The 112079-nt window shown below is 58.2% G+C and carries 117 protein-coding genes, 6 tRNA genes and 3 pseudogenes (1 of these 126 only partly in view); 30 read left to right on the top strand and 96 right to left on the bottom strand.

Annotated features, from left to right (window positions below):
* Window positions 1-1119, bottom strand: a pseudogene (locus LOY55_RS10830) (phage portal protein) (its annotated part extends 186 nt beyond the left edge of the window); the annotation flags it as partial.
* A 7-nt stretch (window positions 1120-1126) separates the two neighbouring features.
* Between LOY55_RS10830 and LOY55_RS10825 the strand changes: the two are divergent.
* The 9 genes and pseudogenes from LOY55_RS10825 (at window position 1127) to LOY55_RS10785 (ending at window position 7200) form a co-directional block, all read left to right on the top strand.
* Window positions 1127-1768: a hypothetical protein gene (locus tag LOY55_RS10825; RefSeq protein WP_258667976.1), complete on the top strand. Its 642-nt coding sequence runs from the start codon at window positions 1127-1129 to the stop codon at window positions 1766-1768.
* On the top strand, window positions 1765-2349 hold the full coding sequence (locus LOY55_RS10820; RefSeq protein WP_258667975.1) for a hypothetical protein: 585 nt from the start codon (window positions 1765-1767) through the stop codon (window positions 2347-2349). Before LOY55_RS10825 ends, LOY55_RS10820 begins: the two co-directional genes overlap by 4 nt.
* A 74-nt stretch (window positions 2350-2423) precedes the next feature.
* Window positions 2424-2840, top strand: coding sequence for a hypothetical protein (locus tag LOY55_RS10815; protein ID WP_258667974.1), 417 nt, complete (start codon window positions 2424-2426; stop codon window positions 2838-2840).
* An 81-nt stretch (window positions 2841-2921) separates the two neighbouring features.
* The gene (locus LOY55_RS10810; RefSeq protein WP_258668308.1) at window positions 2922-3368 is read left to right on the top strand and encodes a hypothetical protein; all 447 of its coding nucleotides are present in this window, start codon (window positions 2922-2924) and stop codon (window positions 3366-3368) included.
* 73 nt (window positions 3369-3441) lie between these two features.
* Entirely contained in the window at window positions 3442-4008 is a 567-nt protein-coding gene (locus LOY55_RS10805; protein WP_258667973.1) for a hypothetical protein, read from the top strand.
* Window positions 4009-4300: 292 nt separating this feature from the next.
* Window positions 4301-5481, top strand: a protein-coding gene (locus tag LOY55_RS10800; protein ID WP_408980969.1) for an IS3 family transposase whose coding sequence is annotated in 2 segments (ribosomal slippage) — window positions 4301-4568 and window positions 4568-5481 — 1182 coding nt in all. Because the reading frame shifts where the segments join, the coding sequence is not laid out codon by codon here.
* A 155-nt stretch (window positions 5482-5636) separates the two neighbouring features.
* Window positions 5637-5840 (top strand): hypothetical protein, encoded by a 204-nt coding sequence (locus tag LOY55_RS10795; RefSeq protein ID WP_258667972.1) that lies wholly within the window; start codon window positions 5637-5639, stop codon window positions 5838-5840.
* Between the two features lie 36 nt (window positions 5841-5876).
* The gene (locus tag LOY55_RS10790) at window positions 5877-6089 is read left to right on the top strand and encodes a hypothetical protein (protein ID WP_258667971.1); all 213 of its coding nucleotides are present in this window, start codon (window positions 5877-5879) and stop codon (window positions 6087-6089) included.
* A pseudogene (locus LOY55_RS10785) lies at window positions 6089-7200 on the top strand (phage integrase Arm DNA-binding domain-containing protein). Before LOY55_RS10790 ends, LOY55_RS10785 begins: the two are co-directional and overlap by 1 nt.
* Before the next feature lie 89 nt (window positions 7201-7289).
* Here the strand turns inward: LOY55_RS10785 and LOY55_RS10780 are convergent.
* The 9 genes from LOY55_RS10780 to thrS all read right to left on the bottom strand — a co-directional run bounded on the left by LOY55_RS10780 (window position 7290) and on the right by thrS (window position 14746).
* A tRNA-Pro gene (locus LOY55_RS10780) sits at window positions 7290-7366 on the bottom strand.
* Between the two features lie 89 nt (window positions 7367-7455).
* A complete protein-coding gene (locus LOY55_RS10775) occupies window positions 7456-7812 on the bottom strand; it encodes a MerR family transcriptional regulator (protein WP_003179985.1) in 357 nt (118 codons plus the stop codon).
* Complete coding sequence (gene ihfA, locus LOY55_RS10770) at window positions 7793-8095, bottom strand: integration host factor subunit alpha (RefSeq protein ID WP_002553164.1); 303 nt, start codon at window positions 8093-8095, stop codon at window positions 7793-7795. Before ihfA ends, LOY55_RS10775 begins: the two co-directional genes overlap by 20 nt.
* Before the next feature lie 3 nt (window positions 8096-8098).
* Entirely contained in the window at window positions 8099-10480 is a 2382-nt protein-coding gene (gene pheT, locus LOY55_RS10765) for a phenylalanine--tRNA ligase subunit beta (protein ID WP_223523284.1), read from the bottom strand.
* A 26-nt stretch (window positions 10481-10506) separates the two neighbouring features.
* Entirely contained in the window at window positions 10507-11523 is a 1017-nt protein-coding gene (gene pheS, locus LOY55_RS10760) for a phenylalanine--tRNA ligase subunit alpha (protein WP_007905876.1), read from the bottom strand.
* Window positions 11524-11632: 109 nt separating this feature from the next.
* Complete coding sequence (gene rplT / locus LOY55_RS10755; RefSeq protein WP_007905879.1) at window positions 11633-11989, bottom strand: 50S ribosomal protein L20; 357 nt, start codon at window positions 11987-11989, stop codon at window positions 11633-11635.
* 28 nt (window positions 11990-12017) lie between these two features.
* A complete protein-coding gene (gene rpmI / locus LOY55_RS10750; protein WP_002553160.1) occupies window positions 12018-12212 on the bottom strand; it encodes a 50S ribosomal protein L35 in 195 nt (64 codons plus the stop codon).
* Window positions 12213-12272: 60 nt separating this feature from the next.
* Window positions 12273-12824: a translation initiation factor IF-3 gene (infC, locus tag LOY55_RS10745; RefSeq protein WP_172435341.1), complete on the bottom strand. Its 552-nt coding sequence runs from the start codon at window positions 12822-12824 to the stop codon at window positions 12273-12275.
* Entirely contained in the window at window positions 12824-14746 is a 1923-nt protein-coding gene (gene thrS / locus LOY55_RS10740) for a threonine--tRNA ligase (RefSeq protein ID WP_010455934.1), read from the bottom strand. The genes infC and thrS overlap by 1 nt, the downstream gene beginning before the upstream one ends.
* A gap of 385 nt (window positions 14747-15131) precedes the next feature.
* Between thrS and LOY55_RS10735 the strand changes: the two genes are divergently transcribed.
* On the top strand, window positions 15132-15431 hold the full coding sequence (locus LOY55_RS10735; RefSeq protein ID WP_223523286.1) for a hypothetical protein: 300 nt from the start codon (window positions 15132-15134) through the stop codon (window positions 15429-15431).
* A gap of 292 nt (window positions 15432-15723) precedes the next feature.
* On the top strand, window positions 15724-15936 hold the full coding sequence (locus LOY55_RS10730) for a cold-shock protein (RefSeq protein ID WP_007905882.1): 213 nt from the start codon (window positions 15724-15726) through the stop codon (window positions 15934-15936).
* A 72-nt stretch (window positions 15937-16008) separates the two neighbouring features.
* Here the strand turns inward: LOY55_RS10730 and LOY55_RS10725 are convergent, their stop codons facing one another.
* Together LOY55_RS10725 and LOY55_RS10720 are read right to left on the bottom strand one after the other, a co-directional pair.
* Window positions 16009-16329: an I78 family peptidase inhibitor gene (locus tag LOY55_RS10725; protein ID WP_109785848.1), complete on the bottom strand. Its 321-nt coding sequence runs from the start codon at window positions 16327-16329 to the stop codon at window positions 16009-16011.
* A 165-nt stretch (window positions 16330-16494) separates the two neighbouring features.
* Window positions 16495-16800, bottom strand: a complete 306-nt coding sequence (locus LOY55_RS10720) for a hypothetical protein (protein ID WP_019649602.1) — start codon at window positions 16798-16800, stop codon at window positions 16495-16497.
* Between the two features lie 133 nt (window positions 16801-16933).
* Here LOY55_RS10720 and LOY55_RS10715 point away from each other — a divergent pair, with 133 nt between their 5' ends.
* Window positions 16934-17146, top strand: a complete 213-nt coding sequence (locus LOY55_RS10715; RefSeq protein ID WP_046028234.1) for a hypothetical protein — start codon at window positions 16934-16936, stop codon at window positions 17144-17146.
* A 33-nt stretch (window positions 17147-17179) separates the two neighbouring features.
* Here the strand turns inward: LOY55_RS10715 and LOY55_RS10710 are convergent, their stop codons facing one another.
* The 8 genes from LOY55_RS10710 to LOY55_RS10675 form a co-directional block, all read right to left on the bottom strand.
* Window positions 17180-18208: a nucleoside hydrolase gene (locus LOY55_RS10710; RefSeq protein ID WP_046028235.1), complete on the bottom strand. Its 1029-nt coding sequence runs from the start codon at window positions 18206-18208 to the stop codon at window positions 17180-17182.
* Window positions 18209-18249: 41 nt separating this feature from the next.
* Complete coding sequence (gene rbsD / locus LOY55_RS10705; protein WP_109785849.1) at window positions 18250-18654, bottom strand: D-ribose pyranase; 405 nt, start codon at window positions 18652-18654, stop codon at window positions 18250-18252.
* Window positions 18651-19568, bottom strand: a complete 918-nt coding sequence (gene rbsK / locus LOY55_RS10700) for a ribokinase (protein WP_109785850.1) — start codon at window positions 19566-19568, stop codon at window positions 18651-18653. The genes rbsD and rbsK overlap by 4 nt, the downstream gene beginning before the upstream one ends.
* A gap of 58 nt (window positions 19569-19626) precedes the next feature.
* Entirely contained in the window at window positions 19627-20646 is a 1020-nt protein-coding gene (locus LOY55_RS10695; RefSeq protein WP_109785851.1) for a LacI family DNA-binding transcriptional regulator, read from the bottom strand.
* A gap of 3 nt (window positions 20647-20649) precedes the next feature.
* A complete protein-coding gene (locus LOY55_RS10690; protein ID WP_046028242.1) occupies window positions 20650-21627 on the bottom strand; it encodes an ABC transporter permease in 978 nt (325 codons plus the stop codon).
* Window positions 21624-23177, bottom strand: a complete 1554-nt coding sequence (locus LOY55_RS10685; RefSeq protein ID WP_223523288.1) for a sugar ABC transporter ATP-binding protein — start codon at window positions 23175-23177, stop codon at window positions 21624-21626. Before LOY55_RS10685 ends, LOY55_RS10690 begins: the two co-directional genes overlap by 4 nt.
* A gap of 55 nt (window positions 23178-23232) precedes the next feature.
* Window positions 23233-24189: a sugar ABC transporter substrate-binding protein gene (locus tag LOY55_RS10680; protein ID WP_109785853.1), complete on the bottom strand. Its 957-nt coding sequence runs from the start codon at window positions 24187-24189 to the stop codon at window positions 23233-23235.
* Window positions 24190-24378: 189 nt separating this feature from the next.
* Window positions 24379-24828, bottom strand: coding sequence for a hypothetical protein (locus LOY55_RS10675; RefSeq protein WP_223523290.1), 450 nt, complete (start codon window positions 24826-24828; stop codon window positions 24379-24381).
* A gap of 348 nt (window positions 24829-25176) precedes the next feature.
* Between LOY55_RS10675 and LOY55_RS10670 the strand changes: the two genes are divergently transcribed.
* The 3 genes from LOY55_RS10670 to LOY55_RS10660 all read left to right on the top strand — a co-directional run bounded on the left by LOY55_RS10670 (window position 25177) and on the right by LOY55_RS10660 (window position 27419).
* On the top strand, window positions 25177-26265 hold the full coding sequence (locus LOY55_RS10670) for an asparaginase (protein WP_046028247.1): 1089 nt from the start codon (window positions 25177-25179) through the stop codon (window positions 26263-26265).
* A gap of 169 nt (window positions 26266-26434) precedes the next feature.
* Entirely contained in the window at window positions 26435-26725 is a 291-nt protein-coding gene (locus LOY55_RS10665) for a DUF1654 domain-containing protein (RefSeq protein ID WP_046028250.1), read from the top strand.
* A 4-nt stretch (window positions 26726-26729) separates the two neighbouring features.
* The gene (locus LOY55_RS10660) at window positions 26730-27419 is read left to right on the top strand and encodes an endonuclease (protein WP_046028251.1); all 690 of its coding nucleotides are present in this window, start codon (window positions 26730-26732) and stop codon (window positions 27417-27419) included.
* 66 nt (window positions 27420-27485) lie between these two features.
* Here LOY55_RS10660 and LOY55_RS10655 read toward each other — a convergent pair whose 3' ends face one another.
* Window positions 27486-27851, bottom strand: coding sequence for a sporulation protein (locus LOY55_RS10655; protein WP_046028252.1), 366 nt, complete (start codon window positions 27849-27851; stop codon window positions 27486-27488).
* A gap of 250 nt (window positions 27852-28101) precedes the next feature.
* On the opposite strand from LOY55_RS10655, the gene csrA reads away from it, so the two are divergent.
* A complete protein-coding gene (csrA, locus tag LOY55_RS10650) occupies window positions 28102-28296 on the top strand; it encodes a carbon storage regulator CsrA (RefSeq protein ID WP_007938114.1) in 195 nt (64 codons plus the stop codon).
* A 192-nt stretch (window positions 28297-28488) separates the two neighbouring features.
* On the opposite strand, the gene LOY55_RS10645 is transcribed toward csrA, so the two are convergent.
* Entirely contained in the window at window positions 28489-28944 is a 456-nt protein-coding gene (locus LOY55_RS10645) for a DUF2214 family protein (protein WP_223523292.1), read from the bottom strand.
* Window positions 28945-29468: 524 nt separating this feature from the next.
* Here LOY55_RS10645 and LOY55_RS10640 point away from each other — a divergent pair.
* On the top strand, window positions 29469-30221 hold the full coding sequence (locus LOY55_RS10640) for a carbonic anhydrase (RefSeq protein WP_109785856.1): 753 nt from the start codon (window positions 29469-29471) through the stop codon (window positions 30219-30221).
* A 70-nt stretch (window positions 30222-30291) separates the two neighbouring features.
* On the opposite strand, the gene LOY55_RS10635 is transcribed toward LOY55_RS10640, so the two are convergent.
* Window positions 30292-30486: a hypothetical protein gene (locus LOY55_RS10635; RefSeq protein ID WP_046028257.1), complete on the bottom strand. Its 195-nt coding sequence runs from the start codon at window positions 30484-30486 to the stop codon at window positions 30292-30294.
* A gap of 504 nt (window positions 30487-30990) precedes the next feature.
* Between LOY55_RS10635 and LOY55_RS10630 the strand changes: the two genes are divergently transcribed.
* From LOY55_RS10630 to LOY55_RS10620, 3 genes are all read left to right on the top strand, one after another.
* A complete protein-coding gene (locus LOY55_RS10630; RefSeq protein ID WP_223523294.1) occupies window positions 30991-31143 on the top strand; it encodes a hypothetical protein in 153 nt (50 codons plus the stop codon).
* A gap of 611 nt (window positions 31144-31754) precedes the next feature.
* On the top strand, window positions 31755-32036 hold the full coding sequence (locus LOY55_RS10625) for a hypothetical protein (protein ID WP_223523296.1): 282 nt from the start codon (window positions 31755-31757) through the stop codon (window positions 32034-32036).
* A 340-nt stretch (window positions 32037-32376) separates the two neighbouring features.
* On the top strand, window positions 32377-32721 hold the full coding sequence (locus LOY55_RS10620; protein ID WP_223523298.1) for a hypothetical protein: 345 nt from the start codon (window positions 32377-32379) through the stop codon (window positions 32719-32721).
* Here LOY55_RS10620 and LOY55_RS10615 read toward each other — a convergent pair.
* The 3 genes from LOY55_RS10615 to LOY55_RS10605 are packed head-to-tail and all read right to left on the bottom strand — an operon-like array spanning window position 32690 to window position 33950.
* Window positions 32690-33220, bottom strand: coding sequence for a lysis system i-spanin subunit Rz (locus LOY55_RS10615; RefSeq protein ID WP_223523299.1), 531 nt, complete (start codon window positions 33218-33220; stop codon window positions 32690-32692). The two genes, LOY55_RS10620 and LOY55_RS10615, sit on opposite strands and share 32 nt — an antisense overlap.
* Window positions 33211-33528, bottom strand: coding sequence for a DUF6527 family protein (locus LOY55_RS10610; protein WP_223523301.1), 318 nt, complete (start codon window positions 33526-33528; stop codon window positions 33211-33213). Before LOY55_RS10610 ends, LOY55_RS10615 begins: the two co-directional genes overlap by 10 nt.
* Window positions 33525-33950 carry a cell wall hydrolase gene (locus LOY55_RS10605; protein ID WP_223523303.1) on the bottom strand — a complete coding sequence of 142 codons (426 nt, stop codon included), beginning with the start codon at window positions 33948-33950 and terminating at the stop codon, window positions 33525-33527. The genes LOY55_RS10610 and LOY55_RS10605 overlap by 4 nt, the downstream gene beginning before the upstream one ends.
* 144 nt (window positions 33951-34094) lie before the next feature.
* Here LOY55_RS10605 and LOY55_RS10600 point away from each other — a divergent pair, with 144 nt between their 5' ends.
* Complete coding sequence (locus tag LOY55_RS10600; protein WP_223523305.1) at window positions 34095-35558, top strand: hypothetical protein; 1464 nt, start codon at window positions 34095-34097, stop codon at window positions 35556-35558.
* 59 nt (window positions 35559-35617) lie between these two features.
* Here the strand turns inward: LOY55_RS10600 and LOY55_RS31160 are convergent, their stop codons facing one another.
* From LOY55_RS31160 to LOY55_RS10490, 23 genes and pseudogenes are all read right to left on the bottom strand, one after another.
* The gene (locus tag LOY55_RS31160; protein ID WP_223523307.1) at window positions 35618-35977 is read right to left on the bottom strand and encodes a tail fiber assembly protein; all 360 of its coding nucleotides are present in this window, start codon (window positions 35975-35977) and stop codon (window positions 35618-35620) included.
* The gene (locus LOY55_RS10595; protein WP_046027818.1) at window positions 35955-36215 is read right to left on the bottom strand and encodes a DUF6429 family protein; all 261 of its coding nucleotides are present in this window, start codon (window positions 36213-36215) and stop codon (window positions 35955-35957) included. The genes LOY55_RS31160 and LOY55_RS10595 overlap by 23 nt, the downstream gene beginning before the upstream one ends.
* A gap of 143 nt (window positions 36216-36358) precedes the next feature.
* Window positions 36359-36619, bottom strand: a complete 261-nt coding sequence (locus LOY55_RS10590) for a DUF6429 family protein (protein ID WP_046027818.1) — start codon at window positions 36617-36619, stop codon at window positions 36359-36361.
* 69 nt (window positions 36620-36688) lie between these two features.
* A complete protein-coding gene (gene tnpC / locus LOY55_RS10585; RefSeq protein WP_258666707.1) occupies window positions 36689-38200 on the bottom strand; it encodes an IS66 family transposase in 1512 nt (503 codons plus the stop codon).
* An 18-nt stretch (window positions 38201-38218) separates the two neighbouring features.
* Window positions 38219-38578: an IS66 family insertion sequence element accessory protein TnpB gene (gene tnpB / locus LOY55_RS10580; protein WP_052966798.1), complete on the bottom strand. Its 360-nt coding sequence runs from the start codon at window positions 38576-38578 to the stop codon at window positions 38219-38221.
* 214 nt (window positions 38579-38792) lie between these two features.
* Window positions 38793-39674, bottom strand: coding sequence for a hypothetical protein (locus LOY55_RS10575; RefSeq protein WP_223524923.1), 882 nt, complete (start codon window positions 39672-39674; stop codon window positions 38793-38795).
* Between the two features lie 3 nt (window positions 39675-39677).
* The gene (locus LOY55_RS10570; protein WP_223524919.1) at window positions 39678-40268 is read right to left on the bottom strand and encodes a YmfQ family protein; all 591 of its coding nucleotides are present in this window, start codon (window positions 40266-40268) and stop codon (window positions 39678-39680) included.
* Between the two features lie 8 nt (window positions 40269-40276).
* Window positions 40277-41335 (bottom strand): baseplate J/gp47 family protein, encoded by a 1059-nt coding sequence (locus LOY55_RS10565; protein WP_223524917.1) that lies wholly within the window; start codon window positions 41333-41335, stop codon window positions 40277-40279.
* A complete protein-coding gene (locus LOY55_RS10560) occupies window positions 41335-41802 on the bottom strand; it encodes a phage GP46 family protein (RefSeq protein WP_223524915.1) in 468 nt (155 codons plus the stop codon). The genes LOY55_RS10565 and LOY55_RS10560 overlap by 1 nt, the downstream gene beginning before the upstream one ends.
* The gene (locus tag LOY55_RS10555; protein ID WP_223524913.1) at window positions 41802-42215 is read right to left on the bottom strand and encodes a phage baseplate assembly protein; all 414 of its coding nucleotides are present in this window, start codon (window positions 42213-42215) and stop codon (window positions 41802-41804) included. Before LOY55_RS10555 ends, LOY55_RS10560 begins: the two co-directional genes overlap by 1 nt.
* 2 nt (window positions 42216-42217) lie before the next feature.
* Window positions 42218-42814: pseudogene (locus tag LOY55_RS10550) on the bottom strand (phage terminase large subunit family protein); the annotation flags it as partial.
* 56 nt (window positions 42815-42870) lie between these two features.
* Window positions 42871-43206 (bottom strand): phage holin, lambda family, encoded by a 336-nt coding sequence (locus tag LOY55_RS10545; protein ID WP_223524911.1) that lies wholly within the window; start codon window positions 43204-43206, stop codon window positions 42871-42873.
* A 222-nt stretch (window positions 43207-43428) separates the two neighbouring features.
* A complete protein-coding gene (locus LOY55_RS10540; RefSeq protein ID WP_223524909.1) occupies window positions 43429-44022 on the bottom strand; it encodes an OB-fold putative lipoprotein in 594 nt (197 codons plus the stop codon).
* A gap of 80 nt (window positions 44023-44102) precedes the next feature.
* On the bottom strand, window positions 44103-44456 hold the full coding sequence (locus LOY55_RS10535) for an antiterminator Q family protein (protein ID WP_223524907.1): 354 nt from the start codon (window positions 44454-44456) through the stop codon (window positions 44103-44105).
* Between the two features lie 3 nt (window positions 44457-44459).
* Complete coding sequence (locus LOY55_RS10530; protein WP_223524906.1) at window positions 44460-44681, bottom strand: hypothetical protein; 222 nt, start codon at window positions 44679-44681, stop codon at window positions 44460-44462.
* Between the two features lie 95 nt (window positions 44682-44776).
* On the bottom strand, window positions 44777-46072 hold the full coding sequence (locus tag LOY55_RS10525) for a site-specific integrase (protein WP_223524904.1): 1296 nt from the start codon (window positions 46070-46072) through the stop codon (window positions 44777-44779).
* A complete protein-coding gene (locus LOY55_RS10520) occupies window positions 46069-46500 on the bottom strand; it encodes a VRR-NUC domain-containing protein (protein WP_223524902.1) in 432 nt (143 codons plus the stop codon). Before LOY55_RS10520 ends, LOY55_RS10525 begins: the two co-directional genes overlap by 4 nt.
* Before the next feature lie 106 nt (window positions 46501-46606).
* Window positions 46607-46909, bottom strand: coding sequence for a nuclease domain-containing protein (locus LOY55_RS10515; RefSeq protein WP_223524900.1), 303 nt, complete (start codon window positions 46907-46909; stop codon window positions 46607-46609).
* On the bottom strand, window positions 46906-47124 hold the full coding sequence (locus tag LOY55_RS10510; RefSeq protein ID WP_223524898.1) for a DUF3310 domain-containing protein: 219 nt from the start codon (window positions 47122-47124) through the stop codon (window positions 46906-46908). The genes LOY55_RS10515 and LOY55_RS10510 overlap by 4 nt, the downstream gene beginning before the upstream one ends.
* Window positions 47121-47813, bottom strand: coding sequence for a replication protein P (locus LOY55_RS10505; protein ID WP_223524896.1), 693 nt, complete (start codon window positions 47811-47813; stop codon window positions 47121-47123). Before LOY55_RS10505 ends, LOY55_RS10510 begins: the two co-directional genes overlap by 4 nt.
* Window positions 47810-48589, bottom strand: a complete 780-nt coding sequence (locus tag LOY55_RS10500) for a helix-turn-helix domain-containing protein (RefSeq protein WP_223524921.1) — start codon at window positions 48587-48589, stop codon at window positions 47810-47812. The genes LOY55_RS10505 and LOY55_RS10500 overlap by 4 nt, the downstream gene beginning before the upstream one ends.
* A gap of 11 nt (window positions 48590-48600) precedes the next feature.
* Window positions 48601-49263, bottom strand: a complete 663-nt coding sequence (locus LOY55_RS10495) for a phage regulatory protein/antirepressor Ant (protein ID WP_223524894.1) — start codon at window positions 49261-49263, stop codon at window positions 48601-48603.
* 630 nt (window positions 49264-49893) lie between these two features.
* Window positions 49894-49964, bottom strand: a tRNA-Val gene (locus LOY55_RS10490).
* 51 nt (window positions 49965-50015) lie between these two features.
* Here LOY55_RS10490 and LOY55_RS10485 point away from each other — a divergent pair.
* The 5 genes from LOY55_RS10485 to LOY55_RS10465 all read left to right on the top strand — a co-directional run bounded on the left by LOY55_RS10485 (window position 50016) and on the right by LOY55_RS10465 (window position 55257).
* Window positions 50016-50972 carry a site-specific integrase gene (locus LOY55_RS10485; RefSeq protein WP_223524892.1) on the top strand — a complete coding sequence of 319 codons (957 nt, stop codon included), beginning with the start codon at window positions 50016-50018 and terminating at the stop codon, window positions 50970-50972.
* A 525-nt stretch (window positions 50973-51497) separates the two neighbouring features.
* Window positions 51498-51731 (top strand): hypothetical protein, encoded by a 234-nt coding sequence (locus LOY55_RS10480; RefSeq protein ID WP_223524890.1) that lies wholly within the window; start codon window positions 51498-51500, stop codon window positions 51729-51731.
* A gap of 295 nt (window positions 51732-52026) precedes the next feature.
* Window positions 52027-53207 (top strand): IS3 family transposase gene (locus LOY55_RS10475; protein ID WP_408980969.1). Its coding sequence is split into 2 segments (ribosomal slippage): window positions 52027-52294 and window positions 52294-53207, totalling 1182 coding nucleotides; the frame shifts between segments, so codons are not numbered across the junction.
* Between the two features lie 419 nt (window positions 53208-53626).
* Window positions 53627-54807, top strand: a protein-coding gene (locus tag LOY55_RS10470) for an IS3 family transposase (protein ID WP_408980969.1) whose coding sequence is annotated in 2 segments (ribosomal slippage) — window positions 53627-53894 and window positions 53894-54807 — 1182 coding nt in all. Because the reading frame shifts where the segments join, the coding sequence is not laid out codon by codon here.
* Window positions 54808-55044: 237 nt separating this feature from the next.
* Window positions 55045-55257, top strand: a complete 213-nt coding sequence (locus LOY55_RS10465) for a hypothetical protein (RefSeq protein ID WP_309475399.1) — start codon at window positions 55045-55047, stop codon at window positions 55255-55257.
* Window positions 55258-55314: 57 nt separating this feature from the next.
* Here LOY55_RS10465 and LOY55_RS10460 read toward each other — a convergent pair whose 3' ends face one another.
* Complete coding sequence (locus LOY55_RS10460; RefSeq protein ID WP_223524072.1) at window positions 55315-55632, bottom strand: hypothetical protein; 318 nt, start codon at window positions 55630-55632, stop codon at window positions 55315-55317.
* Between the two features lie 3 nt (window positions 55633-55635).
* The gene (locus LOY55_RS10455) at window positions 55636-55890 is read right to left on the bottom strand and encodes a hypothetical protein (RefSeq protein ID WP_223524069.1); all 255 of its coding nucleotides are present in this window, start codon (window positions 55888-55890) and stop codon (window positions 55636-55638) included.
* A gap of 564 nt (window positions 55891-56454) precedes the next feature.
* On the opposite strand from LOY55_RS10455, the gene LOY55_RS10450 reads away from it, so the two are divergent.
* On the top strand, window positions 56455-56679 hold the full coding sequence (locus LOY55_RS10450) for a hypothetical protein (RefSeq protein WP_008028259.1): 225 nt from the start codon (window positions 56455-56457) through the stop codon (window positions 56677-56679).
* A 194-nt stretch (window positions 56680-56873) separates the two neighbouring features.
* Here the strand turns inward: LOY55_RS10450 and LOY55_RS10445 are convergent.
* Window positions 56874-56950, bottom strand: a tRNA-Val gene (locus LOY55_RS10445).
* Window positions 56951-57133: 183 nt separating this feature from the next.
* Between LOY55_RS10445 and LOY55_RS10440 the strand changes: the two genes are divergently transcribed.
* Window positions 57134-58417 carry an FAD-binding oxidoreductase gene (locus tag LOY55_RS10440; protein WP_109785858.1) on the top strand — a complete coding sequence of 428 codons (1284 nt, stop codon included), beginning with the start codon at window positions 57134-57136 and terminating at the stop codon, window positions 58415-58417.
* A gap of 120 nt (window positions 58418-58537) precedes the next feature.
* Here LOY55_RS10440 and LOY55_RS10435 read toward each other — a convergent pair whose 3' ends face one another.
* From LOY55_RS10435 to leuC, 39 genes are all read right to left on the bottom strand, one after another.
* Complete coding sequence (locus tag LOY55_RS10435; protein ID WP_223524066.1) at window positions 58538-59509, bottom strand: XdhC family protein; 972 nt, start codon at window positions 59507-59509, stop codon at window positions 58538-58540.
* Window position 59510: 1 nt separating this feature from the next.
* On the bottom strand, window positions 59511-60746 hold the full coding sequence (locus LOY55_RS10430) for a cytochrome c (protein WP_223524063.1): 1236 nt from the start codon (window positions 60744-60746) through the stop codon (window positions 59511-59513).
* Between the two features lie 2 nt (window positions 60747-60748).
* Window positions 60749-61288 carry a (2Fe-2S)-binding protein gene (locus LOY55_RS10425; RefSeq protein WP_109785861.1) on the bottom strand — a complete coding sequence of 180 codons (540 nt, stop codon included), beginning with the start codon at window positions 61286-61288 and terminating at the stop codon, window positions 60749-60751.
* Complete coding sequence (locus LOY55_RS10420) at window positions 61281-64112, bottom strand: xanthine dehydrogenase family protein molybdopterin-binding subunit (RefSeq protein ID WP_109785862.1); 2832 nt, start codon at window positions 64110-64112, stop codon at window positions 61281-61283. Before LOY55_RS10420 ends, LOY55_RS10425 begins: the two co-directional genes overlap by 8 nt.
* 217 nt (window positions 64113-64329) lie before the next feature.
* Window positions 64330-64962, bottom strand: coding sequence for an RraA family protein (locus LOY55_RS10415; RefSeq protein ID WP_109785863.1), 633 nt, complete (start codon window positions 64960-64962; stop codon window positions 64330-64332).
* On the bottom strand, window positions 64953-65735 hold the full coding sequence (locus LOY55_RS10410; RefSeq protein WP_223524060.1) for an IucA/IucC family C-terminal-domain containing protein: 783 nt from the start codon (window positions 65733-65735) through the stop codon (window positions 64953-64955). Before LOY55_RS10410 ends, LOY55_RS10415 begins: the two co-directional genes overlap by 10 nt.
* Window positions 65732-66523 (bottom strand): ABC transporter ATP-binding protein, encoded by a 792-nt coding sequence (locus LOY55_RS10405; protein WP_046026871.1) that lies wholly within the window; start codon window positions 66521-66523, stop codon window positions 65732-65734. Before LOY55_RS10405 ends, LOY55_RS10410 begins: the two co-directional genes overlap by 4 nt.
* Before the next feature lie 12 nt (window positions 66524-66535).
* On the bottom strand, window positions 66536-67567 hold the full coding sequence (locus LOY55_RS10400) for an iron chelate uptake ABC transporter family permease subunit (protein ID WP_223524058.1): 1032 nt from the start codon (window positions 67565-67567) through the stop codon (window positions 66536-66538).
* Entirely contained in the window at window positions 67560-68549 is a 990-nt protein-coding gene (locus LOY55_RS10395) for an iron ABC transporter permease (protein ID WP_223524055.1), read from the bottom strand. The genes LOY55_RS10400 and LOY55_RS10395 overlap by 8 nt, the downstream gene beginning before the upstream one ends.
* On the bottom strand, window positions 68546-69469 hold the full coding sequence (locus LOY55_RS10390) for an ABC transporter substrate-binding protein (RefSeq protein WP_223524053.1): 924 nt from the start codon (window positions 69467-69469) through the stop codon (window positions 68546-68548). Before LOY55_RS10390 ends, LOY55_RS10395 begins: the two co-directional genes overlap by 4 nt.
* Window positions 69459-71306, bottom strand: coding sequence for an IucA/IucC family siderophore biosynthesis protein (locus LOY55_RS10385; RefSeq protein ID WP_223524050.1), 1848 nt, complete (start codon window positions 71304-71306; stop codon window positions 69459-69461). Before LOY55_RS10385 ends, LOY55_RS10390 begins: the two co-directional genes overlap by 11 nt.
* A gap of 4 nt (window positions 71307-71310) precedes the next feature.
* The gene (locus LOY55_RS10380) at window positions 71311-72084 is read right to left on the bottom strand and encodes an HpcH/HpaI aldolase/citrate lyase family protein (RefSeq protein ID WP_223524047.1); all 774 of its coding nucleotides are present in this window, start codon (window positions 72082-72084) and stop codon (window positions 71311-71313) included.
* Window positions 72078-73949 (bottom strand): IucA/IucC family siderophore biosynthesis protein, encoded by a 1872-nt coding sequence (locus tag LOY55_RS10375; RefSeq protein WP_223524046.1) that lies wholly within the window; start codon window positions 73947-73949, stop codon window positions 72078-72080. Before LOY55_RS10375 ends, LOY55_RS10380 begins: the two co-directional genes overlap by 7 nt.
* A gap of 18 nt (window positions 73950-73967) precedes the next feature.
* Entirely contained in the window at window positions 73968-75395 is a 1428-nt protein-coding gene (locus LOY55_RS10370) for a DHA2 family efflux MFS transporter permease subunit (protein WP_223524074.1), read from the bottom strand.
* Complete coding sequence (locus LOY55_RS10365) at window positions 75392-76603, bottom strand: type III PLP-dependent enzyme (protein WP_223524042.1); 1212 nt, start codon at window positions 76601-76603, stop codon at window positions 75392-75394. Before LOY55_RS10365 ends, LOY55_RS10370 begins: the two co-directional genes overlap by 4 nt.
* On the bottom strand, window positions 76596-78377 hold the full coding sequence (locus LOY55_RS10360; protein ID WP_109785871.1) for an IucA/IucC family siderophore biosynthesis protein: 1782 nt from the start codon (window positions 78375-78377) through the stop codon (window positions 76596-76598). The genes LOY55_RS10365 and LOY55_RS10360 overlap by 8 nt, the downstream gene beginning before the upstream one ends.
* Before the next feature lie 211 nt (window positions 78378-78588).
* Entirely contained in the window at window positions 78589-79965 is a 1377-nt protein-coding gene (locus LOY55_RS10355) for a diaminobutyrate--2-oxoglutarate transaminase (RefSeq protein ID WP_223524040.1), read from the bottom strand.
* A gap of 360 nt (window positions 79966-80325) precedes the next feature.
* Window positions 80326-82749 (bottom strand): TonB-dependent receptor, encoded by a 2424-nt coding sequence (locus LOY55_RS10350; RefSeq protein WP_223524038.1) that lies wholly within the window; start codon window positions 82747-82749, stop codon window positions 80326-80328.
* Between the two features lie 67 nt (window positions 82750-82816).
* Window positions 82817-83767: a FecR domain-containing protein gene (locus LOY55_RS10345; RefSeq protein ID WP_046026882.1), complete on the bottom strand. Its 951-nt coding sequence runs from the start codon at window positions 83765-83767 to the stop codon at window positions 82817-82819.
* Window positions 83764-84273 carry a sigma-70 family RNA polymerase sigma factor gene (locus tag LOY55_RS10340; protein WP_046026883.1) on the bottom strand — a complete coding sequence of 170 codons (510 nt, stop codon included), beginning with the start codon at window positions 84271-84273 and terminating at the stop codon, window positions 83764-83766. The genes LOY55_RS10345 and LOY55_RS10340 overlap by 4 nt, the downstream gene beginning before the upstream one ends.
* 399 nt (window positions 84274-84672) lie before the next feature.
* A tRNA-Asp gene (locus LOY55_RS10335) sits at window positions 84673-84749 on the bottom strand.
* A gap of 92 nt (window positions 84750-84841) precedes the next feature.
* A tRNA-Asp gene (locus LOY55_RS10330) sits at window positions 84842-84918 on the bottom strand.
* 55 nt (window positions 84919-84973) lie between these two features.
* Window positions 84974-85049, bottom strand: a tRNA-Val gene (locus LOY55_RS10325).
* 158 nt (window positions 85050-85207) lie between these two features.
* A complete protein-coding gene (locus LOY55_RS10320) occupies window positions 85208-85984 on the bottom strand; it encodes an SDR family oxidoreductase (RefSeq protein WP_077430531.1) in 777 nt (258 codons plus the stop codon).
* Window positions 85981-87192: an O-succinylhomoserine sulfhydrylase gene (locus LOY55_RS10315; protein WP_109785874.1), complete on the bottom strand. Its 1212-nt coding sequence runs from the start codon at window positions 87190-87192 to the stop codon at window positions 85981-85983. Before LOY55_RS10315 ends, LOY55_RS10320 begins: the two co-directional genes overlap by 4 nt.
* Before the next feature lie 79 nt (window positions 87193-87271).
* Entirely contained in the window at window positions 87272-88777 is a 1506-nt protein-coding gene (gene purF / locus LOY55_RS10310) for an amidophosphoribosyltransferase (protein ID WP_046026886.1), read from the bottom strand.
* A 41-nt stretch (window positions 88778-88818) separates the two neighbouring features.
* On the bottom strand, window positions 88819-89379 hold the full coding sequence (locus tag LOY55_RS10305; protein ID WP_109785875.1) for a CvpA family protein: 561 nt from the start codon (window positions 89377-89379) through the stop codon (window positions 88819-88821).
* A gap of 278 nt (window positions 89380-89657) precedes the next feature.
* Window positions 89658-90314 (bottom strand): SPOR domain-containing protein, encoded by a 657-nt coding sequence (locus tag LOY55_RS10300; RefSeq protein ID WP_046026888.1) that lies wholly within the window; start codon window positions 90312-90314, stop codon window positions 89658-89660.
* On the bottom strand, window positions 90298-91605 hold the full coding sequence (gene folC, locus LOY55_RS10295) for a bifunctional tetrahydrofolate synthase/dihydrofolate synthase (RefSeq protein ID WP_223524035.1): 1308 nt from the start codon (window positions 91603-91605) through the stop codon (window positions 90298-90300). Before folC ends, LOY55_RS10300 begins: the two co-directional genes overlap by 17 nt.
* Window positions 91602-92522, bottom strand: coding sequence for an acetyl-CoA carboxylase, carboxyltransferase subunit beta (gene accD, locus LOY55_RS10290; RefSeq protein WP_109785877.1), 921 nt, complete (start codon window positions 92520-92522; stop codon window positions 91602-91604). Before accD ends, folC begins: the two co-directional genes overlap by 4 nt.
* 207 nt (window positions 92523-92729) lie before the next feature.
* Window positions 92730-93350 (bottom strand): phosphoribosylanthranilate isomerase, encoded by a 621-nt coding sequence (locus tag LOY55_RS10285; RefSeq protein ID WP_223524032.1) that lies wholly within the window; start codon window positions 93348-93350, stop codon window positions 92730-92732.
* Window positions 93351-93413: 63 nt separating this feature from the next.
* The gene (truA, locus tag LOY55_RS10280) at window positions 93414-94238 is read right to left on the bottom strand and encodes a tRNA pseudouridine(38-40) synthase TruA (protein WP_046026892.1); all 825 of its coding nucleotides are present in this window, start codon (window positions 94236-94238) and stop codon (window positions 93414-93416) included.
* A gap of 246 nt (window positions 94239-94484) precedes the next feature.
* The gene (locus tag LOY55_RS10275; RefSeq protein WP_223524030.1) at window positions 94485-97136 is read right to left on the bottom strand and encodes a FimV/HubP family polar landmark protein; all 2652 of its coding nucleotides are present in this window, start codon (window positions 97134-97136) and stop codon (window positions 94485-94487) included.
* A gap of 208 nt (window positions 97137-97344) precedes the next feature.
* Window positions 97345-98355 (bottom strand): aspartate-semialdehyde dehydrogenase, encoded by a 1011-nt coding sequence (locus tag LOY55_RS10270; protein WP_046026894.1) that lies wholly within the window; start codon window positions 98353-98355, stop codon window positions 97345-97347.
* A 238-nt stretch (window positions 98356-98593) separates the two neighbouring features.
* A complete protein-coding gene (gene asd, locus LOY55_RS10265; RefSeq protein ID WP_046026895.1) occupies window positions 98594-99706 on the bottom strand; it encodes an aspartate-semialdehyde dehydrogenase in 1113 nt (370 codons plus the stop codon).
* A gap of 66 nt (window positions 99707-99772) precedes the next feature.
* On the bottom strand, window positions 99773-100855 hold the full coding sequence (gene leuB, locus LOY55_RS10260; RefSeq protein ID WP_046026896.1) for a 3-isopropylmalate dehydrogenase: 1083 nt from the start codon (window positions 100853-100855) through the stop codon (window positions 99773-99775).
* A 55-nt stretch (window positions 100856-100910) separates the two neighbouring features.
* Window positions 100911-101678 carry a class I SAM-dependent methyltransferase gene (locus tag LOY55_RS10255; RefSeq protein ID WP_046026897.1) on the bottom strand — a complete coding sequence of 256 codons (768 nt, stop codon included), beginning with the start codon at window positions 101676-101678 and terminating at the stop codon, window positions 100911-100913.
* A gap of 156 nt (window positions 101679-101834) precedes the next feature.
* On the bottom strand, window positions 101835-102479 hold the full coding sequence (gene leuD, locus LOY55_RS10250) for a 3-isopropylmalate dehydratase small subunit (RefSeq protein ID WP_046026898.1): 645 nt from the start codon (window positions 102477-102479) through the stop codon (window positions 101835-101837).
* A 10-nt stretch (window positions 102480-102489) separates the two neighbouring features.
* Window positions 102490-103908 (bottom strand): 3-isopropylmalate dehydratase large subunit, encoded by a 1419-nt coding sequence (gene leuC / locus LOY55_RS10245; RefSeq protein ID WP_046026899.1) that lies wholly within the window; start codon window positions 103906-103908, stop codon window positions 102490-102492.
* A gap of 154 nt (window positions 103909-104062) precedes the next feature.
* On the opposite strand from leuC, the gene LOY55_RS10240 reads away from it, so the two are divergent.
* Window positions 104063-104953 (top strand): LysR family transcriptional regulator, encoded by an 891-nt coding sequence (locus LOY55_RS10240; RefSeq protein WP_046026900.1) that lies wholly within the window; start codon window positions 104063-104065, stop codon window positions 104951-104953.
* Window positions 104954-105022: 69 nt separating this feature from the next.
* Window positions 105023-108301 carry a PAS domain S-box protein gene (locus tag LOY55_RS10235; protein WP_109785879.1) on the top strand — a complete coding sequence of 1093 codons (3279 nt, stop codon included), beginning with the start codon at window positions 105023-105025 and terminating at the stop codon, window positions 108299-108301.
* A gap of 53 nt (window positions 108302-108354) precedes the next feature.
* Here the strand turns inward: LOY55_RS10235 and LOY55_RS10230 are convergent, their stop codons facing one another.
* The 5 genes from LOY55_RS10230 to LOY55_RS10210 all read right to left on the bottom strand — a co-directional run bounded on the left by LOY55_RS10230 (window position 108355) and on the right by LOY55_RS10210 (window position 111975).
* Window positions 108355-108801: an Hsp20 family protein gene (locus LOY55_RS10230; protein WP_046026902.1), complete on the bottom strand. Its 447-nt coding sequence runs from the start codon at window positions 108799-108801 to the stop codon at window positions 108355-108357.
* Window positions 108802-108921: 120 nt separating this feature from the next.
* Window positions 108922-109881 (bottom strand): tRNA-dihydrouridine synthase, encoded by a 960-nt coding sequence (locus LOY55_RS10225; protein ID WP_046026903.1) that lies wholly within the window; start codon window positions 109879-109881, stop codon window positions 108922-108924.
* Between the two features lie 205 nt (window positions 109882-110086).
* Window positions 110087-110524: a thioesterase family protein gene (locus LOY55_RS10220; RefSeq protein ID WP_077430540.1), complete on the bottom strand. Its 438-nt coding sequence runs from the start codon at window positions 110522-110524 to the stop codon at window positions 110087-110089.
* 48 nt (window positions 110525-110572) lie between these two features.
* Complete coding sequence (locus tag LOY55_RS10215; protein ID WP_109785880.1) at window positions 110573-111406, bottom strand: alpha/beta fold hydrolase; 834 nt, start codon at window positions 111404-111406, stop codon at window positions 110573-110575.
* 29 nt (window positions 111407-111435) lie between these two features.
* Window positions 111436-111975 carry a TetR/AcrR family transcriptional regulator gene (locus LOY55_RS10210; protein ID WP_046026906.1) on the bottom strand — a complete coding sequence of 180 codons (540 nt, stop codon included), beginning with the start codon at window positions 111973-111975 and terminating at the stop codon, window positions 111436-111438.
* Window positions 111976-112079 lie beyond the last annotated feature (104 nt).

Below are 112079 nucleotides of genomic sequence, written 5' to 3'. Positions count from 1 at the left end.
CACACCCAGTTCGCGGAGCGCATCTGGCCAAGTAGTCAGTCCGTTGCGGACGCGATCCTTGACGTTGTCGGTTTCGGTTTTCGGGTCGACCATGTCCCGGCGCGGCGGAACCCACTGAGCTTTGACGTCATCGCGAACACCGGCTGGCAGCAGTACCTGCCCCTCCATGAACCAGCGCCAGACCGGATCGCAAAGTTGCGGGATCAGCATTCGCCACTGCCAAACATCGACACGTCGTGCAAAGTGCAGCCAGCCCAACCGACCGCTCGAAAAGTTCACACCCTTAAGGTCAGCTGTCAGCAGTTCGTAAGGAATTCCCAGGCCAACAGCCATGGCGTGCAATTGCTGCCAGGAGTAGGTTGTGTATCCGTTGAAGGTCGGTGGTGTACCGAAGCTCACGCTCTCGCCAAATCCCAACTCCTGAATAATCCCGGGCTCGACGCGATCCAACAGCGCAGGCTTTTTGATGCCGGGAGTTCCGTTGTTTTCATCCTTGGTGATGAATGCGGCGAAGCAAGAAGCAATCTTCGCCTGCTCCATGACCGCATCTTCCATCTCGTCGAAGCTGCGCATGCGCTGCATGACGGGGGCAAACCAGGTGTAACCACGGGCTTGCCCTGGCCGCTTCGGCAGGAAGATGTGTATGACGTCTTCTGCGGGGACGCGCTTTGACTGCATTGAGCCCCAAACACGACTCCCTCCAGGGTGCTCGTCGAACAACCAATAGGCCACCCGACGGCCGAGCGCATCGAACTCAATGCCTTGGATGATCCTGTTCAAACCGACGATGTCGGCCTTGCTCTCATCGAGGAAATCAGGCTCAAGAAGTTGAAGCTGTACGGGCACCGGCAGGCCATCGGAGCTGAACCGGCGCCGGCGGCGAAGCAAGCACTCACCAGACTCCGCAACCAGCAGATCGAGATCAAGCCCGAAACGCTGCTGGCAGATACGTAGCGCAGCGAGCGCGTACACGAAGCAGTCGAGCGCCTCGTTTCGGCGGCCGCCGCTGTCCCAGCGCATCACGCGCTTACCTTTCGAAATGGCTGCTTTCTTCTTTTCTGAGGTGAGTTGCTTCACCTCCGATTCGTCGCAGATCGCGTCGTTGGCCGGAAGGTGAGGTATCCCCATGCCCACAGAAAACAATCCGGCCGTGCCGCTGCAGATTGAGCGGTCGACCGTCACGAAGCTGGTGATCACCGGCGCCCCGCGACTTGATCCGATCACAGTGTTCCTCGAGGACTTCGGTCGTCGTAACTGTCCTACCGAATCCAACCCGAACTACCAGACAGCCCAGGGCAAGATCACGATCAACTACTGGGACAAGAGCTGGAACGCTTACTGGGGCGGAATGGGGCCGCGCACCGTCGCAGAGTTCGTCACCAACTGCGGCTGGGACTACATCCTGAATTGCTTGGATCGCGGGATCAGTTCCACCGTCTTCAGCGGCGACGCGCTGCACGCCCTGGCTAAGAAGTGCATCGTCCAGCGCCGTCGACAACAGACCGGGCGCCATGACTGGGAATTGGGCGACCTGAGCAAGGATGAAGCCCGGGAGCTTTGGCATGACATCGATGTTCTGCGCAGCATCGAGAGCCCAAACGACTGCTGGCATCAAAGCGCGCTACTGACTGAATTGTTCGGAGAGGAATGGCATTACCCGCTCGATGGAAAGGCGGTCGAAGAAAACCACAAGTTCACGTACCTGCGCCGGGTTGTCGAGGCTGTGCAGCAGGCGCTACGTCAAGAACAGCAGCAGGTGGCAGCATGATCAATTTCTTCTGGCACCTGGTCGCCAAGCTGCTTGCCCGCCCGGCCGTTGCCGCCTGGCTCATCGCCCGCGCCCAGCGCACCCCATACCTGCACATCATGTCCGCCGACGGCGCCGAGCTGTACATGGGCCGCTGGTGGCTGTTCAACCCGTACAGCCGCGAGACGCACAAGCCGGCGCTCTGGTGGTGCCCGTGGTCGTTTCGCATTCACCACATCATGCGGCCGGACGAAGACCGGGATCTGCATGACCATCCGTGGAATGCGCGGACGATCATCCTGCGCGGCTGGTACCGAGAGCAGCGCCTGCTTCGCGCGGATGATCCCGCACTTCATCAGCTCCTGATGAAAGCCGCCGCGCTTCGCCAGTCTTTCGGCGCGGCATTTCAGGCCACCGAGCACATCGACCGGCGCCCCGGCGACACCGCCCCCCTGATGCACGGCGAGTACCACCGGATCGACGAAGTATCACCCGGCGGCGTGATCACCCTGTTCATCACCAGCAAGTGGCGTGGTGATTGGGGCTTTCTGGTCAACGGCGTCAAGGTCCCTTGGCGCACCTACACGGGTACGGACAATTGACGCGGTTCAAAGTGAGCGAACCAACAATTACTTACCTCGGCCCGGCGGGCGAGGCTGATACCGGAGATTGCAGGATGAGTAAGCATTCCAATGAGGCCGTCGAGGGAGATGATGGCGGCTTGGTGATCTGTCGCGGCTGCAAAACTCGCGGCACCTACGCGGAGCCGCCCAGCGGTGAATGTCCAGCTCCTTACAAGCCGGAACGCGTTCTGCTCGCCGAATCCCTGGCCCGCGAAAAAGCCCTGCAGCTTCACCTGAACGCAGCGGATCAGCGGATTGATGAACTGACCCAGTCAAAAGCCGAACCCGAAACAGTCTGGTGCGCCTGCGGTGACGGCCATGCTGCGAACAGTTACGGCGCCGGGTTCATGGCCGCCAACAGTGGGGTTTGCGAGAACTGCGATGCGGCCAAGCCGCGAGTCGAGTCATCCCACGAAATCCCCGGCACATCGGGCATGCGCCTGAACATGCTCGCCACCCAAGGCGAATGACTAAAAGGAGTACATTTGTACTCATCCCGCAAAACTACTCCCCCCTTCAAAGTCAGCCGCTATAGCGGCAAGGACGAAGTCATGCCTGAAGAAATGAAAACGGCTTGGCCAGAGCACTACCGCTACATCGACACCATTGGCCCCGAAGGCCTTGAAGTCCATTGCATCACCTACAAGGTGATCGGTGAGACACCGGCTTGTTACTACATCGGCGATGAGCACACCGTGAAAATGGTCAACGGCTTCCAATATCCCCACACCGCCGAGGCGATCAAGAAGCGCCGCAAGCGCGTCCTGAAGGAAGGCGGCACTTGGGGCCGTCGCTTCGCCTACACCGACAAGGCGCTAGCGCTGCGCTCGTACAAGGCGCGCAAGTCTTGGCAACTGCGGCATGCGCAACTATCGATGGAGCGAGCCCAGGCGGCCATCGGGTATTTCGGCAATCTCGAAGTTGAAAGCACGATCCCAGACGGGGCCGTGACAATTCCGAGCGAATACATTCAGGGCCTGGGCTGGGGGGATTACTGATGCTCCTAAAAGTAATGACCGTAAGCGCCTGCTTCTGGGGCGCTCTCTACTTCTCCATTGGGGCGGTGTACTCATGATCATCGACGATGTGATGACCGACAAAATCACCCTGCACGGCCTAGGCTTTGTGCAGGTACAGCTCGAAGGAAATCAGCGACTGCATGTTTGGCACCCTGAGTTACCGCGTCGCGCCTGCTTCAAGCACTCCTCAATCCACGACCATCGCTTCGACTTCACGTCGAGGGTGATCATCGGTATTCAACGGAACATCGCCTTCAGCGCAGAGCCGTCCAAGTTGGGAACTCACATTCTGTACCTGCACGAGGGAGCCAGGACCGCGTGCGGTGGTCGTCCATGGGTGCGAGATGGTCGAGTGCAGATGATTGAGATTGACGACTTCACCGTGCCAGCAGGCCTTGAGTATCAGTCGAAGGCTTATGAGTTCCACCGCACTGAACCAGCCGGAGATGGACGAGTAGCCACGATCATGCGCAAGGGCGCTGAGTATCCACACGGCGCACATTCAAGCTGTGTCGTTGGCATTGAGCCGGACGATCAGTTCGACCGCTTCCAGTGGCCACCGGCCAAACTGTGGGAAATTGTCGCCGACGTGATGCTCGGCCAGAAGGTGACCCCATGATCGCCCTCGCCTGGTTCGCCTACGTGTACTGCTACAAAGGACCATAGTGAATAGAGTCCACCCCACCAATCGCTTCAGGGACGAGCTGATTGGGCAGCAACTGGTGAGGCGGACAATTGAACGTTAGCTGACCTTTGTCGCTTGTCCGCTCCCTCCTATCTGAATTGATGCCCACCCTGACCAGCTGCGGCCACTCAGCATTTCTCTGAAACAGCTGGCAGGGCGAACTGTAGTGGTCTAATTTCCCCGGACACCTCGATAGGTGGAGAATGCATCTATCGAGGAGTTTTTCATGACTGGCAAACGCAGGGCATTCGACGACAGCTTCAAGCTGCAAGTCGTAAAGATGATCAAGGACCAAGGACTGGCCGTTCCGCAGGTCTGTCGCGACCTGAATATTGGTGAGACCGCCGTCCGGCGCTGGGTACAGCAGTACGAGGCTGAACAGCTGGGAGAGGCCGGAATCGGCAAACCGTTGACGGCTGAGCAACAGCGCATCCGGCAGCTGGAGCAGGAAAACCGCCAGCTCAAGATGGATAACGATGTATTAAAAAAAGCCACCGCCTTCTTTGCCCGCGAGCTGAAGTAACGTATCGCCTGGTTCGTCAGCTGCAACAGAAGGCTTATTCGGTGGCGTATGTCTGTCGGCTGCTGGGTATCAGCCGATCCGGTTTCTACGAGGCCAACAAGCGTGCTGGAGCGCCAGCCTCGATTTGTCCCGTGACTGTGCAACTCAAGGCGTCGTTTGCTGCGAGTGGCGGCAGCTATGGCAGTCGCCCGTTGCGTAAAGCGTTGCGCGCTAAGGGTATGGAAATAGGCGTTTATAAAATTCGTCGCTTGATGCGCGCCAACGGTCTGCGTTCGGCCTGGAAGCGCAAGTTTGTGCACACGACCGATAGCAACCACGACCTGCCGATCGCTGAAAATGTGTTGAATCGTCAATTCGAACCCGCGGCGGTGAACAAGGCTTGGGTGGCGGACATTACCTATATCCGGACCCGTAGCGGCTGGCTGTACCTGGCCGTGGTACTGGACTTGTTCTCACGCAAGATCGTGGGTTGGTCCATGGCCCCGAACATGCCTGCCGAGCTGGTGTGTAGTGCCATGCAACTGGCAGTTGCTCAGCGTCAACCGCCACTTGGTCTGATCGCTCACTCGGATCGCGGTAGCCAGTACGCCAGCGCGAGCTACAGGGCGCTGCTGACAAGAAATAACATGCAGCAAAGCATGAGCCGTAAAGGTAACTGTTGGGACAACTCAGTGATGGAGCGCTTCTTCCTGAGTTTGAAAATGGAGCGGGTATGGCGGCGCGATTACGCCAACCACGCCGAAGCGATACGTGACATCACTGAATACATCGTTGGGTATTACAACAACGAGCGGCTGCACTCAAAACTGGGATATCTGCCACCGACCGTTTACGAACGGGCAATGGCGTCGAAACCACCTATCGAGGTGTCCGGAATTAATTGACCACTGCAGAACTTCTGAACCTTATTCGAGTGGGCCCTCCTCGTATATCAGCTAATCCCTGATGCCCAGCGTCATCGCTCCCGTCGAATTCATCCCACTGCCCACCAAAACCTTACAACTCACAGCCTGCCGGTGAACGGCGGGGAGGAATTCGTATGTTCATCTGCTCGGCAACAAAAATAGGTCCGTGTAAATCGCTCGGCGACCAGATTCGAGTGTTCGCCCTTCGCCTTGGTGGAGGCTGGAGTGAAGCCAGGGAGGATCTGGCAAAAGAGGCAGAGCAATGGTTTGGCCGCGAGCCTGTAACCACCAAACAAGACTGGCGGGCTGTGCGCGCAGAAGTCTTTCGAACCGAATAACCACCTTCTGCCGCCACGCGCGGCATGGAGCACCCAATGAAACGAGAACTGATCAAGATCAGTGAGTTCCAGCGCCGGCGCTGGGGCGAGAACGGCACCCCGCAATGCCCGCAGGCCATCCGTAACCACATCCGAAACGGCATGGTGCCCGGCGAGCAGATAGGAAAACTCTGGTACGTTGACTGGACAGCATTCAATCGCTCGGACGGCAACGACCTGGTGGCGATGGTATTGAAAGGAGCTGCATGATGGTCCCACGGCCGCGCAACAAGGCGAACAAGAGCCTCCCGCAGAACCTTATTTCGATTCGCGGCGCTCGACTTATCGCTACCGGCGGCCAACCGACGGGAAGTGGTTTCAGTTCGGAACCGATCGCATCAAAGCAATCGATGCAGCGAAGCAACTGAATCTGGAATTCATGCGCGGCGCTGACCTGATCGGCGCCGTGATGGGCAGCTCATCAGAATCATTTGCCGGCTTCCTCAACACCTACGAACGCGACGTTTTGCCACCGCGCGAGCTCGCCAAAGGTACGCTGGGTCTTTACGCCGTGCACTTCCGGCGCTTTCGCAAGCAGTTCGAGGGCAAGGCCGTCGATCAGATAACCATTCGCATGGTCGCGGAGATGCTGGACGCGCTCACCCCGCGCACGGCGAACCAGTGCCGGGCGCTGCTGATCGACATCTTCAATCACGCAGCGTCCAAAGGACTGTGCCCGGACAACCCGGCGGCCAGCACCATCAACCGGATCGAGAAGAAGCAGCGCAAACGCCACACGGTTGAAGGACTGAAAGCCATCCGGGAGAAGTCGCCGGCTTGGCTGCAGAACGCAATCGACCTGGCATTGATCACCGCCCAGCGCCGGACAGACATCCTCGATATGCGTTTTGATGGCAGTCGGGATGGTTACTTGTACGTGGTGCAGAAGAAGACGGCCAAGGCCAGTGACGCGGCATGGATACGATTTCTGATAACGCCGGAGTTGCAGGCGGTCATCAGCCGATGCCGCGACGATGTCGTATCGCCCTACCTGGTGCACCGGAAGCCCGAGCGCCGGAAACAGAAACAGGCGCAGACCAAGGATCACTGGACGAAGGTTGAGGAGAGATATTTGACGCGAGCATTTAAGGAGGCCAGGGAGGCGGCGAACTGCTACGCGGGATGGAAGGAAGAAGAGATGCCGGGCTTCCACGAAGTGCGAGCGCTGTCGCTGCACCTGTACAAGAAAGCCGGAAAGGACGGTCAGAAAACTGCTGGCCATGCGAGCGAGGGCATGACCAGAAACTACCAGCGAGACCACGAGGAAATCGTCTGGTCCGAAGCAATTCCGGACCTGAATATCAGCGAAATCACCGGGTAGTTTTGCGCCAGTTTTGCGCGGGTTTTGCGCAGACACAAAAAAGCCGATCTATCTGATCGGCTCAAGTGTCTGATTTTACTCAGAAAATATGGTCGGGACGGAGTGATTCGAACACTCGACCCCTAGCACCCCATGCTAGTGCGCTACCGGACTGCGCTACGCCCCGACTAGGCGTGAAACTCGTCCCTCTTCTCGAGGGACGCTCAAGAATATATCGCAAGCGTTTGAAAACTGGAAGTATTCAAACTCAGAAAATTATTTCTTGAGTACTACCAACACATCTTCCAACTCGGCAATCATCTGTCGAATCATCTGCTTGTATTGGGTGGTGTCGTCTTTGGCTTCATCGCCGGACAAGCGCAAACGCGCGCCGCCGATGGTGAATCCTTGATCGTAAAGGAGCGCGCGGATCTGCCGGATCATCAGCACGTCTTGTCGCTGATAATACCGGCGATTCCCGCGACGTTTGACGGGGTTGAGTTGAGGAAACTCCTGCTCCCAATAGCGCAGCACGTGCGGTTTTACGGCACACAGCTCGCTAACTTCACCGATGGTGAAGTAGCGTTTGCCTGGGATGACGGGTAGCTCGTCGTTATGACTTGGTTCCAGCATAAGCCTCAACTCGGGCCTTCAACTTCTGCCCTGGACGAAAGGTGACCACACGGCGAGCCGTGATCGGGATTTCTTCACCCGTTTTCGGATTGCGGCCAGGCCGCTGGCGTTTGTCTCGAAGGTCGAAATTTCCGAAACCGGACAATTTGACTTGTTCGTTGTCTTCAAGAGCGTGCCTGATTTCTTCAAAAAACAGTTCGACCAATTCCTTGGCCTCCCGTTTATTCAGGCCCAGCTCTTCATACAGACGTTCCGCCATCTCAGCTTTCGTCAGAGCCCCCATACGTCACTTCCTTAACGTGGCGTTCAACCTTTGTTCGAGCGAGGTGAGGATGTTTTGCGTAGTGTTATTCACCTCATCGTCATTAAGAGTGCGCGATGGATGCTGCCAGGTCAAGCCAACTGCAAGGCTTTTTCTATCAGGATCAATGCCTTTACCCTGATACACGTCAAATAGCCTGAGGTCTGTCAGCCATTCGCCTGCATTTTCACGGATTACGTCCAGAACAGCGCTGGCTGCAACGTCTTTTTCGGCGATCAGCGCAAGGTCACGTCGTACTTCAGGGAAGCGCGACAACTCGCTGAATTTAGGCATTTTGCCCAACGCCACTTCAGCCAGAACCAGCTCAAAAACGAAGACTGGACGATCGAGCCCGAGGGTTTTCGACAATTCAGGGTGAATGGCACCTACAAAACCTACCAAACGGCCTTCACGTTCGATGCGCGCGGTTTGACCCGGGTGCAACGCAGGGTGTTTACCCGGCACGAAAGTGAACGAATCCAACGCGCCGGCAAAACCAAGCACCGCTTCCACGTCAGCCTTGACGTCGAAGAAGTCCACGACATCGCGACCCTGCGCCCAGCCTTCCGGCAGACGGCTACCACATACAACACCGGCCAACATCGACTCTTGCTTCAGGCCTTCCAGTTGACCGACGAAACGCAGGCCACTTTCGAACAGACGGACGCGGTCCTGTTGACGGTTCAGGTTGTGCTGAAGCGCCTTGACCAGACCCGGCCACAAGGACGAGCGCATGGCAGCCATGTCGTTGGAAATCGGGTTGGCCAGCAGCAGCGGCTCCACACCCGGATTAAACAGTTCGAATTGTTTCGGATCGATGAAGCTGTAAGTAATCGCTTCCTGATAACCACGCGCCACCAGCAGACGACGCAGTTCAGGCAAATCGCTACGCGCTTCCGCTTTGGCTTGCGGCGCCAGGCGAGCTTGCGGGTAACGAACCGGCAGACGGTTGTAGCCGTACAGGCGGGCCAGCTCTTCGATCAAATCGACTTCCAGGCTGATATCGAAGCGATGGCTTGGCACTTCAACGCGCCATTGCCCTGCCCCATCGGCCGAAACGGACAAGCCCAAAGCGTTGAGCAGACGCTCAACTTCGGCCGAATCCATTTCCATGCCCAGCATTTGAGTAATGCGTTGCGCGCGCAAGGTAACCGGAGCGATCTTCGGCAGATGTTGCTCGCTGACGGTTTCGATGATCGGGCCGGCTTCGCCACCGGTGATTTCCAGCAGCAGGCCAGTAGCGCGCTCCATGGCTTCACGGGCCAATTGCCAGTCCACGCCACGCTCGTAGCGGTGCGAAGCGTCAGTGTGCAGGCCGTAGGAACGAGCCTTGCCAGCGACTGCAATCTGATCGAAGAATGCGCTTTCCAGGAAAATATCGCGCGTAGTCGCGGTGTTGACGCCGCTGTGCTCTCCGCCCATAACGCCAGCAATTGCCAGAGCGCGGGTGTGGTCGGCAATCACCAGCGTATCGCTACGCAGGGTAACTTCCTGACCGTCGAGCAGTACCAGCTTCTCGCCCTCTTCGGCCATCCGCACGCGGATGCCGCCATTGATTTCGGCGAGGTCGAAGGCGTGCAGCGGTTGACCCAGCTCCAGCATCACGTAGTTGGTGATGTCGACAGCTGCGTCGATACTGCGCACGTCAGCACGACGCAGACGCTCGACCATCCACAGCGGTGTAGGCTTGGACAGATCGACGTTACGGATCACACGCCCCAGATAACGCGGGCACGCCGCCGGAGCCAGCACTTCAACCGAACGCACTTCGTCGTGCACGGCTGGAACGGAAGCAACAACCGGGCGAGTGACCTGGGCGGCGTACAGTGCGCCAACTTCACGGGCCAGACCGGCCAGGGACAGGCAGTCACCGCGGTTCGGGGTCAGGTCGACCTCGATGCTGGCATCTTCCAGGTTCAGGTACTCACGAATGTCCTGGCCCACCGGCGCATCGGCCGGCAGCTCCATCAGGCCATCGTTGCCTTCGCCCACTTGCAGTTCGGCTTGCGAACACAGCATGCCGTTGGACTCAACGCCACGCAGCTTGGCTTTCTTGATCTTGAAGTCGCCTGGCAGCTCGGCACCGATGGTGGCGAACGGGATCTTCAGGCCCGGGCGCACGTTTGGCGCACCGCATACGACCTGAAAAGTCTCCGTGCCATTGCTGACCTGGCAAACGCGCAGCTTGTCGGCGTCCGGGTGCTGTTCGGTGCTCAGCACCTCGCCCACTATCACGCCGCTGAATACGCCGGCGGCCGGAGTAACGCTATCGACCTCAAGACCGGCCATCGACAAACGAGCAACCAGCTCGTCACGACTTACCTGCGGGCTTACCCAGCCACGCAGCCATTGTTCACTGAATTTCATCCTGCTCTCCTAAGAATTCGTTACGACTAGCGAAATTGCGCGAGGAACCGCAAGTCGTTGTCGAAGAACAGACGCAAGTCGTTCACGCCGTAACGCAGCATGGCTAGACGCTCAACGCCCATGCCGAAGGCAAAGCCCGAAAACTCTTCCGGGTCGATCCCGGACATACGCAACACGTTCGGGTGAACCATGCCGCAGCCCATCACTTCCAGCCAGCCCGTCTGCTTGCAGACACGGCAGCCTTTACCGCTGCACATCACGCATTCCATGTCGACTTCTGCGGATGGCTCGGTGAACGGGAAGTAGGATGGGCGGAAACGTACGGCCAGTTCTTTTTCGAAGAACACGCGCAGGAATTCTTCGATAGTCCCTTTCAGGTCGGCGAAGTTGATATCGCGATCGACCAGCAGGCCTTCGACCTGGTGGAACATCGGCGAGTGGGTGATATCCGAGTCGCTACGGTACACACGGCCTGGGCAGACGATGCGGATCGGCGGCTGTTTTGATTCCATGGTGCGGACCTGTACCGGTGAGGTATGGGTGCGCAGCAACATGTTTGCATTGAAATAGAAGGTGTCATGCATCGACCGGGCCGGGTGATGGCCTGGGATGTTGAGTGCTTCGAAGTTGTGATAATCGTCTTCGACCTCAGGGCCTTCGGCGATGCCGTAGCCTATATGGGTGAAGAACTGTTCGATACGTTCCAGAGTGCGGGTAACCGGATGCAGACCACCGGAGGTCTGGCCGCGGCCAGGCAGGGTCACGTCAATCGACTCGGCGGACAGTTTGGCGGCTAGATCAGCCTCTTCAAACAGTGCCTTGCGCGCATTGAGAACCTCTGTGACACGCTCCTTGGCAACGTTGATCAGCGCACCGACTTGCGGACGCTCTTCTGCCGGCAAATTCCCCAGGGTCTTCATCACCTGAGTCAATTCACCCTTTTTGCCAAGGTAGTGAACCCGGATTTGCTCCAGGGCATTGATATCTTCAGCGCTTTGCACAGCCTCTAGTGCTTGAGAGACGAGCGCGTCCAGGTTTTCCATGTACAGACTCCAGATACAAAATAGGGGAAGAGCTTGAAGGCTCTTCCCCTATTTATGACGTTTAACACCTGGCCCCACAGAGGTGAGGCCGGGTGACTGTCGGGGGTACTTAAGCCAAGGTGGCTTTAGCTTTCTCGACAATCGCAGCAAACGCCGCTTTTTCGTTCACTGCCAGATCAGCCAGAACCTTACGGTCGATCTCGATGGACGCTTTTTTCAGGCCGGCGATGAAACGGCTGTAGGACAGACCGTTGATACGTGCACCAGCGTTGATACGAGCGATCCACAGAGCGCGGAACTGACGTTTTTTCTGACGACGGTCACGGTAGGCGTATTGGCCTGCCTTGATTACCGCTTGCTTGGCAACACGGAATACGCGCGAGCGAGCGCCGTAGTAGCCTTTAGCAAGTTTCAGAATTTTTTTGTGACGTTTACGGGCAATGACGCCACGCTTTACACGAGCCATGAGTTACTTCCTCTATTCTTGACTAAAATTAACGAAGGCGCAGCATGCGCTCGACTTTTGCCACGTCAGACGGATGCAGCAAGCTGCTACCGCGCAGTTGACGCTTACGCTTGGTCGACATTTTAGTCAGGATGTGGCTCTTGAAAGCGTGCTTGTGCTTGATACCGTTAGCAGTTTTCAGAAACCGCTTAGCAGCACCACTTTTGGTCTTCATTTTTGGCATGTTCGGATACTCCGCATTCAGTTGATAAACATAATCAGAAGGCCTGCCGTGCCCTGTTGATTACTTCTTCTTTTTCGGGGCGATGACCATGATCAGCTGGCGTCCTTCCATCTTAGGATGCTGTTCGACCGAACCGTACTCGAGCAAGTCACCTTCAACTCGCTTGAGGAGTTCCATCCCCAGCTCCTGGTGGGCCATCTCACGGCCGCGGAATCGCAAGGATACCTTGGCCCTGTCCCCATCACTCAGGAAACGTACCAGGTTGCGCAGTTTTACCTGGTAATCCCCTTCCTCCGTCCCTGGACGAAACTTGATTTCTTTAACCTGAATCTGCTTCTGGTTTTTCTTGGCCGCAGCAATCTGCTTCTTCTTCTCGAAGATCGACTTGCCGTAGTCCATCAGCTTGCAAACAGGGGGTACTGCATCGGCGGAAATCTCCACCAAATCCAGCTTGGCCTCTTCAGCCTTAAGAAGCGCGTCTTCAATTGACACAATCCCAAGCTGCTCACCTTCAGCCCCAATTAACCGAACCTCGCGTGCCGAGATATTCTCGTTGATCGGGGCTTTCGGTGCAGCTCGTTTATCTTGTCTCATTTCACGCTTAATAATAATTACTCCGAATCTGGGCGACCACGCCGGGAAACCGCTTGCGCGAGAAACTCAGCGAACTGGGCGACGGGCATCGAGCCCAGGTCAGCACCTTCACGAGTACGCACAGCGACAGTCTGCATCTCGACTTCCCGATCTCCGATAACCAAGAGATAGGGAACCTTGAGCAAAGTATGCTCGCGGATTTTAAAGCCGATCTTTTCATTTCTCAAGTCAGACTTGGCACGAAACCCGCTTTCGTTGAGAGTTTTTTCAACTTCGGCGGCGAAATCAGCCTGTTTATCAGTGATATTCATGATCACTGCCTGGGTCGGCGCCAGCCACGCGGGGAATGCCCCTTCGTAGTGCTCGATCAGAATTCCGACGAAACGTTCGAAGGAACCCAGGATCGCCCGGTGCAACATTACCGGGTGCTTGCGACTGTTGTCTTCGGAGACGTATTCGGCTCCCAGACGGACAGGCAGGTTAAAATCGAGCTGAAGGGTACCACACTGCCAGACGCGACCGAGGCAATCTTTCAGCGAGAACTCGATCTTCGGACCGTAGAACGCACCTTCGCCCGGCTGCAAGTCGTACGGCAGGCCAGCGCTATCAAGGGCTGCAGCCAATGCAGCTTCGGCGCGATCCCACAATTCGTCGGAACCAACGCGTTTTTCCGGACGAGTGGACAGCTTCATCTCGACGTCTTTAAAGCCGAAATCGGCGTAAACGTCCATGGTCAGCTTGATGAACGCTGCGGATTCAGCCTGCATCTGCTCTTCAGTGCAGAAGATGTGGGCGTCATCCTGAGTGAACGCACGCACACGCATGATGCCGTGCAGCGCACCCGATGGCTCGTTACGGTGGCAGGCACCGAATTCGGCCAGGCGCATCGGCAACTCGCGGTAGCTTTTCAGGCCTTGATTGAACACTTGCACGTGGCAAGGGCAATTCATCGGCTTGATGGCGTAGTCGCGGTTTTCCGACTGGGTGGTGAACATGTTGTCGGCGTAGTTGGCCCAATGCCCGGATTTCTCCCACAGGCTGCGGTCAACGACCTGAGGAGTCTTGATCTCCAGGTAGCCGTTGTCGCGCTGAACCTTGCGCATGTACTGCTCGAGGACCTGGTACAGAGTCCAGCCGTTCGGGTGCCAGAACACCATGCCCGGCGACTCTTCCTGGGTGTGGAACAGGCCCAGGCGCTTGCCGATCTTGCGGTGATCACGCTTTTCAGCTTCTTCGATGCGCTGGATGTAAGCCGCCAGTTGCTTCTTGTCTGCCCACGCGGTGCCGTAAACGCGCTGCAATTGCTCGTTCTTGGCATCGCCACGCCAGTAGGCGCCGGACAGCTTGGTCAGCTTGAAGGACTTCAGGAAGCGCGTGTTCGGCACGTGCGGACCGCGGCACATGTCGACGTACTCTTCGTGATAGTACAGACCCATGGCCTGTTCGTTCGGCATGTCCTCGACCAGGCGCAGTTTGTAGTCTTCACCGCGGGCCTTGAACACTTCGATCACTTCGGCGCGCGGAGTGACTTTCTTGATCACGTCGTAATCTTTTTCGATCAGCTGTTGCATGCGCTGTTCGATGGCGGCCAGGTCGTCCGGAGTAAAAGGACGCTCGAAGGCGATGTCGTAATAGAAGCCTTCGTCAATGACCGGCCCGATCACCATTTTGGCGGTCGGGTACAACTGCTTGACCGCGTGGCCAACCAGGTGGGCGCAAGAGTGGCGAATGATCTCCAGCCCCTCCTCATCCTTTGGCGTAATGATTTGCAGCGTGGAATCGCTGTCGATGATGTCGCTGGCGTCGACCAGCTTGCCATTGACCTTGCCGGCCACGGTGGCCTTGGCCAGACCTGCACCAATGGATGCGGCGACCTCGGCTACGGAAACCGGGTGATCGAATGAACGTTGACTGCCGTCGGGAAGAGTAATAGTTGGCATGGCGCCTCCTCTCCTAGTGGTGACCCCTACCAAAGGTCACGTGGGTTGGGATGAGCCAGTACAAGATCCGATCCAGGCCATTCAATGACGAACGCCTGCCTTACAGCGGCAGGAGCCTTGCGGCCAACCGGAAAACCGAACCAGAGTGACTGGGATTCAAATCAGGGTTATTCGCGCAATTGCCGCCACCGGGACTGAAGGTCATCCGGAGCTTGCAAACGCCCGAGCGTGGCATGCTAGCACAGATGAACGGTCGTCGATGCGTACGCGTTCGGACAATGAAGATTTCCACACTTTCCAGGGCGCAAAGTGAACTTGAGATGTACGGGCCACCTCAAATAGGCTGAGAATCGCTACAGACTATCCACCCCAAGGAGTTCCTGACATGCGCGTTATCCGTCTTTTAGCCTTCGCCGCCCCGCTGGCCTTGCTACTGCCACTGAGTGCACACGCCGCCTGGCCAACCGGCGTGAAAGACCAGTACATGGGAGATTGCACTAAAGCGGCCAGCCAAAGCGTAAACCCGGCCGAAGCAAAGAAGCACTGTGCATGCGGTGCCGACGTTCTGGAGAAGAAATTCACCACGCAAGAAATCGCGCAGCTGATGGACAAAAAAACACCGCCTAGCCAGGAACTGGGCCAGCGCGCCCTGAAAGAAATCTCGGTGTGCAGAGTCCAGAAATAAGGTTTTGCAAAGCTCTTTTTGAGCAACCCAAGGGCCTGAAATGGCCCAAAAACGCTTGATTTACATTATTTACGCAGCTTTTATGGCTTTTTTTACATCCGTTTTTTTAAGCGAAAAGCCGCTTAAACCGGGGCTTCCAGCCATTCGACGCTACGAAAAACATGCATCATGAAGGCAAACAGCACGTCCGGGGGGCTCCCAAAGCGAACATTTCGACTATGATACTCGGGTGTGCCCAGTTGGCCTGAGCAGCACAGCACTACTGAAAATATATGTTTCTTGGAGATACACCATGTCTAATCGCCAAACCGGCACCGTTAAATGGTTCAACGATGAAAAAGGCTTCGGCTTCATCACTCCTCAAGGTGGCGGTGACGACCTGTTCGTACACTTCAAAGCTATCGAAAGCGACGGTTTCAAAAGCCTGAAAGAAGGCCAAACCGTTTCCTTCGTGGCTGAGAAAGGCCAAAAGGGTATGCAAGCTGCACAAGTCCGCGCTGAGTAATTTTCAGCCGCACTAAAAAAACCCCGTCCATGTGGCGGGGTTTTTTATGGGCGAAACAAAAGCCTGGTGCGATCAGCCGCAGTTGACGCGAGTGACTACCCGATTGGCATCGGTGTTCAGGTTCAAACGATCGGAGCGGTACTCCAGGGTCACCATGTCGTTAGGCGACAGGAATCGTGCGTTCTGTGCGCCTGCGCGAGTGCGCGCCTGCTCCAGCAGTTGCGGTGAGGCTGGTTTGCCAAGGGTGAATTCGGCAGCCTTTGCTTCACAGCGGCTATGACCCGTGTCAGTCGTCGTTACAGGGTCCGTTGCCGACTCAGGCGACGTGCTGCTGCAACCTGCCAGCAGAGTAGCGGCCAACAAGGCACCCAATGACGCGAGCTTCCAAGGCATGAAGCCTCCTTTTTCAATAGTTAAGCTGAGATCGTGCGACCGCCGTTCTGGCGATTGGTTTCAAGGTGAATGCCATCACCCCGCCCCCATTTCGGACGAGCGCTGAGTTTGCCTGAGCATTGCCCTGCCCTTTAGCACTCAATCGTGACTGAATATTAATAGCGCTTAATAAACGTCGATGTAGTCATACGGTGGGTTCGGCCAGTTGTCTTTCAGCGCATTGAAGATCTGCATGACCCAGACCTCGTCACTGGCTGCGACCAAGCCTACATATCCCGAGCCTTTAGCCCACGTCTCCAGCCGAAATCTCAGCCCGTCGATATCAGTGCCGCCTACGACGCCTGAAGAAATGTAGGCGATACCGCCCTTGGTAACCCGCAACTGAGTGTGTTCGTCGTCACTGGCGGATGCCAATAACTGGCGCACCGCCTCAAGGGTCAAACCGTCAGGAGTGTTCAAATCGATCTGCACAGCGCGGTCCTTGAAAATTCGCCAAAAACCAAGTGTCGCATAGCCCTCCCCTCATGCCTAAGTCGGAGTGCCAAACACCGCGCAAAAATGGTTAACTCGACATTCAGACTTTCCCGACTTAACGAGTGCCATCATGACCACCGTAAGCATCGACGCCGACATCAAAGCCAAGTGGCAAGACGGGCACAGCTCTTACAGCCCAAGCAGTACGGAAGAACTCGCCATTATCGGCATCGACCTGCTCGTCAGGGACTTGGGGACTGAGGCCGCACAGTCTTTCATCGAACAGATTTTCGAAAAACACCTGGCGGACCAAAAGGCCGCGGCAGAGGCAGGACGGGCGTAAAACCCGCAGGCTGGCACCTGCGGGCGGGTGGTTTTACTTCAGACGAGCCAGGCGCTGAGTCAGCAAGTCGAAGAAACCCTGAGCGTCGCCACTTTCGACCCAAAAAGCATTCTTCGGCGCTTTCAGTCCGTCATACCAGTCGACAATGGTTTGGCCAAAGGTCGGGCCGTCGCGACTATCAACAACCACGTTGACTGAGCGACCGCTAAACAGTTCGGGCTTGAGCAGGTAGGCGATGACGGTCGCGTCGTGCACTGGGCCACCCGCAATGCCGTAGTGCTCCATATCGCCTTTGATGTATTCGTTGAGAATATCGCCCACCAGCTTGCTGGCATTGTTGTTCAGCGCGGCAATTTGCTTCAGGCGCGATTCGCTGGTGAGGATTTTATGGGTCACGTCCAGCGGTAGATAGGTCAGCTTCACGCCACTTTTCAATACGACTTCGGCGGCCTGTGGGTCGGCGAACAAGTTGAACTCGGCCACCGGAGTAATGTTGCCACCGTTGAAATGCGCACCACCCATGACCACCACCTCCTTGATGCCCTGAACGATTCCAGGTTCCTGGATCAGCGCCAGGGCCAGATTGGTCTGTGGACCGAGCATCGCGATGGTGATGCTGTGGGGCTTGGCAGCCCTCAAGGTATCAATCAGGTAATTGACTGCATTGCCATCAGCCAGGCCTTTCTTCGGCTCATGAACGGTGATACCCGACAGCCCTTCCTTGCCATGAATGTCCTCGGCATAGATCGGGGCACGTATCAGGGGCCTCGGCGCTCCTGCATACACCGGCACATCTTCGCGCCCCGCCCATTCACGAGCCAGTCGCGCGTTACGCGATGTCTTGTCCAGTCGCACATTGCCGGCCACGGTGGTCAGCGCACGAATGTTCAGTTCTTCGGGTGATGCCAGGGCGAACAGCAAAGCGACCACATCGTCGGCGCCCGGATCGGTGTCGATGATCAAGTCGATCTTGTCCGCCGCCTGGGCGCTCGTTGCAGTAATCAGGGACAAAAGCAGCAGACTCCGGAGCAGATGGTGCAGTTTCTCAGCATAGCGGTTCATGTCGCACTCCTTGTGCTTGGGGGAAACGAATGTAGGCAGCGTTAGAATGTCACTCCCGACACCAACACGATGTTGCAGTACGGCGCACATTCTCCTGTACGAACAATCGCCCGTGCCTGTCGGCTGAGGACCTTGAACTGGTCATGACTGAGCAACTCGCGCGAACCCAGCTGACCTTCGGCATTCAGTTCGTCCAGCACACTCAATGCTGGCGGCTGCTTGCTCAGGATCTCTTGGGCCAGAACATGGCTTTCGACCTGCATTTCGCTCAGCACAACCTTCAAGGTACTGATGAAATCCGGAATCCCTTGAGTCAGCGCCAGATCAATCAGTTCGACGCCTGATGGCACCGGCAGACCGGCATCGCCGATGACGACCATGTCGCCGTGCCCCAGGGAGGCGATCAACCGAGACAGCGCGATATTGAGCAGCGGTGTTTTTTTCATGGTGCTTTGAACGCCTGTACGTCAGACAACGTGGGAATCGAAGGTTGTGCGCCAGCCCGGGTGACCGACAACGCCGCTGCGACCTGACCGAACCGGATCGCTTCGGCTTCGCTGCTTCCAGCGGCCAATGCGGCGGCAAAACCACCGACAAAGGTGTCCCCGGCGGCCGTGGTATCGACTGCCTTCACCTTCGGTGCGGGAAAATGCTCCAGGCGCGAGCCATCGGCGAACAACGAGCCCTGGGCGCCCAAAGTGATAATCACCTTACCGGCCCCCATGGCAACCAATCGGGTCGCAGCGGCTTCAGCCGACGCCAGGGAATCCACCGGCATACCACTCAGGACGCAAGCTTCGCTTTCGTTGGGGATCAGGTAATCGATGGCGGCAAACCAGTCAGCCGGCAATGGGCGGCTGGCGGGCGCAGGGTTGAGAATGACGGTCTTGCCCAGCTCACGCCCCCGCTTGAGGGCATGGCCCACCGTTGCATCCGGTACTTCCAGCTGACAAATAATCACATCCGCCGCCTGCAACACGGCGTCAAAACGGTCGATGACTTGCGGCGTCAGCGATCCGTTGGCACCCGCGACAATGACAATAGCGTTTTGACTGTTGTCATCGACTACGATCAACGCCACGCCGCTGGAGTCATCGACGGTACTGACTGCATCACAATCGATACGCTCGGCCAGCAGCGCCTCGCGCAGTTCTGCGCCATACGCATCGTTGCCCACGCAACCGACCATCGACACCTCGGCACCCAATCGGGCCGCAGCGACGGCCTGATTGGCCCCCTTGCCACCGGAAACCGTGGCAAACGACTCGCCGATCAGCGTTTCACCGCCACGCGGCAACCTTGGCGCCCGGGTTACCAGGTCCATGTTCAGGCTGCCTATCACCACTACTTTTGCTGGCATACATTGCTACTCATCAATTCTGTATCGGCGGTGCTTTTGGTTTAGCGGCTTTTCTATTTCAACGGTACTGGACGAACACACCGGCAAGCGGCGCAGTCGACTCTCTCAAGACAATACTCGGCGTCACAATTCGTTGATCAGTGGCCATATCCGGGGTGGCGATCCTGCGCAAAAGCACTTCCGCCGCCATCTCACCGAGCTGCAGGATCGACTGCCCCACCGTGGTCAACGCCGGGTAAACGTAACGGCTCATCTGGATATCGTCGAAGCCGATTACCGACAATTCAGTGGGTACGCGAATGTTGCGCTCGGCAGCCGCTCGCAACACACCGATGCCGATCATGTCGTTGCCGGCGAAGATCGCACTGGGAGCATTGCGTTCCAGCAAAATCGCGGCCGCGCTGTATCCCCCGGTGCTGGTGAAATCGCTTTCCAGCATGCGCTCGGGATTCACTTCGACGCCCGCCTCGTGCAAGGCACGGCAATAACCGGCCAGACGCATTTGCGCCACACTGGTGCCCAAAGGGCCGCCGATGGTGGCGATGTCCCGATGCCCCAGCTCCAGCAAATGTCGCGTGGCCAGATAGGCGCCGTATTCGTGGTCGATGCGTACCAGATCGACATTCACCCCCTCCAGCCCGCGGTCGACGATGACCATCGGCGTACGCACGCCGGCCAGGCCTTGCGCCAACCCCGCATCGCCACCCGCCGACGCCACGATCAAACCGTCAATACGCTTTTCCAGCAACACACGCAGGTAGCTGCGTTGCTTGTCCGGGTTGTCATCGGAGTTGCACAAGATGACGCAATACCCTTTGCGCTCGCAGTAGTCTTCGATGCCTCGCGCCAACTCGGCGAAGTACGGGTTGAGGCTGTTAGGAACCAACAAACCGATGGTGGCGGTGGTCTTGGCTTTCAGCGAGCGGGCGACGGCACTCGGCACGTAATCCAGGGTTTTGATTGCCGCCTCGACCTTGACCCGCACTTTTTCGCTGACCGGTCGGGTCTTGTTCACCACATGGGACACCGTGGTGTAGGAAATGCCCGCCAGTGCGGCTACATCCTTGATCGTTGCCATGATTCAGGTCCGCCGGCTTGCGCGTTGACTGCGATAAGTATCCAGCACCACCGCCACAACAATGACTGCGCCGGTGATGATGCGCTTGGTAGGCTCGGTCGCACCGATCTGCGCCAGACCGGCCGCCAATACGGAAATGATCAGGACCCCGAAGAACGTGCTGATCACAGAGCCACGTCCTCCCATCAAACTGGTGCCGCCGATAACAACGGCAGCGATCACCTGTAACTCCAACCCGGAGCCGGCATTCGGATCTGCCGCTTCCAGCCGGGAAATCTGAAACAGCGCAGCAATACCGGCCAATAGCCCCATCAGGCTGAACACCAGCACCTTGTAAGGTTTTGGATTGATCCCGGCCAGACGCACCGCTTCTTCATTGGTGCCAATGCCGATCAGGTAGCGACCGAACACCGTACGGGTCAACACGGCTTGGGCAACGAAGATAATCAGCAAGGCGATGATGAACGACGGCGAGATGCCGAAGGCAATCGGGTTGGACAGCCAGGCGAAGGCATCTCCGATGTAGGCCGTGCGTGAACCGGTCATCTGATAGGCCACGCCCCGGGCCATTTCCAGCACACCCAAAGACACAATGAACGAAGGTATCCGCCAGGCCACGGTGATCGAACCGGTGATGGTCCCGGCCAATGCTGCCGCCGCCATTCCAAGCAGTGCCGCCGGCAGAACGCTCCAGCCCCAGCCGAGAATCGCCACACTGACGGTTGAAGCCGCCAGCGCCAACACCGAGCCGACCGACAGGTCGATGCCACCGATAATCAACACGAAAGTCATGCCGACCGCCAGCACCATCAAATCGGGAATCTGGTTGGCCAGCGTGCTGAAAGTGTCATAAGACAGAAAGTGGCTGCTCAATACCGAGAACAGCGCAATCATCGCCAGCAAGGCACCGGCCAGGCCCAGATAGGTGCCCAGACCGTAGAAATTGCCACTACGTTTGCTGGCAGAAGATGCAGTTTTCATGGAAGGTCCCTAGGCGCCGCTTCATTGAGCAGCGCATCACGTTTTTGGTAGCCGGCAAAAGCGGCGGCAAGCAAGTCATCCTGGGTCCAGCGGTCACGCTCGAACGTGTCGATCAGGCGCCCCGCCGACAGCACGCCGATCCGGTCGCAAATCAGCATCAGCTCGCGCAGGTCGCTGGACACCACCACCAGCGCCTTGCCCTGTCGAGTCAACTCGCCAAGCAAACTGTATATGTCGAACTTGGCGCCGACATCGATGCCACGGGTTGGCTCATCGAACAACATCACCGAGCAGTCACGCTCCAGCCAACGGCCGATCACGACCTTTTGCTGGTTGCCACCGGACAGCTCGGAGACAAGTTGCGTCGGGCTCGAGCTGCGAATACGCATGGCGTCGATCTGACGCTGGGCCAAAGACATCTCGTCTGCGTTGTTGACGAAACCAGCACTGGAAATCACCGGCATGTTGCCCATGGCAATGTTGGCGCTGATCGACTGGGTCAGCAGCAAGCCTTCGCCCTTGCGGTCTTCGGTGATCAGAGCGATGCCGTGACTCACCGCATCGGCCGGCGAACGGATACTCACCACTTGGGCCGGTGACCCCAACGCGATCGTGCCACTGTCGGCGGTATCGGCACCGAAGATCAGACGCAGCAACTCGGTGCGCCCTGCCCCGATCAATCCGGAGATACCGTAGATTTCGCCAGTGCGAACTTCGAAGGACACATCGCGAACCTTATCGGAGCGGGTCAGGCCCTTGACCGTCAACGCGGGAGCGCCGATCTTGCGTGGCCCCATGTCCATGTGTTCGCCGAGCTCGCGACCGACCATCAGGGTGACCAATTGCTCGCTGTTGTAATTGGCCATCGGCTCGACGCAGACCAGGTTGCCGTCGCGCAAAACCGCAATGCGCTGGGCGACCCGCGCCAACTCTTCGAGGCGGTGAGAGATATAGATGATCGACACGCCTCGCGATTGAAGGCGGGTGATTTGCTCGAACAGCATCTCGACTTCGCGCGCCGTCAGCATGGCCGTCGGCTCGTCGAGGATTAGTACATGGCAGTCGCCAATCAGGTTGCGGGCAATCTCGACCATTTGCTGGTGACCGATACCGAGGTCGCCGACCAGAGTGTCCGGATCGATCGCATCGAGGCCGACCTGAGCCATGGCCTCGATCGCCGCCTTGCGCAGTTGCTTGCGACTGATCCAGCCACCGGTACTGGGCAAATTATCGAGAAACAGGTTTTCCGCCACCGACAGTGTCGGCAACAGATTGAGTTCTTGCATGACCATGCGGATGCCCAGGTCTTCGGCCTGGGTCCGACTGCCGGGGCGGTAATCCTGCCCCTGAAACTGCATCTGGCCAGTAGTCGGCGTCACCAGCCCGCCAATGATCTTCGACAGCGTGCTTTTACCCGCGCCATTCTCGCCGGTCAGCGCCAGCACTTCGCCGCGTATCAGCGTCAGGTCAATGCCGGTCAGGACAGGTTGAGCGTAGGTCTTGCCGATACCGCTGACCGAGAGGACAGCGTTCGGGGCGCAAACGGACATAAAACTCTCCATGTGCCCGCCCCGACGGGCGAGCACCGTTGTGTCGCCAGAAGGCCTACTTGGTAACCAGTTCTACCGGGGTTTCAATCACGCCGTTGGTGCCGCTGTCGACCTTCTCGCCCTTGATGATCTTCAGCGCAGTCTCGATACCGAACACCGCTTGCCTGGCTGCAAACTGGTCGGCGGTCGCCAGAACGCGACCGTCCTTGAGCATCGGCTTGATGGCGTTGATGTTGTCGTAACCGACCACTTGCACCTTGCCGGCCTTGCCCGCTGCACGCACGGCGGAAACGGCACCGACGGCCATGCTGTCGTTACCGGCCAGCAGGGCTTTGACATCCGGGTACTCGCTGAGGATCGAGGCGGCAACCTTGTTGCCCTTGTCGATCTCCCAGTCGCCAGACTGCAATGAAACGACTTTGATCTGCGCCGCTTCCATCGCATCTTTGAAACCAGCGGTACGGGCCTGGGCGTTGGTGGTGGTGGACACGCCTTCGATGATGCCGACTTCGTCACCGGCCTTCAGTTGCTTGGCCAGGTACTCGCCGACCAGACGCGCGCCTTTGCGGTTATCCGGGCCCACGAACGGCACCGTCATGTTCTTGCTTTTGACGACGGCAGGATCCAGCTGGTTGTCGATGTTGATCACGGTGATTCCGGCGTCGATGGCTTTCTTGATCACCGGAACCATGGCTTTGGAATCCGCCGGAGCGATGACCAGTGCATTGACTTTGGCCAGGATCATTTGCTCGACGATGCGTGTCTGGCCAGCGGTATCCGTTTCGTCTTTGATGCCGTTGGAGATCAACTCGAATTCGCCGGAATGGTCTTTCTGGTAGGCCTTGGCGCCATCTTCCATGGTCAGGAAGAATTCGTTGGCCAGGGACTTCATGACCAGCGCGACTTTGGGTTTTTCAGGAGACTCGGCGAATGCCGATGAGACAGGCAGTGCAGCGGATGCGACAGCCAGCATAGCGACAGCAAGAAGACGTCCAGCGAATGGCAGCTTCATGGGTTCACTCCGATCTTATGATTATTGTGAGCAGTGCTTGCGCTGGAGTAACGCCTGGACCCCAATCGTCAGGAGTCAGACTGCGAACAGGGTCGCGCAAACGTTTGCGTAGACCGAACTATGCGAATCCTGCCAGGATTTGTCAACGAGCTGTTTGGCGTCTTCGCAAACAAAACCTCCCCCTCCACGTTACGCAGTGGTGCTGATCAGGCCACCCGTACTGGAGTCCTTGGCCAGCTCTTTCACCAGATTACCCGTCACTTGTGACAGCGCTCCGGTGGTGTCGGCGATCTGTCCCTGGATCGACATGACCGCTGTAGCCTTGGCTTCCGGCGTCGGATAAGTCGCTGCCTGAGCGGCGGCCAATTGCTGCTGTTGTTCGCGCAGTTGCTGTTGCAGTTCCTGCATACGCTTGAGCAGCGTTTGCACCGCAATACTTTGGGTGCTGCCGCCTTCGGACTTGGCTTCGGCGCCCTGCGTTCCGCCACCGGTTCGAACCTGGTTGTCGCGGCCCTCTTCCTTATCCAGAACCGCTGTCGAGGCATCTGCCGTCGCTTCGCTCAAGGCATTGATCGTTGACGGGGATTTGCCACCGATGGTGATCGCGCCTGCATTTGGAAAACCGATAGAGAAGGACACGTTAACTCCTGTAAGAAAAATAACCTTTCAGGGGCATCGACCTGCGCGAGGTTTTCTTTAGCACTGATTGCAGATCTGGCAAGGCGAATTTGCCAGCAAAAGTCGTAGGCATTTTCGGAGAGCCGAACGCAAACGCACACCACATTCGGAAACCCGGACAACATGACGTTTAACATGCATCAGACTAAAAACAATTACCTATATAAATCATAAGGTTAGATATTTTTTTCTATCGACGTTTGACTGGTACAGATCCTGCTCTTCACCCATACCCCCGGCGTTCAGATCTGCCAGGGGCGCATCTAGATGAACTTGCATCAGCACCGTCTCACTACTAGAGAGAAAATAATGAAATCTGCTTTCAATACTTTTATTCCGGGCGCTTTGGCCCTCTTGCTCCTCCTGCCTGCTGCCCTTCAAGCAAAAGAAGTCGAAACCAAACAGAAGCTGGCGAACGTGGTCATCCTGGCCACTGGCGGCACCATTGCCGGCGCAGGCGCGAGCGCCGCGAACAGCGCAACTTACCAGGCGGCAAAAGTTGGCATCGAACAGTTGATTGCCGGTGTTCCGGAATTGAGCCAATTGGCTAATGTTCGTGGCGAGCAGGTCATGCAGATCGCCTCGGAAAGCATCACCAATGACAACCTGCTTCAGTTGGGCCGTCGCGTGGCCGAACTGGCCGACAGCAAAGACGTCGATGGCATCGTGATCACCCACGGCACCGATACCCTGGAAGAAACCGCTTACTTCCTGAACCTGGTGGAAAAAACCGACAAGCCGATCATCGTCGTCGGCTCCATGCGTCCAGGCACTGCGATGTCGGCCGACGGCATGTTGAACCTGTATAACGCCGTCGCCGTCGCCAGCAGCAAAGAAGCGCGCGGCAAAGGCGTCCTGGTGACCATGAACGACGAGATCCAGTCGGGTCGCGACGTCAGCAAGATGATCAACATCAAGACGGAAGCGTTTAAAAGTGCCTGGGGTCCGTTGGGCATGGTGGTTGAAGGCAAGTCCTACTGGTTCCGCCTGCCGGCCAAGCGTCACACCATGGACTCGGAATTCGACATCAAAACCATCAAGAGCCTGCCCGACGTAGAAATCGCCTACTCCTACGGCAATGTCAGCGACACGGCCTACAAGGCACTGGCGCAGTCCGGCGCCAAAGCGATCATCCATGCCGGTACTGGCAATGGTTCGGTTTCCTCTCGCGTGGTTCCAGCCCTGCAAGCCCTGCGCAAGGACGGCGTTCAAATCATTCGTTCGTCTCACGTGAACGCTGGCGGTTTCGTCCTGCGTAACGCCGAACAGCCTGACGACAAATACGACTGGGTTGTCGCGCACGATTTGAACCCGCAAAAAGCCCGCATCCTGGCCATGGTTGCACTGACCAAGACCAACGACAGCAAAGAGCTGCAACGGATGTTCTGGGAATATTGATTCGCCCTCGCCCCACCGGTTCTGGTCGGGCACTTTATTAACCACTCGTCAGCGTTGACGAGTGGTTAACGCCCTCCGCAAAACGCCGACAAAAAAATTTCGCTCTTCCTACACCAAACGGAAAAAACCACTGTCAGAGGATTTTCTTGAATTTTAAGCAGTTGCGAAAATGCTTACAGTTAAATACTGTATGCACGTACAGCTTAATAAGGATAATCCCGTGGCTACCACCTCCACCTCTCCTGGCACCTATGAACGCATGGGCATGCGCGTTCAGAAAATCATCAATTCCCCCACCGCTCAAAAAGCCAAAGCCGCACTGATCTTCCGCCTGCCGGATGAACCCGTGGATGAGTGGGAGCAATTGCTCGAAGAAATCGACGAGAACGACAACGTCACCCTCGCCTATCGCGACGATGGCGGCGTGCAGATTTTCTGGGTTGTGCCGAAGGAAGATTGAGTCAATGAGCGTCCGCTGGTTTGCTTTGCTGTTTTTGTTCATCACCTTCGGCGCCCAGGCCGCCGCCCCACGCACTTTCAATGAAGCCAAAAAAGTCGCCTGGAAGCTGTACGCACCGCAATCCACCGAGTTTTATTGCGGTTGCAAATACACCGGCAACAAGGTGAACCTGGCGGCCTGTGGTTATGTGCCACGCAAAAATGCCAAACGCGCGGCTCGCATCGAGTGGGAGCACATTGTCCCTGCGTGGCAGATCGGCCATCAGCGCCAGTGCTGGCAGGAAGGCGGACGCAAGAACTGCACCCGTTACGATCCGGCTTACCAGAAGGCCGAAGCCGATTTGCACAACCTGGTGCCGAGCATTGGCGAAGTGAATGGCGATCGCAATAACTTCAGTTTTGGTTGGTTGCCGGTGCAGACCGGTCAATATGGCTCGTGCTTGACCCAAGTCGACTTCAAGGCAAAGAAGGTCATGCCCCGCCCATCCATTCGCGGCATGATCGCCCGGACTTATTTTTACATGAGCAAGCAATACGGCTTGAGCCTGTCGAAACAGGATCGTCAACTGTACGAAGCCTGGAACAAGACCTATCCGGTGGAAGCCTGGGAACGTCAGCGCAACCAAAGCGTGGCGTGCGTCATGGGTCGCGGCAATGAGTTTGTCGGGCCGGTGGACATGAAAGCCTGCGGTTGATAGCCGCTGAAAAACAAAAGGCCTCGGTGTAATACCCGAGGCCTTTTTTATTTCTATCTGCCACTGTCACTGAGCCAAAGGATGCTCAAGCACCAGCAATTCGATGTTCTGCTTCTTGGCCCGAACCAGCGCCGCCGCCACCTCTGACTGCTTGGCCTCGGCCTCGGCTTTCGAGCTGAATGGCCCCATCAGAATGCGCGTCTTGCCATTTTCCATGATGACGTTGGAAACGAAGCTATGCTCGATCAACCAGCCGCTCAGATCGCTGACAGCCTGGGTTGTTTCGCCTCGCACCTCGAGATCCCATTGCGGCCCGGTAGCCGTTACTGGAGCGGAAACGACTGCCGGCTTAGGCTTTTGAGCGTCAACCCCCTTACCCTCACCGCACCCAGCCAACGCCAGTACAGCGAATACCAAGACCATTTTGCGCACAACGGTTCCCTCTGAATGCCGAAAGCGGCGATTTTAACACCCATGAATACTTCTCGAGTGCCGCAAAATGGACTCAAAACAACGAGAATGATGATGGCAGCCTCTGTATAGTTACGCCTTGGGAATTAATGCAGCATCTGCGCGTCAGAAAGAGGCACCCAAACCGTGAGACTTCGCACTAATCTATACATAACACCGACCTCTGCACTGTTCGAATCAGGTGCCCTACCAAGCAATCAAGGAGAAGACCATGCTGATACTCACCCGCAAAGTCGGTGAAAGCATAAACATCGGTGACGACATTACGATCACCATCCTGGGCGTGAGCGGCCAGCAAGTCAGGATTGGCATCAACGCTCCGAAAGACGTTGCAGTGCATCGTGAAGAAATCTATCAGCGCATTCAGGCTGGCCTCACCGCGCCAGACAAGCCACAAACTCCCTGAATCCTGTTGCAGTCAGTAGCCAGCCCGTTCGCCCTGAACATCGGCTGGCTAAAGATTCGGGCGCTGTAGTGCCCGCCGTTTAATTGCTCACCCTCTCCCCTCCCGGCAAGACGTCGATACTACCGGCATGTCACATGCCATGGCTGTCAGACATTTCTGAATAAACCCGAGGAAGGACCTGATCGCACCCGCTTAACCAAACGTCACCCCGCGCGCCATACCCGTCGCAGCAATGACCATCAGCAACACCAGCAGCGCTTCGATGTGACTGAAACGGGCAAGCAGTTTTGCGCGCCCGGCATCGATCGCCGCACCACGGCCAAGCGCAATTCGCCATTTGATCAGCGTCACCATGGGTGCGACTTCTAGCAGCAGGATAAGCACGAAGAGCGTCATCTTGAGATGAAACAGTGGCTGGTGCAGGTAATAATCGGTGCCTTTCTCGTATCCGCCAAAGGCCCGCATTCCACCGCTGACCAAGAGGATGACTGCGCTGACCCCCCATAGGTTATCGGCCATCAGTACGCGACGCACCTCCCCCGTCCCGGCCGCCAAGCGACTGAACGCCGTCCCTCGGGTCAAAACCGCCCAGAAGCCCAGCGCAAAAGCCAGCAGGTGAATTGCTGCAAGTGACCAATGAGCCAGCATTGATATACCCCCGTCAGACCGAGTTTGAGTTTGGCCAGTCAGTAGTAGCCCAAAAAACCGGGACTTGCCCGATTTGAGCGCAGGGCGCTTTATCAGGGATTGAGTCAATGGATCGTCAAATAGCGTTGGTGCCGGGGATAGGCGCAACAGCAGTTCGAAGGTGCGAGACAAATCTCAGGCAAAAAAAATCCCAAGCAGCTGATGGAAGCTTGGGACTTAAAAATGCATAAACCGTGGTGGTGAACGCGGGGCGAATAATATCCCAACGGCTTACTTGTAACAATATATTTTAGGTCACTAGTTGGTTAAAAAATATCGTAACCCATTAAATATCCACAATTTTTTTATGGACCCTTGGAAGGTTCCAGCTGAAACAAACCATCACCCGCCATACCCGCAGGCCTGAATATGACGCCAGAAACATAACGTCACAGACCGTCTAGACTCCACCCATCAAGAGCTGAAGGTTTCTGCTCGCTTTTGACAGCAAGCCCTTCCTCCCAATTCACCTGAGTACACAAGCCATGTGTGAATCATGTGATTCAAATTCGCTTCAAAAAACGAGTGGCCGCCGTAAGTTCCTTCAGCTTGCCGGACTTAGCGCAGGAGCACTGTTGTTGGCTGGCGCCTTGCCTGGCCAACTCCTCCACGCTGCGGAGAAAACGGCGCCACCCCCAAAACCGCAAAACGCAATCAACCCCGACATGGCCCTTCAAAGGCTTATGGAGGGAAACGAACGGTATGTTTCGGGCACTTCCAAGACGCATGACTTCAAAGCCGAACGAGAAGCCTTGGTCTCAGGCCAGAACCCGTTCGTGTCGGTGCTCAGTTGCTCTGACTCTCGCATCGCCCCCGAGTACGCTTTCGACACTGCACGCGGAGATCTTTTCTCCATACGTGTCGCCGGTAACTTCGTTACTGATGAAGGCCTGGCAAGCCTTGAGTACGCAATCGCGGTGCTCGGCTCACCGCTGATTCTCGTGCTCGGGCATGAAGACTGCGGCGCTATCAATGCAGGTATAAAAGCAGTAAAAGATCAAACCGTTTTCCCCGGCCACATCCCAAAACTGACTGATGCACTCAAGGCCTCTATCGAGAAAGTGCTAAAAGAATCAGGGAGTCTTCCTGCCAACGCTGTAGCCCAAAATGTCAAAGACTCGGTCAACAAACTCAAAAACGCCTCACCCATTCTGACTGATGCCCTCAGCAAAGGTACGTTGAAAATAGTGGGCGGCATCTATCGCCTGGCGAGCGGAAAGGTAGACCTGGTCGCCTGACTCAGAATACCCATCGCCTGTCGTTGAGATAGCCAGAAACAAGGAGCCCAGCGCAAAGGCTGGGCTCAAGTTATTTTCTGTTGTCCATCATCTTGTCGGCGAGAGCCTTAGCCCTTTCAATCAACAGGTTCTGCCTGTCCTCATGAGTAGCCCCTCCTACGACCGGGGCCGTCAGGTTGCTTTCGGCAATCAACGCAGCGCAGAAGTACTGATCCCAAACAGCCCTGCCTTCAAATGCCTGCCTTTTCATTTCGTCGGCGATCATATGCGGCTCCTTTTGGTGAGGTAGCACTGCTATCTTACGCCCGAATCACGAATAATTTGCGCCGCTGAAAGCCCCTTACCAACAACCCACTCGTCGAATGAAATTAGAATGCGCACAATTCCAAGCGCTGGTCCGGCACTGCTGTTTTGGGAGATGTGCCTACCCGCATTCCAGCAGCGGCAGATCGACCAGCCTCCTGTCGCGTGGGTATCGTCCAGTCCAAGACTCTTCGATCATTGCGCGCCCGTCTGCCACCTGCGCCACCCGACCCGTCGCCGGCCTGCACCTCGCCTTCAGCGATTAGAGCAGAAGGGTGAGCAACAAAGGCCGAACTGGCATTTGCAATCGCTCTCCAGCAGCGGACTTGCTTGCGCGGAAATAGGTAGCCAACGCTGCCAACGCCAAGCTGCTTCCGCTACTGACTGACGACGGGGCGTTGCTGGCGATGCTCACCGGTGACGCCGCACCGAAGTTCAGCGGCCGCCTGGAGCGTTTCAAAAAGGAATGGCTGACCAAGTCTTCGCCCAGGCGCAGGACGATTCGAAGGCCTACCAGAACGTGCCGACCGGTGAGCGCCCCACCTTTCACGAGATACGCGCACTCGGCGCCAGGCTGTACGTACAGCAGGGTTTCGAGCAGGAATACATTCAGGGCTAGATGGGGCACGCTGACGTAAAGATGACCGAGCACTACCAGGCAGGGCACGGCGATGATGCGGTGGCTTATATGAAGGTCAAAGCCGACCTGAAGGTGTAGCGCGGTGGTCGTTTGCCCAAAATATTCCCACAGCTTGCCCAAACACAGACAACAAAAAAGGGCCCACCTTTCGGTGAGCCCTTCTAGACCGCCCAGCAGAGCGGATTTTGTTTGGTAGGCGCGATTGGACTCGAACCAACGACCCCCACCATGTCAAGGTGACCCCTAAACCCATGCAAGCATATGATCTATAAAGAAAAATAGGTGTCTTAAGGCGGGTGCAAAACCGCGACAGCACCCTATAAAAATCAATAACTTAGCGTTGTATATTCCTACAGTAGTAGCCTCTCACCGCAGGCGGCTGTCGCAACGGACCGACATGACGCCCGTGTGTCACCGCACCAGAGCAGAATTACACCGAGATTCCGAAGGGGTAACACCAGCACTCAGGGCCACAGAAACCGGGCGCATCCTTACGTTGGAAATATCCGGTTTCACCTGCTTTACTCGATCTGAGGTTGAAAATAGGGTACGGACATCTGACGGACGTCAGATATTTTTGGGGTGGTTATATGGAAATTGAAAAACTCAAAATCCTGCTGAAACCTTGGCTCCGCGAGGACACATGGCATACCGGTCGTTTTTTCGATAACCAGCGCTTCTATTTCGCATTGAAAGCCGCATTTGAAGAACTTGGCGTGCGTATCAGCACTGACCACTTTCGTCAGGCAATCATACTCTGCCTGGATGAGTGCGGCTTAAGTGAAGTAGAGGCATTCGAAAACGATGTCGAAGAGTTCGCGCAGCGTGGAGCAAACGTTGCAAATTATCTTTTTGCTTTAAAATTTAATTGATGCGCCGCCTGCAACTGACGGCCGGACTTTATCGAACACCATCGTAGAGATTGAATCGCCGTATCAAAGCCTGGGATGCCGTATAGAAATCGTCAAAAGCCTTTATAATCAAGGCCTTGAGCTACAAATGAGCCACAAAAATCACCACCTTTTGCGACTCTTTAAAACCCAATAAACACTGGTCCAAACGGTTGCATTTTGGGGAAGAATTTCCCGCAGAAAATACCACCTACGGCGTCCTGCCGACCGAACACCAACCCAAAACTCTACTGATCGTCGCTTCATACTCGCCTGAGTTTTGCGCATCGATTACTGTATATCCAAACAGTATAGATAAGGCATGACCGTGGACCCCCTCGAAATCGAAGACACCAGCGACTGGCTTGGCTGCCCGACTGAACTTGAAACCTGTCGCTACTTCCTGCGCATGACGGAAAACGAGGTGCAGGAACTGACCCTGCAATTGCGCAAAGCCCGCGAAGACATCTTCGGTTTGGTGCAGATGCATGCCGACGTGTCCCAGGAGCGGGATCAGCTACGAGCTGAGTTGAACCGCCTTAAAGAAGAGCATTCTGAACTATCCAGTAAGGCTTATAGCCTCCAGCTGATAGCCGACCAGCGAGATCACCTGTTTAGAGAAAACCAGAGGTTGCTCATGGAAAAGCGGGAGCGGAAATCTCTCTGACGTATGCCTGGCACGCCTTCAGCGCAATCAGTCCCTGATCGCCGGCGTCGGTGATGGCGACAATTCGTTGAGCATGCGCTGGGTCAAGTCGGGCGCGCGCTCCTCCATGAACCACGCCGACGGTTTCGGTACCGGCTGGCATTGAACAGCCACTGGCTGGATCCGTGGCGTCAAGGAGGACTGACAACCGCAAATCAGAAGTGGCAAGGCGATCGCGCAAGCGCGCCTGATCAGTTTGAGCATCTGTCAGCTCCTTGTGGTGGGTTTGATCGCTGGCCGCTAGCCGCTGCTCGAGCGCCAGCCGCTTGTCTTGATCCGCACGCACCTGGGCGGCGGCCGCGTTGCTGATGGTGGTCAGGTCGACTTGATGCAGCCCAGCCTGTTCGGCGAGCTGCTTTCCATAGCGCCAATCCTGAATCCGCCAGGCGCTTCCGGCGGCGACCAGAGCCAGCGCCAGCGCCAGCACGCCGATCAATTTCCACGGAATCGTTACTGGCATTGCTCGTCCTCCCAAGCAGGCAGATCCACGGTCTGCCCGGCCAGTGCGTGGGTGCAATCGCCAAGAAACTGAATGCGGCCGTCAGTTACGAACGAGTGACACACCCTATCCCCGTCGGACCATGAATAGCGCACCAGAACCGAAGGGGTAAACGTTGGGCTTTCCAGATTTCCGTTCCATCCCCAGCGCGGACCCGGTCCGGCGCCGTGCATGATCCGGTGCACCATCTCGCAGCCAGGGCACTCAAACCAAAGGCTTCCTTCCTCGGTAGTGGCCAGAACGCGGGACACTCTGCTGAATGCGGTCATGGCACATCCTTGAAAAAGACGTGGCCATTCAGTTTGAGGGTCTGTTTCGCCTTTGCCGCCCAGGCTGGCGGTGTCTTCATGGCGATAGCGTAGTAATGGGTCGCGCCACCAGTGGGATCAGGAACCTTGCCATCGATCACCTGGTCGGCAGCGATCCGCGCCTGGGTAAATTCACGGAGCGGAATCGGCTTCGCGCCGCTGAGGTACGCGAAGTTTGGGTCGTTCTTGTTCCAGCAACTGAACTGATACGGCTTCTGGCACACGCCGGCGTAGCCCTCCCCCCACCATGAACTAGTCTTTCCATCGAACACGCGGTTGCGGATGGTCCAGGCCACGGCGATCTGGCCGGCCAAACTTTCGCCGCGCGCCTCTCCCCACAGTGTGCGGGCGAGGATGTTGCGATCTTTTTCAGTTACGGCCATGACTTTTCTCCGGGCAAAAAAATACCCGCGCTTGGCGGGTTTTTGGGTTTCGATGGCGAATAAATTTAATGCGGAATGCTGTAGAATTTTACGGCTGCATAAAAACAACACGAAATATCATCGCGAAGGAGTAAAAGGCATAGCATGGAAACACTGGCCTTGGGATCAACTAAAGCAACGTGGCTCGCGCAAATAAAAAAAGTCACGAACAAAAATCAGAAAATTATCGCTTTTATTGCGGCAACATTTATATTTTACTTAGCGCAAAAATCTATCAATGCAAAAATATTTCTAGGCGATGCGAAAGACTACTGGTATCTAAGCTCGTACATTTGGGACTTCTCATTCCCTCAAAACCTTCGGGGGTATTTTTTCCCGCTTTTGCTTTCACCCGCAAAGTACCTATCCGAAATCATGCCGCAATTTGGATATCTACCATTAAGAATTCTACAAGCTGTTGCGTACAGCTACAGTCTTTGTATTATCTTCCCTAATTTGTTTATAAAAATTTTTGGTGGAGCAGACACGCTGCCTAGGCGACTTATAGTTCCATCACTTGTTGCCATATTTTTCCCGGGGCTCGTATCTTACCCTCTAAGCGACCTCCCCGCTCTTACGCTGACTTTTATTAGTGTTTACCTTTTGATTTGTGCCAAGGATAACAAATCCCCATACGGTGTGTTTCCGTTGGTTTTTCTTGCAGGAATGGTTGCTTACGGAGCGTGCAATACTCGATCAATTTATGTATTTACGCTGACCGCACTAACTATTGCAGTGCCATTAGTAATATTTAGATCCAATTCTATAACAACCAGAACCTTCGCAACTCTTACTTTCATTGCTGGCGCCGCAACATGCTCCACACCTCAAGTATTGATCAACATGAAGCACTTTGACAATCCTTCGCCATTTGTAATATCAAAAATTGGCGATGCCTCTCTCTTTGCCACTCAATTGAAATGGGGCATCACGATACAGCGCTATGAAACTTTACTCGATGAAAAAAGCGAGACGGTATCTGGCATCTATTATTTCGACCCGGCAGGAGAAACCTTTTTCAAGAAATATGGAATGACCGAGATAACGGCGACAGTGCCGTGGTATCTAGACATGGTATTGTCAGAGCCTGTTGAGTTTTCAAAGATATATTTAAAGCACTTCATTAACGGTATCGACGTTCGCGACCACGAGGTTTATACAACATCCCCGTCGCATGAGAAAAAGCTTCGCTCCGCAATAAGCCTTTCAGTATTCTTTCTCGGTTTATTTTTTCTTGTTCGGGGAATTTTAGAGAGGACCTTCGAACCCTCCAAACCTAACGCAGAAATTATAGCAAGAATTTTTTGGGCGTTCGTATTTATCATTCCAGTGGCAGCAATAATTCCTGGAGCAATCGAGACGCGATTCTTCCTTCCGCTCCAAGTTCTTTGCTACGGCGCAATTGCATTCAAATTTTGCATGCCTAGAATCAACAACCTTTTATCCATTAAGAATTTAGCGATAGCAGTTGCGTACGCAATAGTCCTTACGTATTCAATAGTGGCGACAAATTCTTCTATATTATCGAGATATAGCATTATTTTCGAAGACCAAAAAGCCCCCGAATAGTAATTACATCCCAACAAATACCCTTCACGGGTCGGAACGGGCAGGGTTATGGACTTACATCAGGAAGGTATAGCGGGCCAAGCGGGAAGCTCATTAGCCAAGTCTACCGTTTGCAGCGCTCGAGAATACGTTTGCCAACGTTTGGCCAGCGCGATTTCTGCCTCTGTCGCATCACCCAGTTGGAGCGACAGCAAGAGCGGCGTCATATTCTCTGACGCCCGAACCAGAAGGGAAACTTGGGCGGCCTTATTTACGGCGTAAGCCTCATCTGGAGTTTGTTTGGGGGCGACAAAAGCTGTGAACAACCAATCGGCATTTTCATTGGAGGCGCTCCATCCCTCGCTTATACCGTATGCGATCCATAAACCCCACCTACCGTATGTCCGCGGTATGAAGTCAGATATCCGAGTCGGATACATGCTCCACTTGAGTTCTTACCCCAAACAACCGGTCGGCTATCTGCCGACCTCGCTCCAACCCTTCAGCCGTCAACCAAATCGATTTGTTCTTGTTCACCGGATTACTGATGAAACCATGTTCATGTAATCGGTTCATGGTCTCGAAGTCGAACCCTTTCCAAGCATTGCCGTTATCAAAGCTGAAGGTTGCCAACAGGGCAAGCACGGCTTCTTCAATCAGTTTATCGTCGTATTCCATTATCGTTGCTCCGTTCGTACTCTTTAAGCTCACCGTAAACCCCGCTAGCCATCAAGATAAATAGCGCGTTTAACTACGCGATACCGGCGAGCAGTTCGTATGCGATCCATAAACCCCACCTACCGTATGTCCGCGGTATGAAGTCAGATATCCGAGTCGGATACATGCTCCACTTGAGTTCTTACCCCAAACAACCGGTCGGCTATCTGCCGACCTCGCTCCAACCCTTCAGCCGTCAACCAAATCGATTTGTTCTTGTTCACCGGATTACTGATGAAACCATGTTCATGTAATCGGTTCATGGTCTCGAAGTCGAACCCTTTCCAAGCATTGCCGTTATCAAAGCTGAAGGTTGCCAACAGGGCAAGCACGGCTTCTTCAATCAGTTTATCGTCGTATTCCATGATCGTTGCTCCGTTCGTACTCTTTAAGCTCACCGTAAACCCCGCCAGCCATCAAGATAAATAGCGCGTTTAACTACGCGATACCGGCGAGCAGTTCCAGGGCAGTAAAGCTTCGTAATCCTCAACCGAAGAAGCCGTCGGCAGGCGCTCAAGTGCGTGGCGCAGCCACGCATAGGGCTCTTGGCCGTTGGCTTTGGCTGTCTCGACCAGGCTGTAAAGTTGGGCACTGGCCGTCGCGCCTTTGGACGTGTCGCTGAACAACCAGTTCTTCCTTCCGATCACGAAGGGCCTGATGGCGCGTTCGGCAGGGTTGTTGTCGATCGGCAAGTAGCCTTCCTCGACATACCGCGCAAGTTTGTTCCAGTTGTTGGCCAGATAACTGATGGCTTTGCCCAGGGCGTTCTGAGCTGTGACCTGAGGCTGTGTCTTTTCCATCCAGTTTTTCAACTGAGCCAGCACCGGCAGGCTGTGCGCGTGACGACCGGTTTTACGCTCGCCGTCGTTGCCGGCCTGTAGATCGCGTTCGATGCCATAAAGCTTGTTGATCAGGTTCAGCGCGATGTCGGCACGTCCCGTCTTGCCTTTGGGCTGCACTTTTTGCGCTTCGACGAATTTGCGCCGTGCATGCGCCCAGCAACCTAGACGTTCAACCCCGTCCTGCGCGCCCAGCGCGTTGTAACCGGCGTAATCATCGGTCATCACATATCCGCGATAGCCATCAAGCAGGCGCGTCGGCACCTCCTGCGCCCGGCTGGTGGAGTAGTCGAAAAGGATCACTGGCTTGTCGGGCGGGCCACCGGTTTGCACCCACATCCAGGACTGGCTGCTGGGTTCCCGATCCTGCTCTTTCAACACCTGCACGCGGGTTTCATCGCAGTGGATGATTCGGCTTTCCAGCAACTGGTCGCGCATTAAATTCAGCAGTGGCTGCAAGTGTTCGCCGCACTGGATAACCCAGCGGGCCAGGGTCTGGCGCGGGATATCGATGCCATGGCGGCCCAGCACTTTTTCGAAACGGTGAAGCGGTAAACCGTCCACGTATTTGGTGGTCAGCAGCATCGCCAGCACGCTTGGGCTGGCCATACTTTTTTCAATCAACTGAGCGGGCTTGTCCGCAGTGACCGGTGCCGTTTCATAGGCACGGCAACCGTAAACCTTACGGACGTGTTTGATCACGCGGATTTGCATCGGCACGATTTCAAGCTGCTCGCTGACCTCCTCGCCGATGGCGTGTTTGCGGCAGCCGCAGGCACAAGTCAGTTCACGCTCGGGCAGTTCGTGGATGATTTCGATACGGGGGAGATCGGCCGGCAGCGGCTTGCGGTTGCCACGCCGCTGGGTCGGCGCAACAGCCTCTTCTTCTGCGGCTTCATCAATGGGTTCGACGACGCTTTCCGCCTCATTGAACAGGGCCAACTGCGGCGTTGCCGGATCAGCCGTTTGCTCGGACTTGCGTCCGAACAGGCGCTGACGTAACAGCGCATTTTCTTCTTCGAGGAAACCGACTCTGGACTGCATCTTCGCAAGCATCTGCTTGAGCAATTCAGGATCATCGGGGAGGTTTTCGGGCATGGAAATCATGCCCTGGATTATACCGAATCAGGCCACGTATCGAGGCGTCAAAACCTGATGAGGACGGTTGCGCCACAGATCAAAACCATCAAGTAGCCAGTTCAGTTCCTGGACAGTCAGGATGATCGCTTCATCGTTGGCATCGGGCGATGTTTTAAATCGTTCGGATTCGAGGCGCTTGAGCCAAAGGCAGAAGCCGTTGCGTTCCCAATACAAAATCTTCACGCGGTTGCGTGGCTTGTTGAGGAAGACGAAAAGCACAGGGTCGAATACAGCGACTTTGATATCCAGTTCGACCAGCGCGGCAAGGCCATCAATGGATTTTCGAAAGTCCACGGGTTTGGGGTAGAGATAGACTTTTTCGACTTTGGCATCGGGTCGCATCATGGCGGGCTGGCTCCTGAGGGAATCGGGAGCAAAGCATCCGGGATCAACTAAGCGCTTTGAATGTGGGGTTCATGGAGCGCTTACCTTATACCTTCAACGTCGCTCACATCAATCCAAATCATGGATGGATGGAAAAAATCGGTTATATCTTGTTCCTCCTCAATTGAGATTAGCTCTACTACCAAGACGCCTTGAATCCGCGCAAACTTCTTCATCAGCTGTATTCCCATATAATAACAAATCCAGATGCACCGTTGCCGCCAGTTGTATTATTGCCACCTGTCACGGATCCAGCACCACCACCCCCGGCGCCAAAGCCAGTGGCATTGGCGCCAGCTTGCTGGCCAGCACCAGCAGCCAAAGCTTTTGAGTACCCCCCAGCTCCAAAAGCCGACGAGGCCCCCTTGCCGGTCGACAAGTTGTTTGCCGCATAGAGCGTTCCTTTATCCCCTATCGCGCCTGCACCGTTATAGATTGTTCCACCAACACCGACGGCGACCGAGGACTGCTCTGAGCTAGCTGTTGGGAAAGAGCTGATTACAATGCCCCCAGGGCCTCCCGCACCGCCACCCGCAGAAATCAATCCGCCTAGGCTACTCGATCCTCCATTGCTTCCATTGGCACCGAGGCCAGTTGAAATCCCTCCGGATCCTCCTGCGCCAACAGTGATCGGCAGTCCCGTAAACGCACTAGTGAACATCCCCTTCGCTGAGGCGCCAGCACTACCTCCAGTTCCCGTAGATGCAAAGCCTGGACTAGGAGTATTGGAATTGCTGCCACCGCCACCACCACCGCCACCGCCACAGACTTCAACCACAATTGAGTTAGTGCCGGATGTTGGCGTGTACGTGCCTGAAGCGGTGAACAGCCGAATATTAATAAGTCGGCCAGTGGGGACTTTTTTAAGTGAATCGAGCAGGTCAGCGGCACGCCCCTTTGTTGGCGATACGCCGGCCGCCACCAGCACCGCCATGATGTTTTCCTGAACATCGTTCATCCATTCATCAGTAACAACCGTTGGCTGAATGCCGCCTACCGGATCTCCGTCTGTAAACTTGTTGTCTACCGTTGCTCCCGGACCGTCAATTCTGTGCATTCGTCATTCTCCGTAAGCGAAGATCGCGATCGTGTGCGCGGGCTTCAACTGATTTAATTTACATTCGAGGGTGTCGTTACCCCATATGCGAAGCCGCTCACCAACCGCCGACTGGCCGACGCGAAAGCTAGTAACAGATACTTCTGGAGCCCTGACTAACCAGGTGAAAGCCCAAGGCCCATTGGGCAGTGAGTCGCCTACGGTCGAGCGTCCAACCCTGAATGGTTTGAACGTCTCGATCGTTACCGTGTATCCCAGTGCTGCAGCTACCTCGATAAAATAGGCGGCGGATTGCCCACCGGTGCTGGTGAGCTTCGCCAGCAATGCGCTGCGGCGCCCCTGAAGGGTTTGCTCTAGCAATCCGGAGCACTTGTCGGGAAGCCCGGCGACCCTCTCCCAATCGGGCAGTAGTTCTGCCGTAGTGCCTGGGTTTGCCTCCCGGGGCATCACGCCGGCGCGGCCATCCAGCCGCGAGAGCTCAATTGACATTCCGTCGAGTAAGTCATGGAGCGTGGTGCCGGGGTCTCGTGGAAATGCCTGGCCAGGCGGCAGCAGCGCTTTGAGCTGCTCCCTGTATTCAGCGGCTGTTGGCATTGCGCCTCCTACAGGCTGGAAAAGGTGGGTGTCCCGAGCGTGGCCATGTGCCCGGCAGCGTGCGCGACGTCCGCTGTTGGCGAGACGATTTGGTTATTGCTCTCCCCAGCAGCCAAGGACACGGCTTCACGCAGCCGGCTGATGAAGATCGTTCCACCCGGCGCGGAATCCCGATCAATAAGATCTGCAAGCTCCGCGCGAACCGCGCTCTGAACGACCGTGGTGTTCGGTGTCAGCTTGATATTCATGTTCAACGGATCGGCGACGGGGGCCGCTACGAAGACTTCAGCTGTCACCGGAGCTCTGGCATCGATATAGGCCTGCACCTCGGCGACCTTCGCAGGACTTGGGATGATGCTGACCTCTTCATCGCAGACGAAAAGGACTGTGACGGTGCCAGGCCCCATCTGGATCGGGTACACCCAAACCCTGGTGACGCCCGCAACTTCGAGAGCCCATTGCTCATAATCAAACGAAGCGCCGCCATGGGGAGGCTGTTGGATTCGGGCAAGCAAGCGCGCGAGAAGACGTTCGTCAGTTTCGACGTCGACCCCGTTTTCAAGCTTGGTCGCCGTGGTGCCTGTGGACTGAACGCCAGCGATCGGCGAAAGCAGGAAAATGGGCAGGCCCGCATCAAAGTTGCCAGCCTCCCCCGCCTCAACCGCCAGAGCCGGAATGATGAGCGGACCGGAACTGAATACGGCGTCGCCTTGGGTTTTGTACTGAACACCGTCCTGTCTCTGCAATATCGTTCCGTTGACCACCACGGCTCCAGCAGTGCCGGCGAGCGCCACCTGACCGCTGGCAAATCCAGCGGTTTTTCGAGTGACTTTCCAAATTGCCGCCCAGCGCTCGAGGTATTCCTTTTCGGCAGTGTCGATAATCGATTGTTTGGCAATCCAGTCCAGGTAGCCGTACAGCATGTGGACCGCGCCAGCCTCTGACTGGCCGACAATCCCGAGCAGCGATCGGCGAAGCACCGCACTATCAACACCGGTGACACGGCTGCTGATGTCGGTGATCACTCGTTCGATTAACTCGGTCAGTGTTGGTCGAGCAAATGGCATCAGGCAGCCCTCTTCGCGGCTTGAGCCGCCCATTCGTAGTTGTATTGATAGCGAACCGGCGAGCCGGTCGGCCGGTAGATATCGACGAGGATCAACATCCAGCCCCTGGCTACAAACTCGGCGGTGACCTCGACGCGCGTGGCGACCAGGTCCTCTACCATCCAGGCCAAGGCTTCCCGGCAATATTGCTGGGCCCGGCCAAGGACTTGCGGAAGTTGCTTTTCGCGGGCGAGCAGCCACAACAGCGAACCGGTTTGGTCCGATGGCGTGGCGTTTGCGATGTCCCCCCAGTAGCCGCGCAGGTCGTCCTGCGGCAACTCGACGGGGATCTGCTCAGGGCTGGCCCTGCGATCGGTGAACAGGCTGATGATCACAGCAGTTTCGAGGCCGTCGTCGCGCGCCAGGTCGAAGCCCGACAGGAGCAACTCCCCACCGCTTTCGGTCATTACCATTGCGGCATCGGCCATCAGATAGGCACTCCTGAGTTTCCACTACCAGCGGTAACGCCGTTGTGCTGGTGAGTGCTGCCAATGTTCTTTCCGTTGTTCGTGATGGTGCCGGTGGTTTTGACGTTGCCGATCACCTCAAGATCGCCGATGAGTTTGATCGTCGGTGCTTGGGCTTCGAGATGCTGAACGGCGGTGACCTTCACCATCTCTCGCAACAACTCGATCTTGTTGCCCAGGTCGTCATAGATGGCGACCTCACCAGCCAGCAGGGGGATTCGGTACCGGCGGTCATCGACCACCAGCACAATCCCTTGCTCGCGATTACCTCCAAGGAAGGCCACCGCGACATCACCACCCAGCGGGTGACTGGTGAAGCCATAGTTCTGCATGTGTTCAAGGCCGTCGCGTAGCTCGTCCTTCAGCAACTCCACCTGTACCAGGCTCTCTCTGCCTCACCGAGGGCGTTCTTTTCCCACTTCAGGCCGAACTCGCAATCCTTGCCGCCCCACTTCAGCGTCTGTTCCTGCCGGCAGTGCGGGCAGTTGATGTGAAACTTGAGCAGGTAGGGTGACTCTTCGACAGCCTTGGTGATCTGGCAGGAGCCAACTCGTTTCGGCGTTGAGCCGCGAATTGACTTCGGGTAGATCGCGCCGTTGAGTCGCTTGTCGCCCAGGGTGATCGGTGACCCCTCGCCTTCGACGCTTTCGTCAAAGTTCGAGAGCTCGTCGTAGATCACCTCGTCGGCGGATTTCTCACGGTAGTTTCGGGAGGCTTTGCCGCCCCGGATCCAGAGCGTCCGCCGGTTCGCGAATATCTTCTGGTCGAGGGTGTTGTCGCTGTGCTTACGTCCGAACCACGGAGCGAGGTCGCCCAACACTGGTACGTCTCGGATCATCCCGCTGACGTGGCTTTTACTGATGTCCTCGGCGTCAGGATCAGTCGGGCTCCACATCATCACGTTGCGGCGCTTGTGCTGAATCTTGTAACCGATGTTCGCCATCAACAGCTTGGTGTACCAACAGTGCGCAGAGCCTTGGATAGCTCTTCTACATTGGTTCGGGCATCGATCTTTATCACACGACACCTCTATAGATCGGTGTTGCGCTTTGGCAGCTTGAAGTCGGCGAAGCGGTCAGCAAGGTCAGCGATCTTCTTGACGCCGAGGAAGCCAATGAACACACCGGCAGCAGTGGCGAAGTTCTGAGGTAGGCCGAAGTACTCAAGCAACGGTATTAGGCCAATGGTGATCAGCGTGCAGAGCGATGCTTCAAGCAGTGCCTGACGCTGGGTGCCGCCGCCGTAGATGATCCGCAGTGCAGCCACAACGAATGACAACGCACCGGCGTAGATCGTAGGCGCATGCTGGCTAAGCCACGCGAGAACGAGCAGCCAGGTGTCTGGTTTGTCTGGCATGTTTGGCATCTCGGCATCCTCCCTTTCGGGGAGCGAATAGATCCGGCCCCAGCAGCACTCCCAGCTCGGAGCAATGGGTGTGGTGGCGCCGAAAACGAAAAAGCCCCGGCAAATGCCGAGGCTCTGTGAACTGTAGAAAGCAAAAAGCCCAACTCGATGGTTGGGCTTTGCTCGCGGAAAAACCGCAAAGTAATGTGAAATCTATAGATCGGGACCGGGGGTGTCAACGAGTTATTTGGAGACTTCGCAATCTTCAAACATCGGCGTTTTGACCACATCCCCTTTGCCCGTACAGACGACCGAAATCTGTGCACCTTTCTTGAGCGCTGCAAGAGAGGACATGTCGGATTTATCAAATTTGAACTGCGGCCCCATAAACTGGTTGGTGCCCGCAAGTACGAGGTACGGATTCCCAAGGAAGTCAGTATTGATATCGGTGATTCGCCCAGTCACCTTGACCCGCTTACCCTTGTACTGCAGGTCAGCCGCAATAGTGTTGTCTTCATAATCCTGGGAAACCTTCGCCGACGTGTAAGCCTTAATCGGTTCTGCCTGGGCTTGCTGTTTAGGTGGCGCGCCTGACGAACTAGATTGTGCCGCCCTCTCCTTGTAGCTGTCGTAGCTGTTTTTAGAAATCGATCCCATGCCAATCAAGGATACAAGGCACAAGGCCATCCAGGTGAAGCCGACGATGCGCGAGAGGATTGAATGCCCCTTCCTCAACAGCATCCAGCCAAACAACAAGGGGAAAAATAGAATCCCAAGCCCCAGAAGAAATCCAACTTGCCGCTTGTGTGGTGCCGCCACCGCTACTGCTTCGTTCATTTCGCTCTCCATGGCGATCAAATGAGGCAGTATTTTGAACCCACATCTATCAAAATGCCACTACGATCACCGGTATAGCGCTAAGCGGCCTCACGACGAAAATCTAGCGCTCCATCGACCCAAGCAATGCCAGCCTTCCAGAGCTGCCGGGTCTTCTCCTCACCAAAGCCCAGTTTCTTACCGACATCAACCAGCGCTTTGTCCCGAGCGGTGTAGTACTTCATCAATACGTTGCCGCACTCTGGATAACGCTTGAGCAGGCGACCCATCAAGCCATCAATCATCAACGCATCGTCGTCGGTGATCATCGGTGTGTGCAGGGTGTTCTCGCGGGATGCGCAGCAGGACACGCCAGAGCCCAGCACCACCCAACGGCCCCAATGCTCCAACAGATCCTCTGCAGTGCGTTCGGTGAAGCTTTTTGTTCTCGCCATGAATCAATCCCCCTTGAAAGACGAGCGGCCGGCGCCGCGACTGTTGTTCTGCTGGTACTGCTCGACGGTGCCATTCGCCGCTGGTGCCTGGGTTGCAAGGTGACGCTCCCGGCGCAGCTGCATGCCCAATTGCACCACCAAGTCTTCCACCGGCAACGGCTCCCGGGTGACGGCGTGTACCTGGCCTGAGGCGTGGCAACCGATGCAGTCGAGTTGGTGAAACACGCCTTGGATGACTCCCTTCCCGGCACACGATGGGCAGTCGGTGAGCGGGATCTGGCAGCGCACAAAGGCAGGGCCGTGAGTCCTTTTATCCATTTTTAAACCTCGCCTATGGTTGATTCGTGAATGGCCTCGCAGGCCTTATGTTCCGTGGCTTTCAGCGGTTTCCCCGAATTTTCGTTTCTACCGTCCTCCAACCCGTGAATCAGGGAAAAACCCTTGCCGTCTAAATGGTCGTGCCACAGTTCGAGGGCAGCACGCTTGCGCTCTTCGACGGTGGTATGGATGTAGGCCTGCACGTTGTGGCCCATGGCGTGGTTGATCAGCATCTCGCCAATCAGGAAGTCGATGCCGAGGTCTGCCCAGCCGGTGCGGGCTAACTTGCGCAGGTCGTGACTGCTCCACTCGCCCTGCCCCAACCCGGTGAACACGGCACTGGCCTGGCCTTCGCTCATGCCCTTTCCACTGCGGGAGCGAAACAGGCAATCGCCGTCGTAATGGCTCGCCTGTTGCGCCGCGCGGTACCGGATTAACCGGATTAGAAGGGTGCAGACTTGATCGGTCAGTGGGAGCGAGTGTTCAACCCGGGTCTTGGTATTGCCCACCGGCAGATACCAGGTGCGCTCGGACAGGCTGATGTGCGACCACTGTGCTTTGCGGGTTTCACCGATGCGCGTGCCGTGGCAGATCATCATCAGCGCGAGCATGGCCGGCTGTGGATCGGACTCGAAAAGGTCATGCAACTGGCTCAGCAGCGCCTCGATCTGCACACCACGAAGGCGCGCCGGCTTGGCTTTGATCTTGGTCTTGGAGAAGTCGCTGAACTTGATGCCTGTCATCGGGTTGGTCGGTATCAGGCCCAGCGTGTGAGCCTGACGGCACGCGACCACCAGCAGGCCGAAGATCAGCCGCACAAACTCCAGCGACAATGTCTCCTGAAGCGGCCACATCAGCTGGGTGTCGAGGGTGCCGTGGCGGACATCGGCGAGCGGCAGATCACCCACACGCGGTATCAGGTGGCAGGCAATCGCTGACTTACCAGTTGCTTTGCGCTTATCGGAGAGGTTGCGATCGCGGCTCATACGGTCGGCGTACCACTTCAGCAACTCGCCCAACGTTGCCCAGGGCGACACGGCCGCACCCGCTTCCGGATCCGTACCCAGCCGCATGCGCAGATCGGGCAGCGCGGCCAGCACGGCCTTCGCCGACAGATCGGGATAGGAACCGATCCGGTTCCACTTCTTGCGCACCACGAGGCTCCATGTTCCGCGCGGACGAGCCTCGGTGAAACGGAAGTAGAGCCCCGGGTGCCGTGGGTCACGCATCAACACGGCAGAGGGATCATCGGCACGACGACGAATCTCGGCATCGGAGAAAGCCACGGTCATTGTCATGCGGCCACCACGGTAGGTGCGAGTCGCAGGTAGGCGCGGATCTGCTCCATCGCGTCGAAGTGGCCACGGCACACTACCGCGAGATAGCCCTGATCGTTCAGCTTGCGAATCCATTTGTGCTGGCTGTCCGAGACGGCAGCGGCATTTGGTGGTGTCGCCTTGAACTCGATATACAGGCCGAAATAACCGCCGCGAGCCATGGTCAGTACCAGGTCTGGAACGCCGGCGACCACGCCCTGCTCTTTCAACTCAGCCGCTACTTTCTTAAGCCGGTGGCCACCGTTTGGGACGTGGTAAATCAGGTCAGCGACTTCGGGCATGCGAATGTGCAGCTCGGTTATCAGCGCGGCCTGCTCGAGGCCTTCACGGTCGATGCGCTTGGCGCGCACGGGTTTAGCCTTAAACAACTTCATGGCGGCCGGCTTCATTTACGGTCACCCCGTGCTTTCCGGTACCGGCGATCAAGGTGACGACAGAGTTCAAGAAGCCCGCCACTGGCGAGGATCATCAGGACGAGCAAGCTGGTTGGATCGATCATGCAGCCCCCTTCACGGTCAGTATTCCGGCCCGGATCAGGGCCTCGTGTGTTTCGGCGATGGCGCGCGGCATATCCTGCCAATCGATGTGGCCGGCGGCGCGGCCGTCGAGGACGTCATGGCAGGCGCTGCACGCGTAAACCGCCACGGTGTCGAAGCCCTTCATGCCCATGCCCTTTTGTCCGCACGGCAAATGGGCGAGCACGGTCGTAGCCAGGTTGTGGTTGCAGATGCCCGGCAGGCGAACCGTGCAGTCTTGGCCGTTGGCCGAGGCGCGCAGCTTCTTGGAAGTCACCTTCATTCCGGAGCCCTCGCCTTCTCCAGCTCGATTAGCAGTTCGAGGAAATGCTTCGCTTTTTCCAGATCAGCGATCCCGCCCTTGTCACGCCACCGCGTCACGTACTTGATGACGCTGCCTTCGGCGAACGGGATGCTGTTCGCATGGATGTATTCAATCGGCTGGATCTTCAGCGATTTGTAATGACCGCCAGCGACTTGGGTTTTCAATGCACTCATGCGGATGCTCCGGCGCGGCGTGCGCGCAGTTCGGCTAAGGCCTTGTTGCCAACTTCTGGAGTGCGCTCGGAAGGCGCGGCGAGCTCAGCAACAGGCACGGGGCCGAGCTGCTCGCCCATCCAAACCTTGCGGACTTGCTCCAGGTAGCGTTTTTCGAAACTGATCAGCCCCAGCTCACGACTGAGCAGCGGCAGACTGTTGAAACCAGCGGCAGCAGTGGCGTGGTAAACGGCCGGGTGAAACCACTTCGCAACGCCATGCATCGTTGGATGGCAGTTACGCAGGGCCTGTTTGTAAGCGGTCTCCACACTCGGCAACGGCGGGTTGAGCATTTCCGGCGTCGGCACGCAGCCTTGAATGAACTTGCCGACGCTCGGGATGAAGTCGGACGGCTCAGCGCGGCAACGGATCAGGCCAATATCGATCTGCTCCTGGGTGCAGATGCCGTTTTCGATGAACGCTTGCAACCAGGTGGCTTTCGATTCCTTGTAGGCCTTCGCATCTGGCCAAGCCTGACGCCATGCAGTGCGAATAGAGCGCAGCTGGCGGAACAGCTGATTGATCACCTTGCCGGTTTCGTGCGCCTGATCCCGTTGGGACTGAACCGAAACGTCGGTGGTTGCGTCAATGAATTCGCCGTGGCGAGCCTTGTTCACGGCTTGGGCCGCAACTGTGGAAACCGTTTTCACTGGGCACCCCCATTCATCCATTCGGTGTTGGTGTCATCGAACTCATCCGTCTGCGCTGCAGCACCGGCGGTTCTGGTCTTGTCTCGCTTTGCCCACTTGACCAGTTCGAAGCACCAACCAGCAGCGCTATGGACTGACGCCGGGCGGGCAACGTAGAAACCCATGAACGTTTCGAGCAGTTGGTCAGTGATGACATCAGCGGGGAGTCTGGCGATCGCAAGCTGGTCGGCGAGCGCCTTCTCGCTCGGAGTCCAAGCGGCGAACATGGCGAAGCGTTGGCGATCATCCAGCGCCTCGATGGCCGCCTGATCCTGTTCAGCAATCACATCGACAATCGGCTGCCGCTGCTGCTGTTTGGTTCCTTGATGGTTAATTGATGTATTGGGTGCAGCCGCTGCACCCCGTTCTGTTCCAGGCTGCACCCCGTTCTGTTGTGAGTTGCACCCCGTTACGTCATCTGCACCCCGTTTTGTACGGGGTGCAGGATTTGCACCCCGCGATAGTTGAAGGTCGTAAACGACTGGGCGGCGGTCATGACGGTCGATGTGCACGGCGGCGATTGCTTGATTGCCCTTCTGGATCAGCCCCGACCTCTCCAGATCGTCCAGCTTGTAACGCACGGTGCGCTCAGACAGGCCGGTGTCTTGAGCCAGGGTGGACGCCGACGGAAAGGCGCCAGCACCATTCGAACCGGCGTAGTTGGCCAAGCACAGCAGCACGTGACGCGCACTGGAGTCTTTCAGGGATTGGACAGGCAGCGAGAGCGCCCACGACATTGCTTGAACACTCACAGCGAGGCTCCGATATTAAATTCAGCCAAACGGGCAAGGCCTTTCGGGGTGACCAATGGATCGAATGCCGCGCGCTCTGCGCCGGTTTCAGGGTCTGCCTTCAGGGAGGTGACTTTGTGGACCATGTAGCCGGAAGTGATTCGTGGCTGGTACGCGGTCCAGCGACCAGAACCGGTGCGGCGAAATATCCAGCGGTGCCGCTCCATCCAGGCGAAGAGCTTCGAAGGTTGGACTTGCAGATGCTTTGCCGCGTCGGTGATGCAGATCGCGCCGCCAGCAGCCGCCAGACGCTTGATAGCCGCGACCTTCGGCGCCTGATCGAGGATGACCAAACGAAGCGACTGGTTGTCCTTGGCTTGGTCGGCGGCAGCCTGCAATGCTTCGGCGTAAGTCGCTGGAATCTGGAAATGGCCAACCTGTGCTTCCAGCTCCTGCCAGCGATCAATGATCCGCGCTCGCAGCTCGACGCTGTAGCCCGACACCACTACGAGGGTGTCTCGTTGAGATAGCAGGAACTCGCGATAGACCTGGCCGTTCTGAGGATGGACATAGGGGGTGTCGTTTGAAGAAACGACACCCTTTGCAGCAAGTGCCCGGACCGTTTTTAGAACATTGTCATGCGTGCTGCCGGTCAGCTCGGCGATTTCGCGTGACGACATGGTGTGTCGCGACACGTTTTGCGATACCCCTAAAAGTGTCGCGACATGGCGGGTAGCGGGCCGCCCTTCGGTGGCTTGTCCTGACACCCGGTTTGCCCCGGAGATTGGCTCCCGATGCGGAAGACTTCTGCACCGCGCAACGCGGCCCCCTGCATTACCCATTCAATTGGTGGCCACTGCCTGCCCAGTGAGCGAGCGATAGGAGGATGACCATCATGAAATAGACCATAACCAAACGATCACTGCATCTGTGAAAGGCCCGAACGTCCACGGGCCTTTCTTTTGCCCAGCGTTTATCCGTCAGCACTCTCCCCTGCGCCCAACGGCAACCAGCAGACGGGCCGAGTGCTGACGAATACACGCAACCCCACACCGAGGGATCAGCCATGCACAGGAGTACATCCAGGCGCTGATGGGGCATGCGGACGAGAAGATGACGAAGCACTATCAGGAGGGGCACGACGAAAAGAAGATCGAGTACCTGGAGGTGGGCGCCGAGTTGGCGTTTTGAGTGGGGGTTTTGCAAAAGTTTTGCAAAAGTTTTGCAAAAGTTTTGCAAATCGCAGAAAGCAAAAATGGGTCACCGTTTCCGGTGACCCCTCTAGACCGCCCAGCAGAGCGGATTTTGTTTGGTAGGCGCGATTGGACTCGAACCAACGACCCCCACCATGTCAAGGTCTGCTTGAGCAAGCTGCAAGCCTTGGTGCTCAAGGGTTTCACAGAACGCCCATTCACACTATGAGGCGTCAAAAATGGCCAACTTCCGCTTACTGCCGTCCGGCAACTGGAACGCTCAGGTACGGGTAAAGGGTAAAGCTCCACAGTCGAAAACCTTCAGCACCAAAGCCGAAGCAGAGTCATGGGCGAGCCAGGTCGAAGCTGTGACGATGGATCGCAAGCACCACACCATCTATACGTTGGGCATGACCTACTGCGAAACCATGCTCAAGGGGAAAGGAAGCTACGACCACGCACTGAAGATCGTGGAGCATCTGGGTAAGCACTTCACACAGCCCATTCATGAAATCACGCCGCAGATGATCAATGACTTCAAGATTATGCGATTGCAGAAGGTGAAGCCGTCCACGTGCAGAACGCAGCTCGCATTCATGTCGCGGTTCTACCAATTCGCCAAACGCGGGTTACTGATCGACATTCACAACCCAGTGAGTGATATCGCGCTTCCAAAACCCGACCGGTCTTCTGACAAGGTAATCCGTGCGAGCGAGCTTGAGCTGTTGCTAGCGAAACTGTCTCCCACTATGAAACTCATTGTTGAGCTGGCCTACGAGACTGCAATGCGGCGCTCTGAAATCTTGAAACTGACGCGAGACTGCCTGCACCTCAAAGACCGCATTGCCGATGTGATCGATGGAAAGAACGGCACACGATCCGTTCCCCTTACCCACCGAGCTGTTGAGATTCTAGAACTCGCCCAACTGTGGGCCACTGTGGAACGCCACCCAAATGGAGTGTTATTCCCCGTCACTCCACACGCCGTATCTCAGGCTGTGCGTCTGGCGCGTGTAAAGGCTGGACTCGATAGCAGCGTCAGACTGCACCAGCTCAGGCACACCAGAATCACAAACGTCGCCAAGAAGGGCTTCAACAACGCACAGATCATGATTGTCTCAGGTCACCGGGATACACGATCCGTTGCCCGGTACTCCCATTTGAATGTCAGGGATGTTCTGCACCTTATTGATTGACACTCCGGATGGGCCGCCAGCCTCGAATAACCGAAAGGTTGGCGGCCCCAAAAACTCGTTAGGAACCATCGATAAAGGCGTTTGGCAGGCTCAAGAGAACGCATAGATCTGTACTCAGCAAGTCTTTCACTCCATCCGTAAGACTGTCATCACTCAGCTTGTAAGGGCGGGCGTGCAAGGTATGTTGAATGCAGAGTTGGTGGGGTATGAAACGGGAACCTGAGATCCGATGTGTACAGTCATGGGGCAAGTGCAGCACAGAAACTGGAGGTGATATCCAAACTCCCGACCGTACCTAACTTGCCAAATTGATTCCCGAAACAGGCGTTGCCGAAAACTTACCCGTTCATCGGAATCAAAGGCCCTTACGTTGACCACCTGAAAAATGCGACTAGTGTTACATAATCAAAAGAGGAGGTTTCCTATGGAAAGTAGATGACGCTAATAGCTTAACGCTCAGGGAACCGCATGCGTCATGCAAATCCGATATATGAGCGTATAGCAAATGGTTTTGAGGTGCTCCTGATGAAAGCTCTGGCTTCCGTCGTCAGCTCTGTTGTTGAAGCATTCAAACATAACCCGCGCTACCTTGTTGTCGTCATCGCCACTCTGATGCCGATTATCATCTTTTATGAGCTGCCTAAAATGGCGTCTCAGCCAGTGCAGGTATTTGTTTTTTTTGTGACTTTCTCGTTCGCCTCCTTGCTGTATCTTGGCTGGATGGTCACTCGTGTTCTTTCTGACAAGAAAGGAAATTAGTTTCATCCCCCTTATATCCTACTTACGCTCAGAGGAGGGGATTTACCCCTCCCTCTGAATGGATAGGTTTCCGGAACACAAGTAAAATTAGAAACTATGTACTCCGCCCCCGCCTTGTCCGAACTTATGCCACTCCCATTACAGTAGATTGAATCAGTCCGGGCGACTGGTATATCGTCTGTTCCCGCCACTCTCGTGCATCTCTTTTAGACCGCAGCTCCAGCGAACAGCTGTAGTGGTCTAATTTCCCCGGACACCTCGATAGGTGGAGAATGCATCTATCGAGGAGTTTTTCATGACTGGCAAACGCAGGGCATTCGACGACAGCTTCAAGCTGCAAGTCGTAAAGATGATCAAGGACCAAGGACTGGCCGTTCCGCAGGTCTGTCGCGACCTGAATATTGGTGAGACCGCCGTCCGGCGCTGGGTACAGCAGTACGAGGCTGAACAGCTGGGAGAGGCCGGAATCGGCAAACCGTTGACGGCTGAGCAACAGCGCATCCGGCAGCTGGAGCAGGAAAACCGCCAGCTCAAGATGGATAACGATGTATTAAAAAAAGCCACCGCCTTCTTTGCCCGCGAGCTGAAGTAACGTATCGCCTGGTTCGTCAGCTGCAACAGAAGGCTTATTCGGTGGCGTATGTCTGTCGGCTGCTGGGTATCAGCCGATCCGGTTTCTACGAGGCCAACAAGCGTGCTGGAGCGCCAGCCTCGATTTGTCCCGTGACTGTGCAACTCAAGGCGTCGTTTGCTGCGAGTGGCGGCAGCTATGGCAGTCGCCCGTTGCGTAAAGCGTTGCGCGCTAAGGGTATGGAAATAGGCGTTTATAAAATTCGTCGCTTGATGCGCGCCAACGGTCTGCGTTCGGCCTGGAAGCGCAAGTTTGTGCACACGACCGATAGCAACCACGACCTGCCGATCGCTGAAAATGTGTTGAATCGTCAATTCGAACCCGCGGCGGTGAACAAGGCTTGGGTGGCGGACATTACCTATATCCGGACCCGTAGCGGCTGGCTGTACCTGGCCGTGGTACTGGACTTGTTCTCACGCAAGATCGTGGGTTGGTCCATGGCCCCGAACATGCCTGCCGAGCTGGTGTGTAGTGCCATGCAACTGGCAGTTGCTCAGCGTCAACCGCCACTTGGTCTGATCGCTCACTCGGATCGCGGTAGCCAGTACGCCAGCGCGAGCTACAGGGCGCTGCTGACAAGAAATAACATGCAGCAAAGCATGAGCCGTAAAGGTAACTGTTGGGACAACTCAGTGATGGAGCGCTTCTTCCTGAGTTTGAAAATGGAGCGGGTATGGCGGCGCGATTACGCCAACCACGCCGAAGCGATACGTGACATCACTGAATACATCGTTGGGTATTACAACAACGAGCGGCTGCACTCAAAACTGGGATATCTGCCACCGACCGTTTACGAACGGGCAATGGCGTCGAAACCACCTATCGAGGTGTCCGGAATTAATTGACCACTGCAAGCCACAACCAATAAGGAAATGCCCCAAATACCGTACCCATTGGGAATCGATGCAGAGGAAAAAGCCCGCTCAGCACGCCAACCAATGCGACACAAGCGATGAACAACCACCCCCTGTATCTTCTTTCATTAGCGAGCCTCAGTTGAGGAAAAGGGAAATGCACCATCCAGCAAAACTGATGTTAGCCGTATTTGAAAGACGCAATTCACCGACAAATGTCTAGAAGATATGTGAAAAAGGCCACGCATGGTGGCCCTTGGGAGGTGGTGGCAAATATCTAGATCGGCGGATGGTCAACCCAGTGAGTGCCATCAAAACGTTCCAGTCGCAGCTCGGTAACCGACACTGTAGTGGTCTAATTTCCCCGGACACCTCGATAGGTGGAGAATGCATCTATCGAGGAGTTTTTCATGACTGGCAAACGCAGGGCATTCGACGACAGCTTCAAGCTGCAAGTCGTAAAGATGATCAAGGACCAAGGACTGGCCGTTCCGCAGGTCTGTCGCGACCTGAATATTGGTGAGACCGCCGTCCGGCGCTGGGTACAGCAGTACGAGGCTGAACAGCTGGGAGAGGCCGGAATCGGCAAACCGTTGACGGCTGAGCAACAGCGCATCCGGCAGCTGGAGCAGGAAAACCGCCAGCTCAAGATGGATAACGATGTATTAAAAAAAGCCACCGCCTTCTTTGCCCGCGAGCTGAAGTAACGTATCGCCTGGTTCGTCAGCTGCAACAGAAGGCTTATTCGGTGGCGTATGTCTGTCGGCTGCTGGGTATCAGCCGATCCGGTTTCTACGAGGCCAACAAGCGTGCTGGAGCGCCAGCCTCGATTTGTCCCGTGACTGTGCAACTCAAGGCGTCGTTTGCTGCGAGTGGCGGCAGCTATGGCAGTCGCCCGTTGCGTAAAGCGTTGCGCGCTAAGGGTATGGAAATAGGCGTTTATAAAATTCGTCGCTTGATGCGCGCCAACGGTCTGCGTTCGGCCTGGAAGCGCAAGTTTGTGCACACGACCGATAGCAACCACGACCTGCCGATCGCTGAAAATGTGTTGAATCGTCAATTCGAACCCGCGGCGGTGAACAAGGCTTGGGTGGCGGACATTACCTATATCCGGACCCGTAGCGGCTGGCTGTACCTGGCCGTGGTACTGGACTTGTTCTCACGCAAGATCGTGGGTTGGTCCATGGCCCCGAACATGCCTGCCGAGCTGGTGTGTAGTGCCATGCAACTGGCAGTTGCTCAGCGTCAACCGCCACTTGGTCTGATCGCTCACTCGGATCGCGGTAGCCAGTACGCCAGCGCGAGCTACAGGGCGCTGCTGACAAGAAATAACATGCAGCAAAGCATGAGCCGTAAAGGTAACTGTTGGGACAACTCAGTGATGGAGCGCTTCTTCCTGAGTTTGAAAATGGAGCGGGTATGGCGGCGCGATTACGCCAACCACGCCGAAGCGATACGTGACATCACTGAATACATCGTTGGGTATTACAACAACGAGCGGCTGCACTCAAAACTGGGATATCTGCCACCGACCGTTTACGAACGGGCAATGGCGTCGAAACCACCTATCGAGGTGTCCGGAATTAATTGACCACTGCAGCCCTCACGCCCATCAGGGGTGTAGGTTTTGGAAGACGTTGCACAGCCACTCAGAACCACCGCGACAGCACAGCTCAAGACAATAAGGCTCAGTTTCATTCGGACTTCCTTGGCGCTCTACGTGAGTTAATCCGCAGATTGTAGTTGGTTCTCCATGAGCACAAACAGATTCACCAACCAATCTCGAATCGAGCTACGATCTTCTTTCAACTCAATCAAGGACGACCCAATGGCGACAGCAACGAAACGATGGCCGACGCATTGGAGCTACTTCTTCTCAACCAATATGTTATCGCTGCCGGGCTTAGAAGTGGCGCTGTGGATCGAGGCACGCGGCTCTGTCGATACGCACGGCAACATCACCACCGCATTGGGAACGCTAGATTTGAATGCAGACGCCATCACCACTGCTATAGAGAAGCTGCGTCAACATTATCAGTAGCAAAAAAACCAGATGGCCAGATGTGAAAAACCCCACCGAGGTGGGGCCTAAAGCTTTTTACTTCTGGAACCGCAACAGCCCCTCCAAGAGAGGGTTTGTCGCGCTTTTCTTCCACTCTACTGGCGGCGCCTCACTGATTGACACGAAAGCTTCATAGGTGGAGATACCGGCGGTAGCAGCGGCAGCATCAATGCTGTCACGGGCATATTTGACAGCAGCCTCTCTCGAAGTGCCAGCCACGTATACCACCGTCCACAGCGTTGTGAGCTTGTGCTTCGTGAAGTGTTTTTTCTTCAGTTCTTCATTGAATTTGGTGCGAGCTGTTGAGCTGACGCCGTTATCCAAATCGACCGTTACGACTGCATGAAAAGGCATGATTCACTCCCCCCGTGCTTTGTTGGACTGAGACACGACCGAGCCTGCAAGGGTCTTCGTCTCTTCGCTGTACTTCTCACTCTGAAGTACCCGCCCTGCTTTCGCCTCCATCTCAGCACTCGTTTGCTTTCCAGTGCTGGTTTGGGCCAGCGTGGAGGCTGCGAGACTTTTGGCAATTTTAGAGGCATGCGGATCGCGGAGGGTTTCAGAGGCCAGCTTGGCCGACTTCGATGAGGACTGCTTTTTATTACTAGGCATGACGTTTTACCTTTGTAGCAAAGGATAGATTTGTCAGCCCCAAGGATTACCGGCCAGCAGAGAACCGTTGACGATCACGTCAATGTTTGGCTCAATGCAGTCCCCCTAGGGCTAACGTAATCGCTACTGTTTAGCTTTAGTTGGTGCGGATGGTTGTGTTCTAAGTTGTGGAGACCGAAGCACGACCATTCGCAGACTTTTCTAAGTACCTCGTTCGAGGTCAGCAGCTAACGGCAAACCCCTACATGTAGGGTTTTTTCGCCGCCGAGATACAAGATAATGCGTTTCACAGGGTGTTGCAACGTACTACCTGTGGATAAACCTGTGCGTAAATTGTGTGTGAAAGATGGAACGAGCGTGTAGGCCGCGACCTAGCTGGAGCGCACCGTTTTTCATTGATTTTCAGCGATTGAAAACAGTCATTCGGATTTTTAAGGGCGAGAACCCTATCTCAAAATTCCGCTGTATATAGTTGCGAGCCAAGACCCTTTTAGAACCACCGTTTACCGCTCAACCTGATGATGGCAAAGTAACCCAACTCTAACCACGCAGGAAGCAAAGACAATGAAAGACATCGTGATTACCGTAGTGAATTTCTTCGCCTGGGCAGGAATCATCGTTGCAACGGTTGTGGGGTATTTCGCAATGAAGGGCAACTACGAGTACATCGGCGCCCTGATTGGCTTCGCCGTAGGCTGCCTAGGCTCTGGAGTGTGGTTTGTACTTTCAGCAATCCATCAGAATATCCAAACCATCCGAGATATTGCCATCAAGCAGTCGCAGGGCTGATTACTACTTTCAACACCCCACCCCCACCACCCCAAAGCAGAATCCCACCCGAAAACGAACTGATATCGGCGTTCACATTGCCCAGTGCGAACGAACCCGATATTTTGTGAACGTTCTGAAGAAATCCAAGACAACAAAAAAGGGCCCACCTTTCGGTGAGCCCCTCTAGACCGCCCAGCAGAGCGGATTTTGTTTGGTAGGCGCGATTGGACTCGAACCAACGACCCCCACCATGTCAAGGTGGTGCTCTAACCAACTGAGCTACGTGCCTGCTGTGAGGCGGCATTCTACGGAATTCCGGAGGGGTGTCAACACCTTTTTTCGAGCTAACCCTATGAATATGCAAAATATTTAATTTTGCTGCCGTGAAGCAGAATTTCCGGTGGCTGGCGGTCGATTTTTAACTCGGGTAGGATCAATGCACTCGTAAAATATATTAAACAGAGGCAGCAGGATGGCGAACATTCCCTACCCAGAGTCCTATTACGCCGCATCGGCCAATGCGGTCCCGCCGCGTCCGGCCTTGCAGGGCGAAGTAGAGACCGATGTCTGCGTAATTGGCGCCGGCTACACCGGCCTGTCCTCTGCCCTGTTTCTGTTGGAGAGCGGTTTTAAAGTCACGGTCCTGGAAGCGGCCAAGGTGGGTTTTGGTGCGTCGGGCCGTAACGGCGGCCAGATCGTCAACAGCTATAGCCGTGACATCGACGTGATCGAGCGCAGCGTCGGCCCCAAGCAGGCTCAACTGCTGGGACAGATGGCGTTCGAGGGCGGTCGGATTATTCGTGATCGGGTCGCCAAATATAATATCCAGTGCGACTTGAAGGACGGCGGCGTGTTCGCGGCCATCACCGCCAAGCAGATGGGTCATCTGGAATCGCAGAAGCGTCTGTGGGAACGTTTTGGTCACACGCAGCTTGAGCTGATGGATCAACGCCGCATCCGTGAGGTCGTGAACTGCGATCAGTATGTCGGCGGCATGCTCGACATGAGTGGCGGGCACATTCACCCGCTCAACCTGGTGCTGGGCGAGGCAGCGGCTGTTGAGTCGCTGGGCGGCACGGTCTATGAGCAGTCGCCAGCGGTGCGCATCGAGCGCGGCGCCAATCCGGTGGTGCATACGCCACAGGGCAAGGTCAGGGCCAAGTTCATCATCGTCGCCGGCAACGCTTATCTCGGTAATCTGGTGCCGGAACTGGCGGCCAAGTCGATGCCTTGTGGAACCCAGGTCATCACCACCGAACCGTTGGGTGACGAATTGGCGAAAAACCTCCTGCCACAGGATTACTGTGTCGAGGACTGCAATTACCTGCTCGACTATTACCGCCTCACGAGCGACAAGCGGCTGATCTTCGGCGGCGGCGTGGTGTATGGCGCGCGCGATCCGGCGAACATCGAGGCGATCATTCGGCCGAAGATGCTCAAGGCGTTCCCGCAGCTCAAGGACGTGAAAATCGACTACGCCTGGACGGGTAACTTCCTGCTGACCCTGTCACGCCTTCCGCAGGTCGGACGACTGGGGGACAACATTTACTATTCCCAAGGCTGTAGCGGTCATGGCGTGACGTACACGCACCTGGCAGGCAAGGTGTTGGCCGAAGCGTTGCGCGGTCAGGCCGAGCGTTTCGATGCGTTTGCTGATCTGCCGCACTATCCGTTCCCCGGCGGACAATTGCTGCGCACACCGTTTGCGGCGTTAGGCGCCTGGTACTACGGGCTGCGGGACAAATTCGGGTACTAAGCAACACTGCAATACTTTGTCGAAGCGAGCCTGCTCGCGATAGCGGTTTTCCTGTCAGAGATTCATAGCTGACACACCGCTATCGCGAGCAGGCTCACTCCTACAAGAAGAACCGGGGGGTCAGAGTCGATCCCGCGCTATCCCGCTGCGAATCCGCAGGATGTCGGCGAGTACGGCGAGGGCGATTTCAGCGGGGGTTTTGCTGCCCAGGTTCAGGCCGATGGGTGCATGAATCCGCGACAGCTCCAATTCCCCCAAACCACCAATCCGACGCAATCGCTCGAAGCGCTTTTGCGAGGTTTGCATAGACCCCATCACACCGATGTAAAACGCCTCGGTGCGCACAGCTTCCATCATTGCCAGGTCATCGATGCGCGGATCGTGGGTCAACGCCACCACCGCGGTGTCGCTGTGGCAGCCGCCGTCAGCGATGAATACCGAGGGCAGTTGACGACGAATCTCGACGTTTTCAAGCACCACACCGTCGAGCACCTCGTCGCGCGGATCACAGAGAATCACTTCGAAACCCAGCCCGATGGCAAACTCCGCGCAGGCCTGAGCGACCGAGGAGTACCCCGCCAGCAACAATCGCTGTGCCGCACCAATGCGCACGCGCACCCGATCGATCTCACGCTCGATTCGCACACCCTGCTCGCGATCATCGAACAGACTGCGCGCACCATTGGCCAGATCGATCTCGCGGATCAGTCGACGCTGCCCCAGCAGCGCCGACTCCAGCTCCCGCAGGTGTGCCTGAACCTCGCAATCGGGCTCAAGCTTCTCCACCAGCACGTCGAGCACACCGCCACAGGGCAAACTCACCCGGGAGCGCGGATCGTCGCCCTCGCCATAACGGACGACGCTGACCGCTTCAAGGAACGCCCCTTCGGCGACTCGCTCGAGAAAATCCTCCTCGACACAACCGCCCGACAGCGAACCGATCCATTGCCCGTCGGTGTTCACCGCCAGCAGCGAACCCGGCGCACGAGGCGCCGAGCCGTAGGTGGCAAGCACCGTACAGAGCCAAAGGCGCTTTCCGGTCGTCGACCACTCCAGCGCCCGGCGCACCACTTGCAGGTCGAGATGCTGCATGTCAGTGCGCCTTGTGCTCGAGCGGCGGCGCATCGGCGCGCAACGTCTGCACATCATTGACCGCCAGATCACCAGCCTGACCACCCCACGCTTGACGCAGGTAGTTCAGCAGATCAGTGAGTTGCTCGTGACTGAGCTTCTCGGCAAACCCCGGCATCGGTTGCATGTGTTCGAACCCGGAAAACTTCTGCTCACCAATACCGTCGTCGATCACCCGGACCAGGTTGCGCGGATCTTCCAGGCGCAGCGTGGTGTTGCCCCGCATGGCCACGGCAATGTGCGGCTTGCCTTCGCCACCGACAGCGTGGCAACCGGCGCAGACGTTGAGGTATTCCTGCCGCCCCCGCTGGGCACTTGCCGTGAGTTTGTCCAACGACATGTCTGTCAGCACTTTCGCCGCCGGTGGTTGATCGCCGAGCAGGAAGGTCGCCATCGCCGCCAGGTCCGGATCTGTCAGGCCCTGGGTGCTGTTGTGAAACACCGGGAACATTTCGTTGAACATCGTGCCCTGGGCGCTCATGCCGTGCTTGAGGAACGAACTCAGGTCCTGATGATTCCAGCCGCGAGCCGCCAGGTCATTGGCCAACAGGCTTGGCGCCAGATAGCCATTGAGCAGGCCGCCCGTCATACGTTTGTCCTGCTGCATCGCCCCCGGTAAACCGCGTGGGGTGTGGCATTCGCCGCAGTGGCCGAGCACGTCGACCAGATACTGGCCACGCTTGAAGGCGTCACTTTTGCCTTCGGTGGGCGCCAATTTCACGTCCTTGCCGTAAAGCATGTTCCAGCCCATCAGACCGAGGCGCACGTTGAATGGAAAGTTCAGGCTGGTGACCGGGGCTGCACGCTCAATCGGCTCGATGGTTTTCAGGTACGCATGAATCGCATCGGAATCTTCACGCGGCATCAAGTGATACGAGGTGTACGGCATCGCCGGATACAGGTTCGCGCCGTCGCGACGCTTGCCTTCGGTGAGCGCGGCAAAGAACTCGTCATCGTTGTAAAGGCCGATGCCGTGCTCTTTGCTCGGGGTGATGTTGGTGCCGTAGATCGTACCGAACGGCGAGACAATCGGCAGACCGCCCGCATACGGCGCGCCACCCGGCGCGGTGTGGCAAGCCATGCAGTCGGCAGCGCGGGCGAGGTATTCGCCGTGCTTGACCTGATCTTCCGCGTGGGCCAGCAACACCGGCGCAGCCAGACCAACCGCCAACGCCAGGCGGGAAAGTAGTTGCTTCATGCTTAACCCTCCTTGACCAGGCCGAGATCGGTCAGCACGTTGCGCGTCGCGCTGTAGTAGCGCACGTAGCCGGTGCAGCGGCAGATGTGGTGACCGAGGCTGTCCTCGATGACTTTTTCCAGTTGGCTTTTGACGATGGGCTGACGCTGCAGCTTTTCCACCAACACCGTCGCGGCATTCACAAAACCGGGGGCGCAGTAGCTGCACTGGAAAGCGAATTCATCGACGAAACGCTGCTGGATCGGGTTCAGCTCAGTGACGTTCCCTTCCTCGTCACGTTTCGCATGGCCTTCGATAGTGCGTACTTTTTTGCCTTCGAAGTAATGCGCGCCGGTGATGCAGGTGCGCACTTCTTCGCTGGTGCCGTCCGGGTTGTCGACGATCACCACACAGGCGTGGCAGATGCCCTGACCGCAGCCCAGGCGCGAGCCGGTGAGGTTCTTGTATTCGTGCAAGTAGTCGATCATCGGCAGATCATCAGGGATGTCCACCGGGCCGACGGATTGACCGTTGAGGGTCAGTTGAAGCGGACGGTTAGCCATTGAGGGCCTCCTTGATGCGAGCAGAAGTGATAGGCAGGTCGCGGACCCGTTTACCGATGGCGTGCGCCACGGCGTTACCGATGGCACCGACCACCGGGATCATCACCACTTCGGCAATGCCCTTCGATGGATCGCTCGGCGACAACGGCGGCAGGATTTCAGCTGTCTGCTTCCACACCGCAACGTGGCGCGCCATCGGCAAGCGGTAACGGTTGAAGTTCCAGTCACCCTCCCCCGGTCCGCCTTCGTACAACGGCATCTCTTCCATCAACGCATGGCCGATGCCCATGGCGATCCCGCCTTCGATCTGGCCCCTGACCAGTTCTTCCACCAGCACCCGACCGCACTCGACCCACGAGTGATGATCGAGCACCTGCACTTCGGCCGAGCCCTTGTTCACTTTCACTTCCACCAGCGTCGCCACCGGGCTGTAGTAAGTCACGGCCGCGTTGTTCAACTGAGTGTCCGGGTAATGCACATTCTGGCGATCCAGCAGGTGGAAACCGGCGCTGTTCATTTGCGCCTTTTTCACGCTTGGAGCGCCGTCGCCATACTTGACAGCCAGGGCGTCGAGCGGCAGACGCTCACGCACGCCGTCGATGCTGAACTCGGCCTCGGCCCAGCTCCAGCGGTTGAAACCGTGCACGGTCGCGCCAGTGACCAAACCCTTCTCATGAGCGTGCTTGGCCAATTGCTCAAAGCCCAACGGCTGCATGCCGTTGGCGGTGAGTTTGCCGTCAACCCAATGCGCATCTTCGCGACGCACCACGTAAGGGTTGGCCGAACCGCCGTAAGGGCCCTGACTCCAGATCTGCAACGCCGCCGGCCACAAACCGTGGTTGAACAGCACGCGTGCCGCTTCACGGGTGGCGTGGCTGAAGTAGTACGCAGAGTTGGTCGCCGACGACGCCGAGGCAATCTTGCCGACCCAGCGCGGATTACGCAGCAAACTGTCCTGCTCGGCCTGACTCATGATGTACGGGTTGCCGCCGCTGATGAGCTGCAACTCCTTCCATTCGGTCTCGCCGGTCTTCACTTCAGTCGCCGCGATGCCGAGGAAATCGGCCACGACCAAGGCTTGAGAAGTGGACATGCCCGTGCCGATTTCGATACCGATGTGGCGCAGGGTGATATGCCCTTGCGCGGTGAATTCGATACTGGCCATCGGCGCTTCGGAACCGGTGCCGAAGTCTTTCTGGCAGATGGCAAAACCCACGCCATACCAGTTATCCGGATCCTGCGCTTCGCGCTGCTTTTTGATCGCGTCGCGGTTTTTCCAGACTTCGTGCACGGCGGCCTTGTCGAGAATCTCGTGCAAGCGCAAGGCACCCGCCGGCACCGCGCCCTGGGTGTTTTTCATGCCCGAGACCATGGCGTTTTTCTTGCGCAGGTCGATGGCATCGATGCCGAGGCGATCGGCAATTTCGTCGACCATCATCTCGGTGGACGCCATGCTTTGCAGGGTGCCGTAGCCACGCATCGAACCGGCTTCAACGGCGCGAGAATGGTAGGCCGTGACCTGCAAATCGTTCTGCGGCATGTAGTAGATCGACTGCGCCGCCGTGGCGCCAACCGCCGCCACCGATGGGCTGTAGTTGACTCGCCCGCCGCCGTCGACGCTCATCTCGGCGCGGAAAATCTTGAAGCTGTGATCGGTCTTGTCCACCGCCAATTGATAGCGGATATCGAACGGGTGACGCTTGATGCCGCTCTGGAACTGCTCATAGCGATCGTTGGCCAGGCGCACCGGCACACCCGCGCCGTACAACGCCGCGAGGGCCGCGTAGTAGACGAAAATGTTGTGGTCCTTGGAACCGTAGCCGACGGTGTAGCCTGGGTGCATGTTCAAGTGCGCCAGACCGAAGCGAGACGGCGCGATCATCTTCGCGGTTTCGGTCGCGGTTTCCAGCGGGCATTGAGTGGCGACAACGAAATGCAGGGTCTTGGTCGCCGGGTCGTACCAACCGTTGCCGTTGTCCGGCTCCATCGCGGCGGGTTCGATCGATGGGGTTTTGTAGCGCTCGTCGAACACCAGCCAGTTGTCCGGCGGCGTGTCGATCTGCTGTTTCATGCGATCAGCGTAGAACAACCCGCGCTCGGTCAGGTTGCCGTGCAGGTTCGGTTGAGAATTCCACACCGGGCGACGGTTTTTCAGCATCGGAAACAGGATCGAGTCCTTGAGGCTGGCGAATTCGTCTTCGTCTGCCGAGGTCTTGCCGCCCACACGCACGTAGCGGAAGCTGCCGTAGGGATCGCCTTCGTAGAACGGCACTTGGGCGCCGTAGCGAATCGCTTTGTCATTGAATTTGAGTTTGGCCTTGGCCTGGCGAAAACGCTCGAAGTCGTTCCAGATCAGGATCGCCACCGGATGACCGATGAACATCGGCACCTTGCCTTCCGGCAGCAGCGGATCAGGCGCGTGATCTTCCGGAAAGGCGATACCGTCTTTCTCCAGGTCGGCGGCGGTGACGATGCGGTCGGGCTGCAATTCGGCGCCAAGCCACGACAGGTCCATGCCCGCGTAGATGCGGTCGGCCTTGATGGTTTTCAGCAGCATGGCGTGGCCTTGTTGCTGTGGCCAGCCCGGCATGTCCTTGGCGCGGATGTCGCGGGCAAAGACTTTGCTGCCGCAGACCTTCGACAAGGCATCGTTACGCGTGCGTGCCTTGCCGTTGTTGCCGAGCCATTGCTCGGAGGGCACGGTCACGCTGTTTTCCATCAAGGCTGCCAGCGCCTGGCTGCTCAGTGGCGTGAGCGTCACGCTCACACCCGCTACCAGCCCGCCCTGAAGGAACGAGCGCCGGGATATATCACGGTTGGACATGGATCATCCTCTGGGCGGTTATGGGCCCGCCCTTCTGGTTATGTACTGGAAATCTCGAGTCTAGCGGAAGCCCTTTTTGACGATTCAAAGGGCTGAGTTTGACAGCGCAAAGCTGACCGAAAGGTTAAGTTTATAGACTAATGCCATTGCGGCAAACAAAAAACTGACCGGCGAATCAAAAAACCGCGACTGTTCGACGCAGCAAATCGATGATGCCTTAGGACAGGCGGGCGTCCAGTCTGAGCAGGAACTCCGCGCGGCGGCGTTGATCGGTTTCTTCCTTGGTGATTAATTCGGGCAGCAGTTCGGCCGCTCGCCGGGCATCGAGAATGTAGACGCCGTCATCGTCGCCAATGACCAAGTCCCCTGGCTGCACCCGAACCTCGCCCACCTGGATCGGCTGATTGACTTCACCCTCGGCGCCAATACCCCGAGTGGTGAACGCACTGACGTCGCGACAAAACACCGGCAACCCATGAAGACGCAAGGCGCCGACATCAGTAACCGCGCCCGATACCACCACCCCGGCCAGTCCCTTGATCAAGCCGGCCAAGGTCCGAAGCTCACCCCAGCAGCCGCACTCTGCGTCGCCCACACATTCGATCACCAGCACGTCGCCAGGCTCACTCAGCAGCAACGCTTCACGCAAAATGCTGCCGTCCGGTGGGAAAACTTTGACGGTGACCACATTGCCGACCATGCGGATATCGTTGAACAGCGGCTTGATTCCCCGCAGAAAGCCGCGGTCGGAAAAATGGCCTATCGTGGACGACGGGATTGCCCGGTACTGGTCGATCAACTCTGGACTGACGAGCTGCTGGCGAGGGCTTATCTGGTAACTCATCGGCATTTCCCCGGACGTAGCAATGGGCAGGTCGAGCAGTATTCAGCGGGCTCGGTGGCCAGGTAGTAAAAGCAGCAGGTTCGGCGAAAGCGAATGCTGCGCTGCCCGTCGTCCACCAGCGTCGGTGGTCGGCGGAAGTGGCTCAGCGGGTTGTAGTCGAGGCCGAACAGTGCGGGATCGGCTTGGGTCAGCAGCCACTGGAAGTCCGCTTCATAACGCGCCCGTATCGATGGATCGTCGATTTTCGCCATGCGTTTTTCATACAGCGAATAAACGCGCACGGCGGTGTTTTCCCAGAGGATGCGTCGGGAAACACCGGTGACCCGATTGAAGGTTTGCCACAACGGCTTCAGCAGTCCCGCGAACAGTCCCTGCACCAAGGCTTCCCTCCAGGCATCGCGTTCATTGATCCCATACGTCAGCGGCTGGCCGTGATGCAGCGGCATCGAAGACGTCCACAACCCGTCATCGTGACCGTATTCAATCACCGTGTTGTCGAGCGTCAGCAACAACCCTTTGTCATACACCGACATCGCATACAAGCAGGCGCCGGTCGCCAGGAAGGACAAGCGCTTGCCCAGCAGCGAGGCCGTGATCGCCCGGGTGGGCGAGCCAATCACCGGACCCAGGGCGTCCAGCAGTTGCTCGCACACGTCCTCCTGCAACAAATCCCGGGCCAGCAACGAGCGCAACGGGTCGCGCTCGTCGCCGCCCTTGAGCCGCAAGCCTGCGGACAACACCGCCCACTCCGGCGCCGTGAAATGTCGCGCCAGACTCATTGCGGCAACTCCCGGCCAAACGGAATGCACAGCGGCGTCCCGAAGAACGGATCGGGAATGATCCGGCAATTGAGGTCGAACACGGTTTTGACCAGCGCCTCGGTCAGCACTTCGTCGGGCCGGCCTTGGGCAAACGCGGTCTGGTTGTGCACCGCCACCATATGGTCGGCATAACGACAGGCCAGATTGAGGTCGTGCAGCACCATGATGATGGTTTTGTTTTCCAGCCGATTGAGGTCGCGCAGCAGGTCCAGCACTTCGATCTGGTGCGCCAGGTCGAGAAAGGTGGTGGGCTCGTCGAGCAGCACGATGCCGGTGTCCTGGGCCAGGGTCATGGCGATCCACGCACGCTGGCGTTGCCCGCCGGACAACGCGTCCACCGGTCGATCCGCCAGGGCCTGCAGACTGGTTTGCGCCAGCGCGCGGTTGACCATGGCTTCGTCTTGCGCCGACCACTGTTGCATCCAGCTCTGATACGGGTAACGCCCCAGCGCCACCAACTGCCGGACGGTGATGCCCTCCGGCGCGCTGGGGGTCTGGGGCAAAATGGCCAACTCCCGGGCCACGGCAGCCGTGGACTTTTGCTGAATATCCACACCGTTGAGAATCACCGAACCCTGCTGCGGTTTCAGCAGTCGGGCGAAGGATTTGAGCAAGGTGCTTTTGCCGCAGCCGTTGCTGCCAATCAGTACCGAAATCTTGCCCTGGGGCAGTTGCATGTCCAGCGCGTCAATAATCACCTGGCGCTGATAACTCAGGGTCAGGCCGCGACTTGCAATCGACGTCATACGTTGAATTCCTTAATGACGTTGTTTAATCAACAAATAGAGAAAAAAGGGTGTGCCCAGCACGGCGACAAAAATGCCGGCCGGCAGATCCAGCGGCAAAAACAGCACACGCCCGGCAAGGTCGGCCAGCACCACTAGGTTCGCCCCGACGAGCGCCGCCATCACCGCCTGACCGCCGAAACCCGGGGCCACCAGACGCTTGGCAATGTGTGGCGCAATCAACCCGACAAATGCAATCGCCCCGCCCCAGGCAATCGCTGCCCCAGCCAAGGCCACGCTCACCAGCAACAAACCGGCGCGCAACCACTGCACGCGAACGCCAATGCCCTGGGCCAGGTTGTCGTCCAGTTGTTGCACCATCACCTGCCGGGCCAGCAGCACCAGCAGCGGGCAAATGCCCAACAACCAGCGACCCAGCGCCAGCGGTTCCGGCCAACTGGCACCGTACACGCTGCCGGTCAGCCAGACATAAGCCGACAGGGTCGTGGTCAGCGGGCTGAAGACCAGAATGAAGGTGGTCGCCGCCGTCAACATCGCGCAGACGCCGACGCCAATCAACACCAGTCGCAGCGGTGAAGCGCCCTGTTTCCAGGCCAATAGATAGATCGCCAATGCCGCCAGCCCCGCGCCGAGCATCGCCGCCAGCGGCAGATACTGTTGGCCCAGCGCCACGGAGAAAAACGACAAATACAGCACCGCCGCCGCACTGGCGCCACTGGTGATACCCAGCAGGTCAGGGGACGCCAGCGGGTTGCGGATGATGCTTTGCAGAATCAGCCCCGACACCGACAGCGCCGCCCCCACCAACGCTGCCAACAGCATGCGTGGAAAGCGCAGTTGCTCGACGATGAACGTCAGGCTGGCGTCCTGGCTCCAAAGCAAAATTCGCAGCACCTCCAGCGGCGACAGCATGACTTTGCCCAGTGACAGCGAACCGAGCATGATCAGCACCGTCACCATCAACGCCGCCAGTAACCGCCACAACGTGATGACGTTGATCCGCCGGGAAAACCCGCTGCGCCGCCAGGTCAGGACCTTATCCATAACGACCTCCACGTCGGGCCAACAGAATAAAAAACGGTGCGCCGAACAACGCCGTCATCACGCCCACCGGCACTTCCTGAGGCAGGATCAACACCCGCGACAAGGTGTCCGCCAGCAATAGAATAATCGCGCCGAGCAGCGCACACCCCGGCAGCAACCAGCGATGATCGATGGACAACCCCTTGCGCACCATGTGCGGCACCAGCAAACCGATAAACCCGATGCTGCCCGCCAATGCCACGGCACTGCCCGCCAGGCAGACCACCAGCACGCTCATCAATAGCCGGATCAAACCGGTTCGCTGGCCCAGGCCGGTGGCAATCTCCTCGCCTGCGTTGAGCACGTTGACCTGCCCCGCCAGCAACATCGCGCCGAACAGTCCGAGTACGCCACACAGCAGCAATGGCGCGGCGACCGACAGGCTGCGCTCCGTCAACGATCCCGCCAGCCAGAACAGCACGGTGTCCAGCCCATCCTGATTGACCACCAGCAACGCCTGGCTGAAGGCAGAGAACAAAGCCGCCATCGCCGCACCCGCCAGCACAATGCGCAGCGGGCTGAGACTGCCCTGGCCCATGTTGCCGATCAGCCACACCAGACAACCGGCCACGGCCGCGCCCATGAACGCGCACCACAGCCAGGCATCCGGGGACGACAGGGAAAACAGCGAGGAACCCAGAATGATAAAAAACGTCGCGCCGGCATTGATCCCGAACAACCCGGGGGACGCCAGCGGATTGCGCGTCAGCGCCTGCATCAAGGCCCCCGCCACTGCCAGACTCGCGCCCACGGCCACTGCCATCAAGGTGCGCGACAGGCGCGTAGTGGTCACCAGCACATGACTGACGCTCAGCGGATCGGGATGCGCAAACGCCGCCACAATCTGCGACAACGGAATCCAGGTCGCGCCGACCGCCAGGCTCAGCACGCAACTCATCAGCAACACGACACCGGCAATCCACAACTTCAAACCATTGCTCATGAGGCCGCGTCCGCCGTGACCAGCCGCGCAACGTCATCGAGCATCAGGTTCGCCCCCAAAATCCCCCCGGACAGGTTCCAGGTCACCCCGTCGACCCGCCACACTTGCCCCTGTTGTGGCGCACGCATTTGCTGCCACAGCGGATGCTGCACCAGGTGTTCATAGTTTCGCTGCACTGCCGGCTTCTCCGCGCGCATGAAGACAAAGAAAATGTCGGCATTCACCACCGCCAGGCTCTCCTTGCTGGTGAGTTTGATAGATGTCCCACTCGCTGCCCGACTGGCCTCACTCCAGTCGAAACCTAGCTCGGTGATCACCGAACCTGGAAAGCTGGCCGGCAAATAACTGCGGATATGGTCTTCACGGACATCCAGAATCGACACCGTGGGCGGCCAGCGCCCGGCAAACTTCTTCTGCAGTTGTTGGCGCAGTTGCGCCATACGCAGCTGCCAGCGGGCCAACACTTCGTCGGCCTGCTGCTGGCGGTGCAAGGCGACGCCCATCAATGCCAGGGTCTTTTTGAACTCGAACACTTCCTCCACCATCACTACCGGGGCGATCTGCTTGAGCAACGGTGCGATGCGTTCATGGCGAAAGCGCGAGGCGAAGATCACGTCCGGCTTCAGCAGCGCGATGTCCTCAAGACTGGGCTGGGTTTCCAGCCCGACATGGGGCGCCGGCTCCAGCGTCGAACGCAGATAGCGATAGGTCGGCTTTTCGCTCCAGGAATCGACGATGCCGCACGGTATGATGCCCAACGCCACGGCGCTGTCGGTGGCGCCCTGAAACAGGGTGATCACCCGCAGCGGCGCGGCGTCGGCTTGGGCCCACGCCGATGGGGTAAACCTGAGTGCAAGCACGCCCAACGACAGGCGCAGCAGCGTGCGCCTGGAGGGATGGCAATGAAGGTCAGGCTTCACGATGCAACCGGTGGAAAGGGTTCACCACCTGGCCTTTACCGAACGGCATGCTGCCGGGACCGCCCGCCCGCTCGATCATTGGCGTGAGCAGCAGTTTCTGTGGCCAGTGAGGGGCTTCGAACAATTGCTGCTTGATCATCGCCCGGGCTTCAGTGTCGAACTCGATAGTGTCAATCAACTCGTTCAGCACTTCGCCCATCGCCGTCCACAAGGTACTGGCCGGCAGCGAGTAAACCTGCGCCAGCGTATCGATGATCGCCCGGAAGTTGACCTGGATCCCCAGTGTCTGCAACCAGAACAACAGGTCTTCGGGACGCTCGTGATACAGCGTGTTGGCGTGCCCTTTCTTGAGCCGGTACGCCGGATCGGCCAGGCCATTGCGTTCCAGCCACGGCACGTAAATGCGCAACGAATCGTGATCGCGCAGCAACAGCCCTTGGGCGTAGCCGGCCTTCCAGACCAGCACCGCGTTCTGCCCGTGAACTTCACCGAGCATGCCGATGCGGAACATCCGCAGGTTGATCTCGAAGAAGCTGTGGCACAACTCGCGGAACAGCGTCATCACCGACGCGGTGTTGGCCGGCAGTTGACGGTAGCCCATCCAGTCATCGAAAAAGTGCTGGTTGTTGCCGGGCAATGGCGTGCCGAGGGCCGCCATGGGCACCAGTCGGGTGTCCGCCTCTTCGAGCAGCGCCGAAGGATAACTGCGAACCATGGCCGCCAGATGACGCGGCGCTTCGTCGAACAGTGTCGCGTGCGGCGGCATGAACGCCCACCACTTGGTTTCATCGCACAGGTGCAGGGACTGTTGCAGCGTCTGATCCTTGCCCAGTGCCCGGCGCAACAGCGCTTCACTCAAACCGCCGTTGATCATTTTCACCGCAGGCAGGTAACGCGAGGCACCCAGCGAATAGATCGCCATCGGTAACTTCAGGTAATCAGCGCTGTTGAAGCAGGGGGTCATCGAACGCAACGATGAGGTGGCGAAGAAATCGCCGTCGGTGAATTTCAGTCGCTGGCAGTCGCCCTTGGCGAAAGCATCGCCGAGTTGCGCCTCCAGTACATGGTCGAACTGCCATGGGTGCACCGGCAGTGCGATGTGGCTCTGGGCGATACCCCGTTGTAGCAGTTCTTTTTGCAGGTCGGCCTGCAACGCCGGCGGCAACAGGTAGCGGGCGGGATAGCTCTGCTCCAGGTCCACCACACCGTCGCCGCATTGCAGCAGCGCGCGGTCGATCGCGACCCAGTTCAGCGCCACTGGCTGGGCGAATTCCGCTTGATACTGCTGATATTCCGCGTCATCCAAACCTTGCTTGGCTTTGGCCAGTGGATGGTAAGGACGATCACGCAGCGAAGCCCACTGCTCCATGGTCAGGAAAAAATCCGCGTTACTTTTTTCCAGCAAGCGCTGGCTGTCGACCCGATGGGCCAATGACATTTCAGTTTGGCGAACGCTGGTGCGCAATACATCAAGGAACAGCGCAAAGCCCTTTTCATTGTCCTCGTAGCGATCGGTCATTCCGGCCAACACTTGGGTCATGAACGCTTCAGGCGACAGTTCTGTCAGTTGCCCATTCTCCCGACCCACGACGGGCGTACCCGGTACCTTTTCCCATTGCTGAGTGATGCCGGGGCGCAGTGCCACGAAGATCGAAGACTGCGGCGCACTGTGCCGTTCCCAAATGCGCTGCTCGGCGCTCAATCCGCTGAACGGCTGATCGACCGATGACGAGGGCGCCATCAGGTTCAGCGGTTCGGTCCCGAAAAAATGTTCGGCCAGCAAGCAATCGACCAGATCCTGCATCACCCTGTCGGCGGCCATCGTGGTGAAGTTCATCGGATTATTTTCCTTCTGCTGAAGTGGCGGCCAATCTGGCCTGGAGGGCACGAAAAGCGATGCCACGCTCGTCACCCAAAACAAAACTTTTTACGCCCCGGCCCAACCACCGTTCGTGGTCGCCCGGTTGGCGTGGAATCGCGCAATACGGCACGCCCACGGCACGGGTTGCTTGCCAAGCGGCGAGCAACGCTTGCTGCACCTCGGGCCGGTCGATCTGCCAGGGCAGGCCCATCGATTGCGATAAATCGGCAGCGCCTTCGAGAATCATGTCGAGGCCGGGAACGGCCGCAATCTCTGCGGCGCGCCGCACACCTTCGGCGCTTTCAATCATCGCCACGATCATGATTTGCTCGTTGGCCAGCTCGATGTAGTTCGCCAGGCTGTGTTTACCAAACGCGCCGGGGCGCCCGGCATTTAGGCTGCGAGTGCCCTGCGGGTGGTATTTGCAGGCGCGGATGCTCTGGGCCAATGGCTCGGGGGCTTCGATCATCGGCAACACAATGCCCTGGGCACCCCCATCGAGCAGGCGCAGCAGGGTTTTCGGGTTGAGGTCCGCGACCCGCACCAACGGCGTGATCGCGTAGCTCTCGGCGGTGCGAATCATGTTCTCCACAGTTTCGGGATTGATCAGCACGTGTTCCATATCGATGATCACGAAATCGAAACCGGCTTCGGCAATCAACTCGATGGCCGCCGGTGCCGGAATCGAACTGATCAACCCATACACCGGCGCACCCGCCGTGAGTTTCTGCTTGAGCAGGTTGGTCCTCAGCATGATTGCGGCCGGAAGGCATGCAGCGGATTCGGCACTGATTTGAAACGACGTTCGCCATCGCCCAGCAAGCGGCGCTTGGTCAGTTCTTCGACTTCATAGAACGGCGCGAACACATCAAACGTTTCATAACGCACACGGTGTTGCGGGTGTTCGGCCTGGTAAGCCGAGATCACTTCGGCGGTCATCTGCCAGAACAGGGCTTCCTCCAGTTGATAGTGCTGATGCAGGAAGATCGCCATCTCGGCCAGGCAGATGAAGAAGAACGAATCACAGGAGAAATCCCGTACCGCATCCACGTCATCGGTGAGGATGAACGAGTTGCGGTTGAGCTTGGCGTGGCTGGCTGGCAGCGGTACCAGGGTCGGGCACAGCTCGGGGCGCCCGAGATGCTCGGGTGAATAGCGCACACCGTCGTGGAAATCTTTCAGGGCAATACGCTGCGGCCAGCCCTGCTTGACGATCAGGACGATATTCTGACCGTGGGACTCCATGCCGATGCCTTCGGCGTAGAGCATGTGAATGATCGGCGACACCGCGACCTGCAACAGTTGGCGGGTCCAGGCATGCAGCCCGTATTGTGTGATCCAGGCATCGATGAACGGGATCTGTTCACCGCTGCCGTAGCGGTTGTCCACAGAACTCAGGCCATTGAACGGCACCGCTTGCTCATCTTCCTGCAGGTATTGATGGATGCTTTCGCGCCACAGAGTGCCCATCGTGCCGTAGGCCTGGGACATGCGCGTGGCCGGCAGGTGCTCGTAGTCAAAACTGACGCCGACCACCTCGCCGAGAATCACAAAACCCAGGTCGCGCGCCGTGCTGTCACTGCGGATCAACTGGTGCAGCCAGTCGGTGATGATCGGGCCGTTCATCACGGTGTGCCGGGCCAGAATGCGTGTGCTGGACGTGTTGGTCATGCTCAACGCGAGCTTGACGTAAGGCCGCTGTTTTTCAGTGACATTGGCCAAGGTGCGGATCGACTGCTGAGCCTGGTAGCGATCATCGGTGGTGCCCAGATAGATCACCTCTCCGCTGACCAGCTCTGGGTAAAACACCGGGACAATGACGTTTTCCCACTGCCACGGGTGCACCGGCATCAGCCAGTAATCGCCCAGCGACTTGCCTTGATCGATGAGGTTTTCGGCGAGTTGCTGCCAGCGTTGCAGGCCAAATTCCTGCTGGATGAATTCGTCGAAATCCAAGTGCCGCGAGACGTTCATCGCCCCACAGGATTTGGCCACCGCCAGCCAGACAATCGCGACGGGCGCGGCAAATTCCGGCCCATAGCTGGCGTTGTCCTTGAGCGAGAAACCGATGCGCGATTTGTAGCAAGGGTGATAGCTATGGGCGTCCATGAAGTGCTGTTCCAGCGCATCGACATCCAGTTGATGGGATGGCTGGGTTGCCTGATAACCCTGACTGCGCGATTGCAGGTCCTTGAGCAGCGTCTGTTCCAGTTCATGGGTGAAGCGTGGCAGGTGCGGACCGTCCTGAAGATCGACCAGCAATTCGGCCAGCGCTTGATGCAGGCGCACACGGCTGTGTTCGCCCGAAGCATTGACGCGTTCAAGGGTGGCGTAATCAAGGCGGATCAGTTCGAAGCTGGCGCTCAGCAAGCCTGTGCAGTGGTATTCCACCGGTTGTTGCTGTGCATCGAGGCCGCTGACGACAAACCGGCATTGGCTGCCGCTCAATGGAGAATGGCGGTAAGGCAGCACGTTTTCATACAGCAGGGTTTGCAGCAATTGACCGACCACCCGCTGTTCCACTTGTTGGTAGTGCCGTGTGTCAGCGCTCGCCAGCCAGACGCCTGGCGCGTGATCTTGAGCCTGATGGGTTGCCTGAGAAGAGGTCGCCATTGTCATACCTTGTCGATTAGATAATTAACGTTGTTCGAGGGCCGAGGGCAGTGCCTCGACCGGCTCGTCGGATGCGTGAACGGGAAAACGCCAGGCGCAGGGCAGCGCCAACAGAACCAGGATGCCGGTGGCCATGAACACTTCGCTGATCGCCCCAGAGGTGCTGGCCTGTTGAATCCCGACCCCGGTCTCGGCGGCCAGACGAAACTCCAGCCAGAGCGACGCGATGACGATGGCCAATGACGACACCAGTCGACGGGAAATGTTGTTCATCGCCGCGCCCTGGGTCACCATCGGTTCAGGCAACGCGTTGAGCCCGGCGGTGGTAACGGGGATGTAGGACAGACCGATCCCGGCGCCGCGAACCATCATCAGGAAAAACACCACACCGATGGAGGCGCCAGCGCCGAGCATGCCCAGGCCCAGCGTCGACGCACCGGTCAGCAGCAACCCCCAGAACACCACGCCCCGCGGCCCATGCCGATCCAGCCAGCGACCTCCGATATGCCCGAACAGGCTGGCAAACAACGCTGTGCACAACAGCGACAGGCCAGTCCAGATCGGGCTGTAGCCCATCACCACTTGCACCAGCAGCGGCAGCAATACGAGGCACTCGAACATCCCGACCGATTGCACCACCGCGATAATCACGCTCAAGCGATAACCGCGCAGCGCGAAGATGCGCAGGTTCAACAGGGGTGAAGTCCGGTTCAGTTCCAGCCGTACGAACGCGACCAGGCACACGATCGCCACCAGCAACATGCCGAGGTTGAGAGGATCATTCAGGGCTTCGGCGTGACGTAGACGACCCACCGCAATCATCAGCAAGCCAATACCCGCCGCAATCAGCAGATAACCCGCGAGGTCGAACGGTTGGCGCTCGGACGATTCAGAAGCCGGCAGCACCGCCACGCCGAGGATCAGCGCCACCAAACCGATCGGCACGTTCATCAGGAACAGCGAACGCCAACTGAACCACTCCAGCATCAGGCTGCCGCATAGCGGCCCCAACGCCGGCGCCAGCATGACCGCCGCGCCCCACAAACCAGTGACCCGACCCCGCTCGCCTTTGGCGTACACCGAGAAAATGATCGCCAACGACAACGGGATCATCAGCCCGCTGGCAATGCCTTGCACCACGCGAGCCGTGATCACCAATGCGATGGAGTCGGCCAGCGCGCCCATCAACGAACCGCAGACAAATAACGCCACACCCCACAGGTAGAGACGCTTGCGCCCCACCCGCTGGCTGAGAAAACTGGTGAGCGGCATGGTCATGCCCATGCTCACCATGAACGCGGCCACGATCCAGGTGGCCAACAGCGGTCCGATATCGAAGGCACTCATGAAGGCCGGCAACGCCGGGTTGAGCGAGCTGTTGTTCAGGCTGACGGTCAAGGTACCCAGCAGCACATTGACCACTACCAGCGAGCGCGGCACTGCAAACGTCAATCCCAAGGTGCGACTCCTGCCGCTTGCACAAACACTTGCGGCGGTCGCGGATGGCAGAGGAAGTCCGCATGGGAAATGTTGTAGCCGTAAGCCCCGGCCAACGGCAGCACCAGCATGTCGCCGACTTCGACGCCGGTCAGCGGGCAATCGCGACTCAGCACATCCTTGGGCGTACACAGTTGCCCGACCACGGTCCACGCCTGCTCCAAGGCACCCGATGTTGCCGGGTGCCTGGGCAGATGAATGACCGGGTGATCGTGCCCCTGTGCCACTGGCAAGCGAAACTGATGTGTGCCGCCGCGACAAACCAGGAAGTGCTTGCCATGACTGGTTTTGGTGTCCAGCACTTCAATGGCGTAGTAACCGCAGAAAGCACTGATGAAACGGCCGGGTTCAAAGCGCACGATCGGCGCATCGACACACGTCGCCAGGGACCGGCCCAGATGCGCGCACAAACGCTGCCAGTCGAACTGCTGCGGGCCGAGGTAATTGACCCCGATGCCACCGCCCACATTCAGATGGGTAATCGTCGCCGGGTCGGCGGACAGCGCCTTCCATTGCGGCCAGCGTTCCAGGTACAGGTCGAGCAGTTGTTCGTGACGCTCCACTTGCGACTGATGGGACATCGCATGGACATGGAAACCCTTGAGCCGCAGATGGCTGGCGCTGTCGACCCAGCTAACGGCCTGGGCCAATGCCGACTCGTCAATCCCGAACGGCGTAGCCGTGCCAGCCATCGCCAGTTTGCTCGACAGGGGTGACGGCAGTTGCGGGTTGATGCGCAGCAACACGTCCTGCACTCGCCCCGCTTCCCGTGCCAGCCGTTGCAGGCGGACGATTTCATTCAGGCTTTCGATGTGAACTGCTTCGACCTGATGTTGCAGGGCCAAACGCAGATCGGAATCCAGTTTGCCGGGGCCGGAAAAGATAAACGGCTTGATGGCCGGGCAAGCCTGGAGTCGATCGATCTCGCCGCCAGACGAAATTTCGAAACCGTGCACCAGCGGCGCTACGGCGGTGAGAATTTGCGGGTCGCTGTTGGCCTTGATCGCGTAGTAAAGCTCTACACCTTCAGGCAGTGCCGCCATCACCTGGGTCACGTGCTGTTTCAGTGCGTCCAGGTCATAGATGAACAGCGCCAACGGGTCTTCGTGTCGCGTGCGGGCTTCGCCGATGGCGGCCAAAACCGCGGCTGGCAGCTTACCCATGGGTGGCCTCCTTACCCCACGGGCACACCAGACTGACGTAGCTGGCCTGACGATCCGCCTTGGCCGCCAGACGGACTTTCAAGTTGGTTTTGCAAGCAATCGGCTGACCGGCGATCAGCGCATCCAGCTCCGGCGCAGCGCGGGACAATTCGGCGCGGATACTGATCAATTGCTGCTCCACCCGCTGCCACATCAGCGGCGCCAGGTGCGCACGCTCCCAACTCAGGGCCAGCACCGCCTCGGACAAGTTGTTGACGAACAGGCAGTAGACGATGCGATTCCAACCCTGCTGGCGGGAATACAGCAGCGACTCACGCACCCGAGGATGAATGTCGGCATCGATCCGGGAAGCACCCAGCTCCTCAGTCAGTTTCACCCCTTCAAAATCCCGCAGCAGCAGGCGCTGCGGGCGACCGTTGTCATGCACCAGCACGCTGTTCTGCAAATGCGGCTCCATGACGATGCCATGGTTGAAGAACAGCGACAGCACCGGCCTCAGCAGCAGCGCCTGATAGTCGTCAAACCAGCTCAACAGCTGCTGGTCATCGATGTCGTTACCCTTGAAGCGACTCAGGAACTCATGCACCAACGGCCGCAAATGCAGGCCCCGGGCGAACAGTGTGCCGGCCATGATGCTGCAGTCAGTGCCGGTGTCGAGGCAGAAATTCTCCCGCAGGATCGCGCCGGTCTGCTCGCGGAACCAGTGTGTATCAGCTTCGCTGGACTGCTGCGGTGCCCAGCTCAACAGGCCCGGTTCGCCCACCACCGACAACCCGCCGAGCGTCTCGGGCTGGGTCAGTTGCAGGTTGCGGAAGACACGGTCGATCATCAGCGCGCTTTCCAGCTCATACCAGGCGTTTTTCCTCACGCAATTGGTGATGCGCACATTCAGCGAACCCTTGATAAAGAACTCATGCCCCTCGATGTACCAAGTGCGGATCGATGCAGTGGGATTGGCCATCAGGCCAGTGGCGCCCAGATCGACGATGGCCGCGGATTTCAGCAAGCGCTGCACCCGGCCGTCCTGCATGAACAACTGCGCCTGTACCGGGTGCATGCTCATCACTGCATACCCCGGCCGTGCTTGCGCCTGATCGGCAAAACCCGCCAGTACCTGGGCTTTGCTCAAGCCGTTGGCCCCGACACTCAACCCTTCCAGCGGCACCTCGAACAGGTGCAACGGCGTGCGGGCCTGGAACTCAGGGGCGTAGGTTTCCTGGGCCAGATGAGCGGGCCACAGCCGCGCTTTCGGTGCCGGGTGGTTCGGATGACCAAACCACAATCCTTGCTCGCTGGCCAGGTAGCTGCTGAGCGGGTCCGAGTCCTTGGGTGTGTTGTGGCCAACAATGGCCGCGGTCAGCAACTGGCTTTGCAACACCTGATCCAGCAACTCGTCGTTGCTGGCGCGGGTCATGTGTTCGCACGCCGCGAGCAACTGCTCGACGAACTCGCCGAATCCAAGGCACGACCATTCGCCCTCATCGCGCCGGGCATAAACGTCCGACAGGTAACGGTGGCTGCCCAGCCCATCACGGCGGTCCACCATCACAAAAAACTGCTGCTGATTGGGCAGCTTGATGGTCAGGGGAATGCCCTTCCATTTCAGGCCCTCAAGGTAACTGCCCGGGGCGATGCCCTGCATCTGCGTCGGCCAGCTATAACTGACGCAGTTTTCCGGCAAGGCGAACTCTTTGATCAAACAGTTAAGCAGCGCGCACGTTGTCGCCAACTCACTGACCATATTCGGTAACACATTGCGATTTGGATGATTCATGGGTGCTCCACAGTAGCCCGCGAGGTCACTGAATACGTTATGTCGCGAAAAAATTAGTGACTGATCGACTTAATTAAAAGTCGACGAATCCCCACACAGCGACTTCACTTCGCTAAGCCTTTTAAAAAAATGGATGACGATAAAAGTGACTTACGCCAACATCATCAAACTGCAACTCGAGGAATTAACCATTCAGCGTCGATTGATTAATTCAAGGGCGCAACTGCAATAACGCAGCGGCCACAGCGTTATCAAAACGCTGTATCACTTGTTGGCATTGTTCATCGTCGATAATCAATGGCGGCAACAAGCGGATGACATTGCCCTTGCGCCCACCGCGCTCCAGTAACAGACCTTGCTTGAAGCACTGCTGCTGGATGGCCACGGCCAGCGCCGGGTCCGTCGGGAAATGCCCGTGGCGATCAGCCGGCTCGCGCTCGTCGACGATCTCGATGCCCAGCATCAGGCCACGACCGCGCACCTGGCCAAGGGCCGGATAGTGCGTTTGCAACTCGATCAGCCGATCCTTGAGCCACTGGCCACGGCGCTCGGCCTGAGCGGCGACGTGTTGCTGCTGCAACACCTGCAACGTGGCCAGCCCGGCAGCCATGGCCATCTGATTGCCGCGGAAGGTGCCAGCGTGATTACCTGGCTCCCAGGCGTCGAACTCACGACGAATGCCCAGCACCGCCATAGGCAAACCGCCACCGAGCGCTTTGGACATGACGATCAGGTCCGGCTCGATCTCGGCGTGCTCGAAGGCAAACATCTTGCCGGTGCGGGCGAAACCGGTCTGCACTTCGTCGAGGATCAGCAGGATGCCGTGCTTGCGCGTCACCTCGCGGATCGCCCGCAGCCAGTTCACTGGAGCACAGTTGACCCCACCTTCCCCCTGCACCGCTTCAAGAATGACTGCCGCCGGCAACGACACGCCACTTTCGACGTCTTCGATGAACTGGGTGAAATAGTGGGTCAAGGCCTCTACCCCGGCCTCACCGCCAATGCCCAACGGGCAACGGTATTCGTGAGGGTACGGCATGAACTGCACCCCGGGCATCAGGCTGGCAATGGCATTTTTCGGTGCGGTATTGCCGGTCAGGGCCAGGGCGCCATGGGTCATGCCATGGTAGGCCCCCGAGAAACTGATGATGTTATTGCGCCCGGTGTGGGTCTTGGCCAGTTTCAGTGCGGCCTCCACCGCGTCCGCCCCGGACGGCCCGCAAAATTGCAGGCAGTAATCGCGGCCCTGGTTTGGCAACAGGCTGAGCAGGGTTTCGCAAAAGGCGTCCTTGACTACCGTGGTCAGGTCCAGGGTATGCATCGGCAGGCCCGAGGCAAGGAAGCTGTCGAGGCTGGCCATGACGGCCGGGTGATTGTGCCCCAAAGCCAAAGTGCCGGCGCCGGCCAGGCAGTCGAGGTACGTTTTACCCTCGACGTCAGTCACCCAGACTCCATGCGCCTTGGCAATTGCCAGCGGCAACTTGCGCGGGTAACTGCGCACATTGGATTCAAACTTGCTTTGTCGAGCCAGATAGTCGGCATTGGTTTTTTGCAAAGGGTTAGAGTGCAATACGCCATCATTCAACATCGGTTTATCCTCGATAAGTTTCGATATGCAAATTATTCTCATTTGCAAATTAACGCAACTACTTGCTCGCCATTTTTTGAAAACTTACATAGCTTGCCAGTCAGCTATTAAAATCGCTCGCGCACACAAAATCCCAAGTTATAAAAACCTGAGAAACGATCATTAGTGCCATTATCCGGCCATGCTTTTATTATAAAAATGACAACTTTTTAATACCCTGCAACAGGCGCTAACTTGTAGAAAAGTATCGCAATGGGTCATTCACATCAGATGGGCGAGCATTTCTTTCTCTGCAGGAATCAATTCATGAACACAACCCGGCGGCGCCCTTCCCTGTGGCGCAGCGCGCGGTTGATCGACTCAGAAGTCGACGGTCGCTGAAAGGAGGTAGGTACGTGGGGTCGCGAGCGTCAATCCCGGCTCGCTGTCATCCGAGGCCCCGGCAGAACTCCAGTAGCGCTTGTCGGCCACGTTCTCGACATTGGCACGCAGGGTGATGTTCTTTTCTTCGACCTTGAAGGCGTAGCGCGCGCCGACGTCGATGCGCGTCCAGGCATCGATTTCCTTGTCATTGGACTGGTCCAGATACTGCGAACTGGAATAGATACTGCGGCTGGTCAGGGTCAGGCCTTGCACGCTCGGTACATCCCACTCGGCGCCCAGGCTGACGTTGTATTCCGGCGTGGCAGGAGCGCGGTTGCCGTCAAAGGTGCCGTTGGCGGTATTGGTCAATTCGCTGTCGATGTACATGACGCCACCGAGCAGGCGGAAACCTTTGAGCGGCTCACCGAACACACTGACTTCCACACCGTTGTTTTCGCGTTTGCCGTTCGGGCCGAACACTCGCGTTATGGCGTTGGTCTCATAGGCCGGCTGCTTGATCCGGAACACTGCAGTGGTGATAGCGAACGCACCCGCGTCGTACTTGGCACCGACCTCGACCTGCCGACTGATGAACGGCGGGAAGATCTCGTCCTCGTTGACCGAGGTCGACGGCGCAATCTTGCCTTGGCTCAAGCCTTCCATGTAGTTGGCATACAGCGACAGTTTATCGGTTGCCTTGAACAGGATGCCGCCCGACGGAGAAACCTTTTCTTCATCGTAGGCCGTGTCGCCTTTGACATCATCCGACCAGTCGTCAACCTGCACTCGCTGCCAGCGGGCGCCGAGGGTCAGCAGCACTCGATCATCGAAGAAACCCAACGTGTCGGATAACGCCATGCTGCTAAAGCGGTTCTCGGTATACACCTTCGGATCGAATCGCGTGGGGGTGATCGGCGTCCGTGTTTGCACGGGGTTGTAGATATTGCTGGGGGCAGCGGCATAACGGGCGCCGCCATTTTCAAAGTCCATGTAGAAATAGCTGGCAGCCAGATTCACTTCATGGCTCACCGGGCCGGTATGGAACCAGTTGCGCACCCCGGCATTGGCCGTCCGGACATTTTCGTCACGGGTGAAGTCACGTGGCAGAACGCTGAAATCACCTGCGTTGTTGGTGACCGATACGGCGTGTCGGAGAAAATCATGATCACTCCTGCGCGCGCCCACACCGCCATACAGCATGACGGCGTCGCTGACATCGAATTCGCCGGTCACCGTCCCGAAGGTATCCCTGGTACGCGCCTTGCTCCATGGCTGCGCGTAGTTGCTGCGAACCTCGCTTGCATGCGGAACCTGCGCCTTGGCGCCCACCTGCACACGCTCCTGCGGGGCGTCGGTATCACGCTCGGTATGCCCGACGTCCGTCGCAAGTCGCAGGCGTTCACCGCGAAAATCCAGGCCCAGCACGGCCATGTCACGGTCGACACTCTGATGATCCCACTCGGTGTCGCCGGACTGCTTCACGCCGTTGAAGCGAACGCCGAACATGTCACCTTCACCAAAGCGCCGGCCGACATCCACGGCCCCGCCGACCTGGTTGTTGGAGGCATAGTTGGTGGTGAACGACGTAATGGGCGCATCGGTGGCGCGTTTGGGCACCACGTTGATCCCTCCACCCACGCTACCCCGCGGCGAGATGCCGTTGATGAGCTGGCTCGGACCTTTGAGGATGTCAACGCGGTCGGCCATTTCCATATCGATCGTGTAAGTCGGCAAGACGCCGTAGAGACCGTTGTAGGAGACATCACTATTGAACAGGCTAAGCCCGCGAATGGTGAACTGCTCATACCGCCCACCCGCCGGGTTGGTGGCGCGAACCGAGGGATCGCTGGCGATAAGGTCACCCAAGGTACGAGCCTGCAGGTTTTTGACCGTTTCACTGGTGTAGGTGGTCTCGCTGAACGGCGTTTCCATGAAGTCTTTGGAGCCCAGCAAGCCTTGCGACCCAAGGCGCGCGACCTGCCCGCCAGCATACGGATCACCGTGCGCCGTGTCCGCAGCAGCGAAAATAGAGGTAGCGCCCAGTTGCAGGCCGCTGCCCGTTGGCGCCGGGGTCAGCATGTACGCCTGTTCACCCACCGGCTGCAGTTGCAGACCGGAACCCTGTAGCAACTGGGTGAAGCCCTCCTCCACCGCGAAGTCGCCGGAAAGACCAGGGCTGGTGCGCCCCCTCACCAGTGCCGGGTCCACCGACAGATTGACCCCGGCCAGCCCCGCGAAACGGGTCAACGCCGCGCCGAGGCTACCGGCCGGCACCTGATAGCTGCGGCGCGGCGCGTCTTCGGCCCAACCGGCAGTGATAAACAATGGACAGGCACTCAGACTCAACAACAGACTCAAGTGCAACAAGGGGCGCAACCGGGACGGAGCCAGACGCGTACTACAAGGCATCACTACAGGCATTGAGAATCTCTCTGATTTCGTTTCACTTGCCTTGAATGACAAGCGGCGCGAAAAAAGGGGACACGCTTTAAACATTATTTTTGCGCGCCACCAGCGTTACCCAGTAACGCGTACGCGAATGCACCTCCAGCGGCAGGCTGGCCGCTAGCAGCGCGAGGATGCGATCGGTGTCTTCCAGGCGAAAACTGCCAGTGATGCGCAGCGATTCCAGTTCTGGCTCCCAACGCAATACGCCTGGACGATAGGTACTGAGTTCGCGCAAAAAATCCCCCAAGGGTTGGTTCTGCGCCATCAGAACACCGTCACGCCAGCCTGGGGCCAGCACGTCGAATGGCTCCACAGCGCCGGTACCCGCAGCTTGAAGGCTGACTTGCTGGCCGCCGCGCAATGAAAAGACCGGCCCGCGCAGGGGCTGTAACTGCACGGTGCCTTTAAGCACTGACACCTTGTAGCCCGCCAGCCCCTGACGAACGCACACTTCGCTCTGACCGACGACCACTTGCCCGAAGCGCGTGAGGATCGTCAGCGGCGAAGTCCCGGGTACATTCAGTGCGATTTCGCCTTCCACCAGTTTCAGACGCCGGTTCTTCAGGTCGATATCGACGGCGCTGGCGGTGTTCAACTGCAGAGAGCTGCCATCAGCCAACTGAACTTTTTTGCTTTCCCCAGTGGCGGTCCGCAGGTCGGCACTCCAGACATCCAGGGGCAATTGCTGACTGATCAGCCACGCGGCTGGCACCAAAGCTACCGCCCCGACGGCGCGCTTGAGCACTGTACGTCGACTGGTTTGCGGCCGGTCCAGACTGGCCATGGCGAGGGCCGATGGCAGTTCTGCAAAGCGTTGGCGCAAGAGTTGCGCTTTCTGCCAGGCCTGTTCGTGACTGGAATGGCTGTCGCGCCAGCTCTGCAGCTGTGCCCGGTCCCGCTCATTGGCGCAGCCGGATTCCATAAGGGCCAGCCATTGCGCGGCGGCCCGCACGACTTGTCGGGCTTGAGCCGAAGGTGCCGAACCGTTCACAGCTCCACCAACAGGCAATGTTCGTAGGCTTGAGCCATGTAGCGCTTGATCGTGCGCTCCGAGACTTGCAATCGCTCGGCAATTTCTTGATAACCCAGGCCTTCCAACTGGCTCCAGAGAAACGCCCGCCTTACCGGCCGCGCCAATCCATCGAGCAATTCATCCAGGGCTTGCAGGGTTTCCAATAGCATCCAGCGCTGCTCAGGGGACGGCACGCAGTCCTCAGGGAGTAATGCCAAAGCAGACAAATAGGCTTGCTCCAGGCTGCGCCGCTTGTAGAAGTTGGTCAGCAGCCGCTTGCCGACGGTCGCCAGGTAGGCGCGAGGTTCTTGCAGATCGGCGATGCGTTGGGAGCTGGCGAGCAACCGCACAAAGGTATCCTGACTCAGATCTGCCGCATCGCTGCCGTTACTCATGCGTCGTCTCAACCAGCCTTCGAGCCAGCCACGGTGGTCGCGGTACAGGTCGTGGAAGGTTTGCTCCGGCGGCGTAGCTACATCACTCATCTAAAGAAACCCTGCGCGAAGAAATATTCTAAATGAGATTCATTCTAATTTGTGTTGAGGCGCCACACCAAGTCCTTTGTGCAAATTGCACCGAGTAAATGCTTGAATTGTTTAGTGCCGGAAAGGCAATTCGGCCGCGCAGGCGCCGATTCATCGGGGCGGCGGATTAAAAAAAGGGGGGGAGAGATTTTCGAGAGGGATCGGAGCTCACTGAGCGCTCGCGCTTGGCCGGCAGATGCGGATCCATGAGGATGACGGGAAGGAGACAAAGCCAAATCGCAGACACAAAAAACCCCGGTCTTTCGACCAGGGTCTTTGCTATCGACTCGAAGCAGTCACTGGCTTTACCAGCATCTTTCTTCGTAGCTTCAAGGCGTTCAGTGGGCCTTGAAGCAGATATGGCGCAGCGGACGGGACTCGAACCCGCGACCCCCGGCGTGACAGGCCGGTATTCTAACCGACTGAACTACCGCTGCGTATCGCTTTGGACTTTCGCCCAAGTAACTCCTCTGATTGAAAACTCAGTAGCTTTTCAATCTCGAACCAGATAAATCTGACTCGGAAAATATGGCGCAGCGGACGGGACTCGAACCCGCGACCCCCGGCGTGACAGGCCGGTATTCTAACCGACTGAACTACCGCTGCGCGTCGGTGGAGGCTTTTTACAGCTTCCATCTTGCTTTCGCAAGACTCTCGGAAGTGGTGGGTGATGACGGGATCGAACCGCCGACATTCTGCTTGTAAGGCAGACGCTCTCCCAGCTGAGCTAATCACCCGTTTGCATCTCCGAGGCCGCGAAATTTACGCAGGTACCGAACCTAAGTCAATAGCAGGATTGAAGTTTTTCTGAAAAAGACAAAATCGTGTCAATTCCTGCGGCACTGACAACCAGCGCCTTCAACCTCAAGCCCTGTCTGTCATGGGTCCGCTGGAACTACTCGCTGTAAATCATCTTCTTGGTCATGCCGCCATCGACCACAAACTCCTGACCCGTGACAAAGCCGGCATTCTTCGACAACAGCCAGGCCACCATCGCCGCGACATCTTCGACCGTCCCTACCCTGCCCGCCGGATGCTGGGCATGATCGGCATCCGTCAGCGGCTCGGCACGTCGCACCGAAGGGTCGCGCGTGTCGATCCAGCCAGGGCTGACCGCATTGACGCGGATCTCCGGCCCAAGACTGATCGCCAATGCGTGAGTCAGGGCCAATAAACCGCCCTTGCTCGCTGCATAAGCCTCTGTATCCGGTTCCGACTGCCCGGCACGGGTCGAGGCGAGGTTGACGATCGCGCCGCTGTGAGCGCGCAGGTACGGCGCACAGTGTTTGGCCAACAACATCGGCCCACTGAGGTTCACCGCCAGCACACGATTCCAGTAAGCCAGATCGAGGCTTTCCAGCGTAATGTTGTGCGGCTCGGCCACTGCCGCGTTGCAGACCAGCGCATCCAGTCGCCCGAACTGCCCCAGCACTTCAGCAACACCCAGTGCCACCTGCCCTTCGTTCGAGACGTCCATGGCGATAAACCAGGCATTGTCGCCGAGCACTTTCGCCACTTTCGAACCACGCACCCGATCAAGATCGCTCAGCACCACCTGCCAGCCTTCGCTGATCAGCCATGCCGAGATTCCCAGACCGATACCGCGCGCGGCACCGGTGACCAAGGCCACTCGGCCATTGGACCCGGAGGTCGGCGTGGACAACTCGATCACAAGGCTGCCAACCCGCGTGCCAGATCGGCTTGCAGATCAGCCACGTCTTCGAGACCGACCGCAATACGGATCAGGCTGTCACGAATGCCCGCCGCTTCACGCTCTTGCGGCGCCAGACGACCATGAGAGGTAGTGCTTGGATGGGTAATCGTGGTCTTGGTATCACCGAGGTTGGCAGTGATCGAAATCAGACGGGTCGCATCGATAAAGCGCCAAGCGCCGTCTTTGCCGCCCTTGACCTCGAAACTGACCACCGCACCGAAACCCTTCTGCTGACGCAACGCCAACTCGTGCTGCGGGTGGCTCTTGAGGCCGGCGTAATGGACTTTCTCGATACCGTCCTGCTGCTCCAGCCACTCGGCCAGTTGCTGGGCGTTGGCGCAATGCGCCTTCATCCGCAGGTTCAGGGTTTCCAGGCCCTTGAGGAAAATCCAGGCGTTGAACGGGCTCAGGGTTGGCCCGGCAGTACGCAGGAAACCGACCACTTCTTTCATCTGCTCGCTACGACCGGCCACCACACCGCCCATGCAACGGCCCTGACCGTCGATGAACTTGGTTGCCGAGTGCACGACGATGTCCGCGCCCATCTTCAGCGGCTGCTGCAACGCCGGGGTGCAGAAGCAGTTGTCGACCACCAGCATCGCGCCTTTGGCGTGTGCGATTTGCGCCAGCGCGGCGATGTCCACCAGCTCGGCCAACGGGTTGGATGGGGACTCGACAAAGAGCAACTTTGTGTTGGATTTGATTGCCGCATCCCAACCGGACAAGTCCGCCAGAGGCACGTAATCGACTTCGATGCCGAAGCGCTTGAAGTACTTTTCAAACAGGCTGATGGTCGAACCGAACACACTGCGCGAAACGATCACATGATCACCCGCACTGCACAGGCTCATCACCACCGCCATGATCGCAGCCATGCCGGTGGCCGTGGCCACAGCTTGCTCGGCGCTTTCCAGCGCAGCAATGCGCTCTTCGAACGCACGCACCGTCGGGTTGGTGTAACGCGAATAAACGTTGCCCGGCACTTCACCGGCAAACCGCGCAGCCGCGTCGGCAGCGGTACGGAATACGTAGCTTGAAGTGAAGAACATCGGATCGCCGTGTTCGCCTTCCGGCGTACGGTGCTGACCGGCACGAACGGCCAGGGTATCGAACGCTACGCCTTCGAGGTCGCTGTCCAGCCGACCGGCATCCCAATCCTGACTCATGCTCACACTCCTTGCCTTGCTGCTTGATATAGAGAGTCTTTAGTAGATACAAAACCGGCCCCTCAGGGCCGGTAGAAACTCAGTTGTTGTACAGATCGATGATCGCACTGACTGCCTGCGTCTTGACCTTGGAGGCATCGTTACGTGCCTGCTCAATCTTGTTCAGGTAAGCCTCGTCGACGTCGCCGGTGACGTATTGGCCATCGAACACCGCGCAATCGAACTTGTCGATCTTGATCTTGCCGCCACCGACGGCTTCGATCAAGTCAGGCAAATCCTGATAGATCAGCCAGTCAGCGCCGATCAGGTCAGCAACGTCCTGAGTCGAACGGTTGTGGGCGATCAGCTCGTGGGCGCTCGGCATGTCGATGCCGTAGACGTTCGGGTAGCGAACGGCCGGTGCGGCGGAGCAGAAGTAGACGTTTTTGGCGCCGGCTTCGCGAGCCATCTGGATGATCTGCTTGCAGGTCGTGCCGCGAACGATCGAGTCGTCCACCAACATGACGTTCTTGCCGCGGAATTCCAATTCAATGGCATTGAGCTTCTGGCGTACGGACTTTTTCCGTGCGGCCTGGCCCGGCATGATGAAGGTCCGGCCGATGTAGCGGTTCTTCACGAAGCCTTCGCGGAACTTGACGCCCAAGTGGTTCGCCAGCTCCAGGGCCGCGGTACGGCTGGTGTCCGGGATCGGGATGACCACGTCGATGTCGTGCTCAGGACGCTCGCGCAGGATCTTCTCGGCGAGCTTCTCGCCCATGCGCAGACGAGCCTTGTAGACAGAAACGCCGTCAATGATCGAATCCGGACGCGCCAGGTAGACGTGTTCGAAGATGCACGGAGTCAGGGACGGGTTGGTCGCGCACTGACGGGTGTGCAGCTTGCCGTCTTCAGTGATGTAGACCGCTTCGCCTGGTGCAAGGTCGCGAATCAGGGTGAAACCGAGTACGTCCAGGGAGACGCTTTCGGAGGCGATCATGTACTCGACGCCTTCGTCGGTATGACGCTGACCGAAGACAATCGGGCGGATGCCGTGCGGGTCACGGAAACCGACGATGCCGTAACCGGTCACCATCGCCACGACCGCGTAACCACCCACACAACGGTTGTGCACGTCGGTGACGGCGGCGAACACGTCCTCTTCGGTTGGCTGCAACTTGCCGCGCTGGGCCAGTTCGTGAGCGAACACGTTCAGCAGCACTTCCGAATCGGAGTTGGTGTTGACGTGGCGCAAGTCAGATTCGTAAATCTCCTTGGCCAGCTGTTCAACGTTGGTCAGGTTGCCGTTGTGCGCCAACGTGATGCCGTAAGGCGAGTTGACGTAGAACGGCTGAGCTTCGGCCGACGTCGAGCTGCCCGCGGTCGGGTAACGCACATGGCCAATGCCCATGTGGCCGACCAGGCGCTGCATGTGACGCTGATGGAACACGTCACGCACCAGGCCGTTGTCCTTGCGCAGGAATAACCGGCCATCATGGCTGGTCACGATACCGGCAGCGTCCTGGCCGCGGTGCTGGAGCACGGTTAGCGCGTCATACAGCGCCTGATTGACGTTCGACTTACCGACGATACCGACGATGCCACACATGCGACGCAACCCCTACTTAATGGATCTGAACTGAACAACACTCACTGAGGCGTTTTGGCCATCGGCAAGAGTTGCTCCTTGAACGGTATCTCAGCGGGTACGCTGATACCGCTGGCAAGCCACTGACTGCTCCACCCGAGAATCAGGTTTTTGGACCAATCAGCGACCAATAGAAATTTTGGCACGAGCTGTGACTCTTTCCACCACCCGTCCTGCTGTACCGGCCCCAGGCTCAACAGCCCGACCGCCACGACCACCAGCAACACGCCACGCGCGGCGCCGAAGGCCATGCCGAGGAATCGATCGGTCCCGGAAAGCCCGGTGACGCGTACCAACTCGCCGATAAGATAATTGATCATTGCGCCCACGATTAACGTGGCGACAAACATGATGGCACAGCCCGTGATCACACGAGCCGACGGCGTTTGAATGTATCCGGCGAGGTACTCGGACAATGAACCACCGAACATCCAGGCAACGACTCCTGCGATGATCCAGGTCACCAGCGACAGCGCTTCTTTGACGAAGCCGCGGCTCAGACTGATCAATGCGGAGATGGCGACGATTGCAACGATCGCCCAGTCAACCCAGGTAAATGGCACAGTGCAGCCTACAGACGGATAAGGCGGCGCATTTTAGCAGAGCCCATGCTTATCGGTAAGCTGCGATTGTCAGTGCATTTCAAATCGGGGCGATAGTATTTAACCGCGCTTAGCAATGTAGCCGCTGGCGAAGCCTGCGTCCGGCTGCGCAGCAGCCGTAAAATCAGGCAACTCGGTGTATCAGGTACACCGTACAGGCAGGTTTTACGACGACTGCGCCGCCGGACGCAGCCTCGCAGGCTCGGCAGCTGCTACAAAAAGAGTCGATTGGTCGCTCGTTAACCGCGCTCAGGCTGGAAGCGCACGACGAAGCCCTTGAGCTTCTTCTGGCGGTCCAACAAGTCACGCAGACGGTCGGCTTCGGCGCGCTCGATCAGCGGACCGACAAACACTCGATTCTTGCCATCAGAGGATCGGATGTAAGCGTTGTAGCCCTGACTGCGCAGGTCTTTCTGCAGGCTTTCGGCATTTTCTCGGCTCGCAAGACTCGCCACCTGAACCGACCAGCTGACCGACAGACCGTTGGCGTCGATACGGCTTTGCGTGGTGTCAGGCTTGCCCGGCGCTGCCGAGATAGGCTGCGACGGCGCGGCAGCAGGCTTGGCGGCCAAAGCAGGCACCGGAGCCGGCTTGGCCACAGGCGCAGGGGCTACACGGGCAACCGGCGCAACAGGTGCCGAAGGCACTTCTTGCTGAGCGATTTCATCATCGCTCGGCACAGGCTCTTGAGGCAGCGCTTGCGGCTCAGGCACCACCACCGGTTCGACCTGAACTTGCGGCATTGCCGGCGCCTGCGGCGCAGCCGGCGCATCGACCGTCACCTGCCGCTGCTCATCCTGCCGGGAAAACAGCATCGGCAGGAAAATCACCGCCAACGCCACCAGCACCAGAGCGCCAACCATACGCTGTTTGTAGGCCTTATCCAGCAATGCCATTTGCCGCTTCCTCCGTGGAGCGCCGAGCCAACCATTCAAGGGCTTCGGCGACACAATAAAATGATCCGAACAACAGAATCTCGTCGTCGCTCGTCGCCAGCGCACACTGACCTTCCAGCGCGGCGGCCACACTTGCATAAGATGTTACGCAAGCACCAAGGCTCTTCAACGCCTTGTGCAAATCAGCGACCGGACGGGCGCGCGGCGAATCCAGCGGCGCCACAGCCCAATGCTGGACACTAGCATTCAATTCACCGACAACACCATCCAGATCCTTGTCAGCCAGCAACCCGAACACCGCCAGACGCTTGCCGGCTGGTGGTCGACTGGCCAAACGGCGAGCCAGGTACTCGGCGGCATGCGGGTTATGGCCCACGTCCAGCAACAGGTTCAGGCGCTTGCCCTGCCAGTCGAACTGCCGACGATCGAGACGACCGACTACCCGCGTCGCTTTCAGGGCATCGACAATCTGTGCATCCACCCACGGCAAACCCAGCAACAAGTAGGCCTGCAACGCCAGCGCAGCGTTTTCCATTGGCAGATCGAGCAAGGGCAAATCACGCAATTCCACGGCGCGCCCCTGCGCATCAAGTCCGCGCCATTGCCAGTTGTGATCGGTAATGCCGAGGTCGAAATCACGCCCACGCAGGTAAAACGGGCAAGCCAGCTCGCGCGCCTTGTCCAGCAGTGGTTGTGGAGGATTCAGATCGCCACACAGCGCAGGCGCGCCCTGGCGGAAGATGCCGGCTTTTTCGTAAGCCACGGACTCACGGGTATCTCCCAGATAGTCCGCATGATCGACGCCGATGCTGGTGACCAGCGCCATGTCGGCATCCACCACGTTGACCGTGTCCAGACGCCCACCCAGACCGACTTCCAGCACCACGGCATCAAGCCCGGCCTGTTGAAACAGCCAGAACGCTGCCAGGGTGCCCATTTCGAAATACGTCAGGGAAGTATCGCCACGGCCGGCCTCGACAGCCGCGAAGGCTTCGCACAGCGCGGCATCCGTGGCTTCGACGCCATTGACCTGCACCCGCTCGTTGTAACGCAGCAGGTGCGGAGAGTTGTAGACACCGACGTTCAGGCCCTGCGCCCGTAGCAACGAGGCCACAAATGCGCAGGTAGAACCCTTGCCGTTGGTGCCGGTGACCGTAATCACCCGAGGCGCCGGCTTGCCCAGTCCCATGCGGGACGCTACCTGTTGCGAGCGCTCCAGGCCCATGTCGATGGCCGAAGGGTGCAACTGCTCAAGGTAGGCGAGCCACTCGCCAAGGGTACGTTGGGTCATAGGTTGGCAGGTACCGGTGGAACCACGATCGGCTCGATTGGCGCAGCGACGAATTTCGGCGTCGGCAGGCCCATCATTTGCGCCAGCAGGTTGCCCAGGCGCGGACGCAGCTCCTGACGGTGAACGATCATGTCGATGGCACCGTGCTCCAGCAGGAACTCACTGCGCTGGAAGCCTTCCGGCAGTTTTTCACGCACGGTTTGCTCGATTACACGCGGGCCGGCAAAACCGATCAGGGCTTTGGGCTCACCGACGATCACATCACCGAGCATCGCCAGGCTGGCAGAAACGCCCCCGTAAACCGGGTCGGTCAGCACGGAGATGAACGGAATGCCTTCTTCACGCAGACGCGCCAGTACCGCGGAGGTCTTGGCCATTTGCATCAGGGAGATCAAGGCTTCCTGCATCCGCGCACCACCGGAAGCGGCGAAGCAGATCATTGGGCACTTGTTTTCCAGCGCATAGTTGGCGGCGCGAACGAAGCGCTCACCGACGATGGCGCCCATCGAACCGCCCATGAAGGAGAATTCGAAGGCCGAAACAACGACTGGCATGCCCAGCAATGTGCCGCTCATGGAAATCAGTGCGTCTTTTTCGCCGGTCTGCTTCTGGGCAGCAGTCAGGCGATCCTTGTACTTCTTGCCGTCACGAAACTTCAGACGGTCAACCGGCTCCAGGTCCGCACCCAGTTCGGCACGGCCTTCGGCATCAAGGAAGATATCAATGCGGGCGCGGGCGCCGATACGCATGTGGTGGTTGCACTTGGGGCAAACATCCAGGGTCTTTTCCAGCTCCGGACGATACAGCACAGCCTCGCAAGACGGGCATTTGTGCCACAGACCTTCAGGCACCGAGCTCTTCTTGACCTCGGAACGCATGATCGAAGGGATCAGTTTGTCTACTAACCAGTTGCTCATGCTTTCTTTCTCCAGTACCGGCGGCTCGAACGCTTTGTTCGCAGCCCCGCGTATGCCCTTGAGCTAAATTCATGTGTGTGGCGATGATTGATCGAGTGGCCGGGTCAGCGAAACGCGACCTGCGTACAACCCGAAACATCCTCAGCCGTGCCTGCTTTGTGCAAGTGAAGTTATGGACGGCGGCAGTCTGCCAGCCGTCACATCAACCTAGCTCCTACGCACCGCTTCTATAAATGCCTGAATCTTTGCGTGATCCTTGATGCCCTTGCTCGCCTCTACCCCACCGCTGACGTCCACGGCGTAAGGCTTGACCCGGGCAATCGCTTCGGCGACGTTTTCAGGCGTCAAACCGCCCGCCAGAATGATTGGCTTGCTCAAGCCCTGCGGTATCAGAGACCAGTCGAACGCCTCACCGGTTCCACCGGGAATGCCTTCGACATAAGCGTCAAGCAAGATACCGCTGGCCGTAGGAAACGCATCGCAGGCCGCCGCGATGTCGTCACCCGCCTTGACCCGAAGCGCCTTGATGTACGGCCGGTTCCACCCTTCACACTCGGCAGCCGTTTCATCGCCATGGAACTGCAACAGGTCCAGCGGCACGGCGTCGAGCAACTCACCCAGCTCGCACCGACTGGCGTTGACGAACAACCCCACGGTTGTGACGAACGGCGGCAGCACCCTGATGATGTCGCGCGCCTGCTGGAACGTCACAGCCCTCGGGCTTTTGGCATAGAACACGAACCCGATGGCATCGGCCCCCGCCTCGACCGCCGCCAACGCATCTTCTATGCGGGTAATCCCGCAAATCTTGCTGCGAACGGCTGACATGTCGATAAAACCTCAGGGTAAATCCGGGGAAGTCCCGGATGGTAACAAATGCATTCGAGGGCGTCAGCCGTCAAGTTCCGTGAAACCGGTCAGGAAGTGTGGGCCGATGTAACGCTCGGGCAATTGAAACTCATCGCGGTACTCGACCTGCACCAGATACAGGCCGAACGGATGCGCCGTGACCCCGCCGGAACGGCGAATGCGGCTTTCCAGCACTTCCTTCATCCACTCCACCGGACGCTCGCCGGCGCCGATGGTCATCAGCACGCCAGCAATGTTGCGCACCATATGATGCAGAAATGCACTGGCGCGGATGTCCAGCACAATCATCTTGCCGTGACGCGTGACCCGCAGGTGATGCAGTTCCTTGATCGGCGATTTGGCTTGGCACTGACCTGCACGGAACGCACTGAAATCGTGGGTACCCAACAGATACTGCGCCGCCTCGGCCATGCGCTCGACGTCTAGCGGGCGGTGGTTCCAGGTGATCTCGTCGTTCAAATGTGCCGGACGGATCTGATCGTTGTAGATCACATAACGATAACGTCGGGCGATAGCCTTGAATCGCGCATGAAAATGCGCCGGCATGACCTTGGCCCAACTGACGCTGACATCGTGGGGCAAATTGATATTGGCGCCCATCACCCAGGCTTTCATCGAACGCTCGACCTGCGTATCGAAATGCACCACCTGACCACACGCATGTACGCCAGCGTCCGTACGCCCGGCGCAGAGCAGCGACACCGGTGAGTCGGCGACTTTGGACAAGGCGTTCTCAAGGGTTTCCTGAACCGTGAGCACGCCGCTGGCCTGGCGCTGCCAGCCGCGATAACGCGAACCTTTGTATTCAACGCCCAGTGCGACGCGGAAAAAGCCGTCGGCCGCCATTTCGGCGGCCGGATTCTCTATATTTGCCAAGGGGTGCAGCCTGCTGATGTGCGCAAAGGCGGGCATTATAAGGCGGCTGGACCGGGACGCCAGAGGCGCGTGTCTTTTGTGCCGCTGCACTACACGTGCGAGCCTCGCTATATAGACAACCACATAACGCGCGAAACGATAGAGTCCCCAGCTCATCACGCGAACAAAAACGGCAGCCTCACCGGGCTGCCGTTTTGTTTACTGCGCAGCGACCACTCAAGCCAGACGCGAAAGCATTTCCCTGGCTTCGCTCTTCTGCCCGGCATCACCCTCGGTCACCACCTCATTGAGGATGTCCCGTGCGCCGTCATTGTCACCCATGTCGATGTAGGCCTGAGCCAGATCGAGCTTGGTAGCGACCTCATCCGTACCGGAGAGGAAGTCGAAGTCCGGCTCGTCGCCTGCAGAGGCCATCGCGTCCTCTGCGGTAAAGCTCGGTTCGCCAATGCTCTGGGACAGACGATCCAGCTCGGCGTTGACGTCATCCAGCTCAGCCTCGAAGGCGTCCGGAAGTTCGTCAAGGCCTGCCACGGTCGGAGTCGGTGCCGGAGCCGCGTCCATTTCATCAGCCAGCGACAGGTCGAAGTCGGCAGGCAATTCCAGGTCATCCTGCGGCACTTCAGGTACAACCGGCAGATCCTTCAGGCCTTCGTCCAGGCTCAGATCCAGCAGGAAGTCGTCTTCAGCGAGGATCGCCGGCGACGGATCCGCCCCCAGGTCCATGTCCAGATCGAAGTCCGCGAGGTCGTCGAGGTTCTCCTTGATTTCGGTTTGCTGCTGCAACACCGATTCAAAGCTCAAGTCGTCATCCAGCGGGAACTCTTCCAGCTCGGTCGACGTGTCTTCTTCTGGCGTAACCACCGCCGGGGAGGTTCCCTCCAGATCGTCCAGGCTCAAATCGAAAGCGCTGTCGAAGTCGTCATCGGCAGCCGCCGGGGCTTGCGGCTCGTCCAGCAGCAGGTCCTTGACGTATTGCGCATCCAGTTCCGCAGCGATAGCCGCGGCAGCCAGGCCACCTGCGGCAACCAGGGCCATGGCCGGGAAACGAGCCTTGAGCTTTTCGACCTGAGCGAAGTTGTCGCCGTTGGCGACCAGTTGACGCTCCTGACCCACGAACGCATCGCGGTCGCCTTGCTGGCCATACACTTCCATCAGCTTCAGACGCAGATCACTGCGTTGTGGCTCTTGCTTGATGCCGTCTTCCAGCAACGCAGCAGCCTGGTTCAGACGACCGGCCGTGATGTGCGACTGCGCTTTGCTCAGCACATCGTCATCACGCTCGGCGGCAGGCGACACCAGGGGTGCTGCGATCGGTGTCGTCATCACAACGGGCGCAACCACTGGAGCAGGCTCTGCTTTAGGAACAGGAGCAGGAGCAGGAGCAGGAGCAGGCGTCGGCGCCGTGGCGAGTTTTACGCTGGGCGGTGGAACTTCCAGGCCTTCAAAGCTGCTTTCCGGCAGGTCGTTGCCATAGGACAGGTCCTGTTCTTCGGACAATGCACGGGCCATGCGCAGATGCTTCTCGGCTTCTTGCTGAGCTTTGCGACGACGCGCCAGCAACAACAGCAAGAGCGCAAGCACCACCGCACCACCGCCGATCAGACCCAGCAGGATCGGATTGGTCAGCAGTTCGTTGAATTTCTGATCGTCCGAGACGGCCGGTGCAGGCTCGATTGGCGTTTCAGCAGGTGCTGGTGCAGGAGCGGCAGCGGCTTCTGGCGCCGGGGCGACTTCAGCAGGTGCCGTCGCAGGGTTGGCGGCCAGCTCGGCAGACATGGCCGGAGCGGTCGCCGCAGGTGCACCCGCGGCGCCAACGGCCTGCATCTTGGCCAGTTGATTGTTCTTCAGCTCGATCAGTTTTTGCAGCTTGTCCAGCTGACTTTGCAGATCGGTCATGCGGCTTTTCAGTTCGGCATTGTCACGACGGGTCGTGTCGAGGCTTTCCTGAGTAATCGCCAGTTTGTTGCTCAGATTCTTGGCATCGCCCGCAGCACCTTTGGCACCCGCCTTGCCGGATTCGGCCGAGACCAGGCTCAACTTGTCCTTGGTGGAGTGTGCGTTGCCGGTGTCAGCGCTACCACGCTTGGTGGCATCGAGTTGCTGCTGCCCCGCTCCGGGCTTGGCCACATAGCGACGCCCCTGGCGCCACGCCTTGTTCTGCGCGGCCACTTCGGCAATCGCCTTTGGCTGCGGCAGGCTGGTAGCTTGAGCCTGCTCGGGCATGCGCAGCACTTGACCGGTTTTCAATCGGTTGATGTTGCCATCGATAAAGGCATCCGGATTCAGCGCCTGGATGGCCAGCATGGTTTGCTGGACCGAGCCGCCATTGCGCGCCTTCGCAGCGATCTCCCACAGAGTATCGTGCGCAGTGGTGGTGTGCTGAGCCGCCGCAGTGGCTCCGGTCACTGGCGCGGTGACTGATGGAGTCGGCGCTGGCTGCGCAGCCGCTTCGGCGGTCTGCGGCGAGAATTTGGACGGATCGAGCAACACGCTGTAATCGCGCAGCAGGCGACCGTTCGGCCACATCACCTGAACCAGGAATTTCACCATGGGTTCGGACAGTGGTTTGCTGGAGGTCACACGCAGGATGCTTTTGCCGCTGGCGTTGAGCACCGGCGTGAAGGTCAAGTCATTGAGAAATGCCTGACGGTCGACACCGGCCTTGGCGAAATCTTCAGGCGAGGCCAGGCTCGGCACCACTTCGGCCGCCGTCAGGTCCTTGATGTCGAGCAACTCGATTTCCGCCACCAAGGGTTGGTTCAGCGTCGACTTCAGGGTCAATTCCCCGAGCCCGAGGGCATGCGCCATACCAGAGGACAGCGCCGAGGCGGCCGCAATTGCTAACACCAGTTTGCGAACTTGAACCATAGCCTCATCCTTTGTTTGAACATTCCTCGGCCAGCGAGAAGGTCTTGATAGTCGCTGCCGTAAGGCGTTGCGCGCAGCGCTGAAGTGTCACCGCGCGCGATCATTTCTTGTCTGCCCCGGAAAGCCCCGCACGGAGGCTTTCTTTCAGCACTGCGGCCAAGCATAGCGCTCGGCTAGAATCATTCTGCGAATTGTTGCCAAGTATCTTTTACAGCTGGTCTTTTATCAACAATTCAGCCACCTGCACAGCATTGAGCGCAGCGCCTTTGCGTACGTTATCTGACGTCAGCCACAAATTAAGTTCCGACAGGTCGTCGACTCCACTGCGAACCCGACCGACATAAACCACGTCCTGCCCCACCGCATCGCCCACGGCAGTCGGATAATCGCCCGCCTCTACCAACTCGATTCCCGGTGCATCTTCAAGGGCTGCGTTGACTTTCGTCAGGTCGACAGCGCTCGCGGAATGCAAGGTCACGCTAAAGCTATCGCCAAAAAACACCGGGGCTTGAATGCAAGTGGCGGAAATCTTTAATAAAGGCAGCGCCATGACCTGACGCAACTCGCGCACCAGGCGTTTTTCCAGCAGCGTATGGCCCTGCTCATCAGGCTTGCCGACCTGGGCCAACACGTTGAAGGCCATCTGCCGATCAAAGAATGTCGGCTCCAGCGGACGCACGTTGAGCAACTCGGCGGTTTGCCGGGCCAGCTCTGTTACCGCTTCGCGGCCTTGAGCGGAGACCGCCAGGCTGGCGGTCACATTGACCCGCTGCAGGTCGATCACGTCGAGCAATGGCGCCAGCACCACGGCCAGTGTGGTGGCCGAAGGGCTTGGGCTGCTGACCTGGAATGGCTTTTTCAGGGTGGCCAATACCTCGGCATTGGCTTCCGGCACCACTTGCGGCGCTTGATCGGCCGGCAACGCACCGGACAGGTCGATCAACGAGCAACCGGCAGCGCTAGCGCGAGAGGCGAAGCTGAGCGTCACCGCCGGCCCGGCCGCGAAGAACACCAATTGGACTTTGCTGAAATCGAATTCGTCGACTTCCCGCACCCGCACGTTCTTGCCGCGAAAAGGCACCGAGTGCCCGGCGGATTCGCTGCTGGCCAGCAAGTGCAGGTTGCCGACCGGAAAATCGCGCTCTTCAAGAATCTGCACCAGCGTTTCGCCGACAGTACCGGTGGCGCCGATCACAGCGATATCAAAGGACTGGGTCATGGTTCTACCTCTGGCGAAACGGGGGGAGCGGCACTTTACCGGGTGGGTGACGTACAGGCAATTCGGCTGGGATCTGCGGTGCCTGTTCCGGCCTCATCGCGAGCAAGCTCGGCTCCTACAGGTTTGGTATCGCACTTGTAGGAGCCGAGCTTGCTCGCGATGGCGGCTTAACAGTCACCCAATAACCAAAAAACCCGCGCCTCTTTCAAGGCGCGGGTTGTTTCATTGCTTCAACCGATCAACGCTCGAGCAGAATCCGCAGCATGCGACGCAGCGGTTCGGCCGCGCCCCACAGCAGTTGGTCGCCGACGGTGAAGGCACCGACGAATTGCGAACCCATGTTCAGCTTGCGCAGACGGCCAACCGGCACGTTCAGGGTGCCAGTGACCTTGGTAGGGCTCAGCTCCTGCATGCTGATGTCGCGGTTGTTCGGCACCAGTTTCACCCAAGGGTTGTGCTGGCTGATCAGCCCTTCGATGTCGGCGATCGGCACGTCTTTGTTCAGTTTGATGGTCAGCGCCTGGCTGTGGCAGCGCATGGCGCCGATGCGCACGCAGATGCCATCGACCGGAATCGGGCTCTTGAAACGACCAAGGATCTTGTTGGTCTCGGCCTGCGCCTTCCACTCTTCACGGCTCTGGCCGTTCGGCAGTTCCTTGTCGATCCACGGGATCAGGCTGCCGGCCAGCGGTACGCCGAAGTTCTCGGTCGGGTACGCGTCACTGCGCATGGCTTCGGCGACACGACGATCGATGTCGAGGATCGCGCTGGCAGGGTCGGCCAGTTGATCGGCGACAGCGGCGTGGGTCGCGCCCATTTGCTTGATCAGTTCACGCATGTTCTGCGCGCCGGCACCAGAGGCTGCCTGATAGGTCATGGCGCTCATCCACTCCACCAGACCGGCTTCAAACAGGCCACCCAGGCCCATCAGCATCAGACTGACGGTGCAGTTGCCGCCGATGTAATTCTTGGTGCCCGCATCCAGCTGCTGGTCAATGACCTTGCGGTTGACCGGGTCCAGCACGATGACCGCATCATCCTGCATACGCAGGCTGGAAGCGGCATCGATCCAGTAACCCTGCCAGCCGGCTTCGCGCAGCTTGGGGAACACTTCGCTGGTGTAGTCGCCACCCTGGCAAGTCAGAATCACGTCGAGGGTTTTCAGCTCTTCAATGCTGTAAGCGTCCTTGAGCGGAGCAATATCCTTACCCACGGACGGGCCTTGGCCACCAACATTGGAAGTGGTGAAAAACACCGGCTCGATAAGATCGAAATCCTGCTCTTCCAGCATCCGCTGCATGAGCACGGAACCGACCATACCGCGCCAACCGATCAGACCTACACGTTTCATCGCAACTACACCTTCTTGAAATGTGGGCCGCTGCTTTGTCTTGAATTTGGCAGCGGGCCCGAGAGATTACAGATTCCGCAGCGCGGCGACTACTGCGTCACCCATTTCCTGCGTACCGACTTTAGTGCAACCCGCCGACCAGATGTCACCCGTGCGCAGCCCTTGATCCAGCACCAGGCTCACGGCTTTCTCGATGGCATCGGCCGCCGACTGCTGGTTGAAGCTGTAACGCAGCATCATCGACACCGACAAAATGGTCGCCAACGGGTTGGCGATGCCCTTGCCAGCGATGTCCGGCGCCGAACCGTGGCACGGCTCGTACATGCCCTTGTTGTTGGTATCCAGGGACGCCGACGGCAGCATGCCAATGGAACCGGTGAGCATTGAGGCCTGGTCGGACAGGATGTCGCCGAACATGTTGTCGGTGACGATCACGTCGAACTGCTTCGGTGCGCGCACCAGTTGCATGGCGGCGTTGTCGACGTACATGTGGCTCAGCTCGACTTGCGGGTAATCCTTAGCCACTTCCTCGACGATTTCACGCCACAGCTGGCTGGACGCCAATACGTTGGCCTTGTCCACCGAGCACAGCTTCTTGCCACGGACCATGGCCATGTCGAAACCGACACGGGCGATACGGCGGATTTCGCTTTCGCTGTACGGCAGGGTGTCGTAGGACTGACGCTCGCCGTTTTCCAGGGTGCGGGTGCCGCGTGGTGCGCCAAAGTAGATACCGCCGGTCAGTTCACGGACGATCAGGATGTCCAGGCCCGCCACGATTTCCGGCTTCAGGCTCGAAGCTTCGGCCAGTTGCGGGTACAGGATCGCCGGACGCAGGTTGCCGAACAGGCCCAGTTGCGCACGGATTTTCAGCAGGCCGCGCTCAGGGCGGATGTCACGCTCGATGGTGTCCCATTTCGGGCCGCCCACGGCGCCCAGCAGTACCGCGTCGGCCGCGCGGGCGCGCTCCAGGGTTTCGTCGGCCAGAGGCACGCCGTGCTTGTCGATGGCCGCGCCGCCGATCACGTCGTGGCTCAGTTCAAAGCCCAGGGCGAACTTGTCACTGGCCAATTCCAGCACCTTGACCGCTTCGGCCATGATTTCCGGGCCAATACCGTCACCTGGGAGAATCAGAATCTGCTTGCTCATGCTTTCCTCATGTCTTCAGTCGGTGCGCCATCAACTGGCGCGCCCGGAAAAATGCTTATCGCTCAGCCCACAGCACCAACACATCGGTACTGAACGAGCCATCGGCTTCTATCTCAAAGTATTCACGTACTTCGTTGCCCATCGACTGCTGCAATTCGCGGATCGCCGCGCGCATCACTTCAGGTGTACGCATGCGCTCAACCCAGGAGGTGTACTCCAGGCGCAGCCGCTGACGCGTGGTGCTGCGCGTGTGCAACCCCGCCTCGCTGACCTGTCGCAACCACTCACCGGCCGAATAATCGCGCACATGGCTGGTGTCACGCAGCACTTCGACGCTCTGCAGGTAAGTGTCGAACAACGGGCTACCCGGTGACAACACGTCAATGAACGCCGCCACGCCACCCGGTTTCAGCACCCGACGAACTTCGCGCAGGGCTACACCGAGATCGCTCCAGTGGTGCGCCGAATAACGGCTGAACACGAAATCGAACTCGCCATCGGCAAACGGCAGACGCTCGGCGGCGCCGTTGACCGTGGAAATGTTGCTGATGCCGCGATCAACAGCAGCGGCAGCGACCACGTCGAGCATCTGCTGCGACAGGTCGTAGGCGACCACTTCCTTGACCAGCGACGCCACGTGAAAACTCACATGACCGGCGCCGCAACCCAGGTCCAGCACCCGGGCATTGCCCTGCCCTGCCAGTTCGGCCTGTAGCAACGCGAACTCAGTGCCTTGAGCGTGTACGGCGCTGCTCAGGTAGGCCGAAGCCTGTTCACCGAATTGCTTTTGTACAACCTGACTGTGTTGGGCGGTGCTGGTCATGGAGGACTTCCTTTTTGGGGTGAGTCTTGGGGTGTTTATTCGGGCCTCATCGCGAGCAAGCTCGGCTCCTACAGGGATTGTGGCGCTCACATAACCTGTAGGAGTCGGGCTTGCCCGCGATGAGGCCAGCCCTGACTACATCAATTCCAATCTTGCTTACGCGTCGCGAAACAACCAAGGCTGGCTCGCACGATGCTTGGCCTCAAACGTCGCAATTGCTTCGTGGTCTTGCAAGGTCAGGCCGATGTCATCCAGGCCATTGACCAGGCAATGCTTGCGAAACTCGTCCAGTTCGAAGCTGTAGACCTTGCCGTCCGGCCGGGTCACCGTCTGGGCTTGCAGATCGACCGTCAACTGATAGCCAGGATTGGCTTCGACCTGCTGGAACAGCTCATCCACTTCAGCGTCGCTCAGGATGATCGGCAGCAAGCCGTTCTTGAAGCTGTTGTTGTAGAAAATGTCGGCGTAGCTCGGCGCTATGATGCTGCGGAAACCGTACTCTTCCAGTGCCCACGGCGCGTGTTCACGGCTGGAGCCGCAACCGAAGTTCTCACGGGCCAGCAACACGCTGGCGCCTTGATAACGCTCGGCGTTGAGCACGAAATCCTTGTTCAACGGGCGCTTGGAGTTGTCCTGGTAGGCATACCCCACGTCCAGGTAGCGCCACTCATCAAAAAGGTTCGGGCCAAAACCGGTGCGCTTGATCGACTTCAGAAACTGCTTCGGAATGATCTGGTCGGTATCGACGTTCGCTCGATCCAATGGCGCGACCAAACCGGTGTGTTGGGTAAAAGCTCTCATGTGCGGTTCCTCAGATCAGTTCGCGAACGTCGATGAAACGGCCGTTGACGGCAGCCGCCGCGGCCATGGCCGGGCTGACCAGGTGCGTACGGCCACCGGCGCCCTGACGCCCTTCGAAGTTGCGGTTGGAAGTCGATGCGCAATGCTCGCCGGACTCCAAACGGTCCGGGTTCATCGCCAGGCACATCGAGCAACCCGGCTCGCGCCATTCGAAACCGGCCTCGAGGAAAATCTTGTCCAGGCCTTCCGCCTCTGCTTGTGCCTTCACCAGGCCCGAGCCCGGCACAACGATGGCCTGCTTGATCGTCGAAGCGACTTTGCGGCCCTTCGCGATCACCGCAGCAGCACGCAAGTCTTCGATCCGCGAGTTGGTGCAAGAGCCGATAAATACGCGATCCAACTGAATGTCGGTGATCGCCTGATTGGCGCTCAACCCCATGTACTTCAACGCGCGCTCGATGGAACCGCGTTTGACCAGGTCCATTTCCTTCGCTGGGTCCGGCACGTTCTGATCAACCGCCAGGACCATCTCGGGCGAGGTGCCCCAGCTGACTTGTGGCTTGATCTGGGTCGCGTCGAGCTTGACCACGGTGTCGAATACGGCGTCAGCGTCGGAGACCAAATCTTTCCAGGCTTCGACGGCCATGTCCCATTCCGCGCCTTTCGGGGCGAATGGACGGCCCTTGACGTATTCCACGGTTTTTTCGTCCGCAGCCACCAGCCCCACACGAGCGCCGGCTTCAATGGACATGTTGCAGATGGTCATGCGGCCTTCGACGGACAGGTCGCGAATCGCGCTGCCAGCGAACTCGATAGCGTGGCCGTTGCCGCCGGCGGTGCCGATCTGGCCGATCACGGCGAGAACGATGTCCTTGGCGGTCACGCCGAACGGCAATGTGCCCTCGACCGAGACCAGCATGTTCTTCATTTTCTTGGCGACCAGGCACTGCGTCGCAAACACGTGTTCAACCTCGGAAGTACCGATACCGTGCGCCAAAGCGCCAAACGCACCGTGAGTCGAGGTGTGCGAGTCGCCGCAGACTACGGTCATGCCCGGCAAGGTTGCGCCCTGCTCCGGACCGATCACATGAACGATGCCCTGACGCACGTCATTCATCTTGAATTCGGTGATGCCGTATTCATCGCAGTAGTCATCGAGGGTCTGAACCTGCAAACGCGAGACCTGATCGGTAATCGCTTCGATGCCGCCCTTGCGATCCGGGGTGGTCGGCACGTTGTGGTCCGGGGTGGCGATGATCGAGTCGACTCGCCAAGGCTTGCGCCCGGCCAGGCGCAGGCCTTCGAAAGCTTGGGGCGAAGTCACTTCATGGATGATGTGGCGGTCGATGTAGATCAGCGACGACCCATCGTCGCGCCGTTTCACTTCATGGGAATCCCAGAGCTTGTCGTAAAGCGTTTTGCCGGCCATCAGACGGTTCCTCATCAGCTTTTTACTATTTTCTATGCCTTGGGTTTTGCACAGTTCAATAACCCCTTGGCTTGTGAGGTCGATCCTAGGGGGTTACATTAAATAACTCAAATTCATATTTTTTATGCTTTGGATAACCAACTGGAATACGACGATGGATCTGGCCAACCTCAATGCTTTTATCGCAATTGCCGAGACCGGGAGCTTCTCCGGCGCCGGCGAACGGCTGCACCTGACTCAGCCCGCCATCAGCAAACGCATCGCCGGCCTGGAGCAGCAATTGAAGGTGCGCCTGTTTGACCGTCTGGGCCGCGAAGTCGGCCTGACCGAGGCCGGCCGTGCCCTGCTGCCACGGGCCTACCAGATTCTCAATGTGCTGGACGACACCCGCCGCGCCCTGACCAACCTGACGGGCGAAGTGTCCGGCCGCCTGACCCTGGCCACCAGTCACCACATCGGCTTGCACCGGTTGCCGCCCTTATTAAGGGAGTTCACCCGGCGCTACCCCCAAGTCGCGCTGGATATTCAGTTCCTCGATTCGGAAGTGGCCTACGAAGAAATTCTCCATGGCCGTGCGGAACTGGCAGTAATCACCCTGGCGCCGGAACCGCACACACTGGTCAAGGCGACGCCGGTGTGGGACGACCCGCTGGATTTCGTGGTCGCCCCGGAGCATTCGCTGATCAGCAACGGCGCGGTCAACCTGGCCGACATTGCCCTGCACCCGGCAGTCTTCCCCGGTGGTAATACCTTTACTCATCACATCGTTCAACGGCTGTTCGAGGCGCAAGGCCTGACACCGAATATCGCCATGAGCACCAATTACCTGGAAACGATCAAGATGATGGTCTCGATCGGCCTGGCCTGGAGCGTATTGCCGCGCACAATGCTGGACGATCAGGTTGCGCGAATACCTTTACCGGGCATACAACTGACTCGCCAGCTAGGCTATATCTTGCACACTGAACGGACTCTATCGAATGCTGCAAGGGCTTTTATGGCTTTGCTGGACGCACAAATCGATTTGCCAGGGACTCAAGGCTAACCTGTGCTACTCCTGTAGAGTCACGAATACCTGCGCTTAACGCCCATTTCCGCCCAAGGCCAGCTGCCAATGCCGAAGTCTGTTGACCGTATTCCGCCGATGCCCCGCATCCAGGCGCTAGACCCCAAACGGTCCGAGTTGAGCTGGGAAAGCGCGCCACAATTGCTCGCCGCCCTCAACGGTGCGCGTCTGGGGGCCTGGTATTGGGACATCGAACGTGGGCAGATCAGTTGGTCGCGCGGGACTCAGGCGCTGTTTGGCTTCGACCCGCACATGCCGTTGCCAGAGGATCTGGAATACCTCGACTTGCTGCCGCCGGAGGACCGGGCGAAAACCGTGCGCGCCTTCCACGCGGTGATTGCCGGAGCCCCGCTGGAGCAGGCGATGCATCACCGCATCCGCTGGCCCGACGGCAGCCTGCACTGGCTGGAGATCAACGGCAGCCTGCTGCCGGATAAAAACGGCCGGCCGCGCATGATTGGTGTCATCCGCGAAATCACCCACCAGCGCCAGCGCGAACAAGCCCTGAGCAGCTCGGAAAAACGCTTCGCAACGCTGTTTCACCTGTGTCCGAACATGGTGTTGCTGACCCGCCAGGAAGACGGCTTGATCACCGAAGCCAACCAGCATTTCGAAAGCCTGTTCGGCTGGCCGGTGCAAAACGCGATAGGCCGTACCACGCTGGATCTGGGCCTCTGGGTTCACCCGGAGCAACGCGCCAAATTGGTCGCAGCCACCAAGGCCAAGGGCGACCTGGTCAGAATGGAGGTGCAATTTCGCGCCAGCAACGGGCAAATCCACGACGGCATCCTCAGTGCGCAAAATGTCGAACTCGAAGGCCAGCCCTATCTGCTGAGCACCTTCCTGGACACCACCGAACGCAGAGTTGCCGAACAAGCCCTCAAGGACAGCCAGGAGCGTCTCGACCTCGCCCTGGACTCGGCGCAACTCGGCACCTGGGACTGGCACATTCCCAGCGGCATGCTCTACGGTTCGGCGCGGGCCGCTCAATTGCACGGCCTGGAAGCCAAACCTTTCCACGAGTCGTTCGAGGAGTTTTTCGAAGGTGTGCCCGGCGAAGAGCGCGACACCATGCGCGACGCCTACCGCAGCCTGCGCGAAGGCCCGGCCGGCAATTATCAACTGACTTACCGCGTTCAACTACCGGACGGCAGTTCGCGCTACCTGGAAAGCCGCGCCCGCCTCTACCGCGATGAAAACGGCGTCCCGCTGCGCATGGCCGGCACCCTGCTGGACATCACCGATCAGGTGGAGCGCGAACAGCGGTTGGTGGCCTCGGAAGAAAAATTCGCCACGCTGTTTCAGGTCAGCCCGGATCCGATTTGCGTGACCCGCCAGGACACCGGCCAGTTCATCGAGATCAACTCCAGCTTCACCCAGACCTTTGGCTGGAGTGCCGACGAAGTGATTGGCCGCAGCGCCGACGAAATTGGCCTGTGGGACGCCTCGGCGAAAAGCCTGCAGCGGATCGAACAGGTCATCCGCGAACAAGGACTGAACAATGTCGCCATCGTCGCCCAGCACAAGGACGGGCAATCCCTGACCTGCGTGATTTCCAGCCGCCAGATCAACGTTGGCGAAGAACCCTGCATCGTCACTACCTTGCGTGATATCACCCAGCAACAACGCTCTGAAGCGGCGCTGAAGGCCAGTGAAGAGAAGTTTGCCAAGGCGTTTCATTCAAGCCCCGACGCCATCACCATTACCGAACGCGACACCGGGCGCTACCTGGAGGTCAACGACGGTTTCTGCCGCCTGACCGGCTATCGCGCGCAAGAGGTCATCGGCCGTACGGTGTATGAGGTGGGCATCTGGGCCGAAGAGAAACAACGTGCGGCGCTGCTCGCCGAGCTACAGATCAAGGGCCGCGTGCATCACCAGGAAATGCTCGGACGCAACAAGCGTGGAGAGTTGCTCACCGTCGAAGTTTCGGTCGAACCCATCACCCTCAACGAAACCGCCTGCCTGCTGCTGACCGCCCGCGACGTCAGCCTGCTGAAAAACGCCGAAGCGCAGATCCGTCACCTGGCCTACCACGACCCCTTGACCAACCTGCCCAACCGCGCCCTGCTGATGGACCGCCTGAGCCAGCAGATCGCCCTGCTCAAGCGCCACAACCTGCGCGGTGCGCTGCTGTTTCTCGACCTCGATCACTTCAAGCACATCAACGACTCTCTCGGTCACCCGGTCGGCGATACGGTGCTGAAAATCATCACCGCGCGACTCGAAGCCAGCGTGCGCATGGAAGACACCGTGGCGCGGCTCGGCGGTGATGAATTCGTGGTATTGCTCAGCGGCCTGGAAGGTTCGCGCAACGAAGTCAGCACCCAGGTACGGGAATTGGCCGACACCTTGCGAGAATTGTTGTCGGAACCGATGTTCCTTGATGGCCAGCGCCTGCAGGTGACGCCGAGCATCGGCATCGCACTGATCCCCGACCACGGCTCGACCCCGACCGATTTGCTTAAACGCGCCGACATTGCGCTGTACCGCGCCAAGGATTCGGGTCGCAACACCACGCAGATGTATCACAACACCATGCAGAAGGCCGCCAGCGAACGCCTGCGCATGGAAACCGACCTGCGTCTGGCCCTTTCCCGGGGCGAATTCCATGTGCATTACCAACCCCAGATCGACGCCCGGGGCAATCGCATTGTCGGCGCCGAGGCACTGGTGCGCTGGGACCACCCGGAACTCGGCGCACAGGCACCTGCCGAGTTCATCAAGGTGCTGGAAGACAGCGGCCTGATTCTTGAAGTCGGCACCTGGATTGTCGACGAAGTGTGCAGAGACTTTAAAAAACTGGTCGACAAAGGCCTGGTCAACCCGCTCAGCTTCAGCCTGTGCGTGAACATCAGCCCAAGACAATTCCGCCAAAACGACTTCGTCGAACGCATCGAACACAGCCTTACCAGCCACGGCCTGCCCTGCTCGCTGCTGAAACTGGAAATCACTGAAGGCATCGTCATCCAGAACCTGGAAGACACCATCAGTAAAATGCGTCGCCTGAAAAAGCTCGGCGTGAGTTTCGCGATGGACGACTTCGGCACCGGCTACTCCTCACTGACCTATCTCAAGCGCTTGCCTGTCGACACCCTGAAAATCGATCAGTCGTTCATCCGCGATGCCACGACCGACCCCAACGACGCCGAAATCATCCGCGCCATCGTCGCCATGGCGCGTAGCCTGGAGTTGAAGGTGATTGCCGAAGGGGTGGAGACGGCGGAGCAATTGGAGTTTTTACAGGGACTGGGCTGCCATTTTTACCAAGGGTATTTGCACAGTCGGCCGTTGCCGGCAGAGGCGTTGCAGAAGCTCCTGAAATGACGGGACACAAACACAAAAAAGGGCGCCGATGGCGCCCTTTTCATTACTCTGCCTTAGTGCTGCAGAGCCGGTTTTTGCGTCCCGTTGATCGGGATGCGCTTGGCTTTCGCCTCTTCTGGAACGATGCGCAACAGATCGATGCTCAACAGACCGTTACGCAGGTCAGCGGCTTTGATCTCGATGTGATCCGCCAGGCGGAACGACAGTTTGAACGCACGCTGGGCGATGCCTTGGTGCAGGAAGGTCACGCCTTCGCTCGCGTCACGTTTGCCACCACTGATGGTCAGCACACCTTTCTCGACTTGCAGGTCCAGGTCTTCTTCCTGGAAACCGGCGGCGGCGACGACGATGCGGTATTGGTCATCACCGTGTTTTTCCACGTTGTAAGGTGGGTAGGTGCTGCCTGGCTCATTACGCAGGGCGGTTTCAAACAGGTCGTTGAAACGGTCGAAACCCACCGAGGAACGGAACAATGGGGCCAGGGAAAATGCAGTAGTCATGGTTCAAATCTCCTGAAAACAACAGCAAGGTTTTTTGTCTCCGCGACCCGAATTCGGCATCGCGTAACCCTTAGATAGGGACCGCTGATTGCATTTCAAGAGATTATTTCGAGATTTTTTTCAGGCCGCTTCCGGGAGTCTCAGGCCCAACAAACGACTGACCTGATCCAGCTCGGTCTCGCGACGCAGGACAGTAAACAGCTCGACGGCTTCCGGATAATTGCGCGTCAACATGGCCAGCCACTGCTTCAAGCGACCGGGGGATTGGCGGGGAGTCATCTGCGCCTTAGCTTGCAGCCAGAAGTCTTGGATCAGTGGTAACAGCTCGGCCCAGGTCATCTCGACGACGGCTTCACCGGCGCGTGCCGCCGCGATTTGCCGGGCCAGGTCCGGACGCGAGACCAGGCCGCGACCGAGCATGATGTCTTCCACGCCGCTGATTTCGCGGCAACGACGCCAGTCTTCGACACTCCAGATGTCGCCATTGGCAAACACCGGCACCTTGACCACCTCTTGCACTCGCGGGATCCACTCCCAGTGCGCCGGTGGTTTGTAGCCATCGGTTTTGGTCCTGGCATGCACCACGATATGCGCCGCGCCGCCTTCGGCCAGGGCTGTGGCACACACCAGCGAGCCGTCCGGGCTATCGAAACCAAGGCGCATCTTGGCGGTCACCGGGATGTGCGCAGGCACCGCACGACGCACGTGTTCGACGATTTCGTTGAGCAGTTCAGGCTCTTTGAGCAGCACCGCGCCGCCGCGAGACTTGTTGACGGTCTTGGCCGGGCAACCGAAGTTCAGGTCGATGACTTCAGAACCCAGCTCACACGCCAGCGCGGCGTTTTCGGCCAGGCACACCGGATCGGAACCCAGCAGTTGCACGCGCAGCGGCACGCCGGAGGCGGTGCGGGCACCGGTCAGCAGTTCAGGGCCGAACTTGTGGTAGTAGGCAGGCGTGAGCAGTTGATCGTTGATCCGGATGAACTCGGTCACGCACCAATCAATACCGCCCACACGGGTCAGCACGTCCCGCAGGATGTTGTCGACCAACCCCTCCATGGGCGCCAAAGCAATTTGCATGAAAAACACACTCGACGAAAAACGTGCGGCAGTTTACTGGTTTCGGCGCGCAGAAGGTATTTCGTCAGACCGGACGGTGACGATTGTGCAGACGCCATCGCGGGCAAGCCCGGCTCCCACAGGGTTAGCATCGTACACAAATCTGTGCCCAGCACCGCCCCCTGTGGGAGCCGGGCTTGCCCGCGATGAGGCCAGCGAAGACAGGTTAGATCGCGACTGCCAGCGCCGGGCCGTAGCCCTCGATGAACTCGGCCGGCATGCGCTTGGGCTTGCCGGTCGACAGCTCGATGCAGACGAAGGTGGTTTGAGCCCGCAGCAAGGTGGTGTTGTCGCTCGGGCGCTTCAACTGGAAGTGTCGGGTCATTTTAAGGCGCTGATCCCAATCGACGATCCAGGTCGCCAACTGCAATTCGTCATCCTCATAGGCCGCGGCCAGGTAATCGATCTCGTGCCGCACGACCGCCATTGCCCGGTCCAGCCGCCGGTACTCGACCAGATCAAGGCCTAGACGCTGCGAGTGGCGCCAGGCACAGCGCTCGAGCCACGTCACGTACACCGCATTATTGGCGTGACCCAGCCCATCGATGTCCTCGGCGCCTACTTGCAGATCAATGATAAATGGCGTTGCCCGATCCCAACTCATGCCCCACTCCCGGTCAGATAATGTCGACCGGGGCAGTGTAACGGATGCCTACGCCGATTGGCGCGATTGCAGGCTGCGACCGGCCAACAGTGATAGCACGCCATCAATGACCCGAGGATCCGCCAGCACCCGCTGATGGCCACCCTCTTGCAGGCGCAACAAGCGGCTGTCGAACCAGGCTTCGTGGATCAGCTGGGATTCCTTGACCGAAACGTAGCAGTCATCCTCGGCATGGACGATCAGACCGGGCATGTCGAGTTGATAGTGCGCCACATCCAGCGCCGCCGCGCGCATGCCCACGTCTTTCTCAACCTGACGAATGAATGCCGAGCGGGCTTTGGGGGGCAGTCGTACGTACTTGGCGAAACCGCGCAGCACCCCGAGAATTCGCGCCGGAGCAGCGATAGTCACCAGGGTCTCGGTACGCAGGCCCAACTGCACGGCGAGCATGGCACTGGCGCCCCCCATCGAATGACCAATGACCGCTTGCAGCGGGGGCAGTTCGGCAGCGGCTTCCAGCATGGCCCGGGCGAACAGAACGACGTTGGCTTCTTCACCGGGTGAGCGACCATGCGCCGGGCCGTCGAGGGCGACCACGGTGTAACCGGCCTCCACCAGCGCGGCGATGAGGCTGGCGAACTGAGTCGGCCGACCTTCCCAACCGTGCATCAACAACACCGCAGGGCCTTGCCCCCAGCGCAGCGCCGAAAGGCCGAAACGCAGCGTGATGCGTTCGGACTTCGCCAGCAACGGCAGCTCCCAATCACGCGGCGGCAGTTCTCGCGGCGTCATGAATGCCAGTCGCATTTTGCTCGCGACCAGTTTCGGGGCGAACCAGCCCAAGGTGCCATTAACGCCACGAACCCACTTCAACGTGCTCATCGCATTCTCCCCAGGCCGCAGCCTTCAGGTCACTGCACCGCAGATTTGGCGGCGCGCAGTAATCGATCGGACAACTCTCCCGGCCCCAGCGCCCGCGCCAGAGCCAAACCACCCACCATCAACGCCATGTCAGCCAGGGCCTTGTCGGTGTCTTCCGGGCTGGCCGCCAACTGCGCGACCATCATTTCCACATGCTCATTGAGTGCGACACGAAACGCGTCCGGCAGCCGCCCCAGTTCACCAACAGAAGCCGGAATCGGGCACGCCGACTCGGAGGAATCACGGTGTTTGCGTGACAGGTAAAAAGCCGCCACCAACGCGCGACGCTCTTCGCCAGTCAACTGGGCGTCCATGTCAGCAATCAGGTCACGACGGTGACCCAGCAATTGCTTGAAGGCCTCCAGCATCATGGCGTCCTTGCTTTCGAAGTGGGCGTAGAAGCCGCCGACGGTCAGGCCGGCTGCGCCCATGACTTCGCCCACGCTCGGCTCTGCCGGGCCGCGCTGGATCAGCGCTGCACTGGCAGCCTTGAGGATGCGTTCGCGGGTTTGTGCTTTTTTATCGTTCATCGTTGCCTCCGAATATTACGACTAGAATATTATTCTCATAATAATTTTACGCAAGTCGTGGATGTGACCGCTGGTCTGAAGAACAGTTTGAAAGAATTAGGGGG

This window comes from Pseudomonas sp. B21-040 (genome assembly GCF_024748695.1).
In the GTDB taxonomy this organism is placed as follows: Bacteria; Pseudomonadota; Gammaproteobacteria; order Pseudomonadales; family Pseudomonadaceae; genus Aquipseudomonas.
Note: the sequence above shows the minus strand (reverse complement) of the source record. Positions and strands in the feature narration are given on the sequence as shown.

Excerpts from the sequence above, each read along its gene's own strand:
- LOY55_RS10400 (WP_223524058.1), bottom strand. The coding sequence starts at position 67,567 with ATGGATAAGGTCCTGACCTGGCGGCGCAGCGGGTTTTCCCGGCGGATC.
- ihfA (WP_002553164.1), bottom strand. The coding sequence starts at position 8,095 with ATGGGGGCTCTGACGAAAGCTGAGATGGCGGAACGTCTGTATGAAGAG.
- LOY55_RS10670 (WP_046028247.1), top strand. The coding sequence starts at position 25,177 with ATGAAATCTGCTTTCAATACTTTTATTCCGGGCGCTTTGGCCCTCTTG.
- LOY55_RS10820 (WP_258667975.1), top strand. The coding sequence starts at position 1,765 with ATGATCAATTTCTTCTGGCACCTGGTCGCCAAGCTGCTTGCCCGCCCG.
- LOY55_RS10575 (WP_223524923.1), bottom strand. The coding sequence starts at position 39,674 with ATGCACAGAATTGACGGTCCGGGAGCAACGGTAGACAACAAGTTTACA.
- LOY55_RS10395 (WP_223524055.1), bottom strand. The coding sequence starts at position 68,549 with ATGAGCAATGGTTTGAAGTTGTGGATTGCCGGTGTCGTGTTGCTGATG.
- LOY55_RS10520 (WP_223524902.1), bottom strand. The coding sequence starts at position 46,500 with ATGAAGCCGGCCGCCATGAAGTTGTTTAAGGCTAAACCCGTGCGCGCC.
- leuD (WP_046026898.1), bottom strand. The coding sequence starts at position 102,479 with ATGAGAGCTTTTACCCAACACACCGGTTTGGTCGCGCCATTGGATCGA.
- LOY55_RS10440 (WP_109785858.1), top strand. The coding sequence starts at position 57,134 with ATGGCGAACATTCCCTACCCAGAGTCCTATTACGCCGCATCGGCCAAT.
- folC (WP_223524035.1), bottom strand. The coding sequence starts at position 91,605 with ATGACCCAACGTACCCTTGGCGAGTGGCTCGCCTACCTTGAGCAGTTG.
- LOY55_RS10450 (WP_008028259.1), top strand. The coding sequence starts at position 56,455 with ATGAAAGACATCGTGATTACCGTAGTGAATTTCTTCGCCTGGGCAGGA.
- LOY55_RS10385 (WP_223524050.1), bottom strand. The coding sequence starts at position 71,306 with ATGAACTTCACCACGATGGCCGCCGACAGGGTGATGCAGGATCTGGTC.
- LOY55_RS10485 (WP_223524892.1), top strand. The coding sequence starts at position 50,016 with ATGGCCAACTTCCGCTTACTGCCGTCCGGCAACTGGAACGCTCAGGTA.
- LOY55_RS10430 (WP_223524063.1), bottom strand. The coding sequence starts at position 60,746 with ATGAAGCAACTACTTTCCCGCCTGGCGTTGGCGGTTGGTCTGGCTGCG.
- rplT (WP_007905879.1), bottom strand. The coding sequence starts at position 11,989 with ATGGCTCGTGTAAAGCGTGGCGTCATTGCCCGTAAACGTCACAAAAAA.
- tnpC (WP_258666707.1), bottom strand. The coding sequence starts at position 38,200 with ATGATTTCCATGCCCGAAAACCTCCCCGATGATCCTGAATTGCTCAAG.
- LOY55_RS10605 (WP_223523303.1), bottom strand. The coding sequence starts at position 33,950 with ATGGCCGTAACTGAAAAAGATCGCAACATCCTCGCCCGCACACTGTGG.
- LOY55_RS10620 (WP_223523298.1), top strand. The coding sequence starts at position 32,377 with ATGACCGTGGACCCCCTCGAAATCGAAGACACCAGCGACTGGCTTGGC.
- LOY55_RS10725 (WP_109785848.1), bottom strand. The coding sequence starts at position 16,329 with ATGCCTTGGAAGCTCGCGTCATTGGGTGCCTTGTTGGCCGCTACTCTG.
- LOY55_RS10510 (WP_223524898.1), bottom strand. The coding sequence starts at position 47,124 with ATGAGTGCATTGAAAACCCAAGTCGCTGGCGGTCATTACAAATCGCTG.
- LOY55_RS10480 (WP_223524890.1), top strand. The coding sequence starts at position 51,498 with ATGAAAGCTCTGGCTTCCGTCGTCAGCTCTGTTGTTGAAGCATTCAAA.
- accD (WP_109785877.1), bottom strand. The coding sequence starts at position 92,522 with ATGAGCAACTGGTTAGTAGACAAACTGATCCCTTCGATCATGCGTTCC.
- pheS (WP_007905876.1), bottom strand. The coding sequence starts at position 11,523 with ATGGAAAACCTGGACGCGCTCGTCTCTCAAGCACTAGAGGCTGTGCAA.
- LOY55_RS10805 (WP_258667973.1), top strand. The coding sequence starts at position 3,442 with ATGATCATCGACGATGTGATGACCGACAAAATCACCCTGCACGGCCTA.
- LOY55_RS10380 (WP_223524047.1), bottom strand. The coding sequence starts at position 72,084 with ATGCTGAGGACCAACCTGCTCAAGCAGAAACTCACGGCGGGTGCGCCG.
- LOY55_RS10350 (WP_223524038.1), bottom strand. The coding sequence starts at position 82,749 with ATGCCTGTAGTGATGCCTTGTAGTACGCGTCTGGCTCCGTCCCGGTTG.
- LOY55_RS10595 (WP_046027818.1), bottom strand. The coding sequence starts at position 36,215 with ATGGAATACGACGATAAACTGATTGAAGAAGCCGTGCTTGCCCTGTTG.
- rbsD (WP_109785849.1), bottom strand. The coding sequence starts at position 18,654 with ATGAAAAAAACACCGCTGCTCAATATCGCGCTGTCTCGGTTGATCGCC.
- LOY55_RS10560 (WP_223524915.1), bottom strand. The coding sequence starts at position 41,802 with ATGGCCGATGCCGCAATGGTAATGACCGAAAGCGGTGGGGAGTTGCTC.
- LOY55_RS10540 (WP_223524909.1), bottom strand. The coding sequence starts at position 44,022 with ATGAACGAAGCAGTAGCGGTGGCGGCACCACACAAGCGGCAAGTTGGA.
- LOY55_RS10695 (WP_109785851.1), bottom strand. The coding sequence starts at position 20,646 with ATGGCAACGATCAAGGATGTAGCCGCACTGGCGGGCATTTCCTACACC.
- LOY55_RS10465 (WP_309475399.1), top strand. The coding sequence starts at position 55,045 with ATGGCGACAGCAACGAAACGATGGCCGACGCATTGGAGCTACTTCTTC.
- LOY55_RS10300 (WP_046026888.1), bottom strand. The coding sequence starts at position 90,314 with ATGGCATTGCTGGATAAGGCCTACAAACAGCGTATGGTTGGCGCTCTG.
- LOY55_RS10375 (WP_223524046.1), bottom strand. The coding sequence starts at position 73,949 with ATGACAATGGCGACCTCTTCTCAGGCAACCCATCAGGCTCAAGATCAC.
- LOY55_RS10715 (WP_046028234.1), top strand. The coding sequence starts at position 16,934 with ATGACCACCGTAAGCATCGACGCCGACATCAAAGCCAAGTGGCAAGAC.
- LOY55_RS10420 (WP_109785862.1), bottom strand. The coding sequence starts at position 64,112 with ATGTCCAACCGTGATATATCCCGGCGCTCGTTCCTTCAGGGCGGGCTG.
- LOY55_RS10360 (WP_109785871.1), bottom strand. The coding sequence starts at position 78,377 with ATGAATCATCCAAATCGCAATGTGTTACCGAATATGGTCAGTGAGTTG.
- LOY55_RS10285 (WP_223524032.1), bottom strand. The coding sequence starts at position 93,350 with ATGTCAGCCGTTCGCAGCAAGATTTGCGGGATTACCCGCATAGAAGAT.
- LOY55_RS10515 (WP_223524900.1), bottom strand. The coding sequence starts at position 46,909 with ATGAAGGTGACTTCCAAGAAGCTGCGCGCCTCGGCCAACGGCCAAGAC.
- LOY55_RS10460 (WP_223524072.1), bottom strand. The coding sequence starts at position 55,632 with ATGCCTTTTCATGCAGTCGTAACGGTCGATTTGGATAACGGCGTCAGC.
- leuC (WP_046026899.1), bottom strand. The coding sequence starts at position 103,908 with ATGGCCGGCAAAACGCTTTACGACAAGCTCTGGGATTCCCATGAAGTG.
- LOY55_RS10210 (WP_046026906.1), bottom strand. The coding sequence starts at position 111,975 with ATGAACGATAAAAAAGCACAAACCCGCGAACGCATCCTCAAGGCTGCC.
- LOY55_RS10315 (WP_109785874.1), bottom strand. The coding sequence starts at position 87,192 with ATGAGTCAGGATTGGGATGCCGGTCGGCTGGACAGCGACCTCGAAGGC.
- LOY55_RS10405 (WP_046026871.1), bottom strand. The coding sequence starts at position 66,523 with ATGACGTCGATTGCAAGTCGCGGCCTGACCCTGAGTTATCAGCGCCAG.
- LOY55_RS10565 (WP_223524917.1), bottom strand. The coding sequence starts at position 41,335 with ATGCCATTTGCTCGACCAACACTGACCGAGTTAATCGAACGAGTGATC.
- csrA (WP_007938114.1), top strand. The coding sequence starts at position 28,102 with ATGCTGATACTCACCCGCAAAGTCGGTGAAAGCATAAACATCGGTGAC.
- LOY55_RS10435 (WP_223524066.1), bottom strand. The coding sequence starts at position 59,509 with ATGCAGCATCTCGACCTGCAAGTGGTGCGCCGGGCGCTGGAGTGGTCG.
- LOY55_RS10410 (WP_223524060.1), bottom strand. The coding sequence starts at position 65,735 with ATGAGTCTGGCGCGACATTTCACGGCGCCGGAGTGGGCGGTGTTGTCC.
- LOY55_RS10610 (WP_223523301.1), bottom strand. The coding sequence starts at position 33,528 with ATGACCGCATTCAGCAGAGTGTCCCGCGTTCTGGCCACTACCGAGGAA.
- LOY55_RS10355 (WP_223524040.1), bottom strand. The coding sequence starts at position 79,965 with ATGTTGAATGATGGCGTATTGCACTCTAACCCTTTGCAAAAAACCAAT.
- LOY55_RS10270 (WP_046026894.1), bottom strand. The coding sequence starts at position 98,355 with ATGACCCAGTCCTTTGATATCGCTGTGATCGGCGCCACCGGTACTGTC.
- LOY55_RS10645 (WP_223523292.1), bottom strand. The coding sequence starts at position 28,944 with ATGCTGGCTCATTGGTCACTTGCAGCAATTCACCTGCTGGCTTTTGCG.
- LOY55_RS10685 (WP_223523288.1), bottom strand. The coding sequence starts at position 23,177 with ATGTCCGTTTGCGCCCCGAACGCTGTCCTCTCGGTCAGCGGTATCGGC.
- LOY55_RS10660 (WP_046028251.1), top strand. The coding sequence starts at position 26,730 with ATGAGCGTCCGCTGGTTTGCTTTGCTGTTTTTGTTCATCACCTTCGGC.
- LOY55_RS10365 (WP_223524042.1), bottom strand. The coding sequence starts at position 76,603 with ATGGGTAAGCTGCCAGCCGCGGTTTTGGCCGCCATCGGCGAAGCCCGC.
- asd (WP_046026895.1), bottom strand. The coding sequence starts at position 99,706 with ATGAAACGTGTAGGTCTGATCGGTTGGCGCGGTATGGTCGGTTCCGTG.
- LOY55_RS31160 (WP_223523307.1), bottom strand. The coding sequence starts at position 35,977 with ATGTATCCGACTCGGATATCTGACTTCATACCGCGGACATACGGTAGG.
- LOY55_RS10680 (WP_109785853.1), bottom strand. The coding sequence starts at position 24,189 with ATGAAGCTGCCATTCGCTGGACGTCTTCTTGCTGTCGCTATGCTGGCT.
- LOY55_RS10825 (WP_258667976.1), top strand. The coding sequence starts at position 1,127 with ATGCCCACAGAAAACAATCCGGCCGTGCCGCTGCAGATTGAGCGGTCG.
- LOY55_RS10635 (WP_046028257.1), bottom strand. The coding sequence starts at position 30,486 with ATGATCGCCGACGAAATGAAAAGGCAGGCATTTGAAGGCAGGGCTGTT.
- LOY55_RS10500 (WP_223524921.1), bottom strand. The coding sequence starts at position 48,589 with ATGTCGTGGGCGCTCTCGCTGCCTGTCCAATCCCTGAAAGACTCCAGT.
- LOY55_RS10665 (WP_046028250.1), top strand. The coding sequence starts at position 26,435 with ATGCTTACAGTTAAATACTGTATGCACGTACAGCTTAATAAGGATAAT.
- LOY55_RS10275 (WP_223524030.1), bottom strand. The coding sequence starts at position 97,136 with ATGGTTCAAGTTCGCAAACTGGTGTTAGCAATTGCGGCCGCCTCGGCG.
- LOY55_RS10230 (WP_046026902.1), bottom strand. The coding sequence starts at position 108,801 with ATGACTACTGCATTTTCCCTGGCCCCATTGTTCCGTTCCTCGGTGGGT.
- LOY55_RS10225 (WP_046026903.1), bottom strand. The coding sequence starts at position 109,881 with ATGCAAATTGCTTTGGCGCCCATGGAGGGGTTGGTCGACAACATCCTG.
- LOY55_RS10790 (WP_258667971.1), top strand. The coding sequence starts at position 5,877 with ATGAAACGAGAACTGATCAAGATCAGTGAGTTCCAGCGCCGGCGCTGG.
- LOY55_RS10220 (WP_077430540.1), bottom strand. The coding sequence starts at position 110,524 with ATGAGTTGGGATCGGGCAACGCCATTTATCATTGATCTGCAAGTAGGC.
- LOY55_RS10730 (WP_007905882.1), top strand. The coding sequence starts at position 15,724 with ATGTCTAATCGCCAAACCGGCACCGTTAAATGGTTCAACGATGAAAAA.
- LOY55_RS10525 (WP_223524904.1), bottom strand. The coding sequence starts at position 46,072 with ATGACAATGACCGTGGCTTTCTCCGATGCCGAGATTCGTCGTCGTGCC.
- leuB (WP_046026896.1), bottom strand. The coding sequence starts at position 100,855 with ATGAGCAAGCAGATTCTGATTCTCCCAGGTGACGGTATTGGCCCGGAA.
- thrS (WP_010455934.1), bottom strand. The coding sequence starts at position 14,746 with ATGCCAACTATTACTCTTCCCGACGGCAGTCAACGTTCATTCGATCAC.
- LOY55_RS10455 (WP_223524069.1), bottom strand. The coding sequence starts at position 55,890 with ATGCCTAGTAATAAAAAGCAGTCCTCATCGAAGTCGGCCAAGCTGGCC.
- LOY55_RS10415 (WP_109785863.1), bottom strand. The coding sequence starts at position 64,962 with ATGCCGATGAGTTACCAGATAAGCCCTCGCCAGCAGCTCGTCAGTCCA.
- rbsK (WP_109785850.1), bottom strand. The coding sequence starts at position 19,568 with ATGCCAGCAAAAGTAGTGGTGATAGGCAGCCTGAACATGGACCTGGTA.
- rpmI (WP_002553160.1), bottom strand. The coding sequence starts at position 12,212 with ATGCCAAAAATGAAGACCAAAAGTGGTGCTGCTAAGCGGTTTCTGAAA.
- LOY55_RS10710 (WP_046028235.1), bottom strand. The coding sequence starts at position 18,208 with ATGAACCGCTATGCTGAGAAACTGCACCATCTGCTCCGGAGTCTGCTG.
- LOY55_RS10215 (WP_109785880.1), bottom strand. The coding sequence starts at position 111,406 with ATGAGCACGTTGAAGTGGGTTCGTGGCGTTAATGGCACCTTGGGCTGG.
- LOY55_RS10255 (WP_046026897.1), bottom strand. The coding sequence starts at position 101,678 with ATGACCAGCACCGCCCAACACAGTCAGGTTGTACAAAAGCAATTCGGT.
- LOY55_RS10625 (WP_223523296.1), top strand. The coding sequence starts at position 31,755 with ATGGAAATTGAAAAACTCAAAATCCTGCTGAAACCTTGGCTCCGCGAG.
- LOY55_RS10535 (WP_223524907.1), bottom strand. The coding sequence starts at position 44,456 with ATGGCGAGAACAAAAAGCTTCACCGAACGCACTGCAGAGGATCTGTTG.
- LOY55_RS10425 (WP_109785861.1), bottom strand. The coding sequence starts at position 61,288 with ATGGCTAACCGTCCGCTTCAACTGACCCTCAACGGTCAATCCGTCGGC.
- LOY55_RS10590 (WP_046027818.1), bottom strand. The coding sequence starts at position 36,619 with ATGGAATACGACGATAAACTGATTGAAGAAGCCGTGCTTGCCCTGTTG.
- LOY55_RS10795 (WP_258667972.1), top strand. The coding sequence starts at position 5,637 with ATGTTCATCTGCTCGGCAACAAAAATAGGTCCGTGTAAATCGCTCGGC.
- tnpB (WP_052966798.1), bottom strand. The coding sequence starts at position 38,578 with ATGATGCGACCCGATGCCAAAGTCGAAAAAGTCTATCTCTACCCCAAA.
- LOY55_RS10815 (WP_258667974.1), top strand. The coding sequence starts at position 2,424 with ATGAGTAAGCATTCCAATGAGGCCGTCGAGGGAGATGATGGCGGCTTG.
- LOY55_RS10570 (WP_223524919.1), bottom strand. The coding sequence starts at position 40,268 with ATGCCAACAGCCGCTGAATACAGGGAGCAGCTCAAAGCGCTGCTGCCG.
- LOY55_RS10240 (WP_046026900.1), top strand. The coding sequence starts at position 104,063 with ATGGATCTGGCCAACCTCAATGCTTTTATCGCAATTGCCGAGACCGGG.
- LOY55_RS10810 (WP_258668308.1), top strand. The coding sequence starts at position 2,922 with ATGCCTGAAGAAATGAAAACGGCTTGGCCAGAGCACTACCGCTACATC.
- LOY55_RS10640 (WP_109785856.1), top strand. The coding sequence starts at position 29,469 with ATGTGTGAATCATGTGATTCAAATTCGCTTCAAAAAACGAGTGGCCGC.
- pheT (WP_223523284.1), bottom strand. The coding sequence starts at position 10,480 with ATGAAATTCAGTGAACAATGGCTGCGTGGCTGGGTAAGCCCGCAGGTA.
- LOY55_RS10615 (WP_223523299.1), bottom strand. The coding sequence starts at position 33,220 with ATGCCAGTAACGATTCCGTGGAAATTGATCGGCGTGCTGGCGCTGGCG.
- LOY55_RS10495 (WP_223524894.1), bottom strand. The coding sequence starts at position 49,263 with ATGTCGTCACGCGAAATCGCCGAGCTGACCGGCAGCACGCATGACAAT.
- purF (WP_046026886.1), bottom strand. The coding sequence starts at position 88,777 with ATGTGTGGCATCGTCGGTATCGTCGGTAAGTCGAACGTCAATCAGGCG.
- truA (WP_046026892.1), bottom strand. The coding sequence starts at position 94,238 with ATGGCGGCCGACGGCTTTTTCCGCGTCGCACTGGGCGTTGAATACAAA.
- LOY55_RS10340 (WP_046026883.1), bottom strand. The coding sequence starts at position 84,273 with ATGAGTGATGTAGCTACGCCGCCGGAGCAAACCTTCCACGACCTGTAC.
- LOY55_RS10735 (WP_223523286.1), top strand. The coding sequence starts at position 15,132 with ATGCGCGTTATCCGTCTTTTAGCCTTCGCCGCCCCGCTGGCCTTGCTA.
- LOY55_RS10690 (WP_046028242.1), bottom strand. The coding sequence starts at position 21,627 with ATGAAAACTGCATCTTCTGCCAGCAAACGTAGTGGCAATTTCTACGGT.
- LOY55_RS10545 (WP_223524911.1), bottom strand. The coding sequence starts at position 43,206 with ATGCCAAACATGCCAGACAAACCAGACACCTGGCTGCTCGTTCTCGCG.
- LOY55_RS10600 (WP_223523305.1), top strand. The coding sequence starts at position 34,095 with ATGGAAACACTGGCCTTGGGATCAACTAAAGCAACGTGGCTCGCGCAA.
- LOY55_RS10775 (WP_003179985.1), bottom strand. The coding sequence starts at position 7,812 with ATGCTGGAACCAAGTCATAACGACGAGCTACCCGTCATCCCAGGCAAA.
- LOY55_RS10235 (WP_109785879.1), top strand. The coding sequence starts at position 105,023 with ATGCCGAAGTCTGTTGACCGTATTCCGCCGATGCCCCGCATCCAGGCG.
- LOY55_RS10630 (WP_223523294.1), top strand. The coding sequence starts at position 30,991 with ATGGCTGACCAAGTCTTCGCCCAGGCGCAGGACGATTCGAAGGCCTAC.